We start from the raw sequence: 112,978 nt of genomic DNA on the forward strand, positions 1-112,978 counted from the left end.
TCCGCCGCCAGTACGCCTTCCAGTTCTCCGGGTCCGGCGCGCAGCGGTGGGTGTAGGTGACGCCGTTCATCTCCCAGCCCAGGACGATGACCGTGTCCTCGACCCCCAGGTCCACCAGCCGCTCGGCGAGCGTGCGGAAGTGGTGGTCGAAGCGGCCCTCGGCGCCGGCCCGGATCAGCCGCGCGACCTCGTGGTCGGGGACCCGGCCCTCGTTGCGTTCCTGCATGGGCACGTTGAGGACGAACATCCGGTCGGCCTTGGCCTGCCGCCAGCGCGCCCAGTCCTCCAGGAAGTCCGGCGCGCCCTCGATGTTCGACCAGAGGTCCCCGGGCAGATACGTGTGCCCGACCCGGATCTCCCGGCCGCCCAGCCAGCTCGACAGGTACGGGATCCGGGCCACACCGGCGGGACCGTAGTCGAGATAGGCGCCCATCGCGATGTCGGAGGCCGTGGAGGCGTCTTCGTCCGGGGTCGCGAGCGCGGCGCCCGAGACCAGCAGTCCGGCCGCGACCGTGCCGATGCAGGTGCTCGTCAGTCTGCGGCGTGGTCTGGGCATGGCGTCTCCTCCCGGGCCTCCCGAATCGGGGTGCTCCTGAACGACGTTAGGCATCAGATCTGATGAATGGCCTGTCCGGCCGCCGCTGCGTAGGCCATTCGCAGCTGCACACACACTCCGCTTGGTCCGACTAGGTGAAAGACAGCGTTCCCATGCACGCGTATGCCAGTCCCACGCCCGCCGTTCTGCTCAGACTCGACCGGAATCCGTTCCACCACGGAACCCTCGGCGCCGTCAGATCCCTTGGGCGCAAGGGCGTGGAGGTCCATGCCGTCGTCGAGGCCGGGGGAGGTCCCATGGGGCGATCGCGGTACCTGCGCGCCGTGCACGCCGGTCCCGCTGGCGGGCTGGACCCCGAACGGCCCGAGGTGCTGCTGGAATGCCTGACCGGGGTCTCGGAGCGGATCGGGCGGCCGGCGGTGCTGATCGCGATGGACGACCTGAGCGCGATCACGGTGGCTCGGCTCGGCCCCGCACTGGACGGCAGGTTCCGGATCCCCCGGCAGCCGGACCGGTTGCCGGAGCGGGTGGCCGACAAGGCGGAACTGGCCCGGCTGTGCGCGCGTTGGGACATTCCGCACCCGGAGACGGTGGTGCCCGCCGGCGCGGCGGAGGCGGCCGAGACGGTGTGGCGGCTGGGACTGCCGGCGGTGGCCAAGTGGAGCCGGCCGTGGCTGCTGCCGCCCGGCCGCGGGCTGCGCAGCACCACGCTGGTGCACTCGGCCGCCGAGGCGCGCCGGCTCTACGAGCGGTCGGCGGAGGCGGGCAGCGCGCTGCTGCTCCAGCGGTTCCTGCCGGCCGGGCCCGACACCGACTGGTTCTTCCACGGCTGCTTCACCGGCGGCGGGCGCCCGCTGCTGGCCGGGTCCGGCCGCAAGGACCTGTCCTGGCCGGTCCGTACGGGACTGACGGCGGTCGGCCGGTGGCTGCCCGACCCGGCGGTGGAGGAGGCCGGACTGCGGCTGGCCGCGCGGCTGGGCTACGAGGGGATCCTCGACCTCGACTTCCGCCGCGACGAGGACGGCTGCTTCCGCCTGGTGGACTTCAACCCCCGGCCGGGCGCCCAGTTCCGGCTGTTCACCGACGCCGACGGGCTGGACGTCGTCCAGGCCCTGTACCTGGACCTGACGGACCAGCACGTGCCCGCCCCCTCCGGCGGCCCCGGCCGGGTCTTCGTGGCGGAGAACTACGCGCTGCTGTCCGCGCTGCGCGGCGGGCTGCCGGCGCGCCGGCCGGCCCGGGGCGCTCCCGGTGCCGGGGCACCGCGGGCGCGGGGCGGCGCGGGACGGGGATCGGGGGCGGTCCGGGGCGCGCGACGCGCGGAGCGGGGGCGCATCGAGGCGGCGTGGTTTGCGGCGGATGATCTGTGGCCATTCATCGCGATGATCGCCGCCTTCCTCGGGCGCGGGGCGCGCAAGGGGGCGCGTGCGGTGTGGAGCGTCGTGCGCGGGTTTCCCTCGCGCGGGCGCCGCACGGCGCGCGCGGTGGTGCGCGCGCCCCGGCAGCGCGGCCGCGCCGACCGGCAGCCCGTACCTCCGGCTGCCGAGCCGGACGAGCTGGTGGCCCGATGACCTGGTCCGTCCCCTGAGCGGGACGTGCCCCGAGACCTGAAGGAGGACCCCGTGAGGCGCATGGACGATCTCGTCGTGGTCGGCGCCGGCCCGTACGGTCTGTCGATCGCCGCGCACGCGGCGGCGGCCGGGCTGGACGTCCGCGTACTGGGGCGCCCGATGGCCTCCTGGCGGGACCACATGCCCGAGGGGATGTTCCTCAAGTCCGAGCCGTGGTCCTCGAACCTGTCCGCGCCCGACGGCCGCCACGGCCTCCACGAGTACTGCCGCACCGTGGGGACGGCCGCCGAGCACGGCCGGCCGCTGCCGATCGGAGCGTTCAGCGACTACGGCCTCTGGTTCGCCCACCGGGCCTGCCCCGCGGTGGAGGAGGTGACGGTCACTCACGTCTCGCCGCAGGGGGAGGGGTTCCGGATCACCACCGATCAGGGCCCGCCCCTGCTGGCGCGCACCGTCGCGCTCGCCGTGGGCGTGATGCCCTTCGTCAACCACCCCGAGGCCCTGCGCGGCCTGCCGCCGGGCCACTTCTCGCACAGCAGCGGCCACCGGGACCTGGGCCGGTTCGCCGGCCAGGACGTCGCCGTGCTCGGCGCCGGGCAGGCGGCTCTGGAGACCGCCGCCCTGCTCGCCGAGTCCGGCGCCCGGCCCTGCCTGGTCGCGCGGCGCGCCAGGCTCAACTGGAACACCGTTCCGCAGCCCCTGGACCGCCCCCTGCTGCGGGCCCTGCGCGCGCCGCACGGCGGTCTGGGGACCGGCTGGCGCAGCTGGGCGTGGGCGGAGCTGCCCTGGGCGGTGCGCCGCCTGCCGGCGGCGACCAGGGAGCGGATCGCGGCCACCGCGCTCGGCCCGGCCGGCGCCTGGTGGCTGCGGGAGCGGTTCGAACACCGGGTGCCGGCCCTGCTCGGGCACCGGCTGCACCGGGCGGTGCCCGCCGGCGACCGGACCAGGCTGGGGCTGACCAGCCCCGCCGGGGAGTGCGTGGTCCTCGACGTCGCCCATGTCATCGCGGCCACCGGCTTCACCCCCGACCTGGAGCGCCTGGGCCTGCTCGACGCCGGGCTGCGGGCCGCGCTGCGGACGGTCGGGGGCAGCCGTACGCCGGAGCTGAGCCCCTGCTTCGAGTCGTCCTGGCCGGGACTGTTCTTCGCCGGGCTGCTGACGGCTCCCTCATTCGGCCCTTCCATGCGATTCGTACACGGTGCGGGCTTCGCTGCGGGGAGACTGGTGAGAGGAGTCCGAAGGCGCCTCGGCGCGCGGGGCCCGCTCGCGGGTTCCACCGGCGCCGGTGCCGTCCCGCGGGACGGTGGCCCGGTCGCCGGGCGGCCGACGACGTATCTGCGGTGAGAGGGGTCCGCGATGAGCTCGGAGCGAGCACAGGGCCGGGGCTGGGTGCGCATTCCCGCCAGCCGCGCGGAGGCGCCGCCGGCGGCTCCGGCACCACCGCACGGCCGGCCGGGACCGTACGGCCGGCCCGGTGAGTACGAGCAGCAGGACCAGTACGGGCGGCAGGACCAGTACGGGCAGCCGGACCAGTACGGCCGGCCGGCCCCGTACGGGGGGCCCGGTCCCTACGGGAACCAAGCGCCCCCGGCGGATCCGCCGGCCCCGCCCCCGCCCCCGCCGTACCCGGCCCCGCAGGCCCCGTACGCCGCCCGGCCGCCGTACGCACCACCGGCCCCGCCCGCCCCGTACGCCGAGCCGGCCCCGATCTACCTGTCCCTCCTCAAGCGCTGGCGGGAGGCCGGACGCACCCTCCCCGGGCATCCTGACGAGGAGTGGGAGCGGCTGGTCTCCCGGCCGTGCTGGCCCGGCCGTTAGGTGGTGAGGCGCGTGGAAGAGGATCCCGGAGCGCGCGGCGCGCCCCGGGCGACCGGCCCCGGGGAGCGTCTCGCGCTGAACGGCATGGGCTCCTTCGAGTGGGACCTGGACGCCGGGACCCTCGACATCGACCCGGCCGGCATGGTGGTCTTCGACCTGGAGCCGCAGGAGTTCGACGGCACCCCCGAGGGGCTGGGCCTGCGCGTGCCGGCGGAGGACACCGTACGGCTGAGCGAGACGGTGCTGGCGGCGCTGGACGCGGGCGAGGACACCTTCGGCTCGTACTTCACGGTGCGCCGGCGCGACGGCAAGGAACAGTGGACCCACGCCCAGGGCCGGATCCTGCGCGACCAGCAGGCCCGGCGGCGGCGGATCGTGGGCATCGTGCGGGACGCGACCGCCGAGCTGGCCCACTCGACCCTGCTGCGCAAGCTGGAGGCGGCCCGCGCCAAGCAGACCACGATCGTGCAGCGGACCACGGAGGCGCTCTCGCGGGCGGTGACGGTCGACGACGTGACCGCCGCCCTGACGGGGGCGGGCGCGCTGGAGCGGCTGGGCGCGGACGGGCTGGCGCTGGGCCTGGTCGAGAACGGCACCATGAAGATCATTGCGCTGAGCGGGGAGTCGCTGGAGATCCTCAGCGAGCGCAAGTTCACGCGGATGGACGGCTCGCTGCCGCTCTCCCACGCGGTCATCACCCGCAAGGCCCGCTTCACCACCTCGCTGCGGGCGCTCGCCGACGAATTCCCGCTGCTGGGCCCGTACCTGCGGCGGATCCGCTTCGACGCGGCCGCCTACCTGCCGCTGATCGCGCAGGCGCAGGCGATCGGCGGGCTGGTGCTCTTCTACCGGCGGCGCACCGAGTTCAGCCCGGAGGAGCGCAACCTGTGCCTGGGCCTGGCGGGCATCGTGGCGCAGTCGCTCCAGCGGGCGCTGCTGTTCGACCAGGAACGGGAGTTCGCGACCGGCCTGCAGGCCGCGATGCTGCCCCGCCGGATCCCGGACATCACCGGCGGTGAGATCGCGGTCCGCTACCACTCGGCGTGGAGCGGCCGGGAGGTCGGCGGGGACTGGTACGACGTGATCGCCCTGCCCCGGGACCGGGTGGGCATCGTGGTCGGCGACGTCCAGGGCCACGACACCCACGCGGCGGCGATCATGGGCCAGTTGCGGATCGCGCTGCGCGCGTACGCGGGCGAGGGGCACCCGCCCTCGACGGTGCTGGCGCGGGCCTCGCGCTTCCTGGCGGAGCTGGACACCGAACGGTTCGCCACCTGCACGTACGCCCAGGTCGACCTGGAGACGGGCGGGGTACGGGCGGTGCGCGCGGGGCACCTGGGGCCGCTGATCCGGCACACGGACGGCCGAACCGGCTGGCCGAACCTGCGCGGCGGCCTGCCGCTGGGGCTGGCCTCGGTCTTCGAGCAGGAGGACTTCCCCGAGACCCGGCTGGACCTGGTGCCGGGCGAGACGCTCGTGCTGTGCACGGACGGACTCGTGGAGGAACCGGCGGCCTCGATCACGGCGGGCATGGAGGCGCTGGCCCACGCGGTGCGCAGCGGCCCCCAGGAGGCGGGCGCGCTCGCCGACCACCTGCTGGACCGGCTCTGGGAGCGCTGGGGCTCCGGTGACGACGTGGCCCTGCTGGTGCTGCGGCGCGCCCCGGACCCGGGCACCCACCGCGCGCCGCGCATCCACCAGTACATCCATCAGGCCGACCCCGAGGGGCTCTCCGAGGCGCGGTTCGCGCTGCGTCAGGCCCTGCGCGACTGGGGCGTGCCGGAGCTCGCCGACGACGTCGAGCTGGCGGCCGGCGAACTCCTGGTCAACGCCCTGCTGCACACCGACGGTGGGGCGGTGCTGACGATGGAGGTGCTGCCCGAACCGGTCCGCCGGATCAGGCTGTGGGTCAAGGACCGCTCCAGCGTGTGGCCGCGCCGGCGCTCGCCGGGCGAGGCGGCGACCACGGGCCGCGGGCTGCTGCTGGTGGACGCGCTGGCCTCGCACTGGGGCGTGGAGTCGCGCGGCGACGGCAAGGCGGTGTGGTGCGAGTTCAACGCGCCCGCGGAGGGCGCGGGCCCGGGGTTCGAGTAGCCGTTCGCGCACATCGGGCTCATGATGCGGCGTATGAAACGGAATCAGCCGTGCGGGGGCTGAGCAAGGGAGCCGTGACCGGGCTCCTCGCTCTTCTGCTGCTGGCCGCCGGCGTGCCGACGGTCGTGGACTGGACGACCGGGCGCCCGCACACCGACCCCGGGTGCCAGACGGTGGCGTTCATGTCGGTGGTCGGTGTGGCGCCGGAGTGCCGGTAGCGGCGGCTACCGTCACGCGGGGGACGACGGGTGCGCGGTGCGCGGCCCGGTCGGTGGCGGCCCGGTCAGTGGTGGACGGGCTTCAGCACGATGTTGCGGTGCTGCTCCGCGAGGTAGGACACGCGGACGTTGAAGGGGGAGCTGCCCAGCGTCGCGCGCTGCAGGCGCACCTCGGCGCCGGCCGGGCCGGGCTGGATGGCCCGGGCCCACTTCAGCGAGCCGGTCGCCGACCACTTGCGCTGGTTGCCGTCGCAGACGGCCTCCTCGCCGCCGAAACCGAGGCGGGTGCCGTCCTGGGCGAGGGTGGCCTGGATCTGTACCCCATGGGGTGACGCCGGGTCGCAGCGGTAGGTGCCGTAGAGGGTGACGGTGCCTTCGTCCGAGATATGGCCGTACGGCAGTACGGAAATCTCATTGCCAAAGGCGCCGGCGCCCGCGGGAGAGCTGAATACCGTGGCCGCGGCCAGCGCGGACAGCGCTGTCACCATCAGCCGGCGGGGGGAAATGCGCATGAATCCTCCGGGGGTGCTGTGGCGGTGGAAATCCGCCGGAACGAATTGTGCTGGTCATCCGGCGGTATCTCGATGCGCGCGCTCGTGTCGTTGGGTGCAATTGCCCGCTCGGCCGCGTGAGACTGGCCGGAATCTGTCCCCCTGAAGGGATCCGTCATGCGCCAGTCCGCCGCCCGCCCCGCTTCCGCTCCCGCCGCTCCCGCCGCTCTGCCGGTCCGTCCCGCTCCCGCCGGCTCCCGCCGCGCCGGGGGTCCCGTGCTCCCCGCCCGCCTCCGCCTCGGGTTCCGTCTGGCCCTGGTGCCGCTGCTGCTGCTCGGCGCCGCCGCCTGCTCCGACGCCTCCGAGGGCGCGGCCCTCGCCCCCGCCGCCGTGCCGGCCGTACCCGTCGACGACGGGGCGCCCGGCGCGGACGACGAACCGGTGCGGGCCGGCGGCGCGGCGAAGGACGCCCATGTGGGCGAGGTCGTACGGGTGCACGGCGCCCAGGTGGGGCGGCATCTGCAGGTCCTGCTGAGCGCGTACGTCGACCCGGCGGTCAGCCTGGACAAGGACTACGCCCCGCCGGCCGGCAAGCGCTGGGTGGGTGCCGGAATGTCGTTCGTCAACGTGGGCGGTGCGACGTACGGCTCCCTCGGGAAGATGTGGGCGCTGGACAGCGAGGGCAAGCGCTATCCCTCGATCGCCACCGGCGAGCTGACGACCGGCAAACCACTCGTCTTCGATTCCCTCTCGGTGGGTGACCGGGCCGAGGGCTGGGTGGTGTTCGAAATTCCGGAAAACGTGTCGATCGTACGCCTCCAGTATCAGGACGCGAACATGCAGGCGAATTCCGGAGAGGGATTCTGGGCGGTCTAGCCCGCCCGGGTGAAAGGCCGGGAAAGGGCCGGGGGAAAGGCGGCTAGGGTGCGGCGCATGACTTCAACTCACGTCGATCTCGACCTGTCCCGGCTCGGCACCCTTTCGGTGCTCGCCTGGATCGGCGACCCCGAGGACGGGCACGACATCCCGTATCTCCTCGCCTATACCCTCGGTGACGGCTCGCAGGGCCGTGAGGCCGGCGAGGAGGCCGCCTGCAGTCTGCTGGGGGAGCTCGGGCTGCCGATCGGTGACGTGGTCCTCGACGGCACCCGCAACCCCCACGCCTTCCCGGTGAAGGTCCTGGTCGAGGGGGATCAGATCGCGCTCACCCTGCCCGGCCTCAACGCCCGGTGCACCGCCCCGCCGGAGTGGGTCACCGCGGCCTTCGACAGTGAGCAGGTGTACTTCCTGTTCGCCACGCGCGCCTGGCCGGAGGCCGTGCCCGGGCAGCCGGTGAGCGCGGAGGCCCTGCAGGCGTTCGTGGGCGACGAAGAGGTCCTCAACGGCTGCGCCCACGCGGTGCTCCAGGTCCAGCGCCTGCAGAAGTAGCCGTTCCTGCGCCGTGTGCCGTGCGCGCCCCGCGCCGTGCGCCGCGCAGATCGCGCCGGGGGACCGCTCCGGCCGCCGGGCTCCCAGCCTGCCCGGTGGCCGGTCCGCCCCGGCCGCTCTCACATGAAGGTCACTCGAACGCGAACTTCAGCGAGCGGACCCGGTTGTCGAAGTTCGAGCCCGCCAGGTCCGGCAGGCCCACCGCGCGCAGTTCGCGCGGGCGGGAGAGCAGCTCGCGAAAGAGCGCCTTCATCTCCACCCGGGCCAGGTGCGCGCCCAGGCAGAAGTGCGGGCCGCCGCCGCCGAAGCCCAGGTGCGGGTTGGGGGAGCGGGTGATGTCGAAGGCGTCGGGGTCGGGGAAGACGGCCTCGTCGCGGTTGGCGGAGGCGTAGTAGAGGACCACCTTGTCGCCCGGGACGAAGGTCCGCCCGCCCAGGGTGTGTTCGGCCCGCACCGTCCGGCGGAACTGGATGATCGGCGTCGAGTGCCGGATCATCTCGTCGACCGCGCCGTCCGCGTACGCCTCGAAGTCCGAGAGCAGCAGCTCGCGCTGGTCCGGGTGGTCGGTCAGCAGGGCCAGCCCGTGCGTGATCGCGTTCCGGGTGGTCTCCACGCCCGCCACCATCAGCAGCGCGAAGAACGCGCCGAGCTGGCGGGCCCCCAGCGCCTGGCCGCCCACGTCGGCGGTGACCAGCGCCGAGATCAGGTCGTCGGCGGGGTTGCGGCGCCGCTCGCGCCCGATGCCCGCGACCATCCGCTGCATCCTGGCCAGGGCGCGCAGGCCGCGCCCGGGGATCCGCAGCCGGGCGCCCAGGCCCCGCTCGACGCCGATGTTCTCGGAGGCGTGGTTGACGCGGTCGGCGATCTCGGGCCGGTAGTGCTCCGGGATGCCCATCATGTTGCAGATGACCTCCAGGGGCAGCCGGGAGGCGACCGCGGTGACGAACTCGTCGGGCCGCCGCGCGAGCACGTCGTCGACGATCCGTGCGGCCACCGCGTGGATGTCGGCCTCGGCGGCGGCGAGCAGGCGGGGGGTGAAGGCCCGCTGCACGATCTTGCGCAGCTGGGCGTGGTCGGAGCCGTCGAGGTTGACCATCGAGTCCCCGAACAGCGCCCGCACCCAGCGGGCCGGCTCCGGCGTGGTCACCCCGGGCGCGCTGGCGAAGACCTTCGGGTTGCGGCTGGCCTCCTGGACGTCGGCGTACCGCACCAGGGCCCAGTGCCCGCGCTCGGGCCGGCGCCGGCCCGCGGGGCGCTCACGGAAGTACTGCGGTCCCTCCAGCGCCCGCAGCCGCGCGAAGGCCGCCAGCCGGTCCTCCGGGGGGAGCTGCCAGAAAGCCGGGTCGGCCAGGTTCGCGCCCGCGGGGCCGCCGTACCGCTGTGCCGGGAACGTCATGGCCGTACTCCCTCGTGCGTGGTCGCCTGACGAACAGAACGCGTGCGGTGCGTCAAGGTCACGCCCACCGCCACCGTCGCGGCGGCCACCAGCCCCGCCCACAGCACCGCGAGCGACCCGGTCCAGGCGCAGGCCAGGATCACCAGCGACGCCACCGGCAGCACCAGCTGCTGGGCCATGCCCCGCTTGAAGTGGCGGGAGTGCAGCAGCCAGACGAACGCCAGGAACAGCGCGGCGGGCACCGTCACGGACAGGCTCGCCGCCAGCGTCGAGATGTGGGCCTTGCCGACCGCCTGCTCGACCGCGACCTCGATGCCCGCCCCGATGGCCGCCGCCGAGGCGAAGATCACGAAGTGCCCGTAACCCCAGGGGATGGCCTCGCGGTTGCCGCGCAGCCGGTCGTGCGCGGGGACGGCGAAGTAGATCCACCAGGCCGCGAAGACCAGCAGCAGCCCGCCCGCCGCGATCGGCAGCAGCAGGTCCAGCGCCTCGTGCTCGTCCAGCGCCGACTGCACGGCGACGGTGCTGGCCGCGATGGTCTCGCCGAGCACGATGATCGTGAACAGCCCGTACCGCTCGGCGATGTGGTGCGGGTGCCACTGCGTCTGGTAGCCGTGCTCGGCGATCACCGGGACCATCAGCTCGGCCACCACCAGGACCAGGAAGAGCCACCGGCGGCTGCTCTCGGGAGCGGCGAGCAGCCCCACCCAGCCGATCTGGCAGATCACCAGCCCGGCGGCGTACGTCAGGGCGCAGCGCCGGGCGGCGCCCTGCTCCCCGGCGGCCGCCCGCAGCCACTGCGCGGTCAGCGCGAGCCGCATCACCACGTAACCGAGGACCGCGACCGTCCAGTCGTTGTCGTTGAACGCGCGCGGGATTCCGGCCGAGTAGATGAGCACGCCCGCGATCGTCACCAGGGTCGCCAGCCGGTAGGGCACGTCGTCGATGTCGTACGCGGAGGCGAACCAGGTGAAATTCATCCACGCCCACCACACGCCGAAGAACACGAACAAGTAGCCCGTGACGCCCGCGGCCACATGATCCTCGGCGAGCGCGTGCACCAGCTGCCGGCCGGCCTGTGCGACGGCCACCACGAAACAGAGGTCGAAGAACAGCTCGAGCGGGGTCGCGGCCCGGTGGGCCTCGTCCCGGCTGCGCGCGGTCATCGGTACGTATGCCATACCGCCCAGCAGATCACCGCCCGCCGCGAGCGGCGGGGCAGGCGCGCGGCCACCACGGGCGGGTACCCCCACCGGCGCAGCAGCGACCGCGCGGGGTCGGGCACGGTGGGGCCCGCCGTACCCTGGAGGTATGAGTACCGCCCCCGCCCCCGGTCCGCAGTCGCCGAAGCCCGGCGCCCAGCCGATGCCCAAGCTGGACTTCGGCGACCCGCTGGACCAGCAGTCCGCGGACGACACGGACCGGGGATGGGGCGAGCGGCCGACGACGACCGGCGACAGCGCCGCCGACCTCGCGCGCTTCCTCGACGAGAAGCCGCCCCACCACCTGTAGAGCCGGACAGGCCCTGGCCCGCCGGGCTAGACCGGGGCGTCGGTGCGGCCGCCGCTGTGCTCGCCGCCCCGCTGGGCCGCCAGCAGGTCGCGGATCTCCTTGAGCACCTCCAGCTCGGTGATCACCATGGTCTCCTGCACGCCTTCCCTGGCCTTGCGGCGCGCCTCCTGCCGGGCCAGGTACTTCGCCATCGGCAGCACCATCAGGAAGTAGACGACGGCCGCCGTGATCACGAAGGTGAGGGTGGCGCTGAGCACCGAACCCCACAGGATCGGGACGCCGGTGACGACGTCGCCCGCCTCGTTCGTCCGGCAGGGGGCCTTCAGGCAGGACTGGTACTTGTTCAGGTCCTTGGTACCGATGGCGCCGACGAGCGGGCTGATGATTCCCTTCACCAGGGAGTTCACGATGTTCGTGAACGCGGCGCCGATGACGACGGCCACCGCCAGGTCCACCACGTTCCCCCGCATCAGGAACGCCTTGAACCCCGCCAGCACGCTCTCCTTCTTCTCCGTCAACGGTCAGCCTCTCTCTTCGGATCACGGACGTGGAGTCAACGGTTCCGAAAGCTACGGCAGTCCGGGTGCGTGCTGTCCAATCGAGGCACGCGATCAGCCGACTTGACGGGTCGTTCGTGCGCATCAGCACAACGCCACCGCCAGCCGGGTCAGGGCCCCCGTGCCCACGAGTGCCCGCGCCGTATCGCGCGGCACCGACAGCACCACCAGCGCGCCACCGTCCTCATCTCCCCCGTCCGCGCCGGGCACTTCGGCCACCCGGGCCGCCGCGGCCACCACGCGCGGCGGTCCGTCCCGCTCGGCCGCGACCACGTCGACCCGGTCACCGGGCCGCAGCAGCCGGACCGTCGCCGCGTCCGCGATCCGCACCGGTGCGGACACCAGCCGCTCGGGCGGTGCGGCCCGGACGGCCCGGCGCGGCGGATCGCCCCGCGACGCCTGCGCCTCGGCGCCGCCCACGGCCAGCGCGGCCGCCGCCATCACCATCCCGGCGGCCGCCACCCGCCGCCTGCGCCGCAGCGCCCTGCGCAGCCGCCCGCCGCCGCGCCCCACCCGCAGCGGAGGGAACACCGGCACCACCCGCGCGGGCGGACACGTGGTCGACGACGCCGATGACACCGACGACGCCGATGACACCGACGGCACTGACGGCACGTGCTGAGAAGAAGCGTCGAACACTTCCCCCACCCCCCTCGTGAGAACCTCCCGACCTGTTCGGGACGCTCCCCACGATCCGCCGTCCCCCGCGCTCCCGCTCGGCCCTGTGGACAATCCCCAGCCTGTGGACAACCTCCCGTCGCCCCCGGGAGCGGGCAGGATGGGTGTCATGACCGAGATCTTCACCCCCCGTCTCCTGCTCCGCCGCTGGCAGGAGGACGACCTCACCTCCCTGTCGGAGATCAACGCCGACCCCGCCGTCATGCGCTGGACCGGCGACGGCTCGCCGCGCGACCTGGACCAGACCGCCGAGGACATCGAGCGGTACGAGGAGGAGTGGGACGAGGAGGGCTTCGGCCTGTTCGCGGTCGAATTGCTGGGCACCGGCGAACTGGTCGGCTTCACCGGTCTGACCGTCCCCGAGTTCCTGCCGGAGGCCGCGCTCGCCTTCCGCCTGGGCCGTTCCTTCTGGGGTCAGGGCTACGCCTCCGAGGCCGCCCACGCCAGCCTGGAGTTCGCCCTCCAGGACCGTGGCCTGGACCGGGTGATCAGCATCTGCCGCGAGGGCGACTCGGCCGCCGAGAACGTCCTGCACAAGCTGGGGATGACCCTGGACCGGGAAATGGCCGACCCCGTCCACCGGTATCCGCTGCGGGTCCACGCGATCGACCTCACGGAGTACCAGGGCTGACGCTCAGGCCGCGTCGAGCGGGGAGCCGTCCGGCGGGCCCGGGTCGGGGCCGTCGCCCCGGTGGCGGGTGACGACGTACGACAGGGCCCGGGTGACCAGCTGCCCGCTGGGGAGCCGGACCTGGGAGCGCTCCAGGTGGCCGTACGACTCCAGCTCGTCGAGCGCGGCCGCGATGTTGTGCCGGCCGTCCGGGAAGCGCCGCGCCAGGCCTCTGGCGCTGACGTGCGCGCCGCCCGGCAGCGACCGGATGTGCGCGTCGAGGGTCCGCGCGAGGGGCGAGAGGCCGTCGTCCTGGAAGGAGGCGTCGCCGCGCGCGAGGCCGGGCCGGCCCCCCGCGCGTGCGGGCGTCTGAGGTCGCTGCAGGGCCATGGGGAAGCGGCACTTCCTTGGGGCGGGAGGGGGTGGGTGCCGTGAGCATATGACCCCTTCGGCGCAGGTGATCCCTCCCGCGGCCCTGATGTACCCGTGTGAGTTACGGTGCCGCGGCGTGAGTCACGGTGCCGCGGCGCAGCCCCTCACGGCAGCTCGATGCCGAGGTCCCAGCCGTCGTGCGCGTGGGTGCACAGGCAGTCGCGGGCCTCCGTCGCCGGGAGCCCCGCCACCGCCTCGAAGAGCACCTCGCGCAGTCGGCCGACGTTCTCGCCGAAGACCTTGAGGACCTCGGTGTGGGAGACGCCCTCACCGGTCTCGGCACCCGCGTCGAGGTCGGTGACCAGGGCCATCGACGTGTAGCACAGGCCCAGCTCGCGGGCGAGGATCGCCTCCGGGTGGCCCGTCATGCCGACCACGGACCAGCCCATCGCCGCGTGCCACTGCGACTCGGCGCGGGTGGAGAAGCGCGGGCCCTCGATGACGACCATCGTGCCGCCGTCGACCGGCTCCCAGGAGCGGGCGCGGGCCGCCGCGACCGCGACGGTGCGGCCCACCGGGCAGTACGGGTCGGCGAAGGTGGTGTGGACGACGTTCGGAACGGTGCCGTCCGGCAGCGGGTAGCCGTCGAAGAAGGTCGCGGTACGGGCCTTCGTACGGTCGACCAGCTGGTCGGGGACGAGCAGCGTGCCGGGGCCGAACTCCGCGCGCAGCCCGCCCACCGCGCAGGGACCGAGCACCTGGCGCACGCCGAGGGAGCGCAGCGCCCACAGGTTGGCCCGGTAGTTGATCCGGTGCGGGGGCAGGTGGTGGCCGCGGCCGTGGCGGGGGAGGAAGGCGACCTGGCGGCCGGCGAGCTCGCCGACGTACAGGGAGTCACTGGGAGGCCCGTAGGGCGTCTCCACCTGGATCTCGGAGACGTCCTCCAGGAAGGAGTAGAAGCCCGAACCGCCGATTACGCCGATCTCTGCGTTCACCATGGGTGACACCCTAACCAAGGCATGCGGGAAGGCCCCGCCCCCCGGCGAGGGGGAGCGGGGCCTTCCGATACGGCGTGGGAGTGCGCTCAGGCAGCGGGGGTGCTGCTGCCCGACGAGGACGTCGAGGACGACGCCGCCGGGGCGGCCGCGGAGGCCGGCGCCGAGCTGGAGGCCGCGGGCTTCGAGGACGAGGCCGGCGTGCTGCTGGACGACGAGCCGCGGCTGTCGTTCCGGTAGAAGCCGGAGCCCTTGAAGACGATGCCGACCGCCGAGAACACCTTCTTCAGGCGTCCCTGGCAGCTCGGGCACTCGGTCAGAGCGTCATCCGTGAACTTCTGCACGGCCTCGAGGCCCTCACCGCACGCGGTGCACTGGTACTGGTAGGTCGGCACGAATCTTCCTCCTGGCACTCTGACTCAATGAGTGCTAACGACGCTCCATGGTGACGTATTCCGGCGGATCAGTCCACCGTCACCGGCACTCGGTGACCGATGCCACGCTCGCCGCGTGCCGCCATCGGGGCCTGCGCGGACGTACCGGCGGACGCGGCGGGGGCCGTGGCGGGGGAGGCCGCGGCGGCCGACGTGACGACCCGGCTCGCGGCCTTCGGCGCCAGCTTCGCCCGCAGCGCCACCACGGTCACCAGCGCGAGCACGGTGGCCGCCAGCGGCACCAGGAAGCCCGCGGTGGAGCCGTGGGCGTCGGTCAGCCGGCCGGCCACGACCACGGCGGTGGCCTGGCCGAAGGCGACCGCACCGGTCAGCCAGGTGAAGGCCTCGGTACGGGAGGCGGCCGGGACCAGCGCCTCGATCATCGTGTAGCCGGTGATCAGGGCCGGGGCGATGCACAGACCCACGACCAGGCCGAGCGCGGCCAGCAGGACCATCGAGTCGGCGGTCCACAGCAGCGAGGCGGCCACGGTCAGGCCGGTGTAGCCCAGGAGCAGCCGGCGGCGCGGGCCGATCTTCCAGACGATGGCGCCGCAGGCGATGCCCGCGATCATGTTGCCGGCGGCGAAGACGCCGTACAGCAGACCGTTGGCGCCCGGGTTGCCGATCTCGTTCGAGAACGCGGCCAGCGAGACCTGCATGCCGCCGAAGACGGCGCCGATGCCGAGGAAGGCGGCGATCAGGACGCGCAGCCCCGGGAAGGACAGCGCCGAGGCGTGCTTCTCACCGGCGACGGCCGCGACGTGCGGCTGGGGCTGGGTGGCGCGCTGGGCCGCGAAGACCAGGCCGCCGAGGACCGTCAGCGCGGCCTCGGTGATCAGACCGGCGGCCGGGTGGACGCCGGTGCACAGCGCGGTCGCCAGGACCGGGCCGACGACGAAGGTGAACTCGTCGGTGACGGACTCGAAGGCGGCGGCCGTCGGCAGCAGCGGCGAGCCTTCCAGCTTGGCGGCCCAGCGGGCCCGGACCATCGGACCGACCTGCGGCACCGAGGCACCGGCGGGTACGGCGGCCAGCGCGAGTGCCCAGACCGGCGCGCCCATCAGGGCGAACGTGGTCAGCGCGGCCACGGCGGCGCCGTGCGCGAGGGCGACGGGGACCAGGACGGCGCTCTGGCCGTGCCGGTCGGTGAGACGGCCCATCACGGGGGCGGAGAGGGCCATCGAGACACCGGTGACGGCGGCGACGATGCCGGCGCTGCCGTAGGAACCGGTGGTGTGCTGCACGAGCAGCAGGATGCTGATGGTCAGCATGCCGAACGGAAGGCGGGCGGCGAATCCGGGCAGGAGGAAGCCGAGGGCGCCGGGGGTACGGAGCAGCTGCCCGTAACCGGGGCGAGAGGAGTTCTCGGACGTGTGCGACTTCTGCGACTTCTGGGACTGCTCGGGCGCTTCCTTCGCGCCGTTCTCGGTCGTGACCGCGGATGTCACGGCCTTGCCTTTCCGCCACCTGGTAGAGCGTCCCCGTCTGCGGTCGGCGCGCGGTGCCTCGTGGGCGGGCGCACCCGTACGTAATGGGAGCTCCGAGAGCTGTCCTCTTGCGCAGGACCGAGTGATACCAGGTGACGCCCAGTGCGGGGGAGCCACGGCCGCCGAGCGGTCGCGCCAGCTCTGCGTCAGGCAGAGTTGGTTCGTTTGTGGTGTGCCTTCATGCTACAGGGAAAGGGGTGCGTACGCCCTGTGATTGTGCTGACAAGGCGTGTCTTCACCTAGGATTAACGGGAGCTTCGTCTCTCGCGGCCCGGGAAATCGTGGCAAACAGGCCAAAAAAGCACCGAAAATGGCCGTATTAGAGCGCCGCTCTAACCCCTTACCGCCGGTTCCGGCGGGTTCGATCGCCTCCCGGGCCCCCGGCTACCGCGCCGTCCCGTCCGTCCCCAGCCACCCGGCCAGCTTGCCGCCGCGCGCCACCGCCCGCAGCCGCGCCTCCGCCGCGTCCCGCACCGGATCCGTCGCCACCACCAGCAGCTCGTCCCCCCGCCGCAGCACGGTCGAGGGCGCCGGTACGAAGCTCTTGCCGTCCCGGACCACCAGCGTCACCGAGGCCCCGCCCGGCAGCCGCAGCTCGCTGACCTCCACGCCGTGCATCCGCGAGCCGTCGGGTATCGCGAACGACAGCAGGTGCCCGCGCAGCTTCTCCAGCGGCGCCGACTCGATCCCGAGGTCCGCGGGCGCGTCCGCCGGGCCGCCGAGCTCCAGCTTCCGCGCCAGCCACGGCAGGGTCGGCCCCTGCACCAGGGTGTAGACGACGACCAGGACGAAGACGATGTTGAAGACCCGTTCACTGCCCTCGATGCCCGACACCATCGGGATCGTGGCCAGGATGATGGGCACCGCGCCGCGCAGGCCCGCCCACGACATCAGGGCCTGCTCCTGCCAGGGCAGCCGGAAGGGCAGCAGGCTGATGAAGACCTCCAGCGGCCGCGCCACCATCGTCAGCACCAGGCCGATGACCACGGCCGGCCAGAAGTCGTTGACCAGCTCGTGCGGGGTCACCAGCAGGCCCAGCAGCACGAACATCCCGATCTGCGCCATCCAGCCCAGACCGTCCGCGAAACCCCTGGTCGCGGGCCAGTGCGGCAGCTTCGCGTTGCCCATCACCATGGCCGCCAGATAGACGGCGAGGAAGCCGGAGCCGTGCGCGATCGCGCCCGCCGCGTATGCCGAGACGGCGATGGCCATGACGGCGATCGGGTACAGGCCGGAGGCGGGCAGGGCCACGTGCCGCAGCCCGTACGAGCCCAGGAAGCCGACCGCGAGGCCGATGGCCGCGCCGATCGCCAGCTCCAGGGCGATCTTGCCGATGAGGACGTACCACTCGTCGACCGGGCCGAGTGTGGAGAAGGACACGACCAGGATGACCACCGGGGCGTCGTTGAAGCCGGACTCGGCCTCCAGGACACCGGTCACCCGGGCCGGCAGCGGCACCTTGCGCAGGACCGAGAAGACGGCGGCGGCGTCCGTGGAGGAGACGACCGCGCCGATGAGCAGGGCCTGTCTCCACTCGAGTCCGACCAGGTAATGGGCTCCTGCCGCGGTCACGCCCACGCTGATGGCGACGCCGACCAGCGAGAGCGTGATCGCGGCGGGCAGTGCCGGCCGGATCTCCTTCCACTTCGTCCCCAGACCGCCCTCGGCGAGGATCACGACCAGCGCCGCGTACCCGATGACCTGCGTGAGTTCCGCGTTGTCGAAGACGACGTTGCCGATGCCGTCCTGGCCTATCGCGACGCCTATGCCGAGGTAGACGAGCAGGCTGGGGAGGCCGCTGCGTGAAGAGATGCGTACCGCCGCGACGGCGACGAGCAGCACGAGCGAGCAGACCAGCAGGAGCTCATTGAGCTGGTGGACACTCAGCGGGCGGTCCTTTCCCCGGGGTGCCGGCCGGATCGTTCCTCCGGCGGCAAGTACTTCGTTACCTTACCTAATCTTTGACGATTCCTTGACGTGATAGTCACATTGTGAAACGCCTGTTCGGTCTTGTGCCTGACACCGCGTCCGAACAGGTAGGGCGCTGCGCCTATGGTTGCTCCCAGCACTCAGGACCCACCCTGCCGCTCTAAGGACAGCGATGCCCGCCAACGAATCCGCCCCTTCCGCCAAGAAGAAGGGACGACGCGCCCGTCTGATCGTGCTCACCCTGGTGCTGGCGCTCGTCGCGGGCCTCGGCTACGGGGCGTACTGGAGCGTGGACAGCGTCCGCGCCTCCTTCCCGCAGACGACCGGCACCCTGAAGATCCCGGGCCTTTCCGCGCCCGTGGACGTCAAACGCGACGCCCACGGCATTCCGCAGCTCTACGCCGACTCCGACGAGGACCTCTTCCGCGCGCAGGGCTTCGTGCACGCGCAGGACCGGTTCTGGGAGATGGACGTACGACGTCACATGACCTCCGGCCGGCTCTCCGAGATGTTCGGTTCCGGCCAGGTCGAGACCGACGCCTTCCTGCGCACCCTCGGCTGGCGCCACGTGGCGCAGACCGAGTACGACACCAAGCTCTCGCCCGAGACGAAGAAGTTCCTGCAGGCTTACGCCGACGGGGTCAACGCCTACCTCAAGGGCAAGTCCGGCAAGGACCTGTCCGTGGAGCACGCGGCCCTGAAGCTGACCGAGGACTACCAGCCGGAGGCCTGGTCCCCGGTCGACTCGGTGGCCTGGCTCAAGGCGATGGCCTGGGACCTGCGCGGCAACATGCAGGACGAGATCGACCGGGCGCTGATGCAGGGCAAGCTCAGCCAGCAGCAGATCGACGAGCTCTACCCGCCGTACCCCTTCGACCGGAACAAGCCGGTCACCGAGAACGGCAAGGTCCAGGGCGGGGCGTACGTCCCCCAGGGCACCGGCGGCACCGGTACGGGCGGAACCGGAACCGGCACCGGCGGCACGGGCTCCGGCACCGGCGGTAACGGCGCCGGCGGGACCGGCACTGGCGGGACCGGCACCGGCACCGGCACCGGGTCGAACCCGGCCACCAACGGCGCCCGCGGCGCCGCCGTCTCCCCCACCGCCCAGGGCGCCACCGAGCCCCTGAAGACCAAGCTCACGGCCCTGGCCAACACCCTCGACAAGATCCCGGCGCTGCTCGGCCCGAACGGCAGCGGCATCGGTTCGAACTCGTGGGTGATCTCCGGCAAGTACACGACCACCGGCAAGCCCCTGCTGGCCAACGACCCGCACCTGTCCCCGCAGCTGCCGTCCCTCTGGTACCAGATGGGCCTGCACTGCCGGACGGTCGGCAAGGGCTGCACCTTCGGCGTGGCCGGCTACACCTTCTCCGGCATGCCCGGCGTGGTCATCGGCCACAACGGCGACATCGCCTGGGGCATGACCAACCTCGGCGCCGACGTCACCGACCTCTACCTGGAGCAGGTCCGGCCCGAGGGCTACGTCTACGACAACAGGGTGCTCCCCTTCACCACCCGTGAAGAGGTCATCAAGGTCGCCGGCGAGGGCGAGAAGAAGATCACCGTGCGGACCACGAACAACGGTCCGCTGGTCTCCGACCGCAACGAGCAGCTCGACGCGGTCGGCACCCGTGCCCCCGTCGCCAGCTCCGCCCCCGACCGCGGTGAGGGCTACGCCGTCGCCCTGCGCTGGACGGCGCTCGACCCGGGCAAGTCGATGGACGCGGTGTTCAAGCTCAACCGCGCGAAGACCTTCCCCGAGTTCCGGGCGGCCGCGGCCGAGTTCGACGTGCCCTCGCAGAACCTGATCTACGCCGACGGCAAGGGCCCGAACGGCGGCAACGTCGGCTACCAGGCCCCCGGCCGCATCCCGATCCGCAACCAGGGCGACGGCCGCATGCCCGCCCCGGGCTGGGACTCCAAGTTCGCCTGGAAGGGCGGCACGGACGGCAACGCCGGCTACATCCCGCAGAACGAGATGCCCTGGGAGCTCAACCCCACCCGCGGCTACATCGTCACCGCCAACCAGGCGGTCGTGGAGTCCGGCCCGGGCAAGTACCCGTACCTGCTGACCACCGACTGGGGCTACGGCGCCCGCAGCCAGCGGATCAACGACCTCATCGAGGCGAAGGTCAAGGACGGCGGCAAGATCTCGACCGACGACATGCGGACCATGCAGATGGACAACAGCAGCGAGATCGCCGCGCTGCTGACCCCGATGCTGTCGAAGATCCAGATCAGCGACCCGAACGTGCGTTCCGCGCAGAAGCTGCTCGACGGCTGGAACTACACGCAGGAGCCCGACTCGGCGGCGGCCGCGTACTTCAACGCGGTCTGGCGCAACATCCTCAAGCTGTCCTTCGGCGACAAGATGCCCAAGGAGCTGCGGGTCGAGGGCAGCTGCCTGAACGTCCACGACGAGAGCTCCGGCCCGAACGACGACCTGTCCAAGGTGGTCCGCGAGTGCGGCCAGCGCGACTCCGACTCCGCGCAGCCGGACGGCGGCGACCGCTGGTTCGAGGTGGTCCGCCGCCTGGTCAAGGACGAGAAGTCGGCCTGGTGGGCCACGCCCGCGGCCCGCAACCAGCCGGCCACCACCACCCGTGACGAGCTGTTCGCGCGGGCCATGAAGGACGCCCGCTGGGAGCTGACCGCCAAGCTCGGCAAGGACCCCGCCGACTGGAGCTGGGGCCGCCTGCACCAGCTGATGCTCAAGAACCAGACCATCGGCACCGAGGGCCCCGGCTTCATGCAGTGGCTGCTCAACCGGGGTCCCTGGAACGTGGGCGGCGGCGAGGCCACGGTCAACGCCACCGGCTGGAACGCGGCCGGCGGCTACGGGGTCACCTGGGTGCCGTCGATGCGGATGGTCGTGAACCTCAACGACCTGGACAAGTCCCGCTGGATCAACCTGACCGGCGCCAGCGGGCACGCGTACCACTCCCACTACACGGACCAGACCGACATGTGGGCCAAGGGCGAGCTCCTGGAGTGGCCCTTCGGCAAGGAGGCGGTCGACAAGGCGACGGTGGACACGCTCACGCTGAAGCCGTAGGCGCCCGCCCGCCGAACCGGCGCACCCCCGACGGGGTCGCCACAGCCTGCACGGGGTGGTCGTGCGGTTCCTCCGGGACCCGCGCGACCACCTCGTGGTCGTAGAGGAGCACCACCAGCGCGGGGTGGGCGCCGGCTTTCCGGAGCCGCTCCAGGACCCGGTCGTAGCTGCCGCCGCCGCGGCCCAGCCGCATCCCGCGCCCGTCCACCGCCAGGCCCGGCAGCAGGACCGCGTCGGCGCCCGTCACCGCCCGCGGCCCCAGCCGCAGGCCCGCCGGCTCCAGCAGCCGCATCTTCCCCGGGTGCGCCGTCTCGGCGAGCGAGCCCGGTCCGTCGTACGGCGCCCAGTCCAGATCGTTGTCGGGCAGCAGGACGGGCAGCAGGACGCGCGTCCCCCGCCGGCGCAGGGCGTCCAGCAGGTCCCGCGTGCCCGGCTCGGCGCCCACCGAGACGTACGCCGCGACGGTGCCCGCGCCCGCCAGCTCGGGCAGCTCCAGGGCCCGGCGGGCCAGCGCCACGGCGGCGTCGGCGGTCTCCTGAGGGGACAACGCCCTGCGGGCGGCGAGCAGTTCGCGGCGCAACCGCGCCTTGGCGGTCGGGTTCTCTTCCACGGTGACCTCAGAAATCCTTCCCTATATGCACGTAAACGGATGAAAACACCGGAACCAGGGATTCACCTTCCGGTACCCACTATCGTTCTGCCCATGACTCAGTTGCACCCCGTGATCACCAAGGCCGTCATTCCGGCCGCGGGCCTCGGCACTCGCTTCCTCCCCGCGACGAAGGCCACGCCCAAGGAAATGCTCCCCGTCGTGGACAAGCCGGCCATCCAGTACGTGGTCGAGGAGGCCGTCGCCGCCGGCCTGGACGACGTACTCATGATCACTGGACGTAACAAGCGTCCGCTCGAGGACCACTTCGACCGGAACTACGAGCTGGAATCGGCGCTCGTCGCCAAGGGCGACGACGAGCGCCTGAAGAAGGTCCAGGAATCCAGCGACCTCGCCACCATGCACTACGTCCGCCAGGGCGACCCGCGGGGCCTGGGCCACGCCGTGCTCTGCGCCGCCCCGCACGTCGGCCACGAGCCCTTCGCGGTTCTCCTCGGCGACGACCTGATCGACCCGCGCGACCCACTGCTCCAGCAGATGGTCGCCGTCCAGCAGCGCACCGGCGGCACCGTCATCGCGCTCATGGAGGTCCCGCAGGAGAACATCCACCTCTACGGCTGCGCCGCCGTCGAGGCCACCGACGAGGACGGCGTCGTCCGGATCACCGGTCTGGTCGAGAAGCCGGACGCGGCCGACGCGCCCAGCAACTACGCGGTCATCGGGCGCTATGTCCTCAACCCCGCGATCTTCGACATACTGCGGGAGACCGAGCCGGGCCGCGGTGGGGAGATCCAGCTCACCGACGCCCTGCAGAAGCTGGCCGCCGACGAGACCGTGGGCGGTCCGGTGCACGGTGTGGTCTTCCGGGGCCGTCGCTACGACACCGGGGACCGCGCCGACTACCTGCGGGCCATCGTCCGCCTCGCGTGCGAGCGTGAGGACCTGGGCCCGGAGTTCCGCACCTGGCTTCACCGTTACGTCACGGAGGAGATGTAGCACCTTGACCAGCCCCGCACCGCAGGACACCGACCGCCAGCGCCTCTGGTCGGTGGACGAGCACCTCGCGGACATCCTCGCCGCCGTCCGGCCGCTGGAGCCCATCGAGCTCCAGCTGCTCGACGCCCAGGGCTGTGTCCTGGTCGAGGACGTGACCGTGCCCGTCGCCCTGCCGCCCTTCGACAACAGCTCCATGGACGGCTACGCCGTCCGCACGGCCGATGTCCAGGGTGCGAGCGAGGGGTTCCCCGCGGTGCTCACGGTCGTCGGGGACGTGGCGGCGGGCAGCGGCGAGCTGCCCACCGTCGGCCCCGGTCAGGCGGCCCGGATCATGACCGGCGCGCCGCTGCCGCCGGGCGCGGAGGCCGTCGTACCGGTCGAATGGACCGACGGCGGCACCGGCGGCGGCGCCGCCGCGGGCATGACGCCCGCCAGCGCCGCCCCCCAGGGCGCCGGCGGCGAGGTCCGGGTGCACCGGGCGGCCGAGGCGCGGGCGCACGTCCGCGCGCGCGGCAGCGACGTCCAGGCCGGCGATCTGGCGCTGGCCGCCGGTACGGTCCTGGGCCCGCCGCAGATCGCGCTGCTGGCCGCCATCGGGCGGGGCACCGTACGGGTCCGCCCGCGCCCGCGCGTGGTGGTGATGTCCACCGGCAGCGAGCTGGTCCAGCCGGGGGAGGCGCTGGCCTCCGGCACGATCTACGACTCCAACAGCTTCGCGCTCGCCGCCGCCGCGCGGGACGCGGGCGCCATCGCCTACCGGGTCGGCGCGGTCGCCGACGACGCCGACACGCTGCGCGCCGCCATCGAGGACCAGCTGATCCGCGCGGACCTGCTGGTCACCACGGGCGGGGTCAGCGTCGGGGCGTACGACGTGGTCAAGGAGGCCCTGTCGGGGGCGGCCGCGGGGACGGGCGCGAGCGGCGTCGGCGGCGCGTCCGGCGAGGGCGCGGGCGACGAGGACGTCGACGCCACCCGGATGGACTTCCGCAAGCTCGCCATGCAGCCGGGCAAGCCCCAGGGCTTCGGCACGGTCGGCCCCGACCACACGCCGCTGCTCGCGCTGCCGGGCAACCCGGTCTCCTCGTACGTCTCCTTCGAGCTGTTCGTCCGGCCCGCCATCCGGGCGCTGATGGGCCTGCCGGACGTCTCCCGTCCGGTCGTACGCGCCCTCGTGAAGTCCGACGGGCCGCTGCGCTCCCCGGCCGGCCGCCGCCAGTTCCTGCGCGGCACGTACGACGCCGAGAGCGGGACGGTCGCCCCGGTCGGCGGATCGGGCTCCCACCTGATCGCGGCCCTCGCCCACGCCGACTCCCTGCTGGTCGTACCGGAGGACGTCACATCGGTGGAGCCGGGGACCGAGCTGGAAGTGGTCCTGCTCGGCTGAGATGCGCCCGGTGCCGGTAGCGTGTTGCACCACACAGGCCTCCGCGAGGCCCAGAGCGGGAGCGGCACAGCGATGAGTACCCACAGCAGGCTGACCCACATCGACGAGGCCGGCGCGGCCCGGATGGTAGACGTCTCCGAGAAGGCGGTCACCACCCGGACGGCCCGCGCGAGCGGACGCGTCCTCGTCGCTCCCCGGGTGATCGAGCTGCTGCGCGGCGAGGGGGTGCCCAAGGGCGACGCCCTCGCCACCGCGCGCATCGCCGGGATCATGGGGGCGAAGAAGACCCCGGACCTGATCCCGCTGTGCCACCCGCTGGCCGTCTCGGGCGTCAAGGTCGACCTGACCGTCGCGGACGACGCGGTGGAGATCCTCGCCACGGTGAAGACCACCGACCGTACGGGCGTGGAGATGGAGGCCCTGACCGCGGTCGCGGTGGCCGGGCTGACCGTGATCGACATGGTCAAGGCGGTGGACAAGGGTGCGGTGATCACCGACGTCCGCGTCGAGGAGAAGACCGGCGGCAAGTCCGGCGACTGGACGCGCGCGTGACTCCCCGGGGCGGCGAGGTCCACAGCCACAGCCACGGTGTGGAGGCCGCCGCTCCCGCGGCGCCCGGTGCGCCCGCCGAGCCCGCCGTGCCCGGCCCGCGGGCCCTGGTGATCACGGCATCCAACCGCGCCTCGGCCGGTGTGTACGAGGACAAGGGCGGGCCGGTGCTCGCCGAGGGCCTCACCCGCCTGGGCTTCGCCGTCGACGGCCCCCGGGTCGTCCCCGACGGCGACCCGGTGGGCCGGGCCCTGCGCGAGGGCGTGGCCGCCGGGTACGACGTCATCCTCACCACCGGCGGGACCGGCATCTCGCCGACCGACCGGACCCCGGACGTGACCGCGCGGGTGCTGGACTACGAGGTCCCCGGCATCCCGCAGGCGATCCGCGCCGAGAACCTCGCCAAGGTGCCCACGGCGGCCCTGTCCCGGGGCCTGGCGGGCGTGGCCGGACGTACCCTGATCGTGAACCTGCCGGGGTCGACCGGCGGCGTACGGGACGGGCTCACCGTGCTGTCCCGGATCCTGCCGCACGCCGTGGACCAGCTCCGCGGCGGTGACCATCCCCGGCCCGCCGCCTCCGGGAGCCAGAGCTGAACGGACCCTCCTGGCCGGTGGTGCTGACGGACGGCGATGTCACACTCCGGCCGATAAAGCTGCGCGACCAGCGCGCCTGGCGCGAGGTGAACCGGCGCAACCGGGACTGGCTGCGCCCGTGGGAGGCGACGATCCCGCCGCCCGCCCCGTGGGGACCGGTGATCCAGCGTCCGACGTACCGCCAGATGGTCCGCCACCTGCGGGCCGAGGCGAACGCGGGGCGGATGCTGCCCTTCGTGATCGAGTACCAGGGCCGGCTGGTCGGGCAGCTGACGGTGGCCGGGATCACCTGGGGTTCGATGTGCGCGGGGCACGTCGGCTACTGGGTCGACCGCGAGGTGGCCGGCCGCGGCGTCATGCCGACGTCGGTCGCGCTCGCCGTGGACCACTGCTTCCACAAGGTCGGCCTGCACCGGATCGAGGTCTGCATCCGCCCGGAGAACGGCCCCAGCCGCCGGGTGGTGGAGAAGCTCGGCTTCCGGGAGGAGGGGCTGCGGCCCCGCTACCTGCACATCGACGGCGCCTGGCGCGACCACCTGGTCTACGCGCTGACGGCGGAGGAGGTGCCGGAGGGGCTGCTGCACCGCTGGCACCGGGCGCGCCGCCGGGGCACCCCGCAGAAATAGGGCCGACGGGCCCAGGTATCTGTTCGAATTGCGTTCGAATTGTGGACGGCTTCGGAGGTGATTCGCCCATAACCTGATCCGAGAAGTCACAAAAAAAGTCCGTGATATCAGCCAGATCGTGCGACACACCGGCCCAATTGGCCGATGCCCTTGCCCGTACCCCTCTACGGTGTGAGGTGTGAGCAGCAGCGGCCTCATCTACGCAGTCATTGTCGGGGCCTGGGCCGCCTACTTGGTGCCCATGTGGCTCCGGAGGCAGGACGAGCTGAACGAGGCCCGTCCGACGGAACGCTTCTCCACCGCCATCCGGCTTCTTTCCGGACGGGCGGGAATGGAGCGCCGTTACGCCAAGGGCCTGCGTGAGCGCGGTGACGAGGAGGCGGAGCCCCCCGCGGACCCGGACGCCGCGACGGAGTTGGTGAATTCCGTCGACGCCGACGCCCGGGCCAACGCCGTGCCTCCGACCCGGCCGGAACCGAGATCCGCGGCGGTCGAGCGGGTGGAGCGGGCCCGGCGCGAACAGCGCCTCCAGGTCCTCGCCCGCCGCCGGCGGACCACCGCGATCCTCTTCCTCACCTTCACGCTCGGCGCGATCGTCGCGGCGGTCGGCGGCCTGCGCCTGCTGTGGGCGCCGGCGGTCCCGGCGGTGCTGCTCAGCGCGTACATCGTGCACCTGCGGATCCAGGAGCGGCGGCGCTTCGCGTTCACCATGGACCGGCGCCGGGCCGAGGCCGCCGCGCGCCGGCTGCGCGAGAACCCCGACAGCGGCCGCGCGCGCCGCCGTGAGCCGGAGGCCGCCGCGGGCCCCGACCCGGACCCCGCCCCACCGGTCTCCCCGCAGGAGGCCGGCCGGCGCGCGCTGGTCGAGCAGACCGACCACGCCGAGTGGGTGGACCAGCAGCGCGAGCGTGAGCGCGGCCCGGCCCGGGGTGACAGCTGGGAGCCCGTCCCGGTCCCGCTCCCGACGTACGTGACCGCGCCCGTCGCCCCGCGCGCCACCGGCCCGGTCGCCCCGGACGGCTGGAGCGCGTCCCGCTCCAGCACGGCGGAGCCGACCGAACCCCGGCTGCGCGCCCAGCGGCCCGCCCCGGACGACGCCGCCCCGGACCGCAAGGCCGAACCTCCGGCCCCGCGCCGCGGCCGCGACCGCGGCCGTACGCCGCTCTTCGACCAGTACGAGAGCGACGACCGCCCCCGGGCCGCGAACGAGTGAAGCACCGCCTGACGTGACCTGCGGGGAACGGATTTTGGAGCCTCCCGGATGGGATGCTAATGTTTCACACGTCGCAAGGGCCTGTGGCGCAGTCTGGTAGCGCACCTCGTTCGCATCGAGGGGGTCTGGGGTTCAAATCCCCACAGGTCCACAAACGACAGTTCGCGAGTAGCTCTCGGGAACGTCATGAGATCCCGTTCCGCCGGAAGGCGGGGCGGGATCTCGGCGTTTGCCGACCGACCGACCGATTGTCCGACCGTCCGTCCGCCGCACGAGAACAGGCAGGTGTCATGAACTGTGCCGAGTTCGTGGAGTTGGTGACCGAGTTCCTCGACGGCTCAATGAGCGAGCCGGCCGAGCTGAGCTGTCTCGTCCACCTGGCGCGGTGCGAGGGCTGCGAGACCTACCTCGGCCAGTTCCGGCAGACCGTCGCGGCGGTGGCTGCCGTGCAGGGCCCGGGCCTGTCCTTCGCGGCACGCGACCAACTCCTCGGAGCGTTCCGCAGCGTGCCGCGCGAGTGACCTCACCGGCCGCCGGCCGTGAAGGTTCTGACGGGGAGGTGACACTCCCCCGCCTAGAGGCGGGGGCTTCTCGGCTCACGCCGGGAAGCTTCCTGCTTCATCACCGACTGCCCGCCCGACGTACGTCGTTGGGGTCTTACACCGGCTCCACAGGCAGACACGGCCAGTCCGGCCGCCAGAAGGTTCTTCGCCGCGTTCACGTCGCGGTCGTGGGTGGTGCCGCAGCCGCACGTCCAGGTGCGAACATGCAGCGGCATCCTGCCCTGCACAGTGCCGCAAGCCGAGCACAGCCTGGAGGAGGGGAAAAAGCGGTCCACGACCACGACTTCCCGCCCGTACCACCGGCCCTTGTATTCGAGCATCGTGCGGAACTGGTGCCAGGCCGCGTCCGAGATCGCCCGGGCGAGGCTGTGGTTCCTGACCATGTTGCGCACGGTCAGGTCCTCGATCACGACCACTTGGTTTTCGCGGACGAGTCGGGTGGTCAGCTTGTGCAGTACGTCACGGCGACGGTCGGCGATGCGGGCGTGGATCTTCGCGACCTTGCGCCGGGCCTTGGCCCGGTTGGTTCCCTCACCCCTGGCCTTGCGGGCGAGCTGCCGCTGGGCCCTGGCGAGCCGGGCACGGTCGGTGCGTTCGTGCCGGGGGTTGGTGATCTTCTCTCCGGTGGAGAGGGTCAGCAGGTGGTCCAGGCCGACATCCACACCGACCGCCGTATCCGTGGCCGGGAGCGGCTCAACGGCGGGGTCCTCGCACAGCATCGACACGAACCAGCGTCCGGCCGCGTCCTGCGACACGGTCACCGTGGACGGGGACGCCCCCTCAGGCAGAGGCCGGTGCCAGACGATGGCCAAAGGCTCCGCCATCTTCGCCAGAGTCAGGCTGCTGTCACGGAACCGGAAACCGCTGGTGGTGTACTCGGCGGACTTCCGGGACTTCTTCCGCGACTTGAAACGCGGGTACTGGGCCCGCTGCGCGAAGAAGTTGGTGAACGCCACTTGCAAGTGCCGAAGGCACTGCTGCAACGGCACGGAGGAGACCTCATTGAGAAACGCCAGTTCCCCGGTCTTCTTCCACACGGTCAGCATCGCCGACGTGGCGTTGTAGTTGACCCGCTCCTGACGCACAGCCCACGCCTCGGTGCGGGCGGCGAGCGCCAGGTTGTAGACCTTCCGGACACACCCGAAGGTGCGCGACAGCTCCGCTGCCTGCTCGTCCGTGGGATGGAAGCGGTACTTGAAGGCCCGCTTCACATGAGCCGTGGTCACGCTCACAAGCTAGTGGGACTACAGGTAAGGATCAAAACCTGCGGGTCAGAGCACTGCGATCCGCCCCGGGGGCGAATCGCAGTTCCTCGCCCTGCTCCGCAGGCGCTTCGTTTCCTCCCCCACCTAGAGGTGGGGGTATCCACGAAGGAGTTCGGATGAACGAACGCCCCCGCTTGTGCCCGCACCCGTTCCGCTGCCCTAGGCTGGCGCTTCCAGTTGACGTCCGGCAAGGAGAGAACAATGGCGGGCCCACGCGAACTGCCCCCGGACGACGTCCTGGTGCAGCGCCTCCGCGCCGGTGACGAGGAGGCGTTCGCCCTGGTCCTGGACTCCTGGTCGGGCGGCATGCTCCGGCTCGCCATGTCGTTCGTGTCGACCAAGGACTCCGCCGAGGAGGCCGTCCAGGACACCTGGCTGGCGGTCATCAGGGGCATCGACGGCTTCGAGGGCCGCGCGTCCCTGAAGACGTGGGTGTACCGGATCCTCGTCAACACCGCCAAGGCGCGCGGCACGAAGGAGAGCAGGACCGTCCCCTTCGCCAGCCTGCTGCCGGAGGAGGAAGGGCCCACGGTCGACGCCGAGCGCTTCCGCGCCCCCGGTGAGCCCCACGCCGGGCACTGGGTCGCCGGGCAGGAACCGCGGCCCTGGCACGTCCCCGAGGACCACGTGCTGCGCGGCGAGGTCCGCGAGATGATCGCGGAGGCGATCGACGAGCTCCCGCCCCGCCTCCGTACCGTGATCACCCTGCGCGACGTCGCCGGGTACGGATCCGACGAGGTGTGTTCGCTCCTGGAGATCTCGCCCGGGAACCAGCGTGTCCTCCTCCATCGGGGCAGGGCCCTGCTGCGCCGTAAGCTGGAGTCGTACTTGTCCGGTGCCCAGGGCGTCGCAGGCGGGAGGGAACGCGCGTGAACTGCAACGACTTCGTGGAGCTGGTGACCGAGTTCCTCGACGGCGCGCTGTCCGAAGGGGACGAGCGGCGCTTCATCGAGCACCTCGCGGAGTGCTCCGGGTGCGAGAACTACCTCGACCAGTTCCGTCAGACGATCGCCGCCACGGGTGAACTGACCCCGGACGGCATCTCGTCGGACGCCCGCAGCAGTCTCCTGTCCGCCTTCCGGGACTGGCAGCGGGACGTGTAACGCATCGGCGGCGAGGCCGCTCTGAACGTGCATGACTCTGCTCAGAAGACTCTTGTTCGGCGTCGTCGCCGGACTGCCCGGCGGTGTGGTCGTCGCGCTCGCGACGGACCCGCCGTGGATCCAGTGGGCCGGGCACACGGTGGTGCTGGGAGCCGTGCTCGGCCTCCTCTTCGGCGAGCACCGGCAGAGCAACGGCTCGGCCTTCTCCGTCGGACTGCTCATCGGCCTGCTCGACTGGGTGACCTGGACCCTCACCCTCGTCCCCGTCCTGGAGGGGGACACGCCGTCGTGGTCGATCGCGGTGGCCGTGGCGCGCTTCCCCGAGCTCGTCGGCGCCGCCCTGTCCGGCGCGATCACCGGGCTCGCCTTCCACGCCCTGTCGACCTGGTTCCCGCCGCGCCCGGCACCCCAGCGGGCCAAACCCCATGTGGTGATCGTCGGCGGTGGCTTCGGCGGGGTCGGGGCCGCGCGCGAACTGGACCGGCGGATCGGCCGTGGGCTCGACGCCCATGTGACGCTGATCAGCGAGTCGAACTTCCTGCTCTTCACCCCGCTCCTCGTCGGCGTCGCCTCCAGCACGGTGGAGGCCAGGCACGTCAGCGCCCCCGTGCGGGTCGGGCTCGACCACGCCTCCTTCCTGCACGGGCGGGTGGCCTCCATCGACACGCAGGCGCGCAGCGCGTACGTCTCCGTCGGCAAGGACGGGATGCTCCGCGTCCCGTACGACCACCTGGTCCTCGCGGTCGGCGGGGTACCGCACTTCTTCGACCTGCCGGGAGTGGCCGAGCACGCCTTCCCGATGAAGTCCATCGAGGACGCGACGGCGCTGCGCGGCCACGTCCTGGGCGCGCTGGAGCAGGCCGATCTGGAGCCGGACCCGGCCGAGCAGGCCCGCTTGCTGACCTTCGTGGTGGCGGGCGGTGGATTCGCCGGTACGGAGCTGGTGGCCGAACTCTTCGACCTCGTCCATGACGTGCTCCACCTCTACCCGCGCCTGCACGGGCTGCGGCCCCGGTTCGTGATCGTGCACGCGGGGGAGCGGCTGCTGCCGGAGCTGTCGCCCGAGCTCGGCGCCTACGCGCAGCGCAAACTCGGCGGGCGGGGCGTCGAGTTCCGTCTGGGCGCGCGGGTGAGCCGGGCCACCGCCGGGGACATCACGCTGAACTCCGGCGAGACCATCCCCACCCGGACCCTGGCCTGGACGGCGGGCAACCGGCCGAACCCGCTGGTGCGTCAGATCGCGCCGGAGACCGGCGGGCCGGTCGCGGTGGAATCCACCTTGCGGGTCCCCGGCGCACCCGGGTTGTGGGCGCTGGGCGACTGCGCGCGGATCCCCGACCCGGCGGGCGGCTTCTACCCGCCGACCGCGCAGCACGCGATCCGCGAGGGCAAGGCGGTGGCGCGGAACATCGCCGCGGTCCTCGGTGGCCGCCGTCCCGTCCCGTTCCGCTTCGGCGGGCTCGGCGTGCTGGTCTCGCTGGGGCACCGTACGGCCGCCGGCGAGATCGGCGGGCGCCGGGTCTCCGGGTTCCTCGCCTGGGTCCTGTGGCGCGGGGTCTATCTGAGCAAGCTGCCCGGTGTGGAGAAGCGGCTGCGGGTCCTCGTCGACTGGACGCTCGACCTCGTCTTCCCCCGGGACATCGCCCTCTCGACCAGCTCGACCGTTTCGAAGAAGGAGGAGCGTCATGCGTAACGCCGGACTCGGAGCCCTGGCCGGCCTCGCGGGAGGACTGGTCTTCGGCGGGGTGATGGTGCAGATCGGATTCCTGCCCACCGTCGCGGCCATCGTCAGAACCGACTCGTCCGCCGTGGGCTTCGCCGTCCACCTGCTGATCGCCGCGATCGTCGGGGCCGTGTTCGGGCTCCTCGTGGCGCGCCAGCGCGAGCTGCTGTTCTGGGGGCTCGCGTACGGCGTGCTGTGGTGGTTCTTCGGCCCGCTGACGCTCCTGCCGCTCCTGCTCGGCAGGCCGGTGGCCTGGGACGTCGCGACCGCGCAGGCGCTGATCCCCAGCCTGCTCGGCCACCTGGCCTACGGAGCGGTCACGGCCGCCGCCCTCGCGCTGCTGGCCCGCGGGGAACGCCGGATCGGGCCCGGAATCCTGGTGCGCGCGTCGGTCGCCGGGCTGGTCGTCGCCTCGGGGCTGCAGATCGGCTGGAACGGGCTGATCGTCGGGGTGCTGCTCGGCGCCTCGTACGCGGTGGTCTTCGGCGACCCCGGCGAGGGCGGTGGCCCGGCCCTGGTGCGCGGCGCCGCCTTCGGCTTCGCGTGGTGGGTGCTCGCGTCCGTGACGGCCGCGCCCCTGCTGGCCGGCCGGGGCCTGGAGTGGACGCCGGACGCGGTGCGCACCGCGGTGGCGTCCCTGCCCGGCCTGCTTCTGCTGGGCGCCGGTACGGCTCTGCTCACCGGCTGGCTGGGCGGCCTGTCCCGGGCGGTGTTCTCGGACGACGTGCGGCACGTCCTCGAAGGGCGCCTGGCCGGAGGACGGGTGATCTCGGTCTGGCACGGCGTCGTCGCCGGCCTGGCCGGCGGCGCGGTCTTCACCGGGGTCATGGTCGCGGTGGGCTTCCTGCCGGCCGTCGCCACCCTGGTCGGCTCGGGGTCCGAGGCCGTGGGCCTCGTCATCCACCTGCTGATCTCGCAGGTCGTGGGCGTCACGTACGCGGTCCTCTTCCGCCGGCGCAGCTTCGACCCGGCCTCGGGCATCGGCTGGGGGGCCTCGTACGGCTTCCTCTGGTGGATCCTGGGCAACCTGACGCTGCTTCCCGTCCTGCTCGGCGGGGCACCCCGGTGGGGCGCCGGCGCGCTGGCCCAGTCCTTCCCCTCGCTCGTCGGCCACCTCGCCTACGGCGCCGTGCTCGGCCTGGTGTACCAGCGGCTGGAGGAGCGGGTCGGCCCGTGGCACCAGTCCCGCAGCGAGGCGGTCGCGGCGCGGGCGGCGGCGCGTCACGCGCAGACGCTGAGCGCGGCGCCCGCGCTGTGGAGCCTGACCGCCTGCGTGGCGCTGCTCATCCCGATCCTGGTGTCGTAGGGGGGGCGGCGGTCCGTCCGGGAGGATCCGGAAAGCCGAGGAGCGGGTGGCGATACGCCACCCGCTCCTCGGCTCTTCCGCGGCCTTTCGGCTCGGCCCGGCTCCGTCACGCGCGCTGCTTCAGCTCGGCAGCACCGAAGGAGACGCTGAAGCGCTCGCACCAGATGGCCACCGTGGAGAACTTGTTCAGGTCGGTACCGGCCGGGATCGCGTAGTTCTGGTTGCCCTCGTTGCCCTTGAGGCTGCCGAGGTCGATGTGCTTGCCGTCGTCGAGGTTGCTGCCGCCGTCCTTCTTGACCGGCTGGTCGCTGAGCCACACGTGCAGGGCCGGACCGTCGGAGGTGCGCAGGTTCGTCAGGCGCAGGGTCGCCGTCCCGTCGGCGAGCCGCTGGATCTCGACCGCGCCGCTGGTCTCGTGCTCGTGCGAGACGAACGCCCCCTTCGCCACCTGCTCGACCGCGCCGGGCTGCTGGCCGGCGGCCGCCGGAGGCGCCTCGTCCACGCGGTCCGTGGTGAACAGCTTCCAGGGCTGGAAGAGGTACAGCCCGACGGCTGCCAGGACGACAACGGCGGCGGTGGTGATCCAGAGGGCGGTGTTACGGCGCTTGCTGCGGCACATGAGGGTTCTTCCGTTCCTTCTCGGGTCTTCGGGGTGCTGGGTGTTCAGAGACGGAAAGAGCGGCGAACGTTACAGATGAACGTCCGCCGCTCCGGTCCGGCTACAGCACTCAGCAGCTCTCGGCGGGGTGCGCCTGCTCGGCGGGCGTGGCCGGGGAGTTCGCGGCCACGGGGGCGGCCACGCGGGCGCGGCGCAGCTCGTCGGCCTCGTCGCGGACGGTGTCGAGGCGGACCTCGAGCATGCTGACGCGCTCGCGGTAGCGCTCCAGCTCGGCCCGGATGAACTCGGCGTCGGCGACCTTGTGCGCGGCCTCCTCGCGGATCGCGGTGGTCTCCTCGGCGAACTTGTCGGTCGCGGCGTCGAGCGCGGCGACGGCCATGTCGGCCGCCTCCTCGGCGAGCGTGGCGCGCTCCTCGGCGGCGAGGATGCGCTGCGCGGCGGCGCGGGTGACCGTCTCGATGCGGGCCTCGGCGGCCGCGGAGTCGGTGATGATCGCCAACTCCTCGATGTAGGAGGGGAGATCGGCGGACAGCTGCTTGATGAGCGCGACGACGGTGTCGCGGGACTGGGCTCCGTCGCCGCACTCGGCCATCGCGAGGGAAGCCACGGCCTCCATCGCCTCCACCGCCTCCATCGCCTCCATGGCCTCCATGGCCTCCTCCACCGGGGCGGTCCCACCGTGCACGGCTGCGGCCGGGGCGGGCTCGGCGGCCTCGGCGGCGGGGGCGTGGCCGTGCTCCTGGGCGACGACCTCGGCCCCGGGGACGGAGGAGGCGGGCCACGACTGCCCGGCGACCGGGGCCGCCGCTGCCGCCTGCGCAGCACCGTTCGCCGCCTCCTCGGCCGCCTTCCTGGCCTCGGCCGCCGCGCGCTTGTCCTCCTTGCGCTGCTGCCGCTTGGCACGGAACTTCCGGAACGCGCCGAGGGCGTTGTGGTCGGGGTGGTCGCAGTAGCGCGAGGCCGGTCCCTCGGCGCCGGGCGCCTGCGGCTCGGGCGTGTGGGTGCAGCCGGGGTAGGCGCAGGTGGGAACGGTCTCGATCGTCTCGACAGACATGGTGTTCAGCCCTTCCTCGTCATGGCTCATACCCGTCAGTGCCGCCGAACGGCCGAACGTTACAAGTGCTGGTCGAGAAAGGGGGGACGGGATCCCGGACGGGCGAGGCCGGGCGGTACCGGCGGGGTCTCAGGTTCCGGGTGTGGGGAGGAACTGGTCGTAGAACGCCGTCTTGAGGGCCAGGGCGCGTTCCTCCAGTTCCCTGAAGGCGGCCGTCGATTCCTCGCGGGCCAGGAGTTCGGTGATGCGGGTGGCCAGGCGGTCGGAGTGGGTGCCCGAGAGCAGGGACACCGTCGCCAGGGAGTGGGACTTCGCGTCGTGGACGTGGTGGGGGTAGTAGAAGCGGGAGCGCGTCTCGCCCTCGCGCGTCAGGTGCCGGCCCATCCGTTCCCACAGCCGGCCGTACTCGACCGAGACCAGGACCTCACCCCAGAAGCGCAGGATCGTCAGCAGGCGCAGGTCGGCGTCGGGGTGGCCGCCCGCGTCGGCGATCAGTTCCAGGGTGTCCTCGATCACCCGCCGCGTCGCGGCCGTCGGCCGGGACGCCACCAGGGCCGCCCGGGAGACCCCGAGCCGGTACAGGTCCCGTGTCATGTCCTCGCGGTGCGAGGGGGTGTGGCCGTGGGCGTCCGGGTACTCCTCGCGCAGGATGATCCGGGCGATCCGCAGCCCCGCCTCGTCGCGCAGCAGGTCGATCGCCAGGTCGTACGACGGTGTGAACGCCAGCGAGACGAAGCGGCGCTGGAGCAGGACCGCGGTGAAGTCCTCGTCCGTGAGCCCGTCGATGCCGGCCAGGACCGGGTGCCGCTCGAACCGTTCGATCAGGGCGTCCTCGAACGCGTCGAGGGCAGTGAGGGTGTCCGTACCGTCCATGGCCGTGCCTTCCGTGGATCAGAGGGTGATGCTTCCGATCGAGCCGCGCCAGTCCCCGAGGTCCACGTCCCTGCCGATGGCCCACAGCGTGGCGAGCTCCCGCTGGACCTCCTCGCCCATCACGGTGTCCTCGCCCTCGATCTCCAGCTGGGTGGAGTCGATGGCGAGCTGCCCGTGCAGGAACGAACTGACCAGGTAGTGCTCGTCGGCCTTGAACACGGCGATGGACGGCAGGGAGTTGTACACCCGGACCCGGAGCAGTGCCCGGTCCTGTGCCCGGCAGCCGCGGGCCAGCTCGGCGAGGCCGGCCAGGCAGCCTTCGACGCTCGCCCGTACGTCGGTGGCGAGCGCGGGGTCGCGCACGGTCCGCAGCGCCTCGTCGCGCAGTCCCGCCACCGGCGAGTGCGGGTGGAGCAGCATCACGCGCACCGGGACCCGCTGGTCGACGATCGCCTTCTCCAGGGACCGCACGAGGTGGTGGAGGTTGGGGATCCAGGTCTGCAGGATGACCACCTCCCGCCCGGCGCGCTCGACGAAGGCGTTGAACTCCTCCTCGGGGAAGCGGCGGTGCACGCGGACCAGGCCGGCGTAGCGCTCCCGCTTCAGGCGCTGCGCGACCGCGTCGATGTCCAGCTTGGACAGCTGCGCCTGGATGTTGCCGTCCAGCCGGGCCAGTTGCGCCTGGACGTCGTCGAGCTTGCGCAGCCGGTCGATCTCCAGCAGCAGGAACACGGTGACCGTGCTGAGGATCAGCAGCGTGACCTTCGGCAGCGCGCCGCCGGGGGCCAGCGCGTCGAGCCACCCGAGCAGGTCGGCCAGCAGGACGACGATGCCCGACGCGGCCATCAGGGCCAGCGCCGTGCGCTCGGCCCGGTAGCGGAATTCGCCCCTCATGCCACTCCAGCCCCCCTGCCCGCCGTCGACGGCATCGAACGTACCCCGGGGCGCGACGGGGAGGCGGGCGTTCCGGACAATCGGATGCCCGGAGCGTCAGGGGCAGGGGCAGGGGGCGGCAGGCGTCAGGGGGCCAGCGGCTTGGTCATGCAGCGGCTGGAGGGGTAGTCGCGGTAGAGGCCGAACTTGTCCGGGGTGATCTCGTAGCCGCTCGACAGGTAGAGGGCGATCGCCTCCGGCTGCTGGTCTCCCGTCTCCAGGGCCATGCGGGTACGGCCCGCCGCGCGGGCGTCGGTCTCCAGGGCGGTCAGGATGCGGCGGGCCAGGCCCTGGCCGCGGGCCTCCGGGACGACGTACATGCGCTTGAGCTCGGCGTCGCCGTCCGCGTAGCCCTCCTCGTTCGCCTCCTGCGTGCGCCAGCCGCCGCTGGCCACCGGGGCGCCGTGCGCGTCGTACGCGAGGAGGTAGAGGCCGTGGGGCGGGGTGAACATCGCCGGGTCCAGGGGTGTGGCGTCGCCCTCACCCTGGTAGCGCACCTGGTACTCGAGCTGGACCTGGTCGTTGAGCTTCACCGCGTCCGGGTGGTCGTACGGCACGGTGACGAGCTGGATCCCGGTAGACATTCGAACATCGTACGGTCGATCGACGGCCGTGTGTCCGGGATGTGGTGCGTCACGCTCTCCGGGCGCCCGCCCCGGTACCCTGCTCCACGTTTGTGCGACTTTGGGGAGCTTGTTGTGATCACCGTGACCTCCGTCAACGTGAACGGCATCCGTGCCGCCGTCAAGAAGGGCCTCGTGCCGTGGCTGGCGCAGACGGACGCCGACGTGGTGTGCATGCAGGAGGTCCGGGCGGAGGAGGTGCAGATCCCGCAGGAGGTGCGGGAGGCCGCCGGCTGGCACGCCGTGTTCGCGCCCGCGGCCGCCAAGGGGCGGGCCGGGGTCGCGGTGTACACGCGGCGCGCGCCCGAGGCGGTGCGGGTCGGCTTCGGCAGCGCCGAGTTCGACGGCTCCGGGCGGTACCTGGAGGCCGATCTGCCGGGGCTGACGGTCGCCAGCCTGTACCTGCCCTCCGGGGAGGCCGGCACCGAGAAGCAGGACGAGAAGTACCGGTTCATGGGCGAGTTCCTCCCCTACCTCAAGGGGCTGCGGGAGCGGGCCGCCGCCGACGGGCGGGAGGTGCTGGTCTGCGGCGACTGGAACATCTGCCACGAGCAGGCCGACCTGAAGAACTGGAAGACCAACCGCAAGAACGCCGGCTTCCTCCCCGAGGAGCGGGAGTGGCTGGGGGCGGTCTACGGCGAGGCCGGGTACGTCGACGTCGTGCGGGCGCTGCACCCGGACCAGGAGGGGCCGTACTCCTGGTGGTCCTACCGCGGCCGGGCCTTCGACAACGACGCCGGCTGGCGGATCGACCTGCACGTGGCGACGCCCGCGCTGGCCGCGCGGGCCGTCAAGGGGTACGTGGAGCGCGCCGAGACCCACCCCGAGCGCTGGTCCGACCACGCCCCCGTGACCGTCGTCTACGGCTCGGGAGTCTAGGCCTGCGGCTGGGGTGTGTTCGCGAGGGTGCGGCGGGCCGCCAGGGCGCGGTCCATCGCCATCGCCAGTTCCGCCTCCACCACGCTCTTGGCCAGTGGGCGCAGCCGTGTCAGGGCGGCCTCGCCGTCCGGGAGGTGGGCGGCGACCAGGTCCGTGAACAGCTCGGCCATCGCGTCCGCGTGTGCGCGCACGCGGCGGCCGGTCTCCAGGACCGCCGCCAGCGGTACGCCCTCGCGGACCAGGGCGGAGGAGACGTCCAGCAGCCGCCGGCTGACGTGCACGATCTCGTCGCCGTCCGTCGCGACGTAACCGAGGGCGAGCGAGGCCGCCAGGTTCTCCGGGGTGACCTCGCCCTCGAAGTAGTCGGCCAGGGCCTCCGGGGTCAGGCGTACCGGGGTCTCCTCCGACCAGCCCATCCCGAGCAGCTCGCTGAGCTGGCTGACGTCGCGGCCGCTCTCGAAGGCGGCGGTGAGCTCCGCGATGCCGCCGAGCGTGTGACCACGTTCCAGCAGTGCGGCGATGGTGCGCAGCCGGGCCAGGTGGTGCTCGTCGTACCAGGCGATCCGGCCCTCGCGCCGCGGCGGCGGGAGCAGCTTGCGCTCACGGTAGAAGCGCAGGGTGCGTACGGGGATGCCGGCCGCCTCGGCCAGCTCCTCCGTGCGGTATTCGCGTACCGTCTGTTCGTCCGCCACACGGGCAGCCTATGGCGTACCGCAGGTAACTTTCCCGGCGAGACCCCTACCCATGGGTACGGAGAGGCTCTACTCTCCCCATCGTGCCAGTGGTTGCTGGCAGAGTCTGTGAAGGGCGGCGGGCGTGGGCGAGCATGTGCGCGTGGCGGTGGTCGGATCCGGATTCGGCGGACTGGGGGCGGCGGTCCGGCTGCGCCGCGAGGGCGTCACCGACTTCGTGGTGCTGGAGCGGGCGGACTCGGTGGGCGGCACCTGGCGGGACAACAGTTATCCCGGGTGCGCCTGCGACGTCCCCTCCCACCTGTATTCGTTCTCGTTCGCGCCCAACCCGGACTGGCCCCGCACCTTCTCCGGGCAGCCCCACATCCGGGCCTACCTGGAGCACGTCGCCGACACCTTCGGGCTGCGCCCGCACATCCGGCTGAACCACGAGGTCCGGATGATGCGCTGGGACGCGGCTGAGCTGCGCTGGGAGATCGAGACCAGCGGCGGGGACTTCACCGCCGACGTGGTCGTCTCCGCCACCGGGCCGCTGTCGGACCCCAGGATGCCGGAGGTGCCCGGGCTCGCGGAGTTCCCCGGCAAGGTCTTCCACTCCGCCCGCTGGGACCACGACTACGACCTGCGCGGCAAGCGGGTCGCCATGATCGGTACGGGCGCCTCGGCCATCCAGATCGTGCCGGCCATCGCCCCCGACGTGGCGCACCTGACGCTGTTCCAGCGGACCGCGCCGTGGGTCCTGCCGCGCACCGACCGGGCGATCAGCGGGCTGGAGCGCTGGCTGCACCGGCAGCTCCCCTTCACCCGCGCCGCGCGCCGCGGCCTGCTGTGGGGGATCCGGGAGCTCCAGGTGAGCGCGTTCACCAAGCGGCCGAACCAGCTGGGCCTGATCGAGTCGCTGGCCAAGGCCAACATGGCGCGGGCGATCAAGGACCCGCAGCTGCGGGCCGGCCTGACGCCGTCGTACCGGATCGGCTGCAAGCGGATCCTGCTCTCCAGCGACTACTACCCGGCCCTGGCCCGCCCCAACGTGGACGTGGTCGCCTCCGGGCTGAAGGAGATCCGGGGCTCGGTGCTGGTCGCCGCCGACGGGACGGAGACCGAGGTCGACGCGATCGTCTTCGGTACGGGCTTCCACGTCACGGACCTGCCGATCGCCGACCGGGTGGTCGGGGCCGAGGGCACGACCCTGGCGGAGGCGTGGAAGGACGGCATGCAGTCGCTGCGCGGGGCGACGGCGGCGGGCTTCCCGAACTGGATGACGATCATCGGCCCGAACACCGGGCTCGGCAACAGCTCCATGATCCTGATGATCGAGTCGCAGCTGAACTACATGGCCGACTACGTGCGCCAGCTGGGCGTCCTCGGCGGCCGCTCGGCCCTCGCGGCCCGGCCCTCGGCCGTGCACGCCTGGAACCGCCGGGTCCAGGACCGGATGCAGCGGACCGTGTGGAACACCGGCGGCTGCACCAGCTGGTACCTGGACGCGAACGGCCGCAACACCACCGTCTGGCCGGGCACCACGGGGGAGTTCCGGCGCGAGACGCGCTCCGTCGACATGGCGGAGTACGAGGTGCTGCGCATCCGGGAGACGGCGGCGGCCCCCGCCGTCCCGGTGGCCGTCCCCGCGGCGGCCCCCGCCGCGCCCGCCTCCGTGCCCGCCGCCGCGCCCGCCGCCGGGGAGGCCGGGCGGTGAGCCGGCTGACGCACGTGACGAGCGGCCCGTACGCGCCGCCCGCCGCCCGCCGCGAGCTGGTCGCCGTCTCCGCCGACGGGGCGCGGCTGCACGTCGAGGTGCACGGCGAGGACGGCGCGCCCGCCGTGGTGCTGGCGCACGGCTGGACCTGCTCCACCGCCTTCTGGGCCGCCCAGGTCCGGGCACTGGCCGCCGACCACCGGGTCGTCGTCTACGACCAGCGCGGTCACGGCCGCAGCCCGGCGGCCCGCGAGTACAGCACGACCGCCCTCGCCGACGACCTCGTCGCCGTCCTGCGCGCCACCCTCGGCGAGGGCGAGAAGGCCGTCGTCGGCGGGCACTCCATGGGCGGGATGACGATCATGGCGGCCGCCGGGCGGCCCGAGTTCGCCGCGCACGCCTCGGCCGCGCTGCTGTGCAGCACCGGCCCGGCGCGCCTGGTCGAGGAGGCCCTGGTGGTGCCGCTGCGCGCCGGACCGGCCCGGACCCGTATCACCAGGGCCGTCCTGGGCAGCCGGTTGCCGCTCGGGCCGGTCACCCCCCTCGGCAAGAAGGTGCTGAAGTACGCCACCATGGCCCCGGGTTCGGCGCCCGAGAAGGTCGAGGCGTGCGCGCGGATCGTGCACGCCTGCCCCACCGCGGTGCGCCACCAGTGGTCGCGGGTACTGGCCGGGCTGGACCTGGAGCGCAACCTCACGCTCCTGACCGTGCCCACGGCCGTCGTCGGCGGGACCGCCGACCGGCTCACCCCGATCGGGCACGCCCGGGGACTCGCGGCCGCCCTGCCGAACTGCACCGGACTCACCGAGCTGACGGGGGTGGGCCACATGACGCCCGTCGAGGCCCCCGAAGCCGTCACCCACGTCATACGCCGGCTGGCCGGAGCGAAGGAGAAGAGCGCGTGAGCAGCGGTCGCGGGAATCTTCAGGGACAGGTCGCCGTCGTCACCGGCGCGGCCCGCGGGGTCGGCGAGCTGCTGGCCCGCAAACTGTCCGCGCGCGGTGCGCGGATCGCGCTGGTGGGGCTGGAGCCCGAGGCGCTCAAGGAGGTCGCCGGGCGGCTGCACACCGACTGCGAGTCCTGGTACGCCGACGTCACCGACCACGAGGCCATGGCCGCCGTCGCCGCGGAGGTCGAGGAGCGCTTCGGCAAGGTGGACATCGTCGTCGCCAACGCCGGTGTCGCCGCGGGCGGGCCGTTCACCGACTCCGACCCGCAGGCCTGGCGGCGCGTCATCGAGGTCAACCTGATCGGCAGCGCGGTCACCGCGCGGGCCTTCCTGCCCGCCGTGACCCGGAGCCGGGGCTACTTCCTCCAGATCGCCTCGCTCGCCGCGATCACCCCGGCGCCGATGATGACGGCGTACTGCGCCTCCAAGTCGGGCGTCGAGGCCTTCGCGCACAGCCTGCGCGCCGAGGTCGGTCACAAGGGCGTACGGGTCGGGGTCGGCTACCTGTCGTGGACCGACACCGACATGGTGCGCGGCGCCGACCAGGACGACGTGATGCGGGAGCTGCGCCAGCGGCTGCCGTGGCCGTCGAACCGGACGTACCCGCTGGGGCCGGCCGTGGACCGGATCGTCGCCGGCATCGAGCGGCGCTCGGCGCACGTGTACGCCCAGTGGTGGCTGCGGGGCATGCAGGGCACCCGCGGCTATCTGCCGGGGATCATCGCGGCGGTCGGGCAGCGGGAGATGAGGCGCTTCGAGCCGCGGCTGGGCAGTGTCTCCAAGGGGCTGGTGGGCGCCGGGGGAGCCGCCGACGAACAGGCCGCGCGGACGCGGCGCGGGTGACGTGACGGGGGCGCGGCCCATCGAGCCGCGCCCCCGGCCGTTCCCGGCCGGCCGCGTCACGTCGTGCGCGGCGGCAGTTTCGGGCGGCGCCGGTCCGGTACGTCCGCGTAGCCGGGCGGGTCCGCCGCCGGGTGCCGCTCCAGCAGCTCCAGCGCCAGGTGCACGGCGTCGTCGAGCTGCGCGTACCGCCCCTCCGCCCAGTCGAGCGGGGTGCGCAGCATCGCCAGGTCCGGCTCGACGCCGTGGTTCTCCACCGACCAGCCGTACTCGGGGAACCAGGCCGCGTTCATCGGCACCGTGATCACCGTGCCGTCACCGAGGGTGTGCCGGCCGGTCATGCCGACCACCCCTCCCCAGGTGCGCTGGCCGACCACCGGGCCCAGGCCCAGCAGCTTGAAGGCGGCGGTGATCATGTCACCGTCCGAGGACGTCGCCTCGTCGGCCAGGGCCACGACCGGGCCGCGCGGCGCGTTGGAGGCGTAACTGACCGGCTGGGCGTCCCGGGTGAGGTCCCAGCCCAGGATCTTGCGGGTCAGTTTCTCCACCACCAGCTCGCTGATGTGCCCGCCCGCGTTGCCGCGTACGTCGACCAGCAGCGCCGGCCGGGACATCTCCATCCGCAGGTCGCGGTTGAACTGGGCCCAGCCCGAGCCGCCCATGTCGGGGATGTGCAGGTAGCCGCACTTGCCGCCGCTGAGCTCGCGCACCACCGCGCGCCGCTTGGCCACCCAGTCCTGGTAGCGCAGCGGCCGCTCGTCGACGAGCGGCACCAGCGCCACCCGGCGCGCCACGCCGCCGCCCTCGGCGCCGCCCTCGCCCTCGCCCTCACCCTCGCCGTCGCCCCCGGCCTCGCTCTCGGCGGGCCGGAAGGTCAGCTCGACGGTGGTGCCGCCGGCCGCCGACAGCAGCGGGAAGGGCCCGGTCACCGGGTCCACCGGGCGGCCGTCGACATGGGTGAGGACCGCCCCCTCGCGGATGCCCGTGCCGGCCAGCGGCGAGCGGGCCTTGGAGTCGGAGGAGTCGCCCGGCAGGATCCGCCGGACCATCCAGGCGCCGTCGCGGCACACCAGGTTGGCGCCGAGCAGGCCGATGGCCCGCTGGTAGTGCGGGGGGCCCTCGTTGCGGCGGGCGGGGGAGACGTACGCGTGCGAGGTGCCCAGCTCGCCGAGGACCTCGCGCAGCAGGTCGGCGAACTCGTCGGGGGAGGCCACCCGTTCGACCAGGGGACGGTACTGGCGCAGCACGCCGTCCCAGTCGATGCCGCACATGTTCGGCTCCCAGAAGAACGCCCGGATGATCCGCCCGGCCTCCTCGAAGGCCTGGCGCCACTCGGCGGCCGGGTCCACCTCGTGCAGGATCCGCCGCAGGTCGAGGTAGACGGTGGAGTCCCCGTCGCCCGACTCGGTGGCCGGTACGGCACGCAGGTCGCCGTCCTCGTTGAGGACCAGCCGGGTGCCGTCGCCGCTGACCGCGAACCAGTCCAGGTCGGAGGCGAGTTCGGCCTTGCGGGCCTTGGTGATGTCGAAGTGCTCCAGCGTGGGCTTGCCGCTGGTGTGCGCGGGGTTGGCGAAGGTCTCGCCGAGGGCGCCCGAGATGGGCCAGCGCAGCCACACCAGGCCGCCGCCGCTGACCGGTTGCAGGGCCGAGTACTTCGACGCGGTCACCGGGAAGGGGTGCACCCGGTTCTCCAGTCCCTCCACCTCGACCGTGACGGTGCCGTCTCCCGAGTCCCCCTCGGCCGGGTCGAGGCCGCCGGCCGCGGGCCGGCCGTCGGGGGAGAGCGCGAAGGGGGACGGGGTCGCCGAGGACAGCGGCACCAGGTACGGGCGGCAGCCCAGCGGGAAGGACAGGTCGCCGGTGTGGACGTCGTACACCGGGTCGAAGCCGCGCCAGGACAGGAAGGCGAGGTAGCGGCCGTCCCGGGTGAACACCGGGTTCTCGTCCTCGAAGCGGCCGTTGGTGACGTCCACGATCGTGCGCCCGCCGGGGCCGGAGATCCGGGCCATCTTGATCTGCCGCAGGGAGCGGCCGATGCCCGGGTGCGACCAGGTCAGCCAGGCGCCGTCGGGGGAGAAGGCGAGGTCGGTCACCGGTCCGTTGAGGGACCGGATCAGCTCGGTCACCTCCCCTGCGGATTCCTCGGTGGCGTCGAGCAGCAGCAGCCGCCCGTCGTTGGAGGCGATCGCGAGGCGCTCCCCGTCGGGGTCGGCGACCAGTTCCAGGACGCGCCCCAGGGCGCCGGAGGCCAGCCGGCGCGGCTCGCGGTCGCCGGAGGCGCGCGGCAGGTAGGCGATCTCGACGGCGTCCTCGCCCTCGGCGTCGGTGACGTACGCGACCTGCCCGCCGGTGCCGAGCATCTCGGGCAGGCGGACCCGTACGCCGGGGGTGTCGGCGATGGTGCGGGCGGGCCCGTCGCGGTGGGTGAGCCAGTACAGGCTGCCGCGCACGGTGACCGCGCTGGCCCGGCCGGTGGCGTCCACGGACAGCGCGTCGACGTTGCTGGCGGCCGGCACCTGGTAGATCCGCCGGCCCGTGCGGGGGCCGCCCAGCCGGACCGCCAGCTTGCGCGGGCCCGCGTCGGGGGCGAGGGAGTCCACCAGCCAGAGCTCGCCCGCGCACTGGTAGACCACGCGCCGGCCGTCGCTGGAGGCGTGCCGGGCGTAGAACTCGTCGTGGTCGGTGTGGCGGCGCAGGTCGCTGCCGTCGGGCAGGCAGGAGTAGAGGTTGCCGGTGCCCTCGTGGTCGGAGAGGAAGGCGATGCGCCCGTCGACGAACATCGGCGAGTCCAGGTGCCCGCCGAGGTCGGGCAGCAGCCGTTCGCCGTGCAGCCACAGCCGGCCGGTGGCCCCGCCGCGGTAGCGCTTCCAGGCGGCGGGCTCGTGGGGCGGCTTGCCGGTGAGCAGCAGGGTGCGCCGCTCGCAGGTGCCGTCCGGGCCGGGTGCGTCCTCGTGGACGGCGATGTCGGAGACCGGGCCCCAGGGCAGCTTTCCGCCGGGGCTGCCGTCGGTGGGCAGGCTGTAGGCCCAGGCGAAGTAGGAGAAGGGCTGGCCGTGCGAGGAGACGGCCAGGATGTCGCTGCGGCCGTCCTTGTCGGGCGGGGTCCAGCCGCAGACCCGGGTGTCGGTGGACCCCCAGTAGGTCAGGCGGTGGGCGGGGCCGCCGGCCACCGGCACCAGGTGGATCTCGGGGTCGAGGCTGCGCCAGGTGGTGAAGGCGATCCGGCTGCCGTCGGGGGAGAACCGGGGGTGGCCCACCCGGGTCCGGTCGACGGTGAGCCGCCAGGCCCGGCCGGGGGTCTCGCCCTCGCCGACCAGGGGGGCGATCCAGAGGTCGTCCTCGGTGGCGAAGCACAGGAGGTCGTCGTGCAGGTGCGGGAAGCGGAGGTACGCGACGTCGTGACTCACCCCCCAATGCTTTCCGCGCCGAGGGGGCCCGGCAACTCGTACAGGTGAACCAGTCGGATCCGGCGGGTCGTGACGCACGCCACTGCCCCATCGAAACGGAACGGTTTCGTTTCGATGGGGGTCGGGGTATCGTCGTAGGTGTACGAAACGGTTTCGTTCGGAGAGGGGATGCGGAGATGGCCGAAGAGGCGACGGCGTCACGGCGCAGCCGGATCACCCCCGAGCGGCAGGCCGAGCTGCACGAGGCGGTCCTGGACCTGCTGCGCGAGGTCGGCTACGACGCGTTGACCATGGACGCGGTCGCGGCACGCACCAAGTCCAGCAAGGCGACCCTCTACCGCCAGTGGGGGAGCAAGCCGGAGCTGGTGGCCAGGGCGCTGCGGTGCACCCAGCCGGTGGCGCTGGCGGACATCGACACGGGCACCGTCCGCGGTGACTTCGCGGTGATGATCCAGCACTCCGACGATGCCCAGATGGCCAAGGACACGGCCCTCCTGCGGGGCCTGGCCCACGCCGTCCACGAGAGCCCGGAGCTCCACAAGGCGCTGCGGGACCTCCTGGTCGACCCGGAGATCACCGGCCTCCAGGCCATGCTCCGACGGGGCGTGGACCGGGGCGAGATCGCCCCGGACTGCAAGGCCCTGGACTTCGTGCCGCACATGCTCATCGGGGCGTTCATCGCCCTCCCGCTGATCGAGGACCGGCCTGTGGACCGGGAGTTCCTCGGCCAGTTCTGCGACGCCGTGGTGTTCCCCGCCCTCGGCGTCTGATCCCGCACTCCCGTACCCACCCTTCCCCGCTGCTCCTGACACGCACCGCTCTCGTCGTCGGGCCGGCTCACCACGCCCTCGTGGCGTGCCCATCCATCCCACGACCCGAACGGGAGAACCACCGACGTGGCTACCTTCCTCTACCGACTGGGCAAGGGCTCCTTCCGGCGCCGGCGCCTCGTCGCCCTCCTCTGGGTGGCGCTGCTCGCCCTCGCCGGCTTCGGCGCGGCGACGGCCGCCGCCCCCAGCTCCGGCTCGTTCTCGATACCCGGTACGGAGGCCCAGCGGGCCTTCGACATGCTCGACGAGCGCTTCCCCGGCCAGAGCGCCGACGGCGCCACGGCCCGGATCGTCATCAAGGCCCCGGCCGGCGGATCGGTCAACGACCCCGGTGTGAAGTCCCAGGTCGAGAAGATCGTCACCGGTCTGAAGGACGGCCCGGGCAAGGACCAGATCGCCTCGGTCACCGACCCCTACCAGGTGCAGGCCATCAGCCACGACGGCTCCATCGCCTACGTCACCGCCACGTACAAGGTCAGCGGCATGGAGCTGACCGACGCCTCGCGCGACGCGCTCACGAACGTCGGCAAGGACCTCGGCGAGGGCGCCCCGCAGGTCGAGATCGGCGGCGACGCGCTCATGGAGGCGCCCAAGACCGGCTCCAGCGAGATCATCGGCATCGTCGTCGCCGCGATCGTGCTGGTCATCACCTTCGGTTCGCTCGTGGCGGCCGGGCTGCCGCTGCTCACCGCGCTCATCGGCGTCGGCATCGGCGTCTCCTCCATCACCGCGCTCGCCAGCGTGCTGGACCTGGGCACCACCACCTCCATCCTCGCGATGATGATCGGCCTCGCGGTCGGCATCGACTACGCGCTGTTCATCGTCTCCCGCTACCGGGCCGAGCTGGCCGAGGGCCTGGAGCGCGACGAGGCGGCCGGCCGGGCCGCCGGAACCGCTGGCTCCGCAGTCGTGTTCGCGGGTCTGACCGTGGTCATCGCCCTGGTGGGCCTGGCCGTCGTCAACATCCCGATGCTGACCAAGATGGGTGTGGCGGCCGCCGGCACGGTGGTCATCGCCGTCCTCGTCGCGCTCACCCTGGTCCCGGCCATCCTCGGCTTCGCGGGCAGGAAGGTGCTGCCCGCCGGTACGAAGAGCAAGCTCTTCGGCGGCGGCAAGGACAAGCCGGCCGACCGGGCGGCCAAGCCCAACGGCGGCACCCGCTGGGCCCGGTTCGTGCTGCGCCGCCCGGTGCTCGTCCTGCTGGCCGGTGTGATCGGCCTCGGCGCGGTGGCGATCCCGGCGGGCAAGCTGGAGATGGGCCTGCCGGACGACGGCGCCAAGCCGGTCTCCTCCAGCCAGCGCAAGGCGTACGACCTGCTCTCCGACGGCTTCGGCCCGGGCTTCAACGGCCCGCTGCTGGTGGTCGTGGACGGCGACAAGGCGCTCGCCGACCGGACCTTCGACCGCCTCACCAAGCTGGACGGCGTCGCCAAGGGCCCCGACGGCAACCCGGTGGTCATGCCGCCCCGGTTCAACGAGGCCGGCGACGCCGCGATCATCACGGTGATCCCGGCCGACCGCCCGTCCTCCGCGGCGACCGAGGAGCTCGTCCACGAGATCCGCGCCGGCGGCGACAAGCACGTCATGGTCACCGGTGCCACCGCGATCAACATCGACTTCTCGCAGAAGATGAACGACGCGCTGCTGCCGTACCTGGCGCTCGTGGTCGGGCTCGCGTTCCTGCTGCTGATGCTGGTCTTCCGCTCGGTCCTGGTCCCGCTCAAGGCGGCCCTCGGCTTCCTGCTCTCGGTCGTCGCCGCCCTCGGCGCGGTCGTCGCGGTCTACCAGTGGGGCTGGCTCGGCTCGCTCTTCGGCGTGGACCAGCCCGGTCCGATCATGAGCATGATGCCGATCTTCATGGTGGGCGTGGTCTTCGGCCTGGCCATGGACTACGAGGTCTTCCTGGTCACCCGGATGCGCGAGGCGTACGTCCACGGCGAGCGCCCGGGCCAGGCCATCGTGACCGGCTTCCAGTACAGCGCCCGGGTGGTCACCGCCGCCGCGGTGATCATGATCGCGGTGTTCGCCGGGTTCATCGGCATGGACGACCAGATGGTCAAGATGATCGGCTTCGGCCTCGCGATCGCCGTCCTCTTCGACGCGTTCGTCGTCCGCATGGCGATCGTCCCGGCGGTGCTGGCGCTGCTCGGCCACAAGGCCTGGTGGCTGCCGAAGTGGCTGGACCGGCTGCTGCCGAACGTGGACGTCGAGGGCGAGGGCCTGCGCAAGCACCTGGAGGACGGCGAGGACGCCAAGGGTCCCGAGGGCGCCCGCGGCACCGACCCGGACAAGGACGCCGACGGCGACCGCGAGAAGGTGCTCGTCTAGCGGCCGCCTGCCGCCCGCGGCTCCCGCGGGCGGCGGGCGGCACGGCCCGGTCCCGCACCCTCATCGGTGCGGGACCGGGCCTTTTGCGCGAAGAGACGGCCTAACGGGTGACGGGGTCGTACGTGCGGCGCAGGAACCGGCGCAGCGCCGCGCTGTCGAACTGCACGACCGCGACGCCCTCGGGGGAGTGGAACTCCACGACCGCCTGCACCCGCCCGCACGGCCACACCCGTACGTCCCCGGAGCCGCTCGGGGCCGTCAGACCCGCCTCCAGCAGGGCGCGCGGCAGCACCCACTCGTTCTCGGTGCCCTCGGGCGACAGCCCCGCCGGGAAGACGATCCGGACGGCGAGTGGCTCGGCGGCGGTGAACCGCAGGGCCACGGGGATGGCCCGGAAGAGCGGGTCATCGCTGATCACACGGGCACGCACCCGCTGTTCGACGGCGGCGGTAGTGAGCGACATCGACCGGCTCCTCACGTCATCAAGCGCGTCAGTGAAGCGGTGCAAACAGGGGCAAAACTGAACTTGTTGCTCCCCAGCCTCGCATATTCCGACGAAAGTGCGAGCCCTCATTTGTGATGCGGCCGCTCTTGCCAACGGTTTGCAGGTGGGCATTATTCTTGGACAGTTAAAGATTCTGTCAGTGCCTGCGCACTCGTGAAGCGGAGCGGCCACCCATGCATGTACCCGACGGATTCATCGGCGCACCCGTCTCGATCGCCGCGGGCGCCGCCGCCGTCGGGGCGGTGGCCGTCAGCCTGCGCGGCGCGCGCAAGGAGCTCGACGAGCGCACGGCCCCGCTGGCCGGCCTCGTCGCCGCGTTCATCTTCGCCGTGCAGATGCTCAACTTCCCCGTCGCCGCCGGTACCAGCGGACACCTGCTGGGCGGCGCCCTGGCCGCGATACTCGTCGGCCCCTTCACCGGTGTGCTGTGCGTCTCGGTCGTCCTGCTGATGCAGGGCATCCTCTTCGCCGACGGCGGCCTGACCGCCCTCGGCGTGAACATCACCGTCATGGGCGTGGTCACCGTGGTCGTCGCGTACGCGATCTTCCGCGGCCTGCTCAAGATGCTGCCCGGCACCCGCCGCTCGGTCACGGTGGCCGCATTCGCCGGCGCGCTGGTCTCCGTACCCGCCTCCGCCGCGGCCTTCACCGCCCTGTACGCCGTCGGCGGCACCACCGACGTGCCGCTGGGCAAGGTGCTCACCGCGATGGTCGGCGTGCACGTCCTGATCGGCATCGGTGAGGCCGCGATCACCGCCGCCACCGTCGGCGCCGTCCTCGCCGTACGCCCCGACCTGGTGCACGGCGCCGCCGGTCTGACCGCACCGCTGAAGCTGCGCGTCGGCGGCGAACTCGTCGACGCCCCCGCCGCCGCCCCGGCCGCCGCTCCCGCCACCGCCCGGCCCGTCACCGCCCTGTGGGCCACCGGCCTGGCCACCGCCCTGGTACTGGCCGGCATCGTCTCCTTCTACGCCTCCGCCAGCCCCGACGGCCTGGAGAAGGTCGCCGCCGAGCAGGGCATCGACGCCAAGGTGAAGGAGGACGAGGAGAAGCCCGAGGGCGAGCGCGCCTACGAGCACGCCAGTGCCGGCTCCCCGCTCGCCGACTACGCCGTCAAGGACGTCGCCGACGAGCGCCTCTCCGGCGGTCTCGCCGGCGCCATCGGCGTGGGGGCGACCGTCGCCGTGGGCACCGGCGTCTTCTGGGCCGTGCGCCGCCGCCGCGACGACGCCCGGGCGGAGCCGGTCACCACCGGGCAGCCGGTGGCCTGACATGGGCTCCGGCCACGCCCACACCCTCTACCGGCACGGGCACTCGCCCGTCCACGCGCTGCCGCCGCACTGCAAACTCGCCGCGACCCTCGCGTTCGTCGTGGTCGTCGTCTCCACCCCGCGCGAGGCGGTCTGGGCCTTCGCCGCGTACGCCGCCCTGCTCGCGGCCGTCGCGGCGGTGGCCCGGATCCCGGCCGGCCTCCTGCTGCGCCGGCTCCTGATCGAGATCCCGTTCGTGGCGTTCGCGCTGCTCATGCCCTTCGTGGCCGAGGGCGAGCGGGTCGAGGTCCTCGGGATGTCGCTGAGCGTCTCGGGGCTGTGGGGCGCCTGGAACGTGCTGGCCAAGGGCACCCTCGGGGTGGCCGCCTCGGTGCTGCTCGCCTCGACGACCGAGCTGCGGGCCCTGCTGCTGGGCCTCCAGCGGCTGGGGCTGCCACCGCTGCTGGTGCAGATCGCCTCCTTCATGATCCGCTACGGCGACGTGATCACCGACGAGCTGCGCCGGATGTCGATCGCCCGCCGCTCGCGCGGCTTCGAGGCGCGCGGGATCCGGCACTGGGGGGTGCTGGCCAAGACCGCCGGCGCCCTCTTCATCCGTTCCTACGAGCGCGGCGAGCGGGTCTACCTCGCGATGGTCAGCCGCGGGTACGCCGGCGCGATGCCGGTCTTCGACGAGGCCGCCGCCACGCGCACGCAGTGGGCGTACGCGGCCGTACTGCCGGTGGCGGCGCTCGCCGTCTGCCTGATGGGATGGACGCTGTGACCACTGCCCCCTCCGCCGCATCCTCGGCATCCTCCGCCGTGTCCCCCGGCGCCGCCCCGGCCGTCCCCTCCCTGGACGTCGCCGGGCTCGCCTTCGCCTACCCCGACGGCCACCAGGCCCTCTTCGGCGTGGACCTGACCGTCGGGCGCGGCGAGCGGGTGGCGCTGCTCGGCCCGAACGGGGCCGGCAAGACCACGCTCGTCCTGCACCTCAACGGCATCCTCGGCGGCGGCGTGGGCACCGTGAAGGTGGCCGGCCTGCCGGTGGAGAAGCGGAACTTCGCCGAGATCCGGCGCCGGGTGGGGATCGTCTTCCAGGACCCCGACGACCAGCTGTTCATGCCCACCGTCCGCGAGGACGTCGCCTTCGGCCCGGCGGCCGCGGGCCTGCGCGGCGCGGAGCTGGCCGCCCGGGTCCACTCGGCCCTGGACCGGGTGGGCATGGCGGCGTACGCGGACCGGCCGCCGCACCACCTCTCCTTCGGCCAGCGCCGCCGGGTGGCCGTGGCCACCGTGCTGGCCATGGAGCCGGAGATCCTGGTCCTGGACGAGCCCTCCTCCAACCTGGACCCGGCCTCGCGGCGCGAGCTCGCCGACATCCTGCGGTCCCTGGACGTGACCGTGCTGATGGTCACCCACGACCTGCCGTACGCGCTGGAGCTGTGCCCCCGCTCGGTGATCCTCAGCGAGGGCGTCATCGCCGCCGACGGCCGCACCCAGGACCTGCTGTGCGACGAGGACCTGATGGGCGCCCACCGCCTGGAGCTGCCGTTCGGCTTCGACCCCCGCTCGGTCGCCGTCCCGTAGGCCCGGCGGCCCCCCCCCCCGCGGCCACCTGCGGGAAGCAGGGCGGGCCGGTCCGTGTTGGATCCTGACGTGCGGCGCCGCAGGGGTGCCGGGAGCGGATCAGCGGGCGAGGAGTACGGACGTGGACGTCCAGGGGACGGTGGCGGAGGGCTTCGAGCCCGTCAGGGACGCGTTCGTGCGCAACTTCGAGGTGCACGGCGACCGGGGCGCGGCCGTGGCCGTCTACCGCGACGGGCGCACGGTCGTGGACCTGTGGGCCGGAACCAGGGACGCCGAGGGCGGGGCGGACGGCGAGCCCTGGGCCGCGGACACCGCGCAGATCGTCCGCTCGGCCACCAAGGGCGTCGCGGCCGCCGTACCGCTGCTGCTGCACCAGCGCGGGCTGCTGGACCTGGACGCGCCGGTGGCCGCGTACTGGCCGGAGTTCAAGGCGGGCGGCAAGGACAAGGCCCTCGTACGGCATCTGCTCGCGCACCGGGCCGGGGTGCCCGCCCTGGACCGGCCGCTGACCGCCGCCGAGGCCGGCGACGGACTGTCCGGGCCGCGCGCGGTCGCCGAGCAGCGGGCCTTCTGGGAGCCCGGCACCGCGCACGGCTACCACGCGCAGACCTTCAGCTGGCTGCTGTCGGAACTGGTGCTGCGGGTGACCGGCGCCTCCCTCGGCAACTGGCTCGCCGCCGAGGTCACCGGGCCGCTGGGCCTGGACTTCTGGATCGGGCTGCCCGAGAGCCAGGCCCACCGGGTGGGCCGCGCGGCACAGGTCGAGCCGCCGCAGCGGGAGGGGGCCCTGCGCACCCGCCCGCGCAGGAACGTTTCCGAGGCCTACGCCGACCCCGCCTCCCTGACCCGGCGGGCCTTCGGCGCCATCGACCCGCTGCCCGACGAGTCCGACGCCGCCTACCGGGCCGCCGAGCTGCCCGCCTCCAACGGCATCGGCACGGCCCGCGCGCTCGCCCGCTTCTACGCCGCCACGCTCGGCGACGTCGAGGACGGCGGCGCCCGGCTGTTCACCCCGGCCACCACCGCGCTGGCCGCCGCCGAGGAGGCCGCCGGCCCGGACCGCGTGCTGGTCGTGGGCACCCGCTTCGGTCCCGGCTACATGCTCCACGGCCCGGCGTCCCCGCTGCTCTCCCCGGCCTCCTTCGGCCACCCGGGCCGCGGCGGCTCCCTGGCCTTCGCCGACCCGGAGGCCGGCATCGGCTTCGGCTACGTCACCAACACGCTGGCCCGGTCGGTCACCGCCGACCCGCGCGCCCAGGCGCTGATCCGCGCACTGCGGACCGCCGTATCGGGCTGAACCCGGCGCGCCACCGGGCTGACGTGCCCGCCCCGCGCACCGGGGCTCCGCCCCGGACCCTGCGCCTCAAACGCCGGCGGGGCTGGGTGGGTGCGGGTTCAGGAATCGGGGGCTCCGCCCCCGGGCCCCTGCGCCTCAAACGCCGGCGGGGCTGGAGGGGGCGGGGCCGGGGTGGCGGGGGCGGGTGGGGTCAGCCGGCCTTGAGGACCTGGGCCACCACCGGCCCGGCGGCGTCGCCGCCGTGGCCGCCGCCCTGGACCATCGCGGCCGCCGCGACGTCCCCGCTGAACCCGGTGAACCAGCTGTCCGGGGCCGCCGCGCCGTCGACCTCCGCCGAGCCGGTCTTGGCGCCCTTGTCGCCGCCCACCGAGGCCATCGCGGCGGCGCCGGTGCCGCCGGGCGCCGCCGTCAGCCGCATCATCGTCACCAGCTGCGCCGACACCGCCGGCTTCATCCGGCGCCCGGCCTGCGCGACCGTGCGGCCGTCCAGCGCCGGATCCACCAGCAGCGGCTGGCGGAAGACACCGGTCCGCGCCGTCGCCGTGACCGAGGCGATGTTCAGCGGGTTCATCCGGATGGTGCCCTGGCCGATGTACTCGGCGGCCGCCGCCGCGCCCGAGGTCTCGGGGACCTCGCCGTCCCACGACTTCACGCCGGTCTTCCAGTCCAGCCCGATGCCGAAGACCTCGCGGGCCTCCCTGGGCAGCGCCCCGTTGTCGCCGACGGCCTTGATCTGCTTGATGAAGGCGGTGTTGCAGGACCGGGCGAAGCTGGTCGCGAAGGTCTGGCCCGTCAGCTCGAAGTCGTCCAGGTTGTGGAAGGTCCGGCCGTCCCAGGAGACCGTCTTGGGGCATTCGGCGGGCTTGTCCGCCGCCACCAGCCCCCGGTCCAGCAGCATCGCCCCGGTCACGATCTTCATCGTCGAGCCGGGGGCGCGGGTGCCGAGCATGGCGGCGTTGAAGCCGTCCTTGCGGTTGTTGGCCACCGCCAGGATGTCGCCCGTGCTCGGCCGGACCGCCACCACCGAGGACTCGGGGAACCGTGCCACCGCCTTCTCCGCGGCCTCCTGCACCGTGGCGTCCAGCCTGGTCTCGATCCGCCCCGGCTCGCCCTCCGCGAGGGTCAGCAGGGTGCGCCGCGGGGTGCCGGGAGCGGCCGGTTCGATCCACAGCTCGGCGCCGGGCTTCCCGCCCGCCTTCTGCCCGTACGCCTCGCGCAGCTGGTCCAGAATGGGGCGCAGCGAGGGGTACTGCTCCGCCGTCAGCTCCTTGCCCTCCCGGTCGACCGCCTTGACGGGCGGGACGGCGGGGGCGCCCGCGCGGAGCCTGTCGTCCTTCTGCAACTGCGGGTGCAGGACGGCCGGCTGCCAGTCCACCAGCGCCTTGCCGGTCGTGGCACCGCGCACGACGGTCAGCTGGGAGGCGTACGCGAAGGGCTTGGTGACCCCCTCGTACGTCACTTCGGCGGCGACGGTGAAGGGCACCGTGGCGCCGGCCGGCGTGCCCGGGGTGATCGCGGCCTTCGAGACGTACGCCTTGGCCTCGTAGTCGGCCAGTGCGCTCCGCGCGGCGGCCGTGTTGTTGGTGAGCGCGGCCGCGGTCTCCTCGTCGCCGGCGGCCCACGCGGCGAGGAACTCCTTCGCGGTGCCGGCGATCTCCTTGTCGGTCGGCGGACCGGAGGCCCGCGCCGCGCCGGCACCGTTGCCCCCGCCCTCGTCCCCGACCAGCGTGTACACCCCGTACGCCGCGCCCCCCACCATCGCGAGGAACACCCCGCCGACGATGACGCCCTTGGCTGCCCCGTTCATGCGTCCCCTCCCCAGGAGTCACAGCCGACTCACGGCTGCCTGAACATGTTCAGCCAGTCAACTCCCCCTGTCCAGCGCGCACGGACGCCGGGCGGGCGGGAATCAGATCCAGGTGTCCAGCCACATGCGGTTGCGCCAGGAGTCCATCGGCAGGGTCTGGCCCGTGTAGACGGGCCAGAAGTAGATGAAGTTCCACACGATCAGCAGGACCAGGACGCCCGTGCCGATCGCGCCGATCGCGCGGCGCCGTTCGGAGGAGCCCGCCGGGCCCAGCATCGCGCCGATCATCATCGCCACCGCCAGGCACAGGTACGGGACGAAGACCACCGCGTAGAAGTAGAAGATGGTCCGCTCCTGGTAGTTGAACCAGGGCAGGTAGCCCGCGGCCAGGCCGCACAGGAGCGCGCCCGCACGCCAGTCGCGGCGCAGCGCCCACCGGTACAGCGCGTACAGCACCGCGAAGCACGCCGTCCACCACAGCAGCGGCGTGCCCAGCGCCAGCACCTCGCGCGCGCACTTGCCGGCCTCCGTGGCCGGGCAGCCGTCCGTACCCGGGGCGGGGGACTCGTAGAAGTACGACACCGGCCGGCCCAGGACCAGCCAGCTCCACGGGTTGGACTCGTAGGTGTGGCCCGAGGTCAGGCCCACGTGGAACTTGTAGACCTCCGTCTCGTAGTGCCACAGGCTGCGCAGCCACTCCGGCACCACCGACGGGCCGCCGCCCTGCTTGGCCGCCCAGTCGCGGAAGTAGCCGCCCTTGCCGTTGTCGGGGCTGAGGATCCAGCCCGTCCACGACGCCAGGTACACCGCGACGGCCACCGGCACCGTCGAGACGAACGCCGGGACCGCGTCCCGCCGCAGCATCGCCGCGTACGGCGCGCCCGCGCCCGCCGTCCGGCGCGCGCCCGCGTCCCACAGCACCGTCAGAATGCCGAAGAAGGCCAGCACCACCAGGCCGTTCCACTTCGTGCCGAAGGCCAGGCCCAGACAGACACCGGCCAGGATCCGGTACGGGCGCCAGCCCAGCCGCAGGGTCTCCGCCACCGTCGCGTCCGGGCGGGTGCGCCCCTCGTCGTCCACCGGCAGTGCCGCCGCCAGCCGGGCCCGGGCCCGGTCCCGGTCGATCAGCAGCGCCCCGAAGGCCGCCAGCACGAAGAACATCAGCACCAGGTCCAGCAGCGCCGTCCGGCTCATCACCAGGTGCAGGCCGTCCACCGCGAGCAGCGCGCCCGCCAGGCAGCCCAGGAACGTCGAGCGGAACAGGCGGCGCCCGATCCGGCACAGCATGAGCACCGACAGGGTGCCGAGCACGGCCGTCATGAACCGCCAGCCGAACGGCGTGAACCCGAACATCCACTCGCCGAGCCCGATCACCCATTTGCCGACCGGCGGGTGCACCACGTACCCCGGGTCGACCGGCAGCCCGACCCCGTCCGGGTTGGCGATGATGGAGCCGTCGATGTCCTTGGGCCAGCTCGCCTCGTAGCCGCGCCGGATGGTGGCCCAGGCGTCCTTGGCGTAGTACGTCTCGTCGAATATCACGGCCTTGGGGCTGCCCAGGTGCCAGAACCGCAGGATTCCGGCGACCAGCGCCACCAGCAGCGGCCCCGCCCACGCCAGGATCCGGTTCACGGTGGCGGCCGCGGCGGCCGGAACCCCCAGCGCCGTCCACAGGTTCGCCGACGGCTTCGCGTACGGCGGCACCAGCCGGGCCGTTACGTCGTCCCGCCCGTCGGCGGTCGGTTGGGGCGCGTGCGGCGGCGGCAGCGTCACGGTACTGGTCACGGTCACCGGGTCATCGTAGGGAACGCACCTGTGCGCGCGCCCCGGTACCGGGCGCGGGGCTGAGAGGATGGGCGGGTGACAACTGTGCAGCCCGCCGCGACCGGCGTCCTCGTCCTGGCCGGAACCCCCATCGGCGACCTCGCCGACGCCCCGCCCCGGCTCGCCGCCGAACTGGAGCGCGCCGACGTGGTCGCGGCCGAGGACACCCGGCGGCTGCGCCGGCTCACCCAGGGCCTGGGCGTGCACACCACCGGGCGCGTCGTGTCGTACTTCGAGGGCAACGAGTCCGCCCGTACCCCGGAACTGGTCGAGGCGCTGGCGGGCGGCGCCCGCGTCCTGCTGGTGACCGACGCGGGCATGCCCTCGGTCTCCGACCCCGGCTACCGGCTGGTCGCCGCCTGCGTCGAGAAGGACATCAAGGTCACCGCCGTGCCCGGGCCGTCGGCCGTACTGACCGCGCTCGCCCTGTCCGGACTGCCGGTGGACCGTTTCTGCTTCGAGGGGTTCCTGCCGCGCAAGGCCGGCGAGCGGCTGGGCCGGCTGCGCGAGGTGGAGCAGGAGCGGCGCACGCTCGTCTACTTCGAGGCCCCGCACCGCCTCGACGACACCCTCGCCGCGATGGCCGAGGTCTTCGGCGACGGCCGCCGGGCCGCCGTGTGCCGCGAGCTGACCAAGACCTACGAGGAGGTCCGGCGCGGGCCGCTGGCGGAGCTGGCCGCCTGGGCCGCCGAGGGCGTGCGCGGCGAGATCACCATCGTCGTCGAGGGCGCCCCGCAGGCCGCCCCCGGCGACGTGGACGCCGGCGAACTGGTCCGCCGGGTGCAGGTGCGCGAGGAGGCCGGGGAACGGCGCAAGGAGGCCATCGCGGCGGTCGCGGCCGAGGCCGGCGTACCCAAGCGCGAGGTGTTCGACGCGGTCGTCGCGGCAAAGAATGCGGCACAAAAGATGCTGTAGGACGGTAAAGGGATAACCTGAAAAGCAAAGCTCAGACCGCGCACCGGCGCCTTGGGGAATGAGTCCCCCAAGGACCGTCCAATACTGGACAGGACCTGATGCGCTCCCGGCCATTGAGGCGTCCACTGGCGTAGGAACACCGGCGGACCAGAGGAGCTGGCATGAGTGAGATCGCAGACACCCCGGTCACGGCGGCGGCCGTCCCGGCCGCCGCGGACCCCGCGCCCGCGCCGGCTCCCGCGGGGGTACCGACCGTGCACGAGGCCTACTCGTTCGCGTGCATGAGGTGCGGCTACGGCTGGGAGCAGGCGTACGCCATCGAGCACCACACGGACGCCGGCGGACAGCCGTTCATCCTCTACAAGGCCGGGGGCGAACGGGTCTCCTCGCCGCTGTCCAACCCGACCTGCCTCAACTGCGGCGCGCACGTGGTGCGGATCATGCGCGAGGGCCAGGTGCAGTCGGTGCTCGGCCTGCTCGACCAGATCTACCACTACCCCGTCGCGCCCGGGATCGCCGGCCCCGTACCGGCCGGTGCGAACGTGCCGCGCACGCCCACGTCGCGTTCGGGCGCCCCCGCGCACGACGCGCCGGGTCCGGTCGCGATCGGCCCCGAGGAGCGCGGCGGACGCCTCTCCCGCCTGCTGGGGAAGCTGCGCCGGTCATAAGATCGGCCGTATGAGCCCCGCTTCCCACGACGCCCCGCCGCCGCTGCCCGAACCGCTTCGGGTGGCGGTGGCCGACTCGCACACCCACCTGGACATGCAGGGCGGCACCGTCGAGGAGGCCCTGCGCAAGGCCGCCTCCGTCGGCGTGACCACCGTGGTGCAGGTGGGCTGCGACGTGAAGGGCTCCCGCTGGGCAGCCGAGACCGCCGCCGCGTACGACAACGTCCACGCGGCCGTCGCCCTTCACCCGAACGAGGCGCCGCGCATCGTGCACGGCGATCCCGACGGGTGGTCGCGGCAGGGCGCGCGGGCCGGGGGCGGGGAGGCCGCGCTCGACGAGGCGCTCGCCGAGATCGAGGCCCTGGCCGCCCTGGAGCACGTCCGCGCCGTCGGCGAGACCGGCCTGGACTACTTCCGTACCGGCCCCGAGGGCATGGCCGCCCAGGAGCGCTCCTTCCGCGCCCACATCGAGATCGCCAAGCGGCAGGGCAAGGCCCTGGTCATCCACGACCGCGAGGCCCACGCCGACGTGCTGCGGATCCTGCGCGAGGAGGGCGCCCCGGAGCGGACGGTCTTCCACTGCTACTCCGGCGACGCCGAGATGGCCCGCGAGTGCGCGGCCGCCGGCTACTACATGTCGTTCGCGGGGACGGTCACCTTCAAGAACGCCCAGCCGCTGCGCGACGCCCTCGCGGTGGCCCCGCTGGAGCTGGTCCTCGTCGAGACCGACGCCCCGTACCTGACGCCGGCGCCCTACCGGGGCCGGCCCAACGCGCCGTACCTGATCCCGCTGACCGTGCGCGCGATGGCCGCCGTCCGCGGCCTCGACGAGGACACCCTGTGCGAGGCCCTCGCCGCGAACACCGCCCGCGCCTTCGGCTACTGACCCGGCGGTCCGCTCCCGCCCGTCGGCGACACGCTGAGTAGTCGTACGACTTTGGTGAGTGACGCTCGCTCCGCTAGGGTGCCGTGCCCGAAGCAGCGGCCGGATCAGTGGAGCGAGCGTCGTGAGCGATACCCAGGGCCTTGTGGCGCAGCCGCCATACGACGCGTACGCCGGGTACGGCGGCGGAACCGGCCACTGGCCCGACCCGTACGGCGGCCCGCCCGGCGGTGGCGACTGGGCCGCGGGCGCGCCGGAGCCGCCCGCGGGCACCGGGACACCGCAGCCGTATCCGTCGTACGGGCCCGGTGAGACGTACGAGGACCGCGACCCGTACGGGGACGCGCCGACGGTGCCCGACGGTCAGCCCGGGCAGCACGCGCCCGTTGGGCTCGACGGGCCACACGGGGCCGGTAGGGCGGACGGGCCCGACGAGCCGGGTGGGCCGCACGGGCCCGGTGGGTTCGACGGGACCGGTGGGCCAAGTGGCCCCGGGGGGCCGTACGGGCCCGACGCCGCCGATGTACCCGGCCCCCGGCAGGGCCGGCGCCGCCGGGCCGCCCCGGCCCCCGCACCCGCCCCCGGCGTCCCGCCCGGCATCGCGCCCGACACCCCCTTCAGCCCGGCCCCGGCTGACGTCCCCGGCCCCGCCGGCCGCCGGGCCGCCCGCCGCGGGGCACGGGCCGGGCGCGACAGCTGGCGCCGGATCGTCCCGCAGGCCCTGGTCGTGGCCTTCCTGGCCGGCGGCACCTCCGCCTTCGTCGCCGCCGACAAGTCCGTCCGCCTCACCGTCGACGGCACCGCCCGCACCCTGCACACCTTCGCCGACGACGTCGACGAACTGCTGGCCGCCGAGGGCCTCGGCATCGGCCCCCACGACCAGGTCGCCCCCGGCCGCCACGCCGACCTCGACGACGGCGACGAGATCGTCGTCCGCTACGGCCGCCCGCTGCTCCTGACCCTGGACGGACAGCGCCGCCAGGTGTGGACCACCGCCCGCACCGTCGGCGGCGCCCTGCACCAGCTCGGCGTCCGCGCCGAGGGCGCCTACCTCTCCACCCCGCGCGCCACCGCCGTCCCCCGCGCCGGCCTCACCCTCAACGTGCGCACCGAACGCAGCGTCACCTTCCTCGCCGACGGCCGCGAGAGCACCATCCGCACCAACGCCGCCACCGTCCAGGAGGCCCTCGACCAGGCCGGCATCACCCTCCAGGGCCAGGACGCCACCTCCGTGCCCCCCGACTCCTTCCCCCGCGACGGCCAGACCGTCACCGTCCTGCGCATCACCGGCACCCGCGAGGTCCGCGAGGAGCGCATCCCGTACGAGACCGAGAAGGTCGAGGACGCCACCCTGTTCACCGGGACCGAGGTCGTCGAACGGGCCGGCCGGCCCGGCGCCCGCCGGGTCACGTTCGCCCTGCGCACCGTCAACGGAGTCCGGCAGAAGCCGCGCCGCATCGCCGAGGAGATCGTCCGCGAGCCCGTCACCCAGCGGGTCCTGGTCGGCACCCGCCCGCTGCCCACCTCGGTCGCGGGCACCGACGGCCTCGACTGGGGCGCGCTGGCCCACTGCGAGTCCGGCGGCCGGCCCTCGGCCACCGACGCGTCGGGCACGTACGGCGGGCTGTACCAGTTCGACGTCGCCACCTGGCGGTCCCTCGGCGGCAGCGGCCGGCCCCAGGACGCGAGCGCCGGCGAGCAGACGTTCCGGGCCAAGAAGCTCTACGTGCAGCGGGGGGCGAGTCCGTGGCCCCACTGCGGCCGTAGGCTTTACCGGTGAGCACCGCAGAGCAGCCCGAGCCGCAGCACGGCACCCCCGACACCCCCAGCACCCTCCTGGGGGCCGCCGACATCCGCGAACTGGCCGCGGTCCTCGGCGTACGCCCCACCAAGCAGAAGGGGCAGAACTTCGTCATCGACGCCAACACCGTGCGCCGGATCGTCCGCACCGCCGAGGTACGGCCCGACGACGTGGTGGTGGAGGTCGGGCCCGGGCTCGGCTCGCTGACGCTGGCCCTGCTGGAGGCCGCCGACCGGGTCACCGCCGTCGAGATCGACGAGGTGCTGGCCGCCGCGCTGCCCGCGACGATCACCGCCCGCATGCCGCAGAAGGCCGACCGGTTCGCGCTGGTCCACTCCGACGCCCTGCACGTGCAGGAGCTGCCGGGCCCGCCGCCCACCGCGCTGGTGGCCAACCTGCCGTACAACGTCGCCGTGCCGGTCCTGCTGCACATGCTCGACCGGTTCCCGACCATCGAGCGCACCCTGGTCATGGTCCAGGCCGAGGTAGCCGACCGGCTCGCCGCCCGGCCCGGCAACAAGGTCTACGGCGTGCCCTCGGTCAAGGCCAACTGGTACGCCGACGTCAAGCGCGCCGGGGCCATCGGCCGCAACGTCTTCTGGCCCGCGCCCAACGTCGACTCCGGGCTCGTCGCGCTGACGCGCCGTACCGAGCCGGTGAAGACCACCGCCACCAAGGCCGAGGTCTTCGCCGTCGTCGACGCCGCGTTCGCCCAGCGCCGCAAGACCCTGCGGGCGGCCCTGGCCGGCTGGGCCGGCTCGGCCGCGGCCGCCGAGAGCGCCCTGGTCGGCGCCGGGATCTCCCCGCAGGCCCGCGGCGAGGGCCTGACCGTCGAGGAGTTCGCCCGCATCGCCGAGCACAAGCCCGCCGCCGAGAGGGCCGCCCTGTGAACCCCGTGAGCGTCACCGTCCGCGTGCCCGCGAAGGTCAACGTCCAGCTGGCGGTCGGCGCCGCCCGCCCCGACGGCTTCCACGACCTCGCCAACGTCTTCCTCGCCGTCTCCCTCCACGACGAGGTCACGGCCACCCCCGCCGAGGAGCTGCGCGTCACCTGCGAGGGCCCCGACGCCGACCAGGTCCCCCTGGACCGCACCAACCTCGCCGCCCGCGCCGCCGAACTCCTCGCGGCCCGCCACGGCATCGAGCCGGCCGTCCACCTCCACATCGACAAGGCCATCCCCGTCGCCGGCGGCATGGCCGGCGGCAGCGCCGACGGCGCCGGAGCCCTCCTGGCCTGCGACACCCTGTGGGGCCTGAACACCCCCCGCGAGGAACTCCTGGCCCTGTGCGCGGAGCTCGGCAGCGACGTCCCCTTCAGCCTGGTGGGCGCCGCCGCCCTCGGCACCGGGCGCGGCGAGCACCTCACCCCCGTCCCGGCCGGCACCTTCCACTGGGTGTTCGCCGTCGCCGACGGCGGGCTGTCCACCCCGGCCGTCTTCCGCGAGTTCGACCGCCTCACCGCCGGCACGGCCGTCCCCGTACCGCAGGCCGACCCGGCCCTGCTGGCCGCCCTGCGCTCGGGCGACGCCGAAGCCCTCGCCAAGACGCTGGCCAACGACCTCCAGCCGGCCGCCCTCTCGCTGCGCCCCCGGCTGGCCGACACCCTGGCCACGGGCACCGCCGCCGGCGCCCTGGCCGCCCTGGTCTCCGGCTCCGGCCCCACCACGGCCTTCCTGGTCCCCGACCCGGCCACCGCCGCCGCGGTCGCGGCCGCCCTCGAAGCCTCGGGCACCTGCCGCACCACCCGCACGGCCACGTCCCCGGCCCCGGGGGCGGCCGTCGTGTGAGGGCGGGCGTCGGCATCGGGATGGTCCGGGGGCGACCGGGCGGCGGTGGAGCGGTCCGGTCCCGTGCGGAAGGTTAGGCTGAGGGGCTGATCCATCCCCCTACCTGGAGCGCGTCTGATGGCCGTCAATCTGGTCAATGTCGAGGCAGTCAGCAAGGTGTACGGCACCCGTACCCTGCTCGACGGCATCTCCCTCGGCGTGTCCGAAGGGGACCGGATCGGAGTCGTCGGCCGCAACGGCGACGGCAAGACCACCCTGATCCGCATGCTCGCCAAGCTGGAGGAGCCCGACAGCGGCCGCGTCACGCAGAACAGCAGCCTGCGCATGGGCGTCCTCACCCAGCACGACTCCCTCGACCCCGCGGCCACCATCCGCCACGAGATCATCGGCGACATGGCCGACCACGAGTGGGCCGGCAACGCCAAGATCCGCGACGTGCTGACCGGTCTGTTCGGCGGACTGGACCTGCCCGGCTTCGGCCAGGGCCTGGACACCGTCATCGGCCCGCTCTCCGGCGGCGAGCGCCGCCGCATCGCGCTCGCCAAGCTGCTCATCGCCGACCAGGACCTCCTCGTCCTCGACGAGCCCACCAACCACCTCGACGTCGAGGGCATCGCCTGGCTCGCCGGGCACCTCCAGGCCCGCCGCTCCGCCCTCGTCTGCGTCACCCACGACCGCTGGTTCCTCGACCAGGTCTGCACCCGCATGTGGGACGTCCAGCGCGGCGCCGTCCACGAGTACGAGGGCGGCTACAGCGACTACGTCTTCGCCCGCGCCGAGCGCGAACGGATCGCCGCCACCGAGGAGTCCAAGCGGCAGAACCTGATGCGCAAGGAGCTGGCCTGGCTGCGCCGCGGCGCCCCCGCCCGCACCTCCAAGCCCCGCTACCGCATCGAGGCCGCCAACGAGCTGATCGCCGACGTGCCGCCGCCGCGCGACCGCTCGGAGCTGATGCGCTTCGCCAACGCCCGCCTGGGCAAAACGGTCTTCGAGCTGGAGGACGTGACCGTCCAGGCCGGCCCCAAGACCCTCCTCAAGCACCTCACCTGGCACCTGGGCCCCGGCGACCGCATCGGCCTGGTCGGCGTCAACGGCGCCGGCAAGACCTCCCTGCTGCGCGCGCTGGCCGAGGCCGCCCGCAGCCAGGGCGACACCCAGCCCGCTGCCGGCACCGTCACCGTCGGCAAGACCGTCAAGCTCGCCTACCTCTCCCAGGAGGTCGGCGAACTCGACCCGTCCCTGCGGGTGCTGGAAGCCGTCCAGCGCGTACGCGACCGCGTCGACCTCGGCAAGGGCCGCGAGATGACCGCCGGTCAGCTGTGCGAGCAGTTCGGCTTCACCAAGGAGAAGCAGTGGACGCCCGTCGGCGACCTCTCCGGCGGTGAGCGGCGCCGGCTGCAGATCCTGCGCCTGCTGATGGACGAGCCCAACGTCCTCTTCCTCGACGAGCCCACCAACGACCTCGACATCGAGACCCTCACCCAGCTGGAGGACCTCCTCGACGGCTGGCCCGGCTCCATGATCGTGATCTCCCACGACCGGTTCTTCATCGAGCGCACCACCGACACCGTGATGGCGCTCCTGGGCGACGCCACCCTGCGCATGCTGCCGCGCGGCCTGGACGAGTACCTGGAGCGCAGGCAGCGGATGATCGAGGCGGCCACCCCGGCGCCCGCCCCGGCCGCCGCCACGAAGTCCACCTCCTCCGGCGACGCGCGCGCCGCGAAGAAGGAACTCCAGAAGATCGAGCGGCAGCTCAACAAGCTCGCCGACCGCGAGTCCAACCTGCACGCCCAGATCGCCGGCCACGCCACCGACTACGACAAGGTCGCCAAGCTCGACACGGAGCTGCGGGAACTGCTCGCCGAGCGCGACGAGTTGGAGATGCGCTGGCTGGAGCTCGCCGAAGAGGCCTGACCGCACGGCCCCGCCGGCCTGATCACGACGGCGTCACGGGCCGGTCCGCCCTTGGGAACAGGGGTGCGACCGGCCCGTCCGACGTGCGGCGCGAGTGATAGAAAGGTCATCCCCCTCACTCCCGCCGAACGCCGAAGGTCCGTGCCGATGACTGTGCCGCCGCAGCCGAACCAGCCGCCCGTACCGGACGGTTACGGACATCTGCCCGGCCCGCCGCAGCAGGGGTACGGCCAGCCGCCCGCGGGCCCCAACCCGTACGCCCAGCAGCCCCCGCACGCCGGCGCACCCCACCCGGGCCACGGCTACGGATACCCGCAGCCGCCGACGCTCCCGCAGCCCTACCCGGCCCCCGCCGCCCCCGGCGGCCCCGGCAAGCCGCCCCGCAGCAAGCGGACGGCCCTCGTCGCCGCCGCCGTGGCCGCCGCGCTGGCCCTGGGCGCCGGCGGCTACTTCGTCCTCGCCGGCGACGACAAGAACGGCGGCGAGCCCGCCGCGCAGGGCTCCGCCCCGGCCGGTGCCGGGCCCTCGGCCAGCCCCTCCGTCGACAAGGGCGACGGCAAGGGCGACGGCAAGGGCGGCGGGACGGAACCCGACCTCAACTCCGGCCGCAAGCCCGGCGAGGACCGCGTCCTGTGGCTCAAGACCAACTCCGTCGAGCTGCCCGGCGGCGGCGCTCCCGCACCCGCCCAGTGGGTCGTCGGCGACACCGTCGTCAAACTCGCGTACAAGACCGTCACCGGCTACGCGGTGACCGACGGCAAGGAACGCTGGAGCGTCACCCTGCCCGGCACGCTCTGCGGGGCCACCCCCAACCAGGCCTCCCCGGACGGCAAGACCGTTCTCGCCTACAAGAGCGGCGACTCCGGCGAGTCGGAGTGCAACCAGCTCAAGATGATCGACCTCAAGGCGGGCAAGGAGGGCTGGACCAAGGAGGTGCCCAAGGAGGGCATGTTCGACATCATGACCGAACTCACCCTGGCCATCTCCGGCGACACCGTCGCCGTCAGCCGCCTGGGGTCCAGCAGCGCCTTCAAGGTGAGCACCGGCGACCGGCTCTTCGCCCGTACCGAGGAGCCCACCACCGACCCCGGCGGCTGCAAGCCCGAGACGTACGCCGGCGGGCCCAAGCTGGTCACCGTCGCCCTCTGCACCGACGCCGGCGCGGAACTCCAGGGCGCCGACCCGGTCACCGGCAGGACGACGTGGCACTACCGGCTCCCCAAGGGCTGGAAGGTCTCCAAGATCTACTCGGTGGACCCCGTCGTCATCGACGCCACCAACAAGGAGAAGAACGAGCGCTCCATCGCGGTCGTCGGCACCGACGGGAAGCTGCGCACCCAGCTCAGCGGCGACGGCAAGTTCGCTGCCCGCTGCGGTCTGACGCTCGTCGACCGCTCGTTGCAGAACTGCACCGGCGTGGTCGTCGACGCCGCCACGAACACCATGTACCTGCCCACCGAGGGCCGTTCGAACGAGATCGTCGCCTTCGACCTGGGCACCGGCAAGTCCACCTGGCGCACCCCGGCGGGCCCGAACCGCGAGGTGATCCCGCTCAAGGTCGAGAACGGCCAGCTGTACACGTACCTGGCCGGCGATGACGACAAGGGCGGCGAGGTGCAGTCGGTCCCCCTGGGCGGCGGCAAGGCCACCACGGTGCTGCGCAACCCCTCGGCCCCGGCGGCCAAGGTCGAGAACACCATGCTCTCCCCGCAGATCGACTTCGTGGACGGACGGCTGTTCCTCTCCTCCACCCACCTGGCGGGCAGCAGGGACGGCTCGCCCGAGAAGCTCCTGATGGTCTTCGGCAAGTGAGCCCGGCCGTACGTCGGCACGTGAGCCGGCCGTACGTCGGCACGTGACTTGGAAATCGTCCGGCAAGTGAGAGGCAACGACACCCCATGAGTACCCCGCCACCCCCTCCGAACCAGCCGCCCGCCGGCGGCTTCGGAGCCCCCCAGGATCCCCCGCCGGGCGGCTTCGGCGCCCCGCAGAACCCCCCGCCGGGCGGCTACGGCACCCCGCAGACCCCGCCCCCGGGCGGCGGCTTCGGCGCGCCCACGCCCCCGCCCCCGCAGGGCCAGCCCGGCCAGCCCGGGTACGGCTACCCCCAGCCCGGCTACGGATACCCGCAGGCCCCGCCGCCGGCCCAGCCCGGCTGGACGCCCCCGGCGCCCGCCCAGGGCGGCTACCAGCAGCCCCCGGGCACCCTGCCCCCGCCGCCGTTCGGCCCGCCGCCGGGCACCCTGCCCCCGCCGCCCCCGGGCGGCGGCAACGCCAAGCGTAACCAGCTGATGATCATCGGCGCGGCGGTCGTCGCCATCGCCGTCATCGTCGCGGGCGGCTTCTGGCTGGTCTCCGGTGACGACGGCGGTGGCAAGCAGGAGGCCACCGGCGGCCAGAGCAGCGCCGGCGGCGACAAGCCCGGCGGCGGCACCGCCGCGGGCGGCGGCACCGAGAAGGTGCCCTCCAACACCAAGTCCAAGACCCTGGTCAACGTCCCGCAGCCGACGGTCGAGGACCTCGTCAACGTCAAGGGCTCCTGGATCAACGACACCGTCTACGCCAAGTCGGACGTCGCCAAGATCGTCGGCTACAACCTGACCGACGGCGCCAAGAAGTGGGAGATCCCCTTCGGCGGCCAGCTGTGCGGCGCCAGCCGGCACATCAGCGACAACAAGACCGCCGTGCTGTTCCAGGAGGGCATGCCCTCCGCCCAGAACAAGTACCCGCGCTGCAACCAGGCCGCCGTCATCGACCTGAACACCGGCAAGCTCGTGTGGTCCGGCGGCGCCCAGTCCGTCACCAGCGGCGACAAGAAGGTCGAGTTCAAGGAGATCACCATCTCCGGCCAGACCGTCGCCGCGGGCGGCCTGCAGGGCGGCGCCGCCTGGAACCTGGCCGACGGCAAGAGCCTGTGGGTGCCCAAGGCGGACGCCGAGAAGTGCTACGACCTCGGCTACGCCGGCGGCGAGGCCCTCGCCGTCATCCGCAAGTGCGGCGACTACGGCCAGCAGTACCTCCAGGCCCAGATCCTCGACCCGGCCACCGGCGCGCCCAAGTCCTCGTACAAGATGAGCGCCGGCATCGAGTGGGCCAGCATCGTCTCCACCAAGCCGCTGGTCGTCGGCGCCGACGTCGGCCGCACCGCCAAGAACGGCACCGGCGTCAGCGACCTCTTCGTCATCGACGACGCGGGCCAGCTCAAGAGCAAGATCGAGCTGACCTCCGGGAACTACGAGCCCGAATGCGGCGCCGTCGAGGTCGAGTCCTGCACGAAGATGGCCGTGGGCAACGGCAAGGTGTACCTGCCCTCCATCGAACACCAGGGCCAGTCCGCCGCGGCCCGCACCAACGAGATCCTCTCCTTCGACCTCAACACGGGCAAGCAGACCACCGACCGCGCCGACGCGGGCGAGCGGTACTCGATGCTCCCGCTGCGCATGGACGGATCGAACATCATCGCCTACAAGGTGCCCCCGTACGACAAGGGCGGCCAGGTCGTCAGCATCGACCCGGCGACCATGAAGCAGACCGTCCTGATGGAGAACCCGGCGGAGAAGGACATCCGCCGCGCCGAGACCAGCTTCTCGCCCGACCACGCCGAGTTCCGCTACCACAACGGCCGGCTGTTCATCTCCCAGCAGCTGGTCAGCAAGCCCTACAGCTCCGGCGACCCGCGCTACCTGTTCGTTTCCTTCGCGGCCAACTGACGGCCGCGACCGGCCCGCGGACACGACGACGCGTCCACAAGCCCCCGGAAGGTCCGTCCTTCCGGGGGCTTTAACGCGGGTAACCGGCACACGCCGTCGAACAAGCGTGTAGCTTGCCGGGTCAGAAGGGTCGGGGGTGGGGGCCGTAATGGGCGTACGGGTCGTGGTGGTCGACGAGCACCGGCTGCTGGCCGAGGCGCTGGCCTCGGCCCTGAAACTGCGCGGGCACCGGGTGCTCGCCGCGGCCGCCCCGGCCGCGGGCGCCGCCGAGCTGGTGATCGGCCGGGCACCGGAGGTCTGCCTCTTCGGCACGGCCGCCCCGGCCGAACCCGGCGTCTTCGAACCGGTGGTGCGCATCCGCCGCGAACGCCCCCAGATCGCCGTCGTCGTCCTGGGCCCGGTGCCCAGCCCCCGCGGGATCGCCGCCGCCTTCGCCGCCGGCGCCTGCGGCTACGTACGCCAGGACGAGCGCATCGAGGGCGTCGAGCGGGCCCTGGCCAAGGCCCGGGCGGGCGAGGCGGCCGTCGCCCCCCAGCTGCTCCAGGGCGCCTTCGCCGAGCTCCTCAACCCCGCCGTCCAGCCCGACGACGAGGGCAGCCGGCTGCTGCGGCTGCTGACCCCGCGCGAGGCCGAGGTCCTGGTGCGCGTCGCCGACGGCGAGGACACCCGCCTGATCGCGGCCGGCATGGCCATCGCGCCGAGCACCGCCCGTACGCACGTGCAGCGGGTCCTGATGAAGCTGGGCGTCGGCTCCCGGCTGGAGGCGGCCGCGCTGGCCGCCCGCACCGGCCTGCTGGAACGGGCCGCCGGCGCGCGCACCGCGGCCGGGGAATGAGCGGCGGCCGCAGCCGGGCGGCCGCCGATTTCCCCGCGGGACCGGAAATGGGGTAAGCCAGAGATGCGAACCCCGCATCCCATCAGCATCCCCATCTCCATCCCATCCCCAGCTCCTGACGAGTGCATTCATGCGAGAGGTAGTAGGCGAGTGAGCAAGTACCTGGTCACCGGCGGCGCCGGATACGTGGGCAGCGTGTGCGCGGCCCATCTCCTGGAGGCCGGCCACGAGGTCACCATCCTCGACAACCTCTCCACCGGCTTCCGCGAGGGCGTCCCCGCCGGCGCCGCCTTCATCGAGGGCGACATCAAGGACGCGGCCCGCCACCTGGACGCCTCCTACGACGCCGTGCTGCACTTCGCGGCGTTCTCGCAGGTCGGCGAGTCGGTGGTGAACCCGGGCAAGTACTGGGACAACAACGTCGGCGGCACCATGGCCCTGCTGGCCGCCATGCGCGAGGCCGGCGTGACCAAGCTGGTCTTCTCCTCCACCGCCGCCACCTACGGCGAGCCCACCGAGGGCCTGCTCACCGAGGACGCGGCGACCCGGCCCACCAACCCCTACGGCGCCACCAAGCTCGCCGTCGACCACATGATCGCGGGGGAGTGCGCGGCGCACGGCCTGGCCGCCGTCTCGCTGCGCTACTTCAACGTCGCCGGCGCCTACGGCGCGTACGGCGAGCGCCACGACCCCGAGAGCCACCTGATCCCGCTGGTGCTCCAGGTCGCGCAGGGCCGCCGCGCGGCCATCTCGGTCTTCGGCGAGGACTACCCGACCCCCGACGGCACCTGCGTACGCGACTACATCCACGTCGCCGACCTCGCCGACGCGCACCTGGCGGCACTCGACGCGGCCGTCGCCGGCGAGCACCTCATCTGCAACCTGGGCAACGGCAACGGCTTCTCCGTGCGCGAGGTCATCGAGACCGTCCGCAAGGTCACCGGCCACGAGATCCCCGAGGTCGTCGCCGAGCGCCGGGCCGGCGACCCGGCCGTCCTGGTCGCCTCCGCGCGGCGCGCCCACGACCGGCTCGGCTGGACGCCGCGCCGCGCTGACCTCGCCGGGATCGTCGCCGACGCCTGGGAGTTCGCCCAGCGCCGCGCCGCGCAGCCCTCCGCCTGACGCCCGCGGCGTTCCCGACGCCGCGGCTCCCACCCCGTACGACCCCGTACCGCCCTGTCGAGGCGTACGGCCCCGTACGGTCCCGTACCGCCCTGTGGAGCCCGTACGACCCTGTACGACCCCGTACGGCTCCGTACGACCCCGCCGATCCCGCCGGCTCACAACGGCCCGGGACGGCTCACGGCCCCGGCGCGCGCACTCGTCCGCGCGCCGGGGCCGTGCCTTGTGCGCGGGCGCCCAGCGTGCGCACGCCGGGTGAAATGCCCCCCGTGCAACTGCCCGTGGCACGCGCCGTCCCCGGCGCCGCGTTCCGGGCCACCTCCAGGGACCGTTTCCGGCCACGCGCGGGCCCGTCCGGAGCGCCCGGGCCGGAAAATCGCCGGGAAAACTTCTGCTATTCGGCCAACCGCGAGACGCTGACCGTCCTACGCTGATGCGTGACACCGGTGGGGGCCGGTGTTGATTCAGGGGTCGAGACACGTCGGGTACGGCGTCCGGTCCGGGGTAGTCCAGTGGTGTCACGGCGGCGGCCGCGGCGCTCGCGGATCACCGGGTCCGGGCGTCGTACCCGCGGTCGTCCGTTCCCCGACCCTTGGGGGTGTCTGTGGTTCGTATCCGGGTTCTCGTAGTGGACGATCACCGAATCTTCGCCGAGTCGCTCGCCGCGGCGCTCGCCGCCGAGCCGGACGTGGACGTGTCCGCGGCCGGCAGCGGCGCCGCGGCCCTGCGCTGTCTGGACCGCGCGGCCGGCGAGGGCCGGCGTTTCGACGTCCTGCTGGTCGACGCCGACCTCGGCGCCGCGGCCGGCGCCGGCGCCGTACCCGCGCAGCGGGAGCCGGGTTCCGTACCCGCGCCGCCGGGCGACGGCATCGCCCTGGTCGCGGGGGTGCGCACCGCGCACCCGGCCGTCCGTACGGTCGTGCTGGCCGAGCGTGACGATCCGCGCCGGGCGGCGCTGGCCCTGCAGGCCGGGGCCTCGGGCTGGGTGGCCAAGGACTGCTCGCTCTCCCGGCTGCTCGCGGTGGTCCGGGGCGTGCTGCGGGAGGAGACCCATCTGCCGCCCGCGCTGCTGACCGGGGTGCTGCGGGAGCTGACCGCGGCGCGCAAGCACCGCAGCGACAGCGAACGGCTGGTGGAGTCGCTCACCCCGCGCGAGCACGAGGTGCTGCGGTGCATGGTGGCGGGCCTGGGCCGCAAGGACGTGGCCGCCCGGCTGTTCCTCTCCCCGCACACCGTCCGCACCCACATGCAGAACGTGCTGGGCAAGCTGGGCGTGCACTCCACGCTCGCGGCCGTGGCACTGGCCCGGCGGGCGGGCGTACGGCCGGCGGAGCTAGCCGGGGATGTTGTCGAACGGAGCGGTCAGCTGGCGTAGCAGGGCCGCGAGGTCCCCGCGCTGGCCCCGGGAGAGCTGGGCGAGGATGGCCCGCTCCTGGGCGAGCAGCCCGGCGAGCGCCTGGTCGGCGCGGTCCCGGCCCTCGGGGGTCAGGCGCACCAGGACCCCCCGCCGGTCGCTGGGGTCGGGCAACCGCTCGACCAGGCCCTTCTTGGCGAGCCGGTCGATCCGGTTGGTCATGGTGCCGGAGGTGACGAGCGTCTGGGTCAGAAGTTGCCCGGGGGAGAGCTGGTACGGCGCTCCGGCGCGGCGCAGCGAGGTGAGGACGTCGAACTCCCACGGCTCCAGGCCGTGCTCGGAGAAGGCGAGCCGGCGGGCCCGGTCGAGGTGGCGCGCGAGCCTGCTGACGCGGCTGAGCACTTCGAGCGGTTCCACGTCGAGGTCAGGGCGCTCCCGCCGCCATGCCGCGACCAATCGGTCGACCTCGTCCTCCATGCCGATCAGTGTAATGGGTCTATCGACGTGAAGTATCTTGATGACAAGTTTCTCGTAATCAAGTCTCTTGACGTCGAGATATATTTCGGGTGACCATGGGGCATGGAGGGGGCCGGGAACAGCTTCCGCTTCAACCCGCCCCGCCAGCAGGGAGGCTCGAACATGCATTCCGATACCGCGTCGGACATCCGTCCCCGGATGACCACCGAGGGCCCCACCCCCTCCGCGCCCACCTGGGACCCCCAGCAGTACCTGCGCCACGCCGGTCACCGCACCCGCCCCTTCCTCGACCTCCTCAGCCGGATACCCGATCTCCCCGACCCCTCCCCCCGCATCGCCGACCTCGGCTGCGGCCCCGGCAACGTCACCGCACTCCTCGCCGACCGCTGGCCCAAGGCCCGGATCACCGGCTTCGACCTCTCCCCGCAGATGCTCCACCGCGCCGAGCAGGAGTACGCCGGCCCCACCCACGGCGGCGGCAGCCTCGACTTCCGCCCCGCCGACCTCGCCACCTGGCTGCCCGAAGAGCCCTACGACCTGATCGTCTCCAACGCGGCCCTCCAGTGGGTCCCCAGCCACCCGGCCTCGTTCCCGGCCTGGATCAACGCTCTCCACCCCGGCGGCACCTTCGCCTTCCAGATCCCGGGCAACTTCGGCGCCCCCAGCCACAACCTCCTGGCCGCCCTCTGCGACACCCCGCGCTGGCGGCCCCGCCTCGCCGGCCACGGCGCCCGCTACACCCATCTGCTCGAACCCGCCGAATACCTCGCCCGCCTCACCGAACTCGGCTGCGCCGTCGACGTCTGGGAAACGACGTACTACCAGCTGCTGACCGGCGAGGACCCCGTCCTCGACTGGGTCAAGGGCACCGCCCTGCGCCCCGTCCTGACCGCCCTCGGCGACGACGAACAGGCCGTCTCCGACTTCCTCCTGCAGTACCGCGACCTGCTGCGCGGCGCCTACCCGCCCGGCCCCCGCGGCACCGTCTTCCCGTTCCGGCGCATCTTCGCCATCGCCCGCAAGGAGGCCTGACCCATGCTGAGTGCCGTCGACCACGTCCAGCTCGCCGCACCCCCCGGATCCGAGGACCGGCTGCGCGCCTATTACGAACACGTCCTGGGAATGACGGAGATCCCCAAACCGCCCGTCCTCGCCGCCCGCGGAGGATGCTGGTTCGCCGCCGGACCGGTCCAGCTCCACCTGGGCATCGAGGACGACTTCCACCCCGCCCGCAAAGCCCACCCCGGCCTGCGCGTCACCGGCATCGAGGCGTACGCCGACCGGCTGCGCGAGCGCGGCGCCACGGTCGTCTGGGACGACAACCTCCCCGGACACCGCCGCTTCTACTCCGAGGACCCCGTCGGCAACCGGCTCGAATTCCTCGAACCGCTGACGTAACCCCTGACGTAACCCCTGGCGTAACCCGTGACGTAACCCGTGACGTGACGACCCCGGAACCCACATGGCGGTGCCCCGCCGCCCGGACGAACCGTCCGGGCGGCGGGGCACCGCCACACGTCCTTCCCCGCCCCGCACCGGGGCGGGCACCTCAGCTCTTGCGGTGACCCACCAGACGCGGCTTGGACTCCAGACCGTCCAGCCCGTGCCACGCCAGGTTCACCAGGTGCGCCGCCACCTCCGCCTTCTTCGGCTTGCGCACGTCCAGCCACCACTGACCCGTCAGCGCCACCATCCCCACCAGCGCCTGCGCATACAGCGGCGCCAGCTTCGGATCGAACCCCCGCGCCTTGAACTCCAGGCCCAGGATGTCCTCCACCTGCGTCGCGATATCACTGATCAACGACGCGAACGTGCCCGTCGACTGCGCCACCGGCGAGTCCCGCACCAGGATCCGGAACCCGTCCGTATAGGACTCGATGTAGTCCAGCAGCGCGAACGCCGCCTGCTCCAGCAGCTCCCGCGGATGCCCCGCCGTCAGCGCACCGGTCACCCCGTCCAGCAGCTGGCGCATCTCACGGTCCACCACGACCGCGTACAGCCCCTCCTTGCCACCGAAGTGCTCGTACACCACCGGCTTGGACACCCCGGCCTTCGCCGCGATCTCCTCCACCGACGTGCCCTCGAACCCCTTCTCGGCGAACAAGGTGCGCCCGATGTCCAGCAGCTGCTGACGCCGCTCCGCGCCCGTCATCCTCACCCGGCGGCCGCGCCGGGGCCTGTCACTGCTGGAATTACTGCCGTCGTTCGCCACGCCCTCCATCATGCCGCGTTCGGCGCGTCCTCCCTGCGCCGGGCATCGATCCGCGACTCCGACGGCCAGCGCACGTCCGTCGCCCACCCCAGCTGCTCGAACCAGCGGATCAGCCGCGCACTGGAATCCACCTGCCCGCGCAGCACCCCGTGCCGCGCCGACGTCGGGTCCGCGTGGTGCAGGTTGTGCCACGACTCACCGCACGACAGGACCGCCAGCCACCACACGTTGCCACTGCGGTCACGCGACTTGAACGGCCGCTTGCCCACCGCGTGACAGATCGAATTGATCGACCACGTCACATGGTGCAGCAGCGCGACCCGCACCAGCGACCCCCAGAAGAACGCCGTGAACGCACCCCACCACGACATCGTCACCAGACCCCCCACCAGCGGCGGGATCGCCAGCGACAGCATCGTCCAGAAAACGAAGTCACGGCTGATCCGCCGGATCGCCGGATCCTTGATCAGATCCGGCGCGTACTTCTGCTGATCGGTCTGCTCCTCGTCGAACAGCCAGCCGATGTGCGCCCACCACAGGCCCTTCATCAGCGCCGGGACGCTCTCCCCGAACCGCCACGGCGAATGCGGGTCACCCTCCGCGTCGGAGAACTTGTGGTGCTTGCGGTGATCGGCCACCCACCGCACCAGCGGCCCCTCCACCGCCATCGACCCCATGATCGCCAGCGCGATCCGCAACGGCCGCTTCGCCTTGAAGGAACCATGCGTGAAGTAACGGTGGAAACCGATGGTGATCCCGTGGCACGCCAGGAAATACATGAACACCATCAGCCCCAGATCCAGCCAGCTCACCCCCCAGCCCCACGCCAGCGGAACCGCGGCCACCAGCGCCACGAAGGGAACAGTGATGAACATCAGCAGCGCGACCTGCTCGATCGACCGCTTGTTCTCGCCTCCACGCGTCGCGGACGGCAGCACGGCGGCGTCCTCGATCAAATCGGGGGTGAGCGTCATAAGGGTCCCCTGGGGGGTGAGATACGGGGGCTACGGAACCGTAACCTACGGCAACGTAAGTATGGCAAAACCGCGCCCCGCGACAAGTACCAGAACCTCCAGGACATCACCCCCCACCAGCCCACCTATCCTTAGGACACGTCGGACAGCGCGGTCCGCCCCAGTAGTAGCGCTCGTACGTAACACTGCAAGGAGCCGCACCTGTGAGCAGTGCTGACCAGCCCACCCCCATCGCAGAGCTGCGCGCGGACATCCGCCGACTCGGCGACCTCCTCGGCGAGACCCTCGTCCGCCAGGAAGGACCGGAACTCCTCGACCTCGTCGAACGCGTCCGGGCCCTGACCCGCACCGACGGCGAAGCCGCCGCCGAGCTGCTCGGCGACACCGACCTGGAGACCGCCGCCAAGCTCGTACGCGCCTTCTCCACCTATTTCCACCTCGCCAACGTCACCGAGCAGGTGCACCGCGGCAAGGAGCTGCGCGCCCACCGTGCGGCCGAGGGCGGACTCCTCGCCCGCACCGCCGACATGCTCAAGGACGCCGACCCCGAACACCTGCGCGAGACGGTCAAGAACCTCAACGTCCGGCCCGTCTTCACCGCACACCCCACCGAGGCGGCCCGCCGCAGCGTCCTCAACAAGCTGCGCCGCATCGCCGCCCTCCTGGAGGAGCCCGTCACCGGCGCCGGCGACCGCCGCCGCCACGACCTGCGCCTCGCCGAGAACATCGACCTCGTCTGGCAGACCGACGAACTGCGCGTCGTCCGCCCCGAGCCCGCCGACGAAGCCCGCAACGCCATCTACTACCTCGACGAACTGCACGCCGGCGCCGTCGGCGACGTCCTCGAGGACCTCGCCGCCGAACTCGGCCGCGTCGGCGTCGAGCTGCCCGCCGGCACCCGCCCGCTCACCTTCGGCACCTGGATCGGCGGCGACCGCGACGGCAACCCCAACGTCACCCCCGACGTCACCCGGGACGTGCTGATCCTCCAGCACGAACACGGCATCACCGACGCACTCGAACTCATCGACTTCCTGCGCGGCCTGCTGTCCAACTCCATCCGCTACACCGGGGCCACCGAGGAACTCCTCGCCTCCCTCCAGGCCGACCTCGAACGCCTCCCCGAGATCAGCCCCCGCTACAAGCGGCTGAACGCCGAGGAGCCCTACCGCCTCAAGGCCACCTGCATCCGGCAGAAGCTCCTCAACACCCGCGAACGCCTCGCCAAGGGCACCCCGCACGAGGAAGGCCGCGACTACCTCGGCACCGCCGAGCTCCTCACCGACCTCACGCTCATCCAGACCTCCCTGCGCGAGCACCGCGGCGCCCTCTTCGCCGACGGCCGCATGGACCGCACCATCCGCACGCTCGCCGCCTTCGGCCTCCAGCTCGCCACCATGGACGTCCGCGAACACGCCGACGCCCACCACCACGCACTCGGCCAGCTCTTCGACCGCCTCGGCGAGGAATCCTGGCGCTACGCCGACATGCCCCGCGACTACCGGCAGAAGCTCCTCGCCAAGGAACTCCGCTCCCGCCGCCCGCTCGCGCCCACCCCGGCCCCCCTCGACGCCGCCGGCCACAAGACCCTCGGCGTCTTCTCCGCGATCAAGGACGCCTTCGAGAAGTTCGGCCCCGAAGTCATCGAGTCCTACATCATCTCGATGTGCCAGGGCGCCGACGACGTCTTCGCCGCCGCCGTCCTCGCCCGCGAAGCCGGCCTCATCGACCTCCACGCCGGCTGGGCCAAGATCGGCATCGTCCCGCTCCTGGAAACCACCGACGAACTCAAGGCCGCCGACGTCATCCTCGACGAGATGCTCGCCGACCCCTCCTACCGGCGCCTGGTCTCCCTCCGCGGCGACGTCCAGGAAGTCATGCTCGGCTACTCCGACTCCTCCAAGTTCGGCGGCATCACCACCAGCCAGTGGGAAATCCACCGCGCCCAGCGCCGCCTGCGCGACGTCGCCCACCGCTACGGCGTACGCCTGCGCCTCTTCCACGGCCGCGGCGGCACCGTCGGCCGCGGCGGCGGCCCCTCCCACGACGCCATCCTCGCCCAGCCCTGGGGCACCCTCGAAGGCGAGATCAAGGTCACCGAACAGGGCGAGGTCATCTCCGACAAGTACCTCGTCCCCTCACTCGCCCGCGAAAACCTGGAACTGACCGTCGCGGCCACCCTCCAGGCCTCCGCCCTCCACACCGCCCCCCGCCAGTCCGACGAAGCCCTCGCCCGCTGGGACGCCGCCATGGACGTCGTCTCCGACGCCGCCCACACCGCCTACCGGCACCTCGTCGAGGACCCCGACCTCCCCGCCTACTTCTTCGCCGCCACCCCCGTCGACCAGCTCGCCGACCTCCACCTCGGCTCCCGCCCCTCCCGCCGCCCCGACTCCGGCGCCGGACTCGACGGCCTGCGCGCCATCCCCTGGGTCTTCGGCTGGACCCAGTCCCGCCAGATCGTCCCCGGCTGGTACGGCGTCGGCTCCGGCCTCAAGGCCCTGCGCGAAGCCGGCCAGGAAGACGTCCTCACCGAGATGGGCACCCGCTGGCACTTCTTCCGCAACTTCCTGTCCAACGTCGAAATGACACTGGCCAAGACCGACCTGCGGATCGCCCGCCACTACGTCGACACCCTCGTCCCCGACCACCTCAAGCACGTCTTCGCCACCATCGAAGCCGAACACGCCCTCACCGTCGCCGAGGTCCTGCGCATCACCGGCGGGAACAAGCTCCTCGACTCCAACAAGGTCCTCCAGCAGACCTTCGCCGTCCGCGACGCCTACCTCGACCCCATCTCCTACCTCCAGGTCTCCCTCCTGGCCCGCCAGCGCGCGGCGGCCGCCGCCGGCGAAGCCCCCGACCCGCTGCTCTCCCGCGCCCTCCTGCTCACCGTCAACGGCGTCGCAGCAGGCCTCCGCAACACCGGCTGACGCCGGCCCTATCACCATGGGCTCCGGTGTCCGGGTCCATCACCCGTTGCGGTGACAGACCCGGACACCGGACCCCGGCACCGCCGTGAGCGACGACAATCGCTCCATGGCACAGCACTGGCCAAGACCCCCGGTGAACGGGTACACCGTCGACGACCTGATGACGTTGCCCGGCCTCCCGCGGCACACCGAGCTGATCGACGGGAGCCTCGTCTTCTCCGCGCGCCAGCAGTCGTTCCACTCGACGATGATCGATCTGCTGACCGCGGGCCTACGCCAGTGCTCGCCTCCCCGGTTCAAGGTGGTGCGCGAAGCGGCGATCGTGCTGGACCGCCGTAACGGCCCCGTGCCGGACATCGCCGTCGTGAGCGCGAGCGCCCACACCAGCAGGCACCAGTGGTCCTACGCGGCCACCGAGACCTCGCTCGTCGTCGAAGTCGTCGCCCCGGACTCCGAAGTGCGGGACACCGACACCAAGCCGCGCAAGTACGTTGCTGCGGGCATCCCCAGCTTCTGGCGCGTGGAGCACCAGGGGAACACCCCACTCGTGCACCTCTTCCAGCTGGACCCGCTCAACCGGACGTACGTACCTTCCGGCACTCAACGGGACCTGGTCACGGCCCACGTCCCGTTCCGCACGGACATCGACCTGACCGAGCTCGACCAGCTGTAGCCCCCGTCAGGAGTTGTACGTCGACTGCGCCCGCTCCAGGCCCTCCAGGACCAGGCACTCCACCGCATCCGCCGACCGGTCCACGAACCAGTCCAGCTCCTTGCGCTCCGTCGACGAGAAATCCTTCAGCACGAAATCCGCGACCTGCATCCGACCCGGCGGACGCCCGATACCGCACCGCACCCGGTGGTACTCCGCACCCATCGCCTTCGTCATCGACTTCAGCCCGTTGTGCCCGTTGTCCCCGCCACCCAGCTTCAGCCGCAACGTCGCGTAATCGATGTCCAGCTCGTCATGGACGGCGATGATCCGCTCCACCGGCACCTTGTAGAAGTCCCGCAGCGCCGTCACCGGACCGCCCGACAGGTTCATGAACGACATCGGCTTCGCCAGCACCACCCGCCGGCTCCCCGGCCCCGCAGGACCGATCCGCCCCTCCACCACCTGCGCCCGCGCCTTGTGCGCCTTGAACTTCCCGCCGATCCGCTCCGCCAGCAGATCCACCACCATGAAACCGATGTTGTGCCGGTTCCCCGCGTACTCGCCACCGGGATTGCCCAGCCCCACGACCAGCCAGGGAGTCGTCGCGTCGTCCGCCATCGAAAAGAGCTCCTTAACAGGGACGACCGCCGCCCCGCTCCAGTGGAGCAGGACGGCGGCCGGTTACGCAAAAAAAGCGGGAGAGACCGGGATCAGGCCTCCGCCGACTCCTCGCCCTCGGCAGCCTCGGCCGCCGGCTCCTCGGCCTGCGGGGCCACGACCTGCAGAACGGCGGTCTCGCCGTCCACAGCCAGGGTGGTGCCCTTCGGCAGGACCAGGTCCTTGGCGTGGATCGACGCGCCGGCCTCCAGGCCCTCGATGGAGACGGTCACGGCCTCCGGCAGGTGGGTCGCCTCGGCCTCGACCGTGATGGTCGTCAGCAGGGTCTCCAGCATGTTCGCACCCGCGGCCAGCTCACCCTCGGTCTGGACCGGAACCTCGACCGTGACCTTCTCGCCCTTCTTGACGATCAGGAAGTCGACGTGCGAGATCGTGCGCTTCAGCGGGTGACGCTGCACGGCCTTCGGCAGAACCAGCTCGGTGCCGTCGCCCGCGATGTCCAGGGAGATCAGGACGTTCGGGGTCTTCAGCGCCATCATCAGACCGTGGCCCTCGACGTTGACGTGCTTCGGGTCCTGGCCGTGACCGTAGATGACCGCGGGGGTCAGGGCGTCGCGACGGGCCTGGCGGGCAGAGCCCTTGCCGAAGGTGGTACGGAGCTCAGCGGAAAGCTTGACCTCGGACATGCTCACTCCTCGTGGGGTGACGAAAAACGGACAAGGTCACCCGGCCAGCACACGGCCTGCTACGAAGAGCGCGTCGATAACGGAGCATCCGCACCACCAAACGGGTACGGCCTCCCTCGCCGAGCAACTTCATGAGTCTACCCGGCGGGAAGGCCGCACTTCAAAAGGATCTACGCAGCGACTACTGCTGCTCCTCGAACAGGCTCGTCACCGAACCGTCCTCGAACACCTCACGCACCGCACGCGCGATCATCGGCGCGATCGACAGCACCGTGATCTTGTCCAGCTCCAGGTCCGACGGATCCGGCAGCGTGTTCGTGAACACGAACTCGCTCACCTTCGAATTCTTCAGACGATCCGCCGCCGGCCCCGACAGGATGCCGTGCGTCGCCGTCACGATCACATCCTCCGCACCGTGCGCGAACAGCGCCTCCGCCGCCGCACAGATCGTGCCACCCGTGTCGATCATGTCGTCGACCAGGACACACACCCGGCCCTTGACCTCACCCACGACCTCGTGCACCGTCACCTGGTTCGCGACGTCCTTGTCACGCCGCTTGTGCACGATCGCCAGCGGTGCGTCCAGACGGTCGCACCAGCGGTCCGCCACCCGCACACGACCCGCGTCCGGAGACACGATCGTCAGCTTCGTACGGTCCACCTTCGCACCCACGTAGTCCGCCAGCACCGGCAGCGCCGACAGGTGATCCACCGGACCGTCGAAGAAGCCCTGGATCTGGTCCGTGTGCAGGTCCACCGTCAGAATCCGGTCCGCACCCGACGTCTTCAGCAGATCCGCCACCAGACGCGCCGAGATCGGCTCACGGCCCTTGTGCTTCTTGTCCTGACGCGCATACCCGTACGACGGGATGATCACCGTGATCGAACGGGCCGACGCACGCTTCAGCGCGTCGATCATGATCAGCTGCTCCATGATCCACTTGTTGATCGGAGCCGTGTGGCTCTGGATCAGGAAGCAGTCCGCACCACGAGCCGACTCATGGAAACGAACATAGATCTCACCATTCGCGAAATCGAAAGCCTTGGTCGGCACGAGGCCGACGCCCAGCTGATGCGCGACCTCCTCGGCCAGCTCGGGGTGGGCGCGGCCGGAGAAGAGCATCAACTTCTTCTCGCCGGTCGTCTTGATCCCGGTCACAGCACAGTCTCCTCAGACGTGTTGAAAGCTGCTCGCCCCCATGTGCGTCCGTCCCGCACACGGTGAGCCAGCCGAATTGCGTGCACCTATCACGGTACGCCGTCCCAGACGTACCCGTTTCCGGTCAGTTGTCAGCAGAGTCCGCCCGGACCGCCGACTGAGCCGCCGAAGCAGCAGCACTCCCCGGACGCTTACGAGCCACCCAACCCTCGATATTCCGCTGCTGACCACGGGCCACAGCCAGCGCACCGGGCGGCACATCCTTGGTGATCACAGAACCCGCGGCCGTGTACGCCCCGTCCCCGATCGTGACAGGAGCCACAAACATGTTGTCCGACCCCGTCTTACAGTGCGAACCCACCGTCGTGTGGTGCTTGTGCTCACCGTCGTAATTCACGAACACACTCGCCGCGCCGATGTTCGTGTACTCACCGATCGTCGCGTCACCCACGTACGACAGATGCGGAACCTTCGTCCCCTCACCGATCGACGCGTTCTTCATCTCCACGTACGTCCCGGCCTTCGCCTTCGGCCCCAGATCCGTACCCGGCCGCAGATACGCGAACGGACCCACCGACGCCTCCGCACCCACCACGGCACCATCCGCCACCGTGTTGTCCACCCGCGCCCCGGCACCCACCCGGGTGTCCTTCAGCCGCGTGTTCGGACCCACCTCGGCCCGCTCCGCGACGTGCGTGGCACCCAGCAGCTGCGTCCCCGGGTGGACCAGCGCGTCCTGCCCGAACGTCACCGTCACGTCCACGAACGTACTGGCCGGGTCCACCACCGTCACGCCCGCGAGCATCGCCCGCTCCAGCAGCCGCGCGTTCAGCAGACCACGGGCCTCCGCCAGCTGCACCCGGTTGTTGATCCCCAGGATCTCCCGGTGATCGCGCCCGACCGAGGCACCGACCCGGTGCCCCGCCTCGCGCAGGATCCCCAGCACATCGGTGAGGTACTCCTCGCCCTGGCTGTTGTCCGTCCGCACCTTGCCCAGCGCATCGGCCAGCAGCGCCCCGTCGAACGCGAAGACCCCGGAGTTGATCTCACGGATCGCGCGCTGCGCGTCGGAGGCGTCCTTGTGCTCGACGATGGCCGTCACGGCGCCGCCGGCGTCCCGCACGATCCGCCCGTACCCGGTGGCGTCCGGCACCTCGGCGGTCAGCACGGTGACCGCGTTGCCGTCGGCGGCGTGGGTCGCGGCCAGGTCGCGCAGGGTCTCACCCGTCAGCAGCGGGGTGTCGCCGCAGACCACGATCACGGTCCCGCTGACGTCCTCGGTGGCCAGCTCCTGCAGGGCCATCCGGACGGCGTGACCGGTGCCGTTCTGCTCGTACTGGACGGCGGTGCGCACGCCGGCGTCGATCCCGGCCAGGTGCGCGGTGACCTGCTCCCGGGCGTGCCCGACGACCACGACGAGGTGGGCGGGGGCCAGCTCACGGGAGGCGGCGACGACGTGACCGACGAGCGAGCGCCCGCAGATCTCGTGCAGGACCTTCGGTGTGGCCGACTTCATGCGGGTGCCCTCACCCGCTGCGAGGACGACGACGGCTGCCGGGCGGTTGGCGCTCACGGGTGTGCCCTTCGGCTTCGGGGGTGGACGCACGAAGGATACCGGTGGGTCAAGGGGGGCGAACGAGTGCGGGTCCCGACCGGCAGGTCAGGACCCGAACGTGCAGAGCTCCCCCGTCAGGACTCGAACCCGAACCTAATGGCACCAAAAGCCACTGTGCTGCCAATTACACTACGGGGGACCATTACCGGCCAAATCGGACACTACGTCTCGGTGATCCGGCCGACGGCTCCTACTATGCCGCACCATGCGCCTTCGATGCGACGGTAGAGGTCGCAGCTGGCCGATACGTAGACGACCAGGCAGCCGCGGTAGTCCGCTCCCGTGTTCTTCCGGACGGTCTTCGGGTTGTGCTTCTTCAGGGTGGTCTTCTGCAGCTGGGCTCGATCCACGCCGACGAAGTCCGCCCAGTACTGCTCCGCCCCGGCGACGTCGGCGGACTCGTGGATCATCACGCGGAAGCGGAGGCGCTCGCTGGGGATCTCCAGCAGGTGGAGCCACGCCAGGTAGACGTGAATGACCCCCGGGTCGCTGTTGATGAAGATGACGCTCTCGCGGCGTCGGTACGTCTTGCTCTTGGAGCCCTCGGCCCAGTACAGGGCCACTCCGGCGAGGAACAGCTCGCGGTCGGAGAGTGCGCCGACTGCTTCTTTCGCGGCGCCCAGGGCTGCCTCTCGCGCCGCCTCGCGGAGCGGTCCCTCGTGTTCCCAGCGCTTCCTGGCCGCGTCCCTGCCCTGTTCCTGCGGCGTGCGCCGGTCCACCTTCGGCAGGTCCCTGACCCACAGTGAGATCGAGCTCTTCGAGCAGCCCAGTTCGACCTGGATCTGGTCGTAGGTCAGGCCCTGGAGGCGTAGCTCGCGGGCGCGGTCGCGGAGGTCGTCCTTGGCGTTGGGGCGTTTGGTCCACTCGGGGGCGGGTTCGCCCTCCAGGAGGCGGTTGAGGATGTCGTTGTTGTCCACGTGCAGGCGGTCGCGGATCTGGCGGCGGCTGAGGCCTTCGCGGCGGAGGGCGACGGCCTGGGTGCGGAGTGCCTCGAAGTCGGCGTATTTGTTCATGGCGGCAGGATTCGTCCGGAATTCGGGGTCGGGGGTCCGTTCTCCGGGTGATTCAGTCGTACGTGCGATTACCGCGTGTTCGCCGGATTTTCCGCCGTCGGTGTGCTGGGGCCCGCCCGTACGCTGGGCGGTATGACCAGTACGGGGGAAGAGCAGGGCGGGACGGGTCGCGCCGGGCCGTTGTGGTGGGGGCGGCCGCGGGCGGCGGCGCTGGACGTGGGGCTGGCGGTCGTGTCGGCCGTCGAGTGCGGGTTCGAGGGGGTCGAGGTCGCCCGGGAGGCCGGGCTGCCGACGTGGGTCGCGGTGGGGCTGGCGGCGGTGGTGGGGGCCACGCTGGTGTTCCGGCGGCGGTGGCCGATCGCGGTGGTGCTGATCGGCGTGGCGGTGTCGCCGGCGGCGATCGGGTTCCTGCTGGCGGTGGTGGGGCTGTACACGCTGGCGGCGTCGGAGGTGCCGCGGCGGATCACGGTGACGTTGGCGTCGATGTCGTTCGTGGCGACGTTCGTCGTGATGTACGTGCGGACGCGGGCCGATGTGGACGGTGACATCGGGCCGGGGTTCGTGGTGTCGCTGGCGGTGTTCATCGCGGTGGCGGTCAATGTGCCGCCGGTGCTGCTGGGGCTGTACATGGGGGCGCGGCGGCGGTTGATGGAGAGCCTGCGGGAGCGGGCGGATTCGCTGGAGCGGGAGTTGTCGCTGCTGGCGGACCGGGCCGAGGAGCGGGCGGAGTGGGCGCGTCAGGAGGAGCGGACGCGGATCGCGCGGGAGATGCACGACGTGGTGGCGCACCGGGTGTCGTTGATGGTGGTGCATGCGGCGGCGTTGCATGCGGTGGCGCTGAAGGATCCGGTGAAGGCGCAGCGGAATGCGGCTCTGGTGGGGGATATGGGGCGGCAGGCGCTGACGGAGTTGCGGGAGATGTTGGGGGTGTTGCGGGCGGTGCCCCCGGTGGTGGTGGCGGCCGAGGTGGCGGCTGTGGCGGCGGTGTCTGTTCCTGTGGCGGTGGAGGAGGACGGGCCGTCGTTGGGGCGGCTGGAGGTGCTGGTGGGGCAGTCGCGGGCGGCGGGGCTGGTGGTGGAGCTGGAGGTGCGTGGGGAGGTGGTGGCGTATCCGGCGGTGGTGGAGCAGACGGCGTACCGGGTGGTGCAGGAGGCGTTGACGAATTGCCACAAGCATGCGCCGGGTGCGGCGGTGGTGGTGCGGTTGGCGCATCGGGAGGGGGAGGTGGCGATGCAGGTGGAGAACGGGGTGGCGGACGGTTCGGCGGTGCGGCCGGGGTTGCCGAGTGGGGGGAATGGTCTGGTGGGGATGCGGGAGCGGGTGCTGGGTCTGGGTGGGGTGTTCGTGTCGGGGCCGACGGAGGCGGGGGGTTTCCGGGTGTCGGCGGTGTTGCCGCACGCGCGGTAGGGCCGTGTGCGGCCGTCGGCGGGGTCAGCCGGTGGTGAGGCGGGTGGGCTGGAGGCCGGTGAGGAGGGTGGTGAAGGCGTCGTCGAGGGTGGCGCCGAGGTACCAGTCGCCGGTGTGGTCGATGGCGTAGACGCGGCCGGTGGCGTCGAGGGCGAGGTGGCTGGTGCCGTCGGCTTCGATGCCGAGGGGGCAGAGCTGGGTGGAGAGGGCGCGGCCGAGGTCGGCGAAGGTGCGGGCGAGGTGGAGTCCGGTGAGGGGGTCGAGCCGGAGGGGGGTGGGTGCTGTCTGGCGGCCGGGGCCGGTGGGGGTGATGTGGAGGCCGCCGAATTCCGCCCAGGCTTCGACGGCGGCGGGGAAGACGGTGTGGCGGTGGCCGGCGGGGGTGGTGTGGTCGCGGAGGGCGTCGGCCCAGTATTCGGCTTGTTTGATGTCCCAGCGGCCGGGTTGCCAGCCGGCGGTGCGCAGGGCGCTGTCGACGGCGACGGGGAAGCGGGTGGCCGAGGCGCGGTCGTAGGAGGCGGATGCGGCGGTCATGGTGGCTACTCGGGGTGGGTGAGGTCGACGGGGCGTACGCCGAAGTGGGCGAGGAGGGCGTCGCAGGAGCGGCAGGGGGGTGCGTAGCTGCCGTGGAGGGGGTCGCCGTCCTCGCGGATGCGGCGGGCGGTGATTTTGGCGTGTTTGAGGGCGCGTCGGGCTTCGCCGTGGGTGAGGGGTTTGCGGGAGGCGCGTTTGCTGCGGGCGTTCTCGACGGTGGTGAGGTGGCGGGTGAGGAGGATGGCTTCGGGGCAGCGGCCGGTGAAGCGTTCGCGTTGGCCGCTGGTGAGGGTGTCGAGGAAGTCCTGGACGAGGGGGTGGAGGGCGGGGGGCTGGTCGCCTTTGCCGGCGGTGCTGGTGAGGGTTTCGCCGCGGACGGAGAGGGCGGCGGCGATGGTGGGGAGGATGCCGTCGCGGCGGAAGCGGAGGACGGGCGCGGCGGGGCCGTCGGTGGTGCTCCAGTGCAGCCGGGGGTCGCCGGTGGCGTGGTCCGGGTGGCCGGCGTGGTCCGGGTCGCCGGGTTCGGTGGTGCCGGCGGGGTCTGTTCTGGTGGCGGTGTGGTGCATGGTGGTGCTTTCCCTCCCGTGGCTGCGGTGGTTGCCGCTGTGCGCACGCCCCCGTGCTGAGGGGACAGCCTGCCAAACGTCCCCTGTGGTGCGGAAGCGGGGTCGAATATTCGTATCAATTCGGATGTTCCCGGCCGGGGTGTGGGGGTGGGGAACGTGTGTGGCGCGCGGGCGGCGGTGCCTCTTGCCCGAGCGCATAGGCTGTGGTGAATCAGCCAGATCCAGCAGGGGGCTACCGCCATGACGACAGGTCGGCTCGGGCAGCAGGCCGCGCCACCCAATGCCGCGTATGCGGGGCAGGTCGTGCATTTTCCGGACCCGGTCCGGGCTGCGCGGCATCCCCAGGGAGTGCGTATGGACGGGGAGGGTCATCCCGACTTCTCCGCGTACGCGCGGGCGGCGGTGGAGATCGCCGAGCCGCCGCAGGGCTTCGGTGTGGATGAGCTGCGGTTGACGGACTACGTGTCCGCGAACGCGGTGATGCGTGCGGCGGGTCATGAGTTGTGGGACACGGTGGGGCCGGTGGCGACGCCGCACGGCTGGACGTGGCACCACGTGGCGGGTTCGCGGCGGCTGGAGCTGGTCCCGGTGGAGGTGAAGGCGCTGCTGCGGCATCACGCGGGGCTGGCGTCGGCGCCGGTGGATCACGGGAAGCGGGGGACGCGGCCGTTGCAGGAGGTGCGTCCGGTGCACCTGGGGCTGCCGAAGTCGGTGGTGTCGGTGTCGGAGGAGCAGGTGCAGGGGGTCGAGGAGGACCTCGGGTACCGGCTGCCGGAGGCGTACCGCTCGTTCCTGAAGGCGGCGGGTGGCTGTGCGCCGGTGGGTGCGGGGCTGGATGTGGAGCTGGGTCTGCTGGTGGACCAGCCGTTCTTCACGGTGCGTGAGGAGGCGGCGGTCAATGACCTGGTGTACGCCAACAAGTGCTTGCGTGATCACCTGACGAAGGACTACCTGTGCGTGGGTTTCGTGCAGGGGGGTCTGCTGGCGGTGAAGGTGAGGGGCGAGGCGATCGGTTCGGTGTGGTTCTCGCCGTTCGACGACGCACGGGACCGGGACGGCTGGTCGGTGCAGGAGCGGGTGGAGCGGCTGCTGTTGCCGTGCGGTACCGATTTCGACGCCTTTCTTGAGCGGTTGGCGGGTAATCCGCCGGAGCTGGAGACGGTGGCCGGTCTGATGGTGGACGGCGGATTCGCGCGTTCGGTTCCGGTGGCGCGCGCCGGTTCGGGTGAGGGGTGAGCGCGTCGTGGTGACGTTCGCGCAGGCGCAGGAGCGCGCCGAGGAATGGATCAACGGTGATGTGCCGGCGTACCAGCACCGGGAGGTGCGGGTGCGGGAGTTCGGTCTGGGGTTCGTGGTGTGGGCCGAGGACCGGGCGGCGGGCCCGGTGTCGGGTGGTGGCCGGCAGCGGCTGGTGATCGCTCGGGACAGTGGTGAGGTGACGTTGTGGCCGGGGTTGCCGGTGGGTGAGGTGATCCGCCGGTACGAGGAGGAGTACGGGGTGGCGGCGTCGGGTGCGCCGGAGCCGTCGGTGCCGGCGGCGCGGATCGACTCGGAGCAGACGTCGTTCATGCTGAGTCCGCCGGAGTGGCTGACGGCCACGGGTGGTGGTGCCGGGGGCGGGTCCGGGGCAGGTTCCGGGTCCGGGTCTGGTGCCGGTGCCGGTGCCGGTGCTGCGGTGGCGGCTGCCGGGGCCGGGGGGTCGTCGGGTGCCGGCGTGCCGTTGGCTGCGTCCGCTGCGTCCGCTGCGTCCGCTGCGTCCGCTGCGTCGGCTTCGGGGACTCCGGGTGCGGGTACGCCCGTGGCGCCGGCGGTGGTGCCGGGTGAGCCGGTGCCGTTGTCGTCCGGTACGCCGGGTGCGGGTACGCCCCTGCCGCCGCCCGTGCCCGCTCCCGCTGCGGGCGCTGTGGATCCGGCGTACGAGCCGACCGCTTCGGACGGGGTGCCGGCCGGGGCGACGCCGTGGGCCGGGACGGATGTGAATTCCGGTGCGGACGACGCGTCCGTGCCGCTGCCGGCGACGGTGTTCGCGCCGCCGCTGTCGGGGTCGGACTTCGAGGACGCGCCGACGTCGGGGGCGTCGTCGGAGGCGAAGACGACGCTGATGCCGGGGGGCAGCCAGCTGCCGCGGACCACGGTGGCGCCGGTGCTCGCGGCGGAGATCGCCGATGCGCCGACGAGCCGGGCCGAGGTGTCGCGGCCGCAGGCGCCGGTGCCTCCGGGTCAGCCGCCCGTACCGCCCGGTCCGCCGTCGCCGGCTCAGGGGCAGGCGCCCGCCGCGGGTGGCGGGCTCGACTACGCGCCGACGATGCTGGCCGGTCCCGGCGCCGTGGGTGGTCCGCCGGTGCCTCCGGGTCCGCCCGGTGCGCCGGGTGCGGCGCACGGTGGTCCGCCGGCGCCTCCCGGTCCGCCGGGGGCTCCGGGTTCGCTCGGTGGTGGCCTGGATCATGCCGCGACGATGCTGGCCGGTCCCGCCGTGGTGGGCGGGCCGCCGGCGCCTCCGGGTCCGCCTGGTGCGCCCGGTGCGGGTCAGCCGCCGGCGCCTCCCGGTCCGCCCGGGGCTCCGGGGGCTCCGGGCGCGCCCGGTGGTGGGGCGCAGCACGCCGCCACCATGCTGGCGAACCCAGGTGTGCCGCAGCCTCCCGGTCCGCCCGGTCCTCCCGGTCCGCCCGGTGCGCCCGGTGCGCGGGGCGGGCAGCCGCCGGCGCCTCCCGGTCCGCCGGGGGCTCCGGGTTCGCTCGGTGGTGGGCTGGATCATGCGGCGACGATGCTGGCCGGTCCGGCCGTCGTGGGTCAGCCGCCGGCGCCTCCCGGTCCGCCCGGGGCTCCTGGGGCTCCCGGGGCTCCGGGTGCGCCCGGTGGCGGGGCGCACCATGCCGCGACCATGCTGGCGGGCCCGGGTGGGCCCGTACCGCCCGGTCCGCCCGGTCCGCCCGGTGCGCAGGTCCAGGCGCCGGGTCCGGTTGCGGGTCCGGGGCCGGGGCCGGTTCCGGCGTCCTCCGGTGTGCCCACGGTCGGTCCCGGCTACCAGGCGGTGCTGCGCTACCGCGCGCCCGATGGTTCCGAGCAGCAGATCATCCGTCGTTCGGCGCCGGGTACTCCGCATCCGGAGTGGCAGATCCTGCATGAGCTGCGTGCGATGAACGTGCCTCCGCAGCAGGTGCTGGAGCTGCACACGGAGCTGGAGTCGTGCGAGCTGCCCGGTGGTTACTGCGCCCGGATGATCCGGGAGACGTGGCCGCAGGTGCGGATCACGAGTGTGGCGCCGTACGGCAAGGACCACGCGGGCCGGCAGGCGGGTATGCGGCATCTGCTGACCCATCAGGGTGAGCTGCACCAGGTGGCGGACGGTCCGGCGCGTCCGGCGCCGGTGCGTGCGCCGTTGCCGCAGGTGCCGGTGCAGCCGGCGATTCCGATGGAGGCGATCGCGCAGGAGCTGCTGGGGGCGTTCGGTCCGCAGGGTGTGTTCCGGTTCGAGCAGCGGGCGGTGTCCCGCCAGGGTGTGCCGGAGATCGTGGCGCAGACGCTGGTGTGGGCGGGTCTGCCGCTGGACGTGGGCCCGTTCTTCTGGGCGCAGGCGGTGCCGGGTCAGCCGGTGCCGACGCTGGCGGAGCTGGCGGCGCAGCGGGGTGTGCAGCCGGCGTCGGACGCGGGTTCGTACCTGGTCGTGGGCAGTGACTTCGGCAAGGCGCTGTGTGTGCAGTACGGGACGGCGCACATCGTGGCCGTGCCGGTGGAGGGTGGTCCGGGGGGTGCTCCGGTGCCGCCGCAGTTCGTCAACTCCAGCCTGCCGCAGTTCGTGCGGTCGCTGGGGATGCTGGGTCATATGTGGCGGTTGCGTCAGCATTTGACGCCGGAGCAGGCGGGCCGCTGGACCGTCGATTTCCAGGCGAATCTGGCGGGGCTGGACGCGCAGGCGCTGGCGTCGCCGGAGAGCTGGTGGTCGGTGCTGCTGGAGCAGATGTGGGACGGGCTGCTCTGAGCTGATGTGACGGCGGGCAATGGCCGGGCGGGGACCTCGTGACGGAGGTTCCGGCCCGGCCATTGCCGCTTCCGGGGGCAAATGGCGCATCCTTGGCAGGGAGACCGTGAACCGGCAGGGAAACCGCGAACCCCCGCGATCCGGGCCCCGCGAGAGAGAGGCGCTTCCACGATGGGTGCTGTACCGATGTCCCCCGAGGGCTTCTCGACCGCGCGCGGGCGCGGTTACCGGGCGGAGGAGGTCGACCGGTATCTGGCGCGGTTGTCGGCCGGCCGGGACGAGGCGTGGGAGCGGGTGGCGCGGCTGACGGTGCTGGCGCGGCGGATGGCGGCCGAGGCGGAGCGGCTGCGGGAGCAGGTCGCGCAGTTGGCGCCGCAGCGGTACGACGATCTGGGGGAGCGGGCGCGGCGGATCCTGGGGCTGGTGGAGGAGGAGGCCGACTGCGTACGGGTGGACGCGCGCGCCGATGCCGCGGCGGCGCTGGGGGCCGCGGAGGCGCATGCGGAGCGGGTGGCGGAGCTGGCGCGCCACGACGCGGAGGCGGTGCGGGAGCAGACGGAGGTGCGGGCGCGGCAGTTGCTGGTGCGGGCGGAGCGGGAGGCGGATCTGGCGCGGGGTGAGGCGCGCGAGGAGGCGGCGGGCCGGCGGGGGGAGGCGCAGGCGGTGCTGGAGGAGGCGCGGCGGCGGTCGGACGCGGTGCTCGCGGAGGCGGAGGCCGAGCGGGTGGAGCGGTGGGAGGCGGGGGAGCGGGAGCTGGCGGAGCGGGAGGCGGTGTTCCAGGCGCGGCAGGTGGAGCTGGAGCGGTACGCGCAGAGCCGGTTGTCGGAGGCGCGGCGGGCGTACGCGGAGGCGGAGGAGGGGGCGCGGCACGGGCAGGAGGACGCGCTGGCGCGGGGTGCGGAGCTGGTGGCGCAGGCGCGGGTGCTGGAGGAGCGGGTGGGGCGGGAGACGGAGCGGGTGCTGCGGGAGCACGAGGCGGCGCAGGAGGAGATGCGGGCGCACATGGATCATGTGCGGGCGTCGCTGGCGGCGTTGACGGGGCGGGCGCCGGCGGAGGGCTGAGGCCGGGGCGGGGGGCCGGGGCCGCGGGCGCGGGCGTGGGCGCGGGCTGTGCCGGGCGGGTTCACCCGTCGTAGCGGTAGGGGTAGCTGCGCAGTCCGTGGGTGGTGACGTGGACGGTGAAGGGGCCTTCCTTGCGGGCCTGGGCGGGGATGACGAGGGAGCCGTCGGGGGCCGGGGTGGCCGGCTGGGGTGTGCCGTCGATGGTGACGGTGGGGTTGCCGGCGGGGTCGAAGCCGCCGCCCTGGATGGTGATGTTGTCCTCGGTGCGGGTGACGTGGGTGATGACGGGGGCGGGGCGGGCGGCGATCTTGTTGACGAGGTAGGCGCCGGCGGGGGCGCCGGTGAGGGCCCAGATCTCGTCGGGGAGCCGGGGCAGGCCCGCGCCGACGTCGGTGAGGAAGAAGGCGGCGACGTAGGCCATGGTGACCAGGCTCAGGGCGACGTACTGGAGGTCGAGGAGGTCGGTGCGGCCGCTGTCGTTGGCGATGAGGTCGCGGGCCTTGGGGGTGTGGTCGCCGGTGGCGGCGGGTTTGTTGAGGGTGCCGTTCTGGATGCGGACGCCGACGACCGTCTTGGCGGCGACGAGGGCGACGTAGGGGCCGCCGAGGAGGGGGAGGTAGACGGTGGTGAGGGAGGACAGGGGGCCGCCCGGGGCGGTGAAGTAGTCGATGCCGCCGCCGGCGGCGAGGCCGTATCCCAGGATGGTGATCAGGAGCCAGACCAGGATCACGGTCCAGGCGAAGGCGAGGGTGGTGGAGGTGGAGAGGCGGCCGTCGCGGCCGGTGAGGAAGGCGGGGGAGGTGCGCAGGCGCAGGGCGAGCGGCGCGGTCAGGGCGGTGAGGGTGAAGAGTGCCCAGAGTGCCGGAAGCATGTGTGTCCCCCTGTGGTCGGCCGGGTGCGTCACCCGGATGGGGGTGCGGTCCCCGCAGTGGTCTACCCCCGGGAAGGGGTCATGACAAGTCGACCCGCGGGCGGGTTCAGTCCGCGTCCTGTTCGGGCAGGACCGGGAAGCGGCGCGGGGCGAGCAGGAGCAGGACCAGCAGGGCGGCCAGGGCGGCGCAGGCGGCGCCGAGGTAGATGTGGTCCACGGCGGCCGCGACGGCGGCGCGCAGGTGGCCGGCGGCGGCCTCGGGCAGCAGGCCGGGCTGGTCCAGGGCGCGGGAGACGTCGTCGAGGTGGGTGGGCAGGCCGGGCAGGGGTGAGCCGGCCAGGCGGGCGGAGATGGTGGCGTTGGCGACGGCGCCCAGCAGGGCGGCGCCGACGCTCTGGCCGACCTGGCGGGTGAACAGGACGGAGGCGGTGGTGGTGCCGCGTTCGGACCAGCCGACGGTGGACTGCACGCCGACGATCAGCGGCAGTTGGAAGAGGCCGAGGGCGCCGCCGAGCAGCAGCATGATCAGGGCGGGCTGCCAGGGCCGGGCGGGGTGGGGCAGGAGGGTGAAGGAGAAGAGGATGACGGCGGCGAGGGCGATGCCGAGGGCGGCGGTGTCGCGGAAGCCGATGCGCCGGTAGACGTGCTGGCTGAGGGCGGCGGACAGGGGCCAGCTGAGGGTCATGACGGACATGACGAAGCCGGCGCCGATGGGGTCGAGGCCGAGGACGGACTGGGCGTACGTCGGCAGGAAGACCATGGGGGCGACCATCAGCAGGCCGAGGGCGGCCATGGCGAGGTTGACGGCGGCGATGGTGCGCCGGCGCCAGACCCAGCCGGGCAGGATGGGTTCGGCGGCGCGGCGTTCGACGAGGACGACCGCCCCGGCGAGGGCGGCGCTCGCGGCGAACAGGGCCAGGGAGGGCGCGGAGGTCCAGGGCCAGGCGACGCCGCCCTGGACCAGGGCGAGGAGCAGGGTCGCGCCGCAGGCGAAGACGGTGAGGGCGCCGGCCCAGTCGACGGGGCCGTGTGCGGCCGTCCGGCGGTGGGGTTCTCGCAGGTGGCGGGCGACGAGCCAGAGGGCCAGGGCGCCGAGGGGCAGGTTGATCAGGAAGATCCAGCGCCAGTGGGCGTACGCGGCGAGGAGGCCGCCCAGGGCCGGGCCGGCGATGGCGGAGGTGGCCCAGACGGTGGACATCCGGGCCTGGATCCGGGGCCGTTCCTTGAGGGGGTAGAGGTCGGCGGCCAGGGTCTGCACGGTGCCCTGGAGGGCGCCGCCGCCCAGGCCCTGGACGATGCGGAACGCGATGAGCGCGGCCATGTTCCAGGCGAGGGAGCAGAGCAGGGAGCCGGTGAGGAAGAGGCCGATGCCGAAGAGGAGGACGGGTTTGCGGCCGAAGGTGTCGGAGAGCTTGCCGTACACGGGGAGGGTGACGGTGACGGCGAGGAGGTAGCCGGAGAAGAGCCAGGAGAAGACGGAGAAGCCGCCGAGGTCGCCGACGATCTGGGGGACGGCGGTGGCGACGATGGTGCCTTCGAGGGCGGCCAGTGCCATGGCGAGCATGAGGGCTGCGACGACGGGGCGGCCGGGCCGGCCGGGCCGCCCGGGTGCGTGCGGTGGCCGCGGTCCGGTGTCCGGGCCCGTGCCGTGGCCGGCGCCGTGGTCCGCGCGGGCGGCCGCGTCGTGGCTCTCCCCTGTACCCACGAAGATCCTTTCACTGTGCACGCAGTTTCGGGGAACACCATCTCACCGGCCCCCGTCGCGGCGGTATCCCCCAGGCCCGCTCCCCCGGGGGGCGGAGAGCCCCTAGGGGTTGCTCCTCATTACGGTCCAGGGGCTTCTCGTCCCGGTGGAGGAGGACAGCGTGCCTGGCCGGTTCTTAACTGGTTCCTACGAGCACGGGGTGGGGTTAACCCCCCACTGAATACGGCGCCGGGCACCAGCGCGCCAGGTCATCCCCGAGCCGCAGACTTCGACCTGACGACGCGACGACGCGTGCGCGACCACATGAGGAGAAGACCGTGACAACGGCAGTGACCGAAACCAGGCACGGGGGTACTGGAGGGGTGGCCGTCGCGGCACGGGCGCGGCAGGTCGTCAAGGCCTACGGGACCGGTGAGACCCGGGTGGTGGCGCTCGACCATGTGGACGTGGACATCCACCGGGGGCAGTTCACCGCGATCATGGGTCCGTCGGGCTCGGGCAAGTCCACGCTCATGCACTGCCTGGCCGGTCTGGACACGGTGACGGGCGGGCAGATCCACCTGGACGACGTGGAGATCACCGGGCTGAAGGACAAGAAGCTCACGCAGCTGCGCCGGGACAAGATCGGCTTCATCTTCCAGGCGTTCAACCTGCTGCCGACGCTGAACGCGCTGGAGAACATCACGCTGCCCATGGACATCGCCGGCCGCAAGCCCGATGCCCAGTGGCTGGAGCGGGTGGTGGAGACCGTGGGTCTGGCCGGGCGCCTGAAGCACCGTCCCACCCAGCTCTCCGGCGGCCAGCAGCAGCGCGTGGCGGTGGCCCGCGCCCTGGCCGCCCGCCCCGCGATCATCTTCGGCGACGAGCCGACCGGAAACCTGGACTCGCGGGCCGGCGCCGAGGTGCTGGGCTTCCTGCGCCGCTCGGTCGACGAGCTCGGCCAGACCATCGTGATGGTCACCCACGACCCGGTCGCCGCCTCGTACGCCGACCGCGTCCTCTACCTAGCCGACGGCCGGATCGTCGACGAGATGTACGCCCCGACCGCCGACCAGGTGCTCGACCGCATGAAGGACTTCGACGCGCGCGGGCGGACGTCATGAGCGTGCTGAAGACCTCGATGCGCAACGTCGTCGCGCACAAGGGGCGGATGGCGCTGTCGGCCGTCGCGGTGCTGCTCTCCGTCGCCTTCGTCTGCGGCACCCTGGTGTTCACCGACACCATGAACACCACGTTCGACAAGCTGTTCGCGACGACGGCCGCCGATGTCACCGTCTCCGCCAAGGCCCCGGAGTCGGGCGACGAGAACCCGCAGCGCGGGCGGCCGGAGACGCTGCCGGCCGAGGCCGTCGCCAAGGTCGCCGCCGTGCAGGGCGTCGGCTCCGCCGAGGGCTTCGTCGTCTCGATGTCCGTGACCGTCGTCAACGACCGGAACAAGAACGTCGGTCCCACCTCGGGCGCGCCGACGATCGCGGCCAGCTGGAGCGAGAACGAGCTGAAGTCGATGGAGGTCACCGCCGGCCACCCGCCGCGCGGCCCCACCGAGGTGATGGTCGACACCGACACCGCCGCCAAGCACAAGCTGAAGCTCGGCGACCAGCTCCGTACGATCGCCGTCACCGGCGACTTCACCGCCAGGATCTCCGGGCTCGCCCGGTACAAGGTGACCAACCCCGGCGCGACCGTCGTCTACTTCGACACCGCGACCGCTCAGAAGGAACTGCTCGGCGGGCCCGGCCAGTTCACCAACATCGGCGTCACCGCCAAGGACGGCGTCAGCGACGAGGCGCTCAAGCGGAACATCGCCGCCGCGGTGGGCGCGGACACCTACAAGCTGCAGACCGCCAAGGAGTCGGCGGACGCGGGCCGCAAGGACGTCGGTTCCTTCCTCGACATCATGAAGTACGTGATGCTCGGCTTCGCCGGGATCGCCTTCCTCGTCGGCATCTTCCTGATCTTCAACACCTTCTCGATGCTGGTGGCCCAGCGCACCCGCGAGATCGGCCTGATGCGGGCCATCGGCTCCGACCGCGGCCAGATCAACCGCTCCATCCTGGTCGAGGCGCTGCTGCTGGGCATCGTCGGCTCGGTCCTGGGCATCGCCTCGGGCATCGGCCTGGCCGTCGGCCTGATGAAGCTGATGGGCGGGATGGGGATGAAGCTGTCCACCTCGGACCTGACCGTCCTGTGGCCGACGCCGGTCATCGGCCTGGTCCTCGGCGTGGTCGTCACCGTCGTCGCGGCGCTCGTCCCGGCCCGCCGGGCGGGCAAGGTGTCCCCGATGGCCGCCCTGCGCGACGCCGGCACGCCCGGCGACCGCAAGGCCGGCGTGGTCCGCGCGGCCTTGGGCCTGGTCCTGACCGGTGCGGGCGGGGCTGCGCTGTACGCGACCTCGGCCGCCGAGAAGGCGGGGCCCGGTTCGATGTGGCTGAGCCTGGGCGTGGTGCTGACGCTGGTCGGCTTCATCGTGATCGGCCCGGTGCTGGCCGGCGTGGTGGTGCGGGTCCTCTCGGGCGTCGTGCTGCGGCCCTTCGGTCCGGTGGGCCGGCTCGCCGAGCGCAACGCGCTGCGCAACCCGCGCCGTACGGGGGCCACGGCCGCCGCGCTGATGATCGGGCTGGCGCTGGTGGCCTGCCTGTCGGTGGTCGGCTCCTCGATGGTCGCCTCGGCGACGGAGGAGCTCGACAAGACGGTCGGCGCGGACTACATCGTCAGCGCGCAGAACGGCCAGCCGCTGATGCCGCAGGCCGAGCAGGCGGTGCGCGGCTCCAAGGGTCTGGCGCACGTGACCGCGTACCGCGAGGTGGAGGCCGAGGTCACCGCCCCGGACGGGTCGAGCGCAGCGACGGAGCTGAGCGTCACCGATCCGACGTACGCCGACGACGTGCGCCGCAAGATGATCGCGGGGGAGCACAAGGACGCGTACGGCGCTGGTGCCATGTCGGTCGGCTCGCTGTACGCCACGGAGCACGGCGTCAAGGTGGGCGACGAGCTGACGGTCGCCTTCACGGGCGGGAAGACGGCGAAGCTGAAGGTCGCGGCGATCACGCACGACGACGGCAGCCTGGACAAGGGCGTGAAGTACATCAGCACGGCGACCGCCGAGGCGAACCTGCCGGCCGACCGGATGCCGCGCCCGTTCATGATGCTGGCCAAGGCGCAGGGCGGGCAGACGGACGCCGCGTACGCCGGGCTGAAGGACGCGCTGACGGCGTACCCGCAGTACGTGGTGCGGGACCAGACCGACTACAAGCAGGCCCTGAAGGACCAGGTGGGGCAGCTGCTGAACCTGGTGTACGGGCTGCTGGGCCTGGCGATCATCGTGGCGGTGCTGGGTGTGGTGAACACGCTGGCCCTGTCGGTGGTCGAGCGGACCCGTGAGATCGGGCTGATGCGGGCGATCGGTCTCTCGCGGCGCCAGCTGCGCCGGATGATCCGCCTGGAGTCGGTGGTCATCGCCCTCTTCGGTGCGCTGCTGGGCCTGGGGCTGGGCATGGGCTGGGGCGCGACGGCGCAGCAGCTGCTGGCCCTGGAGGGCATGAAGGTCCTGGAGATCCCGTGGGCGACGATCCTGACGGTGTTCGCCGGGTCGGCCTTCGTGGGTCTGTTCGCGGCCCTGGTCCCGGCGTTCCGGGCGGGCCGGATGAACGTCCTGAACGCGATCGCGAGCGAGTAGCTCCGCGTCCAGGTCGCACGGGGGTCCGGTGGCCCCCGCCCCGCCGGAACCCCGGCGCGGGCGGGGGCCACCGGCGTGCCCGGCCCCTCCCGCTCCGCGCGGGCGCCGCGCATGCGCGGGGAGTGACCATCCCTCGCGCGGCGGGCGCGGGGGCGTCGTAGGGTGGGTACCCCCGGCCCGTTCTCGTGTCGGGCCCTTCGCGTTGCCCCCGAGACCTGCGGATGGAAAGCCTTCATGAGCCTGCACGGACTGCTCGACGCCGTCATCGCGGACCCCGCCCTCGGGGAGGCGGTCCAGGCCGCCGCTGACGGGCACCGGATGCACGTCGACCTGGTCGGGCCGGCTGCCGCCCGGCCGCTCGCCGTCGCCGCGCTGGCCCGCAGGACCGAGCGGACCGTGCTCGCGGTCACCGCGACCGGCCGCGAGGCCGAGGACCTGGCCGCGGCGCTGCGTTCGCTGATGCCGCCCGAGCTGGAGAGCTCGGTGGTGGACTACCCGTCCTGGGAGACCCTGCCCCACGAGCGGCTCAGCCCCCGCAGCGACACCGTCGGCCGCCGCCTGGCGGTGCTGCGCCGGCTGGCGCACCCCAGCAAGGACGACCCGGCCGCCGGCCCCGTCTCCATCGTCGTCGCCCCGATCCGCTCCGTGCTCCAGCCGCAGGTCAAGGGCCTGGGGGACCTGGTGCCGGTCAGCTTGCGCCAGGGCGGGAGCGCCGACCTCGGCCAGATCACCGCCGCGCTGGCCGCGGCCGCCTACTCCCGCGTCGAGCTCGTCGAGAAGCGCGGGGAGTTCGCCGTACGCGGCGGGATCCTCGACGTGTTCCCGCCCACCGAGGAACACCCCCTGCGCATCGAGTTCTGGGGCGACGACGTCGAGGAGATCCGCTACTTCAAGGTCGCCGACCAGCGGTCCCTGGAGGTCGCCGAGCACGGCCTGTGGGCCCCGCCCTGCCGCGAGCTGCTGCTGACCGACGACGTACGGGAGCGGGCCGCCGCCCTCGCCGAGGCGCACCCCGAGCTGGGCGAGCTCCTGAACAAGATCGCCGAGGGGATCGCGGTCGAGGGCATGGAATCCCTCGCACCGGTGCTCGTCGACGACATGGAGCTGCTCCTCGACGTGCTGCCCGCGGGCGCGATGACCGTCGTCTGCGACCCCGAGCGGGTCCGGACCCGGGCCGCGGACCTGGTGGCGACCAGCCAGGAGTTCCTGCAGGCGTCCTGGGCGGCCACGGCCGGCGGGGGAGAGGCGCCCATCGACGTCGGCGCGGCCTCCCTGTGGGGCATCGCCGACGTCCGCGACCGGGCCCGTGAGCTCGGCATGATGTGGTGGTCGGTCTCGCCGTTCGCCGCGGACGACGAACTGTCCGACGACACCCTCAAGCTCGGCATGCAGGCCCCCGAGGCCTACCGCGGCGACACCGCCCGCGCGCTGGCCGACACCAAGGGCTGGATCGCCGACGGCTGGCGGACCGTCTACGTCACCGAGGGCCACGGCCCGGCCAGCCGTACTGTCGAGGTCCTCGGCGGCGAGGGCATCGCGGCCCGCCTGGAGGCCGACCTCGGCCGGGTCGAGCCGTCCCTGGTCCAGGTGGCCTGCGGCTCCCTCGACACCGGCTTCGTCGACCCCGCCCTGAAGATCGCCGTCCTCACCGAGACCGACCTGACCGGGCAGCGCACCGCCACCAAGGACCTGGGGCGGATGCCGACCAGGCGCCGCAAGACCATCGACCCCCTCACCCTGGAGGTCGGCGACTACATCGTGCACGAACAGCACGGTGTCGGCCGCTACATCGAGATGGTGCAGCGCACCGTCCAGGGCGCCACCCGCGAGTACCTGCTCGTGGAGTACGCCCCCGCCAAGCGCGGCCAGCCCGGCGACCGCCTGTACATCCCCACCGACCAGCTGGAGCAGGTCACCAAGTACGTCGGCGGCGAGGCCCCGACCCTGCACCGGCTCGGCGGCGCCGACTGGACCAAGACCAAGGCGCGGGCGAAGAAGGCCGTCAAGGAGATCGCGGCCGACCTCATCAAGCTCTACAGCGCGCGGATGGCGGCCCCCGGCCACATCTTCGGCCCCGACACCCCCTGGCAGCGCGAGCTGGAGGACGCCTTCCCGTACGCGGAGACGCCCGACCAGCTCACCACCATCGCCGAGGTCAAGGAGGACATGGAGAAGTCCGTCCCCATGGACCGGCTGATCTGCGGCGACGTCGGCTACGGCAAGACCGAGATCGCCGTGCGCGCCGCCTTCAAGGCCGTCCAGGACGGCAAGCAGGTCGCGGTGCTGGTGCCGACCACGCTGCTGGTGCAGCAGCACTACGGGACCTTCTCCGAGCGCTACAGCCAGTTCCCGGTGGTGACGAGGGCGCTGTCGCGGTTCCAGACCGACACCGAGGCCAAGGCCACCCTGGAGGGCCTGAAGGAGGGCTCGGTGGACGTGGTCATCGGCACGCACCGGCTGTTCTCCTCCGAGACGAAGTTCAAGGACCTCGGCCTGGTCATCGTCGACGAGGAGCAGCGCTTCGGCGTCGAGCACAAGGAGCAGCTGAAGAAGCTGCGCGCCAACGTCGACGTGCTCACCATGTCGGCGACCCCGATCCCGCGCACCCTGGAGATGGCCGTCACCGGCATCCGCGAGATGTCGACGATCACCACCCCGCCGGAGGAGCGCCACCCGGTGCTGACCTTCGTCGGCCCGTACGAGGAGAAGCAGATCGGAGCGGCCATCCGCCGCGAACTGCTGCGCGAGGGCCAGTGCTTCTACATCCACAACCGGGTGGAGTCCATCGACCGGGCGGCCGCCAAGCTGCGCGAGATCGTGCCCGAGGCGCGGATCGCCACCGCCCACGGCCAGATGTCGGAGCAGGCCCTGGAGCAGGTCGTCGTCGACTTCTGGGAGAAGAAGTTCGACGTGCTGGTGTCCACGACGATCGTGGAGTCCGGCATCGACATCTCCAACGCCAACACCCTCATCGTCGAGCGCGGTGACAACTTCGGCCTCTCCCAGCTGCACCAGCTGCGCGGGCGCGTGGGCCGCGGGCGCGAGCGCGGGTACGCGTACTTCCTCTACCCGCCGGAGAAGCCGCTGACCGAGACCGCGCACGAGCGGCTGGCCACCATCGCCCAGCACACCGAGATGGGCGCGGGCATGTACGTGGCGATGAAGGACCTGGAGATCCGCGGCGCGGGCAACCTGCTGGGCGGCGAGCAGTCCGGGCACATCGCCGGGGTCGGCTTCGACCTGTACGTGCGGATGGTCGGCGAGGCGGTCGCGGACTACCGGGCGCAGCTGGAGGGCGGCGCGGAGGAGGAGCCGCCGCTGGAGGTCAAGGTCGAGCTGCCGGTCGACGCGCACGTCCCGCACGACTACGCGCCCGGCGAGCGGCTGCGGCTGCAGGCGTACCGGGCGATCGCGGCCGCGGCCTCGGAGGCCGACATCGCGGCGGTGCGCGAGGAGCTCACCGACCGCTACGGCAAGCTGCCGGAGCCGGTGGAGAACCTGCTCCTGGTGGCGGGGCTGCGGATGCTGGCGCGGGCCTGCGGGGTCGGTGACATCACGCTGGCGGGCACCAACATCCGGTTCGGGCCGGTGGAGTTGCGCGAGTCGCAGGAGCTGCGCCTGAAGCGCCTGTACCCGGGGTCGGTCATCAAGCCGGCGACCTCGCAGGTGCTGGTGCCGCGGCCGAAGACCGGCAAGATCGGCGGCAAGCCGCTGGTCGGGCGGGAACTGCTGGCCTGGACGGGCGAGTTCCTCGCCACCATCCTCGGCTCGTAGCGCTACGACGTACCGGAACCGCCCGCGCGTGCGTGTACGCGGGCGGTTCCCGGGCAGGGGCGGGGCTACCGGTTGGGGTCGTCGTCGATTCCCAGGCGCTTCTCCGCCTCCTGCTGGGCCTGGTCGACCTGCTTCTCGTACTTGTTGCCGGTCCGGGTGTTGGCCTCTTGCTCGAGACGGTCGGACATCTCCTTGGCCTTGTCCTTGTGGCCCTTGAACCTGTCGAAAATCCCCATGCGAGGGCTCCCTTCGTGTTCCGTTTGTGACGTTACGCCGCTTTTCACCCATTCGCTCGGCGAGGGCCCGTCTAGGATCTGGCCCCATGCGCTCCCGCCTGGTGACCCCGGTCCTGTTGCTGCTCTGCGCCACCGCCCTCGCGGGCTGCACCCAGGACTCCCCGGCGCCGGGCGGCGCGCCCGCCCCCGGGCCGGTCCGTGCGGACGGCGCCCCCGCCCGGGCCGCCGTGGACACCCTGGCCGTCAAGGGCCGGGCCCCCCGGACCGGATACGCGCGCGAGCAGTTCGGCAAGGCCTGGCTGGACACCGACTCCAACGGCTGCGGCACCCGCGACGACATACTGAAACGGGACCTGGCGGGCGCCGCGTTCAAGGACGGCCGCGCGTGCACGGTGGTCTCCGGGGTGCTGGAGAAGGACCCGTACACCGGCGGCCGGATCCGCTACCGGCGCGGCGCCGGCGGTGGCGGCATCGACATCGACCACGTCGTGGCGCTCTCCGACGCCTGGCAGAAGGGCGCGGGCGGCTGGGACCGCGGCAAGCGGGTCGCGTTCGCCAACGACCCGCTGAACCTGCTGGCCGTGGAAGCGGCCGCCAACCGCGAGAAGGGCGACGGCGACGCCGCGACCTGGCTGCCGCCGGACCGGTCCTACCGCTGCCGGTACGTCGCCGCGCAGGTCTCCGTGAAGCAGAAGTACGGGCTGTGGGTGACCGGGGCCGAGCGGGAGGCCATGCGGCGGGTACTGGACGGGTGCCCCGGCGAACGGCTCCCCACCGGGGGGACGCCGACGGCGCCGCCCGCCCGGCTCGCGCGCTGACGCGCGGCGGCGGGCGGACGGCGCCGGCCGGTCACTGGTCGCTGTCGACGACCTCGCCGGCGGGCGGCTGGGCCTGGACCGGCTCGTTGAACTTCGAGAAGGTGACGTCCGCCGGGTCCTTGCCCGTGAGGACGGCCTTGAGCAGGTACGGCTCGCCCTGCGTGGCGACGTAGAGGGTCTCGATCCCGTCCTGCGTCATCGTGGTCAGCTTCACGGCCTCCTTGCCGCCGACGTCGGCCGTGCCGCCCTTCACGGTGCCCTTGCTCTTCTCGAACATGGTCAGCAGCTGGTCGAGGTCGCACAGTTCGGACAGGTCCTTGGAGTCCTGCGCCGTCGCACGGGACTTGACCCACTTGCCGGCGAGCTGGCGGAGCACCTCGTCCGCCTGGTCCTTGGGCAGGTCCTTCACCTGGGTGCGGTAGAAGGTCTCGTCGCCCTTGATGAACACGAACTCGCCGGTGCGGATCAGCTCGAAGCCGCCCTCGCCGGGCAGCGTCATGGTGCCCCGGCAGTCCCCGCCCTTGCTGACCGCCATGTCCATCTGGATCGGCTTGCCCTCGTCGCGGACCGTGCCGGAGATGGTCAGCGACGTGGCGCTCTTGAGGGCCGCCGTCGACCGGTCGGCGATCTCGGATCCGGACTGCCCGGCGAAGGGCCCCGCGTCAGTGGTGCCGGGAAGGCAGGCGGTCAGGCCGCTCAGGCCGGTCAGGGCGGCCACGGTGACGAGGGTGAGGCGGACGGTGCGGGGGAGGGGACGCATGCGGGGACTCTCTGTGCGGGGGTGGGGTGGGCAGTCAGCCCGACTTCTTCCAGTCGGAGCAGCCCGTGGTCTTGAAGTAGCCGTCCTGCGCCGTGATGGTCACGACGGCCGGGCCGGTGGGGTTGTCGTTGGCGGCGATGGACTCCAGGCCGTGCCGGGCGTCCTTGGCGCGCTCCCAGTAGCAGCCCACGGACCCCTCGGCGATGCCGGCGGACTTGTAGGTGCCGGGGGCGATGTCGGCGCCGACCTTGAACATGCCGCCGTTGCCGGCGAACTCGGTCTTCGGCGCGGCGCCGGCGGCCTTGTCGTCGACGGCGGACCAGTCCTTGCAGCCGGTGGACTTGAACACCTTGTCGGCGTCCGTGAGGGTCACGTAGCTCGCGCCGGTGACGTTGTCGTTGGCGTTGATGGATTCCACCTCGCCCGTGGAGTCCTTGGCGGTCTCCCAGTAGCAGCCCAGCGAGGTGTTCCCGGTGGTCCGGTAGGTGCCGGGCTTGATGTCCGTGCCGACCTGGTAGGTGCCGTCGCCCTTGGCGGCGGCCTTGCCCTGCGCGGTGTCCTGCGCCGGCTTGGACTGCCCGGCCGTACCGCCGGTCCCGCCGCTCTGAGCCGGTGCCGGGGCTGCGGACTTCGAGGTCCCGCTGTTTCCGCCGTTGCCGCCGTCGTCGGCTGCCGAGCAGGCGCCGACGAGGGACAGCGTCAGGACGACGCCGAAAGCCGTGAGTGCGGTGCGCTGCTTCGCGGTGCGGGACATGGAAGTGCCTCTCTCTCGCCTGATGAAGGGCCGATCGGTGGGACGGGAGTCATCACAGCAGATCTCTGTGAACCGAGTCAACGCGAATCCAGTATTTGATCCGGTTCACGGGGAGACGCCGATTCCCACGTGTCCACGGCTCGGTATGCTCGGCGTATGCCGGAGCACACCGCCGCCGAAGCCACCGAATCCGCCGCCGAAGTCACCGCGGCCGAGATCGCCCGCCTGGCCGGGGTCGGCCGCGCCGCCGTCAGCAACTGGCGCCGCCGCCATGCCGACTTCCCCCGGCCGGTCGGCGGCACCGAGACCAGTCCCTCGTTCGCCCTGGCCGAGGTCGAGACGTGGCTGCGCGCCCAGGGCAAGCTCGCCGAGGTCCCCTTGCGCGAACGCGTCTGGCAGCAGGTCTGCGGCCACCCCGGCGGAGCCGTGGCCGCGCTCGTCGAAGCCGGCTGCGCGCTGCTCGTCGTACGCGACCGGCCCACCGACTGGCTGGAGCTGACCGCCGTTTCGGACGACCGCATGGCCACCGTCCTGCGGCCCGTCCTCGACCAGGTGCTCACCGCGCGGCTGGGCCCCGGCCACCCGCTGCACCGCTCCGCCCCGCCCGCGCACATGCAGCTGCTGCGCGGCGCGGCCGAACTGGCCGCCGAACTCGGCGCGCGCGGCGCCTTCGAGTTCCTGCTCGGCCGTCATCTCGACGCCAACCCCCGCCAGTACACGCTCACCCCCGAAGGCCCGGCCGCCCTGATGGCCGACCTCGCCGGCCCGGCCCGCAGCGTCCTCGACCCGGCCTGCGGCACGGGCACCCTGCTGCGCGCGGTGCGCGAACCGGCCGGGCGGGCCGGGCGCGAGGCGGCCGGACGCGAGGCCGCCACGCCCTTCGCCCTGTACGCCCAGGACGCCGCCCCCGAACTCGCCGCGCTCACCGCCCTGCGGCTGGCCCTGCACGGCGCCGCCGAGGTCCGCGCCGCCGCCGCGGACAGCCTGCGCGCCGACGGCTTCGGGCAGCTCGCCGCCGACGTCGTGCTCTGCCACCCGCCCTTCAACGAGCGCAACTGGGGCCACGGTGAACTCGCCTACGACCCGCGCTGGGAGTACGGCTTCCCCGCCCGCACCGAATCCGAACTCGCCTGGGTCCAGCACGCCCTGGCCCACCTGCGCGAGGGCGGCACCGCCGTGCTCCTCATGCCCCCGGCCGTCGCCGCCCGCCGCTCCGGCCGCCGCATCCGCGCCGACCTGCTGCGCCGCGGCGCGCTGCGCGCGGTGATCGCCCTGCCCGCCGGGGCGGCGCCCCCGTACGGCATCCCGCTCCACCTCTGGGTGCTGCGCCGGCCCGCCGGCCGCGGCCCCGAACGGACGCCGCCGCCGGCCGGGCTGCTGCTGGTCGACACCGCCGCCCTGGCCGGCGAGGGCAGGGCCGCCTGGCCCGCCGTGCACCGTGCCGTCATGGACGCCTGGACCGCGTACGACCGCACCGGCACCGCCGAGGAGGTGCCCGGCGTCAGCCGCTGCGTGCCCGTCCTCGAACTCCTCGACGACGACGTGGACCTCACCCCCGGCCGCCACCTGCCCCCCGCGCCCGCCGCCGGCGGCCTGGCCGAGCTGGCCGCCGTACGCGAACGCCTCGACGACACCCTGCACCGGGCCGCCCGGCTCACCCCGGCGCCCGCCGAGGCCGGCGGCGCCGACCGGCCGCCGCTGACCACCATCGGCGAACTCGCCCGGGCCGGGGCCCTGTCCCTGCACACCGGGACCGGCACCGGGAACGGGGCCGACGGTGGCGGGGACGGCCCGGCCGTGCTGACCGAGCACGACGTGTACGCGGGCACCGCCCCCTCCGGCACCCTCGCCGCCGGCGCCGACGAGCCGGTGCGCACCGAGGCCGGCGACGTCGTCGTCCCGGTCGTCGGCGGCGGCGCGGTGGCCCGGGTCGTCACCGGGGACACCGCCGGCGCGGCCCTCGGCCGCAACCTCCAGCTGCTGCGCCCCGACCCCGAGGCCCTCGACCCCTGGTTCCTGGCCGGCTTCCTGCGCGGCACCGCCAACACCCGCCAGGCCAGCAGCTACGCCTCCACCGCCACCCGCCTCGACGTCCGCCGGCTCCAGCTGCCGCGGCTGCCGCTCGCCGACCAGCGGCACTACGGGACACGCTTCCGCGCGCTCGCCGAGTTCGAGGACGTGCTGCGGCTGGCCGGCCGGCTCGGCGAACAGCTCGTGCAGGGCCTCTACGACGGCCTGTCGGACGGCACGGTCACACCGCAATGACGGTTGGGTGCATCCCCTGACCGGCCGCGTGCGTCCATGTATACGCTCAGAGCAGTCACTTCACTCGTACCGCCCGCACAGGAAGCACAGGAGCAGCGATGCACGGCCCAGGCCTCCCACCGCCGCAGCACACCGGGTCCGACAACGGACTGCAGGTGACGTTGCGCGTGCTGTTCGTTGCGCTGACCATTCTCACCTGCGGGTTCTTCGCGTGGGCCAGCATGCTCAAGGTCGCCATCGTGACGCGGTCACCGCGCAACTGGCTGCTCTTCGGTGTCACCGTGGTGATCAACATCGTGTGCATCGCGCTGCTCGGCACGGACAAGAGCCCCGACGGCGAGACCTCGCGCGGCACCGACATAGCGATGATCACCTCGCTGACCCTCGCGATCGCCGTCGTCGCCTACTTCCTCTACGAGGACATCCGGCACTACGCCTCCACCCCCCGCCCGGCCGCGGCCACCTGGTACCCGCAGCCGCAGGTGCCGCCGGCCGCGCCGTACTACAAGCCGCCGGAGCAGCGGCCGGGCTACGGCTTCCCGCCCGGCGCCGGCCCGATGCCCCCGCACACCCCCACCCCCACCCCCGTCCCCACGCCCGCGCCCGCGCCCGGTCCGGCGTCGCCGCCGCAGGCGCCGCGCATCGGCCAGGTCCGCGCCGAACTCGACGAGCTCAGCGAGCTGCTGCGCCGCGAGGACGGCGGCCAGGGCCAGGGCCCGCAGGGCCACGACCCCCACGGGCCGGGCCACGGGCAGGGACCGGGCCGGTGACCGAGCGCGTCATCGGTGAGCGCTACCAGCTCGCCACCGTCCTCGGCCAGGGCGGCATGGGCCAGGTCTGGACCGCCTACGACCGGCGCCTGGACCGCCGCGTCGCCGTCAAACTGCTGCGCCCCGACAAGGTCGCCGGCCCCGGCACGGTCGCCGAGGAACTGCGCCGCCGCTTCGTGCGCGAGTGCCGCGTCACGGCGCAGGTCGACCACCCGGGCCTGGTCACGGTCCACGACGCCGGCAGCGACGGCGACGAGCTGTTCCTGGTGATGGGGTACGTCGAGGGCTCCGACCTGGCCGACCACCTCGCCGAGCACGACCCCTACCCCTGGCCCTGGGCGGTCGCGGTGGTGGCGCAGCTGTGCGCCGTGCTGTCGGCCGTGCACGCGGTGCCGATCGTGCACCGCGACCTCAAGCCGCGCAACGTGATGATCCGCCCGGACGGCACCGTCCTGGTCCTCGACCTCGGCGTCGCCTCCGTCATGGACACCGACACCACCCGCCTCACCAGCACCGGCTCGCCCATCGGCAGTCCCGCGTACATGGCGCCGGAGCAGGCCATGGGCGGGGCGGTCGGCCCGTACACCGACCTGTACGCCCTCGGCGTGCTGCTGTACGAACTCCTCAGCGGCAACGTGCCGTTCGCCGGCTCCACCGCGCTCGGCGTACTGCACCGGCACCTGTACGAGCCCCCGCTGCCGGTGCGCCAGCTGCGCCCGGAGATCCCGCACCAGCTGGAGGCCGTGCTGCTGCACCTGCTGGCCAAGGACCCGCAGGAGCGGCCCGCCTCCGCGCAGGAGGTCTACGAGGCCCTGGTGCCGCTGCTGCCCACCCAGGGCACCCCGGCCGGCCCCCTCGACCCCACCCGCCCCTTCCTGCGCCCGATGGCCCCCTGGCCCGACCGCGCGGTCGTCCCGGCCGCCCGGCCCGCGCCGCCGACCCCCGCCCAGCCGGACATCGCCGCGGCGGTCGACCAGGTCAAGGGCCTCCTCGACCAGGGCCGCCTGACCCAGGCCGTCGACATCCTCGGCGACATCCTCCCGGCCGCGGCCGCCCGGCACGGCGAGCACTCCCCGGTGGTCCGCTCCCTGCGCAAGCAGTACGCCGCCACGCTGATGGACGACGGCCAGTACCGCCGGGCCCTGCCCGAACTGCGCAGGCTGGCCGACCAGTTCCCGGCGGGCGACCCCCAGTCGCTGCGGTTCCGCTACGACGCCGCCCAGTGCCTGGAACAGCTCGGCGAACCCGCCGCCGCGCTGGCCGAGTACCGCTCGCTGCTCCCGCTCTTCGAGAACCACTACGCCAACCCGGACCCCGAACTCCCCCTGGAGGTCCGGCGCCGCATCGCCCACCTCCTGCTGTCCCTGGGCGACCGCCCGGCGGCTCACGAGACCCTGGCCCGCCTCCTCTTCGACGCGGAACGCTTCCACGGCCCGGCGCACCCCTTCCCCACCGAGGTCCGCCGCACCCTCCACTGGCTGAGCCAGGTCCGCGGCTGACCGGCTGACCAGCTGACCGGCTGACCAGCCGGCGGCCCTGCGGGCCTGCGGGTCAGGCCGCGGTCCGGCGCCGCCGCCGGGCCGCGAGAAGGCCCAGCCCCAGCAGCGTCAGTGCCGACACCGAGGCCGCCGCCGCGCCCGCGTACAGGCCCGGGGGACGGAAGGTGCAGGCGAGGGTGGTGGTGCCCGGGGGGATCGGGGCGGCCAGGAGGCCCAGGTGGGCCGTCGCCGGGCGGCCGTTGCAGGTCCAGCCGGCGATCGCCGGGGTGGCGACGACCGCCGTACCCGTGGCGCCCGGGGCCAGCCGGGCGCGGATGCCCGAGTCCAGGACCTCGACCGAGGTGGCCGCGCCCGCGCGCAGGGCGGCCACCGCCGCGTCCAGGCGGTCGCGGTCCAGGCAGCCCAGGGCCCACTCGGCCGGGGGCTCGCGGTCGAAGACCAGGTGGGAGCGGTCCCCGTGGGAGACGCCCAGCGGCTGCAGGGCCGCGCGGTTGCGCGGGGCGTTGCCGTTCAGCCGGAACGCCGGGCCGTCCGCCAGGCGGGCCGTGGCGTTGTAGGCCGGCGCCCACAGGAAGGCCTCCGTCCCGGCGGCGCACACCCCGGGCGCGAGCGGCGCCTCGTACACGCGGGCGCCCAGCAGGAGTTCCTGGTTGGTGAAGGGCGAGGTGCCGTAGCCGCCTTCCGGGCCGGCCGGGCGGGTCGTGACCAGGGGCAGGGTCGGGAAGCGGGCCACCGTGCCGTCCGGGCGCAGCCGGGCGCCGACCGCGAAGAGGGCGTCCGTGACCGGGTTGTCGATGCTCTGGACGTTGCGCCCGCGCGAGGTCCAGCCGGCGCCGAGCGCCGCCATCGTGCGGGTGAACACGTCCGGGGTGTGGCTGCTGTAGTACGCGCCGCCCTCCCCGCCCAGCAGCAGCGGGTCGTTGCCGGTCAGCGCGGGCCGGCCGGCGTCCGTACGGTAGGCGGGCCAGCCGTCGGCGGCCGCCAGCGCCTTGGCGCGGGCCGTGTGCGGCGCGCCCCACGAGGGGTAGTCGTCCAGGCCGCCCAGCTTGCCCTTGTGGCCGTACGCCGTGGTCGCCGCCGCCTGTACCGCCAGCACGCACGCCAGCAGCGCCGCCGCCGGCAGGACGTGCCGCCGGGCCAGCCACAGCGCCCCGGCCGCCCCCGCCAGGCCCGCCGCGAACAGCAGGTACCCCACGTCCGTCGACAGCGCGCTGCGCGTCGCCCACAGCACCCCGGCCGCCAGCACCCCCGCGCCGACGGCCAGCGCCCGCGCGTCCGGCCGGCCCGCCGCCAGGGCCGTCCACGCCGCGATCACCAGGATCCCGGCCAGCACGAAGGTCTGCCGGTACGGGCTGCCGTTCGGCGTCGCGAACACGTGCCAGGCCAGATGCGTCGGCGTCCACTGGAACGACAGCGCGACCGCCACCGCCAGCCCGGTCCACCACCACCGGGTCCGCGCCGGCACCCCCCGGTGCAGCGGCAGCGCCGCCGCCAGCAGCAGCGTCCCGGTCCCCACGAACACCGCCGGCGAGGAGAAGCTGTACGTCGCCGGCAGCGCCCGCGCGAAGAAGTCCGCCCACGACACCGGCGCGAACTGCCGGGTCCAGCCCGGGTAGGCCTGCCGGGAGCTGAGGAACAGCGGCACCAGCACCGGCGCCGCGAGCATCACGCCCAGCACGGCCGACCGCGCCGCCCGCGCCACCACCCGGGCCCGGGCGCGCACGCCCTCCCGGGTCAGCACCACCCGTACCAGCAGCACCAGTACCGCGCCCAGCGTCGCCATGTACGCGGTGTAGAAGTTCGCCGTCCAGCACAGCGCGACCACCACCGGTGCGAGCACCGGCCGTCGCCCGCGCAGCGCCCATTCACCCGTCAGACACAGCAGCGGGAAGGCGATCAGCCCGTCGAGCCACATCGGGTTGTACGAGGCCTCGATCACCGACCAGCCGCACAGGGCGTACGAGGCACCCAGCACCGCCGCCCCCCAGCCCGGCCCGCGGCGCAGGGTCCGCAGCAGCCAGGCCATGGCGGCCGCCGCGGCCGCCGTCTTCACCACGGAGACGACGTACACCGCGAGGTCGATCTCGTCGCGCGGGAAGAAGGCGACGAGCACCGCGAAGGGGCTGGTCAGGTAGGTGCCGAAGTCGGGCAGGAAGCTGGTTCCGTACCCGGACTGCCAGTTGAGCAGCAGCCCGCCCGCGGCCCGCCCGTGCAGCAGGTCCCACAGGTGGGCGTGGAAGGGGACGAACTGGTTCCCGAGGTCGTTGATGCTGCGGTGGCGGGGGCCGTACGGGTGGACGCGGGCGATGGCGTCCCCGGCGCACACGGCCACCGCCGTGAGCAGTCCCGCGAGGGCCGAGGCGGCGAGGCTGCGGCGGCGCGGCGACGAGGCGAGCGTGGGCATGGTGGGGGGACCCTCGCAGCACCGGAAGACCGGCGGATGGCCGCGGGGTGAACACGTGCCCCGACACCCCCGGAATCGTTGGTCGAACCGGTGGCTCGGATCACCCTGACTGCATACCATCGATCACCGCAAGGCCTTGTGCATCCATGCACAATCCAAGCCCGCGCCCCGGGAGGCTCCTTTGCACCGTCGCACAGCGCTCTCCGTCTCCGCCGCCCTGCTCGCGGCGGCCCCTCTGCTCACGGCCTGCTCGGGCCAGGCCCGGCCCGGCACGGCGGCCGTGGTCGGCGGCGAGCGGATCACCACGTCCGCGGTGCAGGCCAAGGTCAACGACGTACGGGCGGCCCAGCACGCCTCCCCGCAGGCGGCCGCCCTGATCTCCGGCAGCGCGGGCCTGGAACGCAGCAAGCTGGAGCGCATGATCCAGCTCGCCGTCCTGGAGAAGGCCGCCAAGGACGCGGGGGTGACCGTGTCCACCAAGGAGGTCGAGGACTTCCGCAAGCTCCAGGTGGAGCGGGCCGGCGGCGCCGACAAGCTGGAGGCGGCGGCGCTCCAGGCGGTCGTCGCCCCCGGCCAGATCGACGACGACTTCCGCTTCAAGCTGCTGCGCGACAAGCTGTACGACCACTACGGCTCCCAGGACAAGGCGGTCGACGGGATCCGCGCGGTCGCCGAGAAGATGCGCATCCAGCTCAACCCGCGCTACGGCACCTGGGACGCGCAGGCCATCGGCCTCGGTGACAAGGGCACCCCGTGGATCACCCAGCGGACCCGGCCCGAGCAGCCCCCTGCCGGAGCCTGACCGGCCCGGACGGAGGTAGGTTCGAGGGGTGACCGACGAGACCACCCCCGCCGAGCCGACGTCCGCCGAGCCGACGTCCGCAGCCCCGTCCGGCACCGGGCGCATCGTCCTGCTGACCACCAGCCACCGGGTCGCCCCCGGTGTGCTGTCGTGGCCGGCCTGGCAGACGCTGCGCACCGCGGACCGCGTGCTGTGCGCCGACCCGGACCACCCGCAGCTGCCGTACCTGCGCGAGGCGGGCGTCGCGGTCGGCTTCGAGCGCCCCGACGCGTCCGAGCTGGTCGAGGCGTGTGCCGGGGGCCGTACCGTCGTCGTGCTGCCCTCCGGCGAGGGCGACCAGCGCCTGACCGACGGGCTGGCCCGGCTGGCCGGCTCCGGCCGGGTCGCCATGCCCGGCCTGGAGCTGTTGCCCGGCTCCTACGACCTGCCCGGCGCGCGGCTGCTGGACCTGGTGGCGGTCATGGACCGGATCCGCCGCGAGTGCCCGTGGACCTCGCAGAAGACGCACGAGGGGCTGGCGAAGTACGCCATAGAGGAGGCGTACGAGCTGGTCGAGGCGATCGAGGACGGGGACCGCGACGAGCTGCTGGAGGAGCTGGGCGACGTCCTGCTCCAGGTGGTCTTCCACG

General features: G+C 72.9%; 99 protein-coding genes and 2 tRNA genes (2 of these 101 cut by a window edge). 61 read left to right on the top strand and 40 right to left on the bottom strand.

What is annotated here, in order from left to right; all coding sequences use genetic code 11:
• On the bottom strand, positions 1–556 hold the 5' end (the start) of the coding sequence (locus ACZ6KO_RS24780; RefSeq protein WP_469306188.1) for a glycoside hydrolase family 26 protein. Its footprint begins 1,016 nt before the window's first position; 556 of the gene's 1,572 nt are visible here — the first part of the coding sequence; its start codon is at positions 554–556; the stop codon falls past the left edge of the window.
• A 152-nt stretch (positions 557–708) separates the two neighbouring features.
• Between ACZ6KO_RS24780 and ACZ6KO_RS24785 the strand changes: the two genes are divergently transcribed.
• From ACZ6KO_RS24785 to ACZ6KO_RS24805, 5 genes are all read left to right on the top strand, one after another.
• Positions 709–2,127, top strand: a complete 1,419-nt coding sequence (locus ACZ6KO_RS24785) for a carboxylate--amine ligase (RefSeq protein ID WP_469306189.1) — start codon at positions 709–711, stop codon at positions 2,125–2,127.
• Positions 2,128–2,187: 60 nt separating this feature from the next.
• Entirely contained in the window at positions 2,188–3,471 is a 1,284-nt protein-coding gene (locus ACZ6KO_RS24790; RefSeq protein ID WP_469306351.1) for an NAD(P)-binding domain-containing protein, read from the top strand.
• Positions 3,472–3,483: 12 nt separating this feature from the next.
• Positions 3,484–3,945, top strand: coding sequence for a hypothetical protein (locus ACZ6KO_RS24795; protein WP_469306190.1), 462 nt, complete (start codon positions 3,484–3,486; stop codon positions 3,943–3,945).
• Between the two features lie 12 nt (positions 3,946–3,957).
• Positions 3,958–6,039 (top strand): SpoIIE family protein phosphatase, encoded by a 2,082-nt coding sequence (locus ACZ6KO_RS24800; protein WP_469306191.1) that lies wholly within the window; start codon positions 3,958–3,960, stop codon positions 6,037–6,039.
• Between the two features lie 74 nt (positions 6,040–6,113).
• On the top strand, positions 6,114–6,257 hold the full coding sequence (locus tag ACZ6KO_RS24805; RefSeq protein WP_401453115.1) for a hypothetical protein: 144 nt from the start codon (positions 6,114–6,116) through the stop codon (positions 6,255–6,257).
• A 65-nt stretch (positions 6,258–6,322) separates the two neighbouring features.
• Here ACZ6KO_RS24805 and ACZ6KO_RS24810 read toward each other — a convergent pair whose 3' ends face one another.
• A complete protein-coding gene (locus ACZ6KO_RS24810) occupies positions 6,323–6,769 on the bottom strand; it encodes a DUF6299 family protein (protein ID WP_469306192.1) in 447 nt (148 codons plus the stop codon).
• 156 nt (positions 6,770–6,925) lie between these two features.
• Here ACZ6KO_RS24810 and ACZ6KO_RS24815 point away from each other — a divergent pair, with 156 nt between their 5' ends.
• Together ACZ6KO_RS24815 and ACZ6KO_RS24820 are read left to right on the top strand one after the other, a co-directional pair.
• Positions 6,926–7,624 (top strand): DUF4352 domain-containing protein, encoded by a 699-nt coding sequence (locus ACZ6KO_RS24815; protein WP_469306193.1) that lies wholly within the window; start codon positions 6,926–6,928, stop codon positions 7,622–7,624.
• Positions 7,625–7,681: 57 nt separating this feature from the next.
• Positions 7,682–8,176 carry a DUF5949 family protein gene (locus ACZ6KO_RS24820; RefSeq protein WP_469306194.1) on the top strand — a complete coding sequence of 165 codons (495 nt, stop codon included), beginning with the start codon at positions 7,682–7,684 and terminating at the stop codon, positions 8,174–8,176.
• 130 nt (positions 8,177–8,306) lie between these two features.
• Here ACZ6KO_RS24820 and ACZ6KO_RS24825 read toward each other — a convergent pair whose 3' ends face one another.
• Both ACZ6KO_RS24825 and ACZ6KO_RS24830 read right to left on the bottom strand, forming a co-directional pair.
• Positions 8,307–9,572, bottom strand: a complete 1,266-nt coding sequence (locus ACZ6KO_RS24825; RefSeq protein ID WP_469306195.1) for a cytochrome P450 — start codon at positions 9,570–9,572, stop codon at positions 8,307–8,309.
• Complete coding sequence (locus tag ACZ6KO_RS24830) at positions 9,569–10,753, bottom strand: low temperature requirement protein A (RefSeq protein WP_469306196.1); 1,185 nt, start codon at positions 10,751–10,753, stop codon at positions 9,569–9,571. Before ACZ6KO_RS24830 ends, ACZ6KO_RS24825 begins: the two co-directional genes overlap by 4 nt.
• Before the next feature lie 130 nt (positions 10,754–10,883).
• On the opposite strand from ACZ6KO_RS24830, the gene ACZ6KO_RS24835 reads away from it, so the two are divergent.
• The gene (locus ACZ6KO_RS24835; RefSeq protein WP_469306197.1) at positions 10,884–11,084 is read left to right on the top strand and encodes a hypothetical protein; all 201 of its coding nucleotides are present in this window, start codon (positions 10,884–10,886) and stop codon (positions 11,082–11,084) included.
• A gap of 26 nt (positions 11,085–11,110) precedes the next feature.
• On the opposite strand, the gene mscL is transcribed toward ACZ6KO_RS24835, so the two are convergent.
• Entirely contained in the window at positions 11,111–11,602 is a 492-nt protein-coding gene (mscL, locus tag ACZ6KO_RS24840; protein WP_469306198.1) for a large conductance mechanosensitive channel protein MscL, read from the bottom strand.
• Between the two features lie 123 nt (positions 11,603–11,725).
• Positions 11,726–12,172, bottom strand: coding sequence for a hypothetical protein (locus tag ACZ6KO_RS24845; RefSeq protein ID WP_469306199.1), 447 nt, complete (start codon positions 12,170–12,172; stop codon positions 11,726–11,728).
• Between the two features lie 256 nt (positions 12,173–12,428).
• On the opposite strand from ACZ6KO_RS24845, the gene ACZ6KO_RS24850 reads away from it, so the two are divergent.
• Positions 12,429–12,950 carry a GNAT family N-acetyltransferase gene (locus ACZ6KO_RS24850; protein WP_469306200.1) on the top strand — a complete coding sequence of 174 codons (522 nt, stop codon included), beginning with the start codon at positions 12,429–12,431 and terminating at the stop codon, positions 12,948–12,950.
• 3 nt (positions 12,951–12,953) lie between these two features.
• Here the strand turns inward: ACZ6KO_RS24850 and ACZ6KO_RS24855 are convergent, their stop codons facing one another.
• From ACZ6KO_RS24855 to ACZ6KO_RS24875, 5 genes are all read right to left on the bottom strand, one after another.
• Positions 12,954–13,319 carry a hypothetical protein gene (locus ACZ6KO_RS24855; RefSeq protein WP_401453096.1) on the bottom strand — a complete coding sequence of 122 codons (366 nt, stop codon included), beginning with the start codon at positions 13,317–13,319 and terminating at the stop codon, positions 12,954–12,956.
• A 146-nt stretch (positions 13,320–13,465) separates the two neighbouring features.
• Positions 13,466–14,299, bottom strand: coding sequence for an S-methyl-5'-thioadenosine phosphorylase (locus tag ACZ6KO_RS24860; RefSeq protein WP_469306201.1), 834 nt, complete (start codon positions 14,297–14,299; stop codon positions 13,466–13,468).
• A gap of 86 nt (positions 14,300–14,385) precedes the next feature.
• On the bottom strand, positions 14,386–14,691 hold the full coding sequence (locus tag ACZ6KO_RS24865) for an FmdB family zinc ribbon protein (protein WP_469306202.1): 306 nt from the start codon (positions 14,689–14,691) through the stop codon (positions 14,386–14,388).
• Between the two features lie 68 nt (positions 14,692–14,759).
• The gene (locus ACZ6KO_RS24870; protein WP_469306352.1) at positions 14,760–16,067 is read right to left on the bottom strand and encodes an MFS transporter; all 1,308 of its coding nucleotides are present in this window, start codon (positions 16,065–16,067) and stop codon (positions 14,760–14,762) included.
• A 534-nt stretch (positions 16,068–16,601) separates the two neighbouring features.
• Positions 16,602–18,104 carry a potassium/proton antiporter gene (locus tag ACZ6KO_RS24875; protein WP_469306353.1) on the bottom strand — a complete coding sequence of 501 codons (1,503 nt, stop codon included), beginning with the start codon at positions 18,102–18,104 and terminating at the stop codon, positions 16,602–16,604.
• A gap of 214 nt (positions 18,105–18,318) precedes the next feature.
• On the opposite strand from ACZ6KO_RS24875, the gene ACZ6KO_RS24880 reads away from it, so the two are divergent.
• Positions 18,319–21,204 (top strand): penicillin acylase family protein, encoded by a 2,886-nt coding sequence (locus ACZ6KO_RS24880; protein ID WP_469306203.1) that lies wholly within the window; start codon positions 18,319–18,321, stop codon positions 21,202–21,204.
• Here the strand turns inward: ACZ6KO_RS24880 and ACZ6KO_RS24885 are convergent.
• Positions 21,188–21,814, bottom strand: a complete 627-nt coding sequence (locus ACZ6KO_RS24885) for a 5-formyltetrahydrofolate cyclo-ligase (protein WP_469306204.1) — start codon at positions 21,812–21,814, stop codon at positions 21,188–21,190. The two genes, ACZ6KO_RS24880 and ACZ6KO_RS24885, sit on opposite strands and share 17 nt — an antisense overlap.
• A 93-nt stretch (positions 21,815–21,907) precedes the next feature.
• Here ACZ6KO_RS24885 and galU point away from each other — a divergent pair, with 93 nt between their 5' ends.
• The 8 genes from galU (at position 21,908) to ACZ6KO_RS24925 (ending at position 27,699) form a co-directional block, all read left to right on the top strand.
• Complete coding sequence (galU, locus tag ACZ6KO_RS24890) at positions 21,908–22,810, top strand: UTP--glucose-1-phosphate uridylyltransferase GalU (RefSeq protein WP_469306205.1); 903 nt, start codon at positions 21,908–21,910, stop codon at positions 22,808–22,810.
• A gap of 4 nt (positions 22,811–22,814) precedes the next feature.
• Entirely contained in the window at positions 22,815–24,194 is a 1,380-nt protein-coding gene (gene glp / locus ACZ6KO_RS24895; RefSeq protein WP_469306206.1) for a molybdotransferase-like divisome protein Glp, read from the top strand.
• 72 nt (positions 24,195–24,266) lie between these two features.
• Complete coding sequence (gene moaC / locus ACZ6KO_RS24900; protein ID WP_401452133.1) at positions 24,267–24,746, top strand: cyclic pyranopterin monophosphate synthase MoaC; 480 nt, start codon at positions 24,267–24,269, stop codon at positions 24,744–24,746.
• A gap of 38 nt (positions 24,747–24,784) precedes the next feature.
• Complete coding sequence (locus tag ACZ6KO_RS24905) at positions 24,785–25,339, top strand: MogA/MoaB family molybdenum cofactor biosynthesis protein (RefSeq protein WP_469306354.1); 555 nt, start codon at positions 24,785–24,787, stop codon at positions 25,337–25,339.
• Positions 25,340–25,356: 17 nt separating this feature from the next.
• Positions 25,357–25,965, top strand: coding sequence for a GNAT family N-acetyltransferase (locus tag ACZ6KO_RS24910; protein WP_469306207.1), 609 nt, complete (start codon positions 25,357–25,359; stop codon positions 25,963–25,965).
• 178 nt (positions 25,966–26,143) lie between these two features.
• A complete protein-coding gene (gene sepX / locus ACZ6KO_RS24915; protein ID WP_469306208.1) occupies positions 26,144–27,178 on the top strand; it encodes a divisome protein SepX/GlpR in 1,035 nt (344 codons plus the stop codon).
• A 77-nt stretch (positions 27,179–27,255) separates the two neighbouring features.
• Positions 27,256–27,329: transfer RNA gene (locus ACZ6KO_RS24920), tRNA-Ala, on the top strand.
• Between the two features lie 139 nt (positions 27,330–27,468).
• Positions 27,469–27,699, top strand: a complete 231-nt coding sequence (locus ACZ6KO_RS24925) for an anti-sigma factor family protein (protein ID WP_469306209.1) — start codon at positions 27,469–27,471, stop codon at positions 27,697–27,699.
• Between the two features lie 53 nt (positions 27,700–27,752).
• On the opposite strand, the gene ACZ6KO_RS24930 is transcribed toward ACZ6KO_RS24925, so the two are convergent.
• The gene (locus tag ACZ6KO_RS24930; RefSeq protein ID WP_469306210.1) at positions 27,753–28,973 is read right to left on the bottom strand and encodes an RNA-guided endonuclease InsQ/TnpB family protein; all 1,221 of its coding nucleotides are present in this window, start codon (positions 28,971–28,973) and stop codon (positions 27,753–27,755) included.
• Positions 28,974–29,207: 234 nt separating this feature from the next.
• Between ACZ6KO_RS24930 and ACZ6KO_RS24935 the strand changes: the two genes are divergently transcribed.
• From ACZ6KO_RS24935 to ACZ6KO_RS24950, 4 genes are read left to right on the top strand one after another with little or no spacing between them, the layout of a single operon-like run.
• The gene (locus ACZ6KO_RS24935) at positions 29,208–29,879 is read left to right on the top strand and encodes an RNA polymerase sigma factor (RefSeq protein WP_469306211.1); all 672 of its coding nucleotides are present in this window, start codon (positions 29,208–29,210) and stop codon (positions 29,877–29,879) included.
• Complete coding sequence (locus ACZ6KO_RS24940) at positions 29,876–30,109, top strand: anti-sigma factor family protein (RefSeq protein ID WP_469306212.1); 234 nt, start codon at positions 29,876–29,878, stop codon at positions 30,107–30,109. The genes ACZ6KO_RS24935 and ACZ6KO_RS24940 overlap by 4 nt, the downstream gene beginning before the upstream one ends.
• A gap of 31 nt (positions 30,110–30,140) precedes the next feature.
• Entirely contained in the window at positions 30,141–31,802 is a 1,662-nt protein-coding gene (locus ACZ6KO_RS24945; RefSeq protein ID WP_469306213.1) for an NAD(P)/FAD-dependent oxidoreductase, read from the top strand.
• Positions 31,795–33,138 carry a hypothetical protein gene (locus ACZ6KO_RS24950; RefSeq protein ID WP_469306214.1) on the top strand — a complete coding sequence of 448 codons (1,344 nt, stop codon included), beginning with the start codon at positions 31,795–31,797 and terminating at the stop codon, positions 33,136–33,138. The genes ACZ6KO_RS24945 and ACZ6KO_RS24950 overlap by 8 nt, the downstream gene beginning before the upstream one ends.
• A gap of 106 nt (positions 33,139–33,244) precedes the next feature.
• Here ACZ6KO_RS24950 and ACZ6KO_RS24955 read toward each other — a convergent pair whose 3' ends face one another.
• From ACZ6KO_RS24955 to ACZ6KO_RS24975, 5 genes are all read right to left on the bottom strand, one after another.
• Positions 33,245–33,757, bottom strand: coding sequence for a DM13 domain-containing protein (locus ACZ6KO_RS24955; protein ID WP_469306215.1), 513 nt, complete (start codon positions 33,755–33,757; stop codon positions 33,245–33,247).
• A gap of 109 nt (positions 33,758–33,866) precedes the next feature.
• Positions 33,867–34,811 carry a hypothetical protein gene (locus tag ACZ6KO_RS24960; protein ID WP_469306216.1) on the bottom strand — a complete coding sequence of 315 codons (945 nt, stop codon included), beginning with the start codon at positions 34,809–34,811 and terminating at the stop codon, positions 33,867–33,869.
• Between the two features lie 129 nt (positions 34,812–34,940).
• Complete coding sequence (locus tag ACZ6KO_RS24965; protein WP_469306217.1) at positions 34,941–35,684, bottom strand: hypothetical protein; 744 nt, start codon at positions 35,682–35,684, stop codon at positions 34,941–34,943.
• An 18-nt stretch (positions 35,685–35,702) separates the two neighbouring features.
• Positions 35,703–36,578, bottom strand: a complete 876-nt coding sequence (locus ACZ6KO_RS24970) for a hypothetical protein (protein WP_469306218.1) — start codon at positions 36,576–36,578, stop codon at positions 35,703–35,705.
• Positions 36,579–36,703: 125 nt separating this feature from the next.
• Positions 36,704–37,201 (bottom strand): GNAT family N-acetyltransferase, encoded by a 498-nt coding sequence (locus tag ACZ6KO_RS24975; RefSeq protein WP_469306219.1) that lies wholly within the window; start codon positions 37,199–37,201, stop codon positions 36,704–36,706.
• Positions 37,202–37,315: 114 nt separating this feature from the next.
• Here ACZ6KO_RS24975 and ACZ6KO_RS24980 point away from each other — a divergent pair, with 114 nt between their 5' ends.
• Positions 37,316–38,119, top strand: a complete 804-nt coding sequence (locus ACZ6KO_RS24980) for an exodeoxyribonuclease III (RefSeq protein WP_469306220.1) — start codon at positions 37,316–37,318, stop codon at positions 38,117–38,119.
• Here the strand turns inward: ACZ6KO_RS24980 and ACZ6KO_RS24985 are convergent.
• Entirely contained in the window at positions 38,116–38,811 is a 696-nt protein-coding gene (locus tag ACZ6KO_RS24985) for a MerR family transcriptional regulator (RefSeq protein ID WP_469306221.1), read from the bottom strand. The two genes, ACZ6KO_RS24980 and ACZ6KO_RS24985, sit on opposite strands and share 4 nt — an antisense overlap.
• 124 nt (positions 38,812–38,935) lie before the next feature.
• Here ACZ6KO_RS24985 and ACZ6KO_RS24990 point away from each other — a divergent pair, with 124 nt between their 5' ends.
• From ACZ6KO_RS24990 to ACZ6KO_RS25000, 3 genes are read left to right on the top strand one after another with little or no spacing between them, the layout of a single operon-like run.
• On the top strand, positions 38,936–40,507 hold the full coding sequence (locus ACZ6KO_RS24990) for a flavin-containing monooxygenase (RefSeq protein WP_469306222.1): 1,572 nt from the start codon (positions 38,936–38,938) through the stop codon (positions 40,505–40,507).
• Positions 40,504–41,412 (top strand): alpha/beta fold hydrolase, encoded by a 909-nt coding sequence (locus tag ACZ6KO_RS24995; protein WP_469306223.1) that lies wholly within the window; start codon positions 40,504–40,506, stop codon positions 41,410–41,412. The genes ACZ6KO_RS24990 and ACZ6KO_RS24995 overlap by 4 nt, the downstream gene beginning before the upstream one ends.
• Complete coding sequence (locus tag ACZ6KO_RS25000; protein WP_469306224.1) at positions 41,409–42,299, top strand: SDR family oxidoreductase; 891 nt, start codon at positions 41,409–41,411, stop codon at positions 42,297–42,299. Before ACZ6KO_RS24995 ends, ACZ6KO_RS25000 begins: the two co-directional genes overlap by 4 nt.
• 56 nt (positions 42,300–42,355) lie before the next feature.
• Here the strand turns inward: ACZ6KO_RS25000 and ACZ6KO_RS25005 are convergent, their stop codons facing one another.
• Positions 42,356–45,703: a S41 family peptidase gene (locus ACZ6KO_RS25005; RefSeq protein ID WP_469306225.1), complete on the bottom strand. Its 3,348-nt coding sequence runs from the start codon at positions 45,701–45,703 to the stop codon at positions 42,356–42,358.
• Between the two features lie 176 nt (positions 45,704–45,879).
• Between ACZ6KO_RS25005 and ACZ6KO_RS25010 the strand changes: the two genes are divergently transcribed.
• Both ACZ6KO_RS25010 and ACZ6KO_RS25015 read left to right on the top strand, forming a co-directional pair.
• Positions 45,880–46,473: a TetR/AcrR family transcriptional regulator gene (locus ACZ6KO_RS25010; protein ID WP_469306226.1), complete on the top strand. Its 594-nt coding sequence runs from the start codon at positions 45,880–45,882 to the stop codon at positions 46,471–46,473.
• A gap of 126 nt (positions 46,474–46,599) precedes the next feature.
• Positions 46,600–48,861 carry an MMPL family transporter gene (locus ACZ6KO_RS25015; protein WP_469306227.1) on the top strand — a complete coding sequence of 754 codons (2,262 nt, stop codon included), beginning with the start codon at positions 46,600–46,602 and terminating at the stop codon, positions 48,859–48,861.
• A 100-nt stretch (positions 48,862–48,961) separates the two neighbouring features.
• On the opposite strand, the gene ACZ6KO_RS25020 is transcribed toward ACZ6KO_RS25015, so the two are convergent.
• A complete protein-coding gene (locus ACZ6KO_RS25020; protein ID WP_469306228.1) occupies positions 48,962–49,324 on the bottom strand; it encodes an SsgA family sporulation/cell division regulator in 363 nt (120 codons plus the stop codon).
• 215 nt (positions 49,325–49,539) lie between these two features.
• On the opposite strand from ACZ6KO_RS25020, the gene ACZ6KO_RS25025 reads away from it, so the two are divergent.
• From ACZ6KO_RS25025 to ACZ6KO_RS25040, 4 genes are all read left to right on the top strand, one after another.
• On the top strand, positions 49,540–50,637 hold the full coding sequence (locus tag ACZ6KO_RS25025) for an energy-coupling factor ABC transporter permease (RefSeq protein ID WP_469306229.1): 1,098 nt from the start codon (positions 49,540–49,542) through the stop codon (positions 50,635–50,637).
• A gap of 1 nt (position 50,638) precedes the next feature.
• Positions 50,639–51,400 (top strand): cobalt ECF transporter T component CbiQ, encoded by a 762-nt coding sequence (cbiQ, locus tag ACZ6KO_RS25030; protein WP_469306230.1) that lies wholly within the window; start codon positions 50,639–50,641, stop codon positions 51,398–51,400.
• Positions 51,388–52,206 (top strand): energy-coupling factor ABC transporter ATP-binding protein, encoded by an 819-nt coding sequence (locus ACZ6KO_RS25035; RefSeq protein WP_469306231.1) that lies wholly within the window; start codon positions 51,388–51,390, stop codon positions 52,204–52,206. The genes cbiQ and ACZ6KO_RS25035 overlap by 13 nt, the downstream gene beginning before the upstream one ends.
• Positions 52,207–52,327: 121 nt before the next feature.
• Positions 52,328–53,503, top strand: a complete 1,176-nt coding sequence (locus ACZ6KO_RS25040) for a serine hydrolase domain-containing protein (RefSeq protein ID WP_469306232.1) — start codon at positions 52,328–52,330, stop codon at positions 53,501–53,503.
• Between the two features lie 190 nt (positions 53,504–53,693).
• Here the strand turns inward: ACZ6KO_RS25040 and ACZ6KO_RS25045 are convergent, their stop codons facing one another.
• Positions 53,694–55,310 carry a penicillin-binding transpeptidase domain-containing protein gene (locus ACZ6KO_RS25045; RefSeq protein ID WP_469306233.1) on the bottom strand — a complete coding sequence of 539 codons (1,617 nt, stop codon included), beginning with the start codon at positions 55,308–55,310 and terminating at the stop codon, positions 53,694–53,696.
• Between the two features lie 102 nt (positions 55,311–55,412).
• Positions 55,413–57,077, bottom strand: coding sequence for a dolichyl-phosphate-mannose--protein mannosyltransferase (locus ACZ6KO_RS25050; protein ID WP_469306355.1), 1,665 nt, complete (start codon positions 57,075–57,077; stop codon positions 55,413–55,415).
• A 93-nt stretch (positions 57,078–57,170) separates the two neighbouring features.
• On the opposite strand from ACZ6KO_RS25050, the gene rsmI reads away from it, so the two are divergent.
• The 12 genes from rsmI (at position 57,171) to ACZ6KO_RS25110 (ending at position 72,146) form a co-directional block, all read left to right on the top strand.
• Positions 57,171–58,049, top strand: a complete 879-nt coding sequence (gene rsmI, locus ACZ6KO_RS25055; RefSeq protein ID WP_469306234.1) for a 16S rRNA (cytidine(1402)-2'-O)-methyltransferase — start codon at positions 57,171–57,173, stop codon at positions 58,047–58,049.
• 161 nt (positions 58,050–58,210) lie between these two features.
• Positions 58,211–58,717 carry a hypothetical protein gene (locus tag ACZ6KO_RS25060; RefSeq protein ID WP_469306235.1) on the top strand — a complete coding sequence of 169 codons (507 nt, stop codon included), beginning with the start codon at positions 58,211–58,213 and terminating at the stop codon, positions 58,715–58,717.
• A 10-nt stretch (positions 58,718–58,727) separates the two neighbouring features.
• Positions 58,728–59,603, top strand: coding sequence for a TatD family hydrolase (locus ACZ6KO_RS25065; RefSeq protein ID WP_469306236.1), 876 nt, complete (start codon positions 58,728–58,730; stop codon positions 59,601–59,603).
• A gap of 595 nt (positions 59,604–60,198) precedes the next feature.
• Positions 60,199–61,380, top strand: coding sequence for a ubiquitin-like domain-containing protein (locus ACZ6KO_RS25070; protein WP_469306356.1), 1,182 nt, complete (start codon positions 60,199–60,201; stop codon positions 61,378–61,380).
• Positions 61,377–62,291: a 16S rRNA (adenine(1518)-N(6)/adenine(1519)-N(6))-dimethyltransferase RsmA gene (gene rsmA / locus ACZ6KO_RS25075; RefSeq protein WP_469306237.1), complete on the top strand. Its 915-nt coding sequence runs from the start codon at positions 61,377–61,379 to the stop codon at positions 62,289–62,291. Before ACZ6KO_RS25070 ends, rsmA begins: the two co-directional genes overlap by 4 nt.
• A 5-nt stretch (positions 62,292–62,296) precedes the next feature.
• Positions 62,297–63,187 carry a 4-(cytidine 5'-diphospho)-2-C-methyl-D-erythritol kinase gene (locus ACZ6KO_RS25080; RefSeq protein WP_469306357.1) on the top strand — a complete coding sequence of 297 codons (891 nt, stop codon included), beginning with the start codon at positions 62,297–62,299 and terminating at the stop codon, positions 63,185–63,187.
• Between the two features lie 117 nt (positions 63,188–63,304).
• Positions 63,305–65,104 carry an ABC-F family ATP-binding cassette domain-containing protein gene (locus tag ACZ6KO_RS25085; protein ID WP_469306238.1) on the top strand — a complete coding sequence of 600 codons (1,800 nt, stop codon included), beginning with the start codon at positions 63,305–63,307 and terminating at the stop codon, positions 65,102–65,104.
• 147 nt (positions 65,105–65,251) lie between these two features.
• A complete protein-coding gene (locus ACZ6KO_RS25090; RefSeq protein WP_469306239.1) occupies positions 65,252–66,916 on the top strand; it encodes an outer membrane protein assembly factor BamB family protein in 1,665 nt (554 codons plus the stop codon).
• 86 nt (positions 66,917–67,002) lie between these two features.
• Positions 67,003–68,814 (top strand): outer membrane protein assembly factor BamB family protein, encoded by a 1,812-nt coding sequence (locus ACZ6KO_RS25095; protein WP_469306240.1) that lies wholly within the window; start codon positions 67,003–67,005, stop codon positions 68,812–68,814.
• A 148-nt stretch (positions 68,815–68,962) separates the two neighbouring features.
• Positions 68,963–69,649: a response regulator transcription factor gene (locus ACZ6KO_RS25100; protein ID WP_401452167.1), complete on the top strand. Its 687-nt coding sequence runs from the start codon at positions 68,963–68,965 to the stop codon at positions 69,647–69,649.
• Positions 69,650–69,799: 150 nt separating this feature from the next.
• Positions 69,800–70,771, top strand: a complete 972-nt coding sequence (gene galE, locus ACZ6KO_RS25105; protein WP_469306241.1) for a UDP-glucose 4-epimerase GalE — start codon at positions 69,800–69,802, stop codon at positions 70,769–70,771.
• Between the two features lie 604 nt (positions 70,772–71,375).
• A complete protein-coding gene (locus ACZ6KO_RS25110; RefSeq protein ID WP_469306358.1) occupies positions 71,376–72,146 on the top strand; it encodes a LuxR C-terminal-related transcriptional regulator in 771 nt (256 codons plus the stop codon).
• On the opposite strand, the gene ACZ6KO_RS25115 is transcribed toward ACZ6KO_RS25110, so the two are convergent.
• Positions 72,105–72,602, bottom strand: a complete 498-nt coding sequence (locus tag ACZ6KO_RS25115) for a MarR family winged helix-turn-helix transcriptional regulator (protein WP_362300578.1) — start codon at positions 72,600–72,602, stop codon at positions 72,105–72,107. The genes ACZ6KO_RS25110 and ACZ6KO_RS25115 overlap by 42 nt on opposite strands.
• A gap of 162 nt (positions 72,603–72,764) precedes the next feature.
• Between ACZ6KO_RS25115 and ACZ6KO_RS25120 the strand changes: the two genes are divergently transcribed.
• Both ACZ6KO_RS25120 and ACZ6KO_RS25125 read left to right on the top strand, forming a co-directional pair.
• Positions 72,765–73,634 (top strand): trans-aconitate 2-methyltransferase, encoded by an 870-nt coding sequence (locus ACZ6KO_RS25120; RefSeq protein ID WP_469306242.1) that lies wholly within the window; start codon positions 72,765–72,767, stop codon positions 73,632–73,634.
• Positions 73,635–73,637: 3 nt separating this feature from the next.
• A complete protein-coding gene (locus ACZ6KO_RS25125) occupies positions 73,638–74,000 on the top strand; it encodes a VOC family protein (RefSeq protein WP_469306243.1) in 363 nt (120 codons plus the stop codon).
• Between the two features lie 151 nt (positions 74,001–74,151).
• On the opposite strand, the gene ACZ6KO_RS25130 is transcribed toward ACZ6KO_RS25125, so the two are convergent.
• Together ACZ6KO_RS25130 and ACZ6KO_RS25135 are read right to left on the bottom strand one after the other, a co-directional pair.
• Positions 74,152–74,826 carry a TetR family transcriptional regulator gene (locus ACZ6KO_RS25130; RefSeq protein WP_401452054.1) on the bottom strand — a complete coding sequence of 225 codons (675 nt, stop codon included), beginning with the start codon at positions 74,824–74,826 and terminating at the stop codon, positions 74,152–74,154.
• On the bottom strand, positions 74,823–75,788 hold the full coding sequence (locus tag ACZ6KO_RS25135; protein WP_469306244.1) for an acyl-CoA desaturase: 966 nt from the start codon (positions 75,786–75,788) through the stop codon (positions 74,823–74,825). Before ACZ6KO_RS25135 ends, ACZ6KO_RS25130 begins: the two co-directional genes overlap by 4 nt.
• A 203-nt stretch (positions 75,789–75,991) precedes the next feature.
• On the opposite strand from ACZ6KO_RS25135, the gene ppc reads away from it, so the two are divergent.
• Together ppc and ACZ6KO_RS25145 are read left to right on the top strand one after the other, a co-directional pair.
• Positions 75,992–78,721: a phosphoenolpyruvate carboxylase gene (gene ppc, locus ACZ6KO_RS25140; RefSeq protein WP_469306245.1), complete on the top strand. Its 2,730-nt coding sequence runs from the start codon at positions 75,992–75,994 to the stop codon at positions 78,719–78,721.
• 106 nt (positions 78,722–78,827) lie between these two features.
• Positions 78,828–79,394 (top strand): Uma2 family endonuclease, encoded by a 567-nt coding sequence (locus ACZ6KO_RS25145; RefSeq protein ID WP_469306246.1) that lies wholly within the window; start codon positions 78,828–78,830, stop codon positions 79,392–79,394.
• A 6-nt stretch (positions 79,395–79,400) separates the two neighbouring features.
• On the opposite strand, the gene pth is transcribed toward ACZ6KO_RS25145, so the two are convergent.
• From pth to ACZ6KO_RS25175, 6 genes are all read right to left on the bottom strand, one after another.
• Entirely contained in the window at positions 79,401–79,994 is a 594-nt protein-coding gene (gene pth, locus ACZ6KO_RS25150) for an aminoacyl-tRNA hydrolase (protein WP_469306247.1), read from the bottom strand.
• A 92-nt stretch (positions 79,995–80,086) separates the two neighbouring features.
• Positions 80,087–80,680 (bottom strand): 50S ribosomal protein L25/general stress protein Ctc, encoded by a 594-nt coding sequence (locus ACZ6KO_RS25155; protein ID WP_469306248.1) that lies wholly within the window; start codon positions 80,678–80,680, stop codon positions 80,087–80,089.
• Between the two features lie 181 nt (positions 80,681–80,861).
• Complete coding sequence (locus tag ACZ6KO_RS25160) at positions 80,862–81,839, bottom strand: ribose-phosphate diphosphokinase (RefSeq protein ID WP_401452042.1); 978 nt, start codon at positions 81,837–81,839, stop codon at positions 80,862–80,864.
• Between the two features lie 124 nt (positions 81,840–81,963).
• Complete coding sequence (gene glmU / locus ACZ6KO_RS25165; RefSeq protein WP_469306249.1) at positions 81,964–83,412, bottom strand: bifunctional UDP-N-acetylglucosamine diphosphorylase/glucosamine-1-phosphate N-acetyltransferase GlmU; 1,449 nt, start codon at positions 83,410–83,412, stop codon at positions 81,964–81,966.
• 108 nt (positions 83,413–83,520) lie between these two features.
• Positions 83,521–83,593: transfer RNA gene (locus tag ACZ6KO_RS25170), tRNA-Gln, on the bottom strand.
• Between the two features lie 22 nt (positions 83,594–83,615).
• Positions 83,616–84,467: a hypothetical protein gene (locus tag ACZ6KO_RS25175; RefSeq protein ID WP_469306250.1), complete on the bottom strand. Its 852-nt coding sequence runs from the start codon at positions 84,465–84,467 to the stop codon at positions 83,616–83,618.
• 132 nt (positions 84,468–84,599) lie between these two features.
• On the opposite strand from ACZ6KO_RS25175, the gene ACZ6KO_RS25180 reads away from it, so the two are divergent.
• Positions 84,600–85,874 (top strand): sensor histidine kinase, encoded by a 1,275-nt coding sequence (locus ACZ6KO_RS25180; RefSeq protein ID WP_469306251.1) that lies wholly within the window; start codon positions 84,600–84,602, stop codon positions 85,872–85,874.
• A gap of 24 nt (positions 85,875–85,898) precedes the next feature.
• Here the strand turns inward: ACZ6KO_RS25180 and ACZ6KO_RS25185 are convergent, their stop codons facing one another.
• Together ACZ6KO_RS25185 and ACZ6KO_RS25190 are read right to left on the bottom strand one after the other, a co-directional pair.
• A complete protein-coding gene (locus ACZ6KO_RS25185) occupies positions 85,899–86,408 on the bottom strand; it encodes an SUKH-3 domain-containing protein (protein WP_469306252.1) in 510 nt (169 codons plus the stop codon).
• Between the two features lie 5 nt (positions 86,409–86,413).
• Positions 86,414–86,974 carry a YwqJ-related putative deaminase gene (locus ACZ6KO_RS25190; protein WP_469306253.1) on the bottom strand — a complete coding sequence of 187 codons (561 nt, stop codon included), beginning with the start codon at positions 86,972–86,974 and terminating at the stop codon, positions 86,414–86,416.
• A gap of 240 nt (positions 86,975–87,214) precedes the next feature.
• Here ACZ6KO_RS25190 and ACZ6KO_RS25195 point away from each other — a divergent pair, with 240 nt between their 5' ends.
• From ACZ6KO_RS25195 to ACZ6KO_RS25205, 3 genes are all read left to right on the top strand, one after another.
• Entirely contained in the window at positions 87,215–88,210 is a 996-nt protein-coding gene (locus ACZ6KO_RS25195; RefSeq protein WP_469306254.1) for an SMI1/KNR4 family protein, read from the top strand.
• Positions 88,211–88,217: 7 nt separating this feature from the next.
• A complete protein-coding gene (locus ACZ6KO_RS25200; RefSeq protein WP_469306255.1) occupies positions 88,218–90,953 on the top strand; it encodes an SUKH-4 family immunity protein in 2,736 nt (911 codons plus the stop codon).
• A 171-nt stretch (positions 90,954–91,124) separates the two neighbouring features.
• Positions 91,125–92,015 (top strand): DivIVA domain-containing protein, encoded by an 891-nt coding sequence (locus tag ACZ6KO_RS25205; protein ID WP_469306256.1) that lies wholly within the window; start codon positions 91,125–91,127, stop codon positions 92,013–92,015.
• Positions 92,016–92,076: 61 nt separating this feature from the next.
• Here ACZ6KO_RS25205 and ACZ6KO_RS25210 read toward each other — a convergent pair whose 3' ends face one another.
• Together ACZ6KO_RS25210 and ACZ6KO_RS25215 are read right to left on the bottom strand one after the other, a co-directional pair.
• On the bottom strand, positions 92,077–92,886 hold the full coding sequence (locus tag ACZ6KO_RS25210) for a hypothetical protein (protein ID WP_469306257.1): 810 nt from the start codon (positions 92,884–92,886) through the stop codon (positions 92,077–92,079).
• Between the two features lie 106 nt (positions 92,887–92,992).
• Positions 92,993–94,591, bottom strand: a complete 1,599-nt coding sequence (locus tag ACZ6KO_RS25215) for an MFS transporter (protein ID WP_469306258.1) — start codon at positions 94,589–94,591, stop codon at positions 92,993–92,995.
• Positions 94,592–94,908: 317 nt separating this feature from the next.
• Between ACZ6KO_RS25215 and ACZ6KO_RS25220 the strand changes: the two genes are divergently transcribed.
• The 3 genes from ACZ6KO_RS25220 (at position 94,909) to mfd (ending at position 102,041) form a co-directional block, all read left to right on the top strand.
• Positions 94,909–95,694, top strand: a complete 786-nt coding sequence (locus ACZ6KO_RS25220; protein WP_469306259.1) for an ABC transporter ATP-binding protein — start codon at positions 94,909–94,911, stop codon at positions 95,692–95,694.
• The gene (locus tag ACZ6KO_RS25225) at positions 95,691–98,267 is read left to right on the top strand and encodes an ABC transporter permease (RefSeq protein WP_469306260.1); all 2,577 of its coding nucleotides are present in this window, start codon (positions 95,691–95,693) and stop codon (positions 98,265–98,267) included. Before ACZ6KO_RS25220 ends, ACZ6KO_RS25225 begins: the two co-directional genes overlap by 4 nt.
• 234 nt (positions 98,268–98,501) lie before the next feature.
• The gene (gene mfd / locus ACZ6KO_RS25230; RefSeq protein ID WP_469306261.1) at positions 98,502–102,041 is read left to right on the top strand and encodes a transcription-repair coupling factor; all 3,540 of its coding nucleotides are present in this window, start codon (positions 98,502–98,504) and stop codon (positions 102,039–102,041) included.
• Positions 102,042–102,106: 65 nt separating this feature from the next.
• Here the strand turns inward: mfd and ACZ6KO_RS25235 are convergent, their stop codons facing one another.
• On the bottom strand, positions 102,107–102,277 hold the full coding sequence (locus ACZ6KO_RS25235) for an antitoxin (RefSeq protein ID WP_401452004.1): 171 nt from the start codon (positions 102,275–102,277) through the stop codon (positions 102,107–102,109).
• Between the two features lie 86 nt (positions 102,278–102,363).
• Between ACZ6KO_RS25235 and ACZ6KO_RS25240 the strand changes: the two genes are divergently transcribed.
• On the top strand, positions 102,364–103,095 hold the full coding sequence (locus tag ACZ6KO_RS25240) for an HNH endonuclease family protein (protein WP_469306262.1): 732 nt from the start codon (positions 102,364–102,366) through the stop codon (positions 103,093–103,095).
• Between the two features lie 31 nt (positions 103,096–103,126).
• On the opposite strand, the gene ACZ6KO_RS25245 is transcribed toward ACZ6KO_RS25240, so the two are convergent.
• Positions 103,127–103,855: a hypothetical protein gene (locus ACZ6KO_RS25245; RefSeq protein ID WP_469306263.1), complete on the bottom strand. Its 729-nt coding sequence runs from the start codon at positions 103,853–103,855 to the stop codon at positions 103,127–103,129.
• A 34-nt stretch (positions 103,856–103,889) separates the two neighbouring features.
• Entirely contained in the window at positions 103,890–104,609 is a 720-nt protein-coding gene (locus ACZ6KO_RS25250; RefSeq protein WP_469306264.1) for a hypothetical protein, read from the bottom strand.
• Positions 104,610–104,765: 156 nt separating this feature from the next.
• Here ACZ6KO_RS25250 and ACZ6KO_RS25255 point away from each other — a divergent pair, with 156 nt between their 5' ends.
• The 3 genes from ACZ6KO_RS25255 to ACZ6KO_RS25265 all read left to right on the top strand — a co-directional run bounded on the left by ACZ6KO_RS25255 (position 104,766) and on the right by ACZ6KO_RS25265 (position 109,143).
• The gene (locus tag ACZ6KO_RS25255; protein WP_469306265.1) at positions 104,766–106,874 is read left to right on the top strand and encodes an N-6 DNA methylase; all 2,109 of its coding nucleotides are present in this window, start codon (positions 104,766–104,768) and stop codon (positions 106,872–106,874) included.
• A 167-nt stretch (positions 106,875–107,041) separates the two neighbouring features.
• Positions 107,042–107,644: a hypothetical protein gene (locus tag ACZ6KO_RS25260; protein WP_469306266.1), complete on the top strand. Its 603-nt coding sequence runs from the start codon at positions 107,042–107,044 to the stop codon at positions 107,642–107,644.
• The gene (locus ACZ6KO_RS25265) at positions 107,641–109,143 is read left to right on the top strand and encodes a protein kinase domain-containing protein (RefSeq protein ID WP_469306267.1); all 1,503 of its coding nucleotides are present in this window, start codon (positions 107,641–107,643) and stop codon (positions 109,141–109,143) included. Before ACZ6KO_RS25260 ends, ACZ6KO_RS25265 begins: the two co-directional genes overlap by 4 nt.
• A gap of 52 nt (positions 109,144–109,195) precedes the next feature.
• Here ACZ6KO_RS25265 and ACZ6KO_RS25270 read toward each other — a convergent pair whose 3' ends face one another.
• Positions 109,196–111,547, bottom strand: coding sequence for a YfhO family protein (locus ACZ6KO_RS25270; RefSeq protein ID WP_469306268.1), 2,352 nt, complete (start codon positions 111,545–111,547; stop codon positions 109,196–109,198).
• Between the two features lie 181 nt (positions 111,548–111,728).
• Between ACZ6KO_RS25270 and ACZ6KO_RS25275 the strand changes: the two genes are divergently transcribed.
• A complete protein-coding gene (locus ACZ6KO_RS25275; protein WP_469306269.1) occupies positions 111,729–112,349 on the top strand; it encodes a SurA N-terminal domain-containing protein in 621 nt (206 codons plus the stop codon).
• A gap of 28 nt (positions 112,350–112,377) precedes the next feature.
• Positions 112,378–112,978, top strand: partial view of a nucleoside triphosphate pyrophosphohydrolase gene (locus ACZ6KO_RS25280; RefSeq protein WP_469306270.1) — the 5' portion only. It continues 446 nt past the right edge of the window; 601 of the gene's 1,047 nt are visible here — the first part of the coding sequence; the start codon lies at positions 112,378–112,380; its stop codon lies off the right edge, out of view.

The organism is Streptomyces sp. NPDC042102 (genome assembly GCF_055582305.1).

Coding starts and splice junctions, on each gene's coding strand:
- ACZ6KO_RS25205 (WP_469306256.1), top strand. CDS start 91,125: ATGGGTGCTGTACCGATGTCCCCCGAGGGCTTCTCGACCGCGCGCGGG.
- ACZ6KO_RS24795 (WP_469306190.1), top strand. CDS start 3,484: ATGAGCTCGGAGCGAGCACAGGGCCGGGGCTGGGTGCGCATTCCCGCC.
- ACZ6KO_RS25120 (WP_469306242.1), top strand. CDS start 72,765: ATGCATTCCGATACCGCGTCGGACATCCGTCCCCGGATGACCACCGAG.
- ACZ6KO_RS25095 (WP_469306240.1), top strand. CDS start 67,003: ATGAGTACCCCGCCACCCCCTCCGAACCAGCCGCCCGCCGGCGGCTTC.
- ACZ6KO_RS25065 (WP_469306236.1), top strand. CDS start 58,728: ATGAGCCCCGCTTCCCACGACGCCCCGCCGCCGCTGCCCGAACCGCTT.
- ACZ6KO_RS25125 (WP_469306243.1), top strand. CDS start 73,638: ATGCTGAGTGCCGTCGACCACGTCCAGCTCGCCGCACCCCCCGGATCC.
- ACZ6KO_RS24830 (WP_469306196.1), bottom strand. CDS start 10,753: ATGGCATACGTACCGATGACCGCGCGCAGCCGGGACGAGGCCCACCGG.
- ACZ6KO_RS24835 (WP_469306197.1), top strand. CDS start 10,884: ATGAGTACCGCCCCCGCCCCCGGTCCGCAGTCGCCGAAGCCCGGCGCC.
- ACZ6KO_RS24825 (WP_469306195.1), bottom strand. CDS start 9,572: ATGACGTTCCCGGCACAGCGGTACGGCGGCCCCGCGGGCGCGAACCTG.
- ACZ6KO_RS24970 (WP_469306218.1), bottom strand. CDS start 36,578: ATGAGGGGCGAATTCCGCTACCGGGCCGAGCGCACGGCGCTGGCCCTG.
- ACZ6KO_RS25195 (WP_469306254.1), top strand. CDS start 87,215: ATGACGACAGGTCGGCTCGGGCAGCAGGCCGCGCCACCCAATGCCGCG.
- ACZ6KO_RS25245 (WP_469306263.1), bottom strand. CDS start 103,855: ATGCGTCCCCTCCCCCGCACCGTCCGCCTCACCCTCGTCACCGTGGCC.
- ACZ6KO_RS24880 (WP_469306203.1), top strand. CDS start 18,319: ATGCCCGCCAACGAATCCGCCCCTTCCGCCAAGAAGAAGGGACGACGC.
- ACZ6KO_RS25155 (WP_469306248.1), bottom strand. CDS start 80,680: ATGTCCGAGGTCAAGCTTTCCGCTGAGCTCCGTACCACCTTCGGCAAG.
- ACZ6KO_RS24785 (WP_469306189.1), top strand. CDS start 709: ATGCACGCGTATGCCAGTCCCACGCCCGCCGTTCTGCTCAGACTCGAC.
- ACZ6KO_RS25020 (WP_469306228.1), bottom strand. CDS start 49,324: ATGTCGCTCACTACCGCCGCCGTCGAACAGCGGGTGCGTGCCCGTGTG.
- ACZ6KO_RS24790 (WP_469306351.1), top strand. CDS start 2,188: ATGGACGATCTCGTCGTGGTCGGCGCCGGCCCGTACGGTCTGTCGATC.
- ACZ6KO_RS24950 (WP_469306214.1), top strand. CDS start 31,795: ATGCGTAACGCCGGACTCGGAGCCCTGGCCGGCCTCGCGGGAGGACTG.
- ACZ6KO_RS25145 (WP_469306246.1), top strand. CDS start 78,828: ATGGCACAGCACTGGCCAAGACCCCCGGTGAACGGGTACACCGTCGAC.
- ACZ6KO_RS25185 (WP_469306252.1), bottom strand. CDS start 86,408: ATGACCGCCGCATCCGCCTCCTACGACCGCGCCTCGGCCACCCGCTTC.
- ACZ6KO_RS25090 (WP_469306239.1), top strand. CDS start 65,252: ATGACTGTGCCGCCGCAGCCGAACCAGCCGCCCGTACCGGACGGTTAC.
- ACZ6KO_RS25190 (WP_469306253.1), bottom strand. CDS start 86,974: ATGCACCACACCGCCACCAGAACAGACCCCGCCGGCACCACCGAACCC.
- ACZ6KO_RS25250 (WP_469306264.1), bottom strand. CDS start 104,609: ATGTCCCGCACCGCGAAGCAGCGCACCGCACTCACGGCTTTCGGCGTC.
- ACZ6KO_RS24860 (WP_469306201.1), bottom strand. CDS start 14,299: ATGGTGAACGCAGAGATCGGCGTAATCGGCGGTTCGGGCTTCTACTCC.
- ACZ6KO_RS25025 (WP_469306229.1), top strand. CDS start 49,540: ATGCATGTACCCGACGGATTCATCGGCGCACCCGTCTCGATCGCCGCG.
- ACZ6KO_RS25225 (WP_469306260.1), top strand. CDS start 95,691: ATGAGCGTGCTGAAGACCTCGATGCGCAACGTCGTCGCGCACAAGGGG.
- ACZ6KO_RS25100 (WP_401452167.1), top strand. CDS start 68,963: ATGGGCGTACGGGTCGTGGTGGTCGACGAGCACCGGCTGCTGGCCGAG.
- ACZ6KO_RS24820 (WP_469306194.1), top strand. CDS start 7,682: ATGACTTCAACTCACGTCGATCTCGACCTGTCCCGGCTCGGCACCCTT.
- ACZ6KO_RS25115 (WP_362300578.1), bottom strand. CDS start 72,602: ATGGAGGACGAGGTCGACCGATTGGTCGCGGCATGGCGGCGGGAGCGC.
- pth (WP_469306247.1), bottom strand. CDS start 79,994: ATGGCGGACGACGCGACGACTCCCTGGCTGGTCGTGGGGCTGGGCAAT.
- ACZ6KO_RS24925 (WP_469306209.1), top strand. CDS start 27,469: ATGAACTGTGCCGAGTTCGTGGAGTTGGTGACCGAGTTCCTCGACGGC.
- ACZ6KO_RS25180 (WP_469306251.1), top strand. CDS start 84,600: ATGACCAGTACGGGGGAAGAGCAGGGCGGGACGGGTCGCGCCGGGCCG.
- ACZ6KO_RS24810 (WP_469306192.1), bottom strand. CDS start 6,769: ATGCGCATTTCCCCCCGCCGGCTGATGGTGACAGCGCTGTCCGCGCTG.
- ACZ6KO_RS25210 (WP_469306257.1), bottom strand. CDS start 92,886: ATGCTTCCGGCACTCTGGGCACTCTTCACCCTCACCGCCCTGACCGCG.
- ACZ6KO_RS25130 (WP_401452054.1), bottom strand. CDS start 74,826: ATGATGGAGGGCGTGGCGAACGACGGCAGTAATTCCAGCAGTGACAGG.
- ACZ6KO_RS24855 (WP_401453096.1), bottom strand. CDS start 13,319: ATGGCCCTGCAGCGACCTCAGACGCCCGCACGCGCGGGGGGCCGGCCC.
- ACZ6KO_RS24960 (WP_469306216.1), bottom strand. CDS start 34,811: ATGTCTGTCGAGACGATCGAGACCGTTCCCACCTGCGCCTACCCCGGC.
- ACZ6KO_RS24975 (WP_469306219.1), bottom strand. CDS start 37,201: ATGTCTACCGGGATCCAGCTCGTCACCGTGCCGTACGACCACCCGGAC.
- ACZ6KO_RS24850 (WP_469306200.1), top strand. CDS start 12,429: ATGACCGAGATCTTCACCCCCCGTCTCCTGCTCCGCCGCTGGCAGGAG.
- ACZ6KO_RS24955 (WP_469306215.1), bottom strand. CDS start 33,757: ATGTGCCGCAGCAAGCGCCGTAACACCGCCCTCTGGATCACCACCGCC.
- mfd (WP_469306261.1), top strand. CDS start 98,502: ATGAGCCTGCACGGACTGCTCGACGCCGTCATCGCGGACCCCGCCCTC.
- ACZ6KO_RS25010 (WP_469306226.1), top strand. CDS start 45,880: ATGGCCGAAGAGGCGACGGCGTCACGGCGCAGCCGGATCACCCCCGAG.
- ACZ6KO_RS24815 (WP_469306193.1), top strand. CDS start 6,926: ATGCGCCAGTCCGCCGCCCGCCCCGCTTCCGCTCCCGCCGCTCCCGCC.
- ACZ6KO_RS25135 (WP_469306244.1), bottom strand. CDS start 75,788: ATGACGCTCACCCCCGATTTGATCGAGGACGCCGCCGTGCTGCCGTCC.
- ACZ6KO_RS24945 (WP_469306213.1), top strand. CDS start 30,141: ATGACTCTGCTCAGAAGACTCTTGTTCGGCGTCGTCGCCGGACTGCCC.
- ACZ6KO_RS24965 (WP_469306217.1), bottom strand. CDS start 35,684: ATGGACGGTACGGACACCCTCACTGCCCTCGACGCGTTCGAGGACGCC.
- moaC (WP_401452133.1), top strand. CDS start 24,267: ATGAGTACCCACAGCAGGCTGACCCACATCGACGAGGCCGGCGCGGCC.
- ACZ6KO_RS25045 (WP_469306233.1), bottom strand. CDS start 55,310: ATGAACGGGGCAGCCAAGGGCGTCATCGTCGGCGGGGTGTTCCTCGCG.
- ACZ6KO_RS25240 (WP_469306262.1), top strand. CDS start 102,364: ATGCGCTCCCGCCTGGTGACCCCGGTCCTGTTGCTGCTCTGCGCCACC.
- ACZ6KO_RS25255 (WP_469306265.1), top strand. CDS start 104,766: ATGCCGGAGCACACCGCCGCCGAAGCCACCGAATCCGCCGCCGAAGTC.
- ACZ6KO_RS24935 (WP_469306211.1), top strand. CDS start 29,208: ATGGCGGGCCCACGCGAACTGCCCCCGGACGACGTCCTGGTGCAGCGC.
- ACZ6KO_RS25060 (WP_469306235.1), top strand. CDS start 58,211: ATGAGTGAGATCGCAGACACCCCGGTCACGGCGGCGGCCGTCCCGGCC.
- ACZ6KO_RS25035 (WP_469306231.1), top strand. CDS start 51,388: ATGGACGCTGTGACCACTGCCCCCTCCGCCGCATCCTCGGCATCCTCC.
- cbiQ (WP_469306230.1), top strand. CDS start 50,639: ATGGGCTCCGGCCACGCCCACACCCTCTACCGGCACGGGCACTCGCCC.
- ACZ6KO_RS25175 (WP_469306250.1), bottom strand. CDS start 84,467: ATGAACAAATACGCCGACTTCGAGGCACTCCGCACCCAGGCCGTCGCC.
- ACZ6KO_RS25085 (WP_469306238.1), top strand. CDS start 63,305: ATGGCCGTCAATCTGGTCAATGTCGAGGCAGTCAGCAAGGTGTACGGC.
- ACZ6KO_RS25235 (WP_401452004.1), bottom strand. CDS start 102,277: ATGGGGATTTTCGACAGGTTCAAGGGCCACAAGGACAAGGCCAAGGAG.
- galU (WP_469306205.1), top strand. CDS start 21,908: ATGACTCAGTTGCACCCCGTGATCACCAAGGCCGTCATTCCGGCCGCG.
- ACZ6KO_RS25270 (WP_469306268.1), bottom strand. CDS start 111,547: ATGCCCACGCTCGCCTCGTCGCCGCGCCGCCGCAGCCTCGCCGCCTCG.